Consider the following 110,633-nt stretch of genomic DNA (forward strand, 5'->3'; position numbering starts at 1 on the left):
CGACTCCGCGCCGATCCTCCGGCGACGCTGTTGCGACACCGGCCTTCCGCATCTTCGTACTGGCCTGGTACGAAGAACGGCGGGACGTATAACCTATTTGGTTATATATGTCAAGCGGAATGTTCCGGACCATTATCTTCTTCCCCATTAAGCGATCTCAGCAGGCCAACTCGCGAGGACTCGCGCTAGGGATCCGAACTGGTCCTCAAGCGATCTTGCTGAACGGCCTTCGGCGCAGGGATTCTAGCCAGATAATCCATTGGCCTACTTCTTCCCCTTCAACGCCTCCGCCAGACTCGCCGTAGCGCTCCCCCGCCGTGCCGGCTTGGGCTGCGACTCGTCCGGGGCCCAGCCGGTCAGGAAGACGAGCTCGAAGCGCTCGGGCGTCCTTCCGTCCGGGTCGGCGCGCTCGGCAAAGGCTTGCGCCGCGCGTGCCACTACGCCGCGGGTCAGGGGCGGGGTGCCGGGGAGCAGGTTGGTGCCCGCCATCTCGCGCAGGTCGCGGAACAGGCTGAGGATGCTGCCATAGCGCACCGTCAGCGTCTCGACATCGGACACCGGCAGCGCGAAGCCGGCGCGCACGAGCAGGTCGCCGGCCGCGCGCACGTCGATCTGGGGGTGGAAGCGCGCCACCGGGCGGTCGCCCTCGGCCTGGCGGAAGCTCGCGCGCAGGGTCGACAGCGTGCCTGCACCGAGGAACGCGCCGAGGAACAGCCCGTCGGGCCTCAGCGCACGGCGGGCGAGGGCGAGCATCCCCGGCACGTCGTTGACCTGGTCGAGCACGCCGATGCTCACCACCAGGTCGAAGCTTGCCTCGGCCACGGGGTGGCGGTCCTCATCGGCATGGATCGCCTCGGCGCCCTGGGCATAGAGCGCGCCCGGCTCGATCCGAGTGAAGTCGGCGCCGGGCAGCACGAAGCCGCCCCGGAAGCTGCCCAGGTCGAGCACATCGCGGAACTCGCGCTTCACGGCGCCCAGCCGCGCCTCCACGCCCTCGAGCATGTGCTGGCGCAGGAAACTCTCTTCGGCGGACATCCGCGCGGCGCGGTCGCGGCGCTTGCGGCGGAGCGCACGGTCGAAGATCTCGGAATCGCTGGGACCATTTTGGGGCATGGCGCGCTTGTGCGCCGCCGCGCCGCCGGGGACAAGACGGGCGTGGCCCAGCTGCAAACCTATCTCGCGCCCTTCACGCGTCCGCTTGCGCGGATCGCCGATTTCGCGCTCCCGCCACGCTGCCCGGGTTGCAGCGCGATCACGCCCGCCGACCACCGTTTCTGCCCCACCTGCTGGACAAGCCTGCGCTTCCTGGGGCCGCCCTGGTGCGCCGCTTGCCATATCCCCTTCGATTTCGACAGGGGGAGGGGGCGTGCTGCGCCGCATGCCTCGCCGATCCGCCCCCGCATGACGGCATCCGCGCCGCGGTGGCCTATGGCGAGGTCGCCAGCGGCGTCGCGCTCAAGCTCAAATATTCCGGCCGGCTCGCCTGCGCGGCGACCATGGCGCGGGCGATGGCGCGGCTGATGCCGGGGGAGGCCGATCTGCTCGTCCCCGTGCCGCTCCATCGCTGGCGGCTGTGGTCGCGGGGATATAACCAGGCGGGGCTGATCGGTGCATCGCTTTCCCGCGCGCACGCCGTTCCGCTCGCCCCCGATCTGCTGCGCCGCGTGAAGGCCACGCCGGTGCTGCGCGGCCTCGGCGTGCGTGCCCGGGCAAAGGCCGTCGCCGGCGCCTTCGCGCTTGCGCCCGATGCGCGCGCGCGGCTCGCCGGCAGGACGGTCGTGCTGGTCGACGATGTCCACACCAGCGGGGCTACCGCGAACGCCTGTGCGCGGCTGCTCAAGCGTGGCGGGGCGGCAAAAGTGATCCTTCTGTGCTGGGCGCGCGTTCTCGAAGGAGAAGAGGGCGCACATTGACAAGCGCTCGTCGCAACCACAGGTTTCAGGACAATGCCAAAGATCGAAATCTTCACCAAGGCTTTCTGCCCTTATTGTACCCGCGCCAAGATGCTGCTCGACAGCAAGCAGGCGGAATATGAGGAGATCGACATCTCGATGGGCGGCCCGCGCCGCGCCGAGATGCTCGAGCGTTCGCAGGGCCGCACCACCGTTCCCCAGGTCTTCATCGACGGCAAGCATATCGGCGGGTCCGATGACCTCGCCGCGCTCGATGCGCGCGGTGGGCTCGATCCGCTGCTCGCTGCCTGACCAGGGCAGGGGCGTGATCGTCTTCGACCTGAAATGCGGGACGGGCCATGTCTTCGAGGCGTGGTTCGGATCGAGCGGCGCTTGGGAAAGCCAGCGCGCCGCTGGGCTCGTCGCCTGCCCGATCTGCGGCGGGGCGGAGGTCGAGAAGGCCGTGATGGCGCCTAATGTGAGCGCCAAGGGCAATCAGGCGGTGGCGGCGGCAGCGCCGGCCCCGCAGCCTGACGTACCCGTGATCCCGCCCGAGACGATCAAGGCCGCCATCACCGCGCTCGCCGCGATCCAGGCGAAGGCGCTGGAAGGCTCGCAATGGGTCGGCACCGGCTTCGCCGACAAGGCCCGCGCCATGCACCTGGGCGAGACGCCCCACGCGCCGATCCACGGCCAGACCAGCGCCGCCGAAGCCGTGGCGCTGATCGAGGAAGGCGTCCCCGTTGCGGCCCTCCCGCTGCCGGTGGTTCCGCCCGAGGCGTGCAACTGAGCCCGCGAGGCGATTGACCGCCGGCCCGCCCATCCCTTAGGGCTTGCCGCGTGCCCCCGTAGCTCAGCAGGATAGAGCGACGGTTTCCTAAACCGCAGGCCGGTGGTTCGAATCCACTCGGGGGCACCATTTTGAGAGCGCGGTCGTGGCTCCGCGCTCAATTCCCCCAGCACCGCATTCATTCGCGCGCATGGCAGCGGCCGGAATATATTCGGCCTTGCAATGTAGGATTTTGTTTGTTCGTCATATGTTCTCAACTGAGGAGAGCAAAAATGGCTTACGTTGATACCGCAGACCTCATCGCGACCGGGATCGGCCAAGGAGCCAACATGGTCGGATTCCGGCAGGGCGGAGCGGGTTCCTCGTCCCGAACGGTGCAGACGAAGCTGCTCGAGCAGGTTTCGGTGTTCGATTTCATGTCGACCGCCCAAATCGCTGCGGTGCAGTCGGGCACTTCGACGGATGACGGTGCCGCTTTGTATCAGGCGCTGGCCGCCGGACGACGCGTCTTCCTGCCAGCGGGAACCTATCGCCTGGAGGATATCACGATACCGAGCAACCGCACGCTTTACGGAGAAGGTCCCGATGCGACGATCATCAAACTGAAGGCCGGGGCAACCGTTCGACGCCCGCTGGCACTCTTTGGCACCAGCCATGCTTCGATCAGCAATTTCACGGTGGACGGTGAGAGCCTGGCTCTTCCCGGCGATGCGAACGGGGTGTTCGGAATTTATTGCAGGCAGAGTTCATTCTGTCGTCTCGAGAATATCAAGATCATCGGCGTAATGGGGCATGCGATCGGAATGGAGGGATGTTCCGATTGCACGCTAGACGGCATCGAGATCCGGAACACCGGCGTGCAGCACGACATTCACATCATCAATGTCACGCACGGCTTCGGCGAGCCGAGCACGCGCAACACCATTCGCAACGTTATCGGCGATAGCACGACCGGCCGGTTTGTCGCGCTTACATTCTGTAATTATTGCTCAATTCACAATATCAAACTGAATAATCCCATCGTGGGCGAAGTGGTCTATTTTCAAGACAGCGCCTACTGCACCTTCACCGATGTTACCGTGATAGGCGGCGGCAGGGGTGAATCCGGTCTCGGCGCGACTGGATTTGACGGAATGGCGATCAACGGGGGCTGCGCCTACATCACCGGAAGTAATCTTCGCGCGATCAGCTGCGGCGGTCATGGTATTTCGCTATGCTATGCAAGTGCTGGCTGCGCATTGACCAACATCCACATTGAATCTCCGGATGAAGCCGGCATCGCGATTACGGACCAGGGGACCGAGGGAACAGAGCCCGGCGTATATGGACATCATAATCTGATCAGCAATGCATACGTCATCAATCCGGGGACGAGGAAAGTTGAAGCCGCGTTCGCCGTGTTTGGTGGCGCCAACAACCAGTTCATCAATTGCGTCGCCCGCGACGATCGTCCTTCGCCGCGCATGACATATGGGTTTGAGGAAGGAAATGGTGTGAACACTGCGGATTCCAATCATTGGGTCGGGATGGTTGCTGCCAGCGAATGCTCAGTCTTGCCGACCTGGACGGTGGGCGGAAATTCCACCGCAACGAACCTGCTCTGATACGTTGCTCGCCACCTCCCTGCGGGGAGGTGGCGATAGCGCCGGGGCGTGATTGGTGTCGCCTGCTTTCACTCTTTGTCGCAAGCGCTCGTTCGCCTCGCAGAACGCGACTTCGTTCATCTCGCACGTACTCACCTGCCCAGCTCGATCTGCCGGAGCCCAGCTCCGCCGCTCTTGACCTCGTGATCTCCTACACGAAAAGGCATGGCCCTCTGCGCCTTGCATGTCGCGACTCTTACTGCTTTCCGGCGCGCCCGATCGGCGCATTTTTTGGGTTTTTATTATATAGAATCAATAGATTAATGCGGATTTCTGTCCAGCGCCGCGACTCATGCAGAAATCCTACTGCGCAGCCCGCCGTAAAACCGCTTTTGGCGTACTTCGTGTACTTCGCCTAAAGCGCCACCCCGAGTCCGCGCCCGATCGCCCGCACCCGGCCGATCAGCGGCGAGATCAGGCGGTCCGGGTCGCCGCTGGGCAGGTGGACGCTCTCGGGCAGCACGCCCATCGCCTGGCGCAGGGTCACCGCGCCCTGGCGCAGGGCCGGCCGCGCAACCAGCCACCACAGGCGCGCATGCTCGCCATCCACTTCGATCCGTTCCCGCGGGGTCAGCGGGGTGCGGGCGATATGGTCGGCGTGGAGCGCGGCGAGGATGCGCGAGAGCCGGCCGAGGGTGATCAGGTCTGGCACCGGATCGCGCGCCATGAAATAGCGCACCACCAGTTCGGCGTTTGCCTGGGCCTCGTCGGCGCCGAACACCGGCAGATAGCGCTCGGCCAGCACGCGCGCGGCGCTGGCGGCCATCATCTCGGCGAAGCGCTTCGACGCGCCGCCGGGGTGGCAGCGATAGAGCAGCTGGGCTTCGTCGAGCCGGGCGATCTGCCCGAAACGGCCGAGCCGGTGGTAGAGGTCGAAATCCTCGGCATAGCGGACCTGCGGGCGCTCGAACGGATCGAGCAGCCGGGCGGCCTCGGCGCGGAACATGACGGTGGACCAGACCAGCGGGTTCTGGGTCAGGATCAGCCAGTCGATCACCGCGGGCGTGAGCGGGTGGTCGCCGGGCCAGGGGGTGACGCGGCCTTCCTCGAGCAGCTCGGCGGCGGTCGCGACCAGCACGGTGCCGGGATTGGCGTCGAGATACGCCACCTGCGCGGCGAAGCGGCCGGGCTTGCAGAGGTCGTCCTGGTCGAGCCCGGCGATATAGCGCCCGCGCGCCGCGGCGAAGCCGGTGTTGCGGGCGACGACCGGGCCGCCATTCTCCGTGGCATGGATCACGGTGATGCGTGGGTCGGTGAGCGTGGCGAGCAGTTCGCGCGTGTCGTCGGTCGAGCAATCGTCGACGACCACCAGTTCCCAGTCCGTGAAGTCCTGGGCGAGGACGCTGTCGATCGTCGCGCCGATCCACGCCGCGCCATTATAGGCCGGCATGATGACGGAGACCATGGGCGCGTTCATGCAGCGAGGCTCACGGCGTGGCCGAGCAGCTGGTCGACGATGAGCTGACCGACGTCGTTCTGCCATTGCCACAGGCCATTGGCCTTGCCCTTGAAGCTCTTCTCGCCGCCGAGCCGCCCTTCGGGGACGAAGCCCGCCGCAAGGCCGATGCCATAGGCGCCGGGAAGCGGCTGCCCCTCGGCATCGGTGACCCGGCAAAGCTGGTCGGCCAGGCGCGGGCGGCCGGGGGCATGCGCGGCGAGCGCGATGCGCTGGCCGGATGCGTCGAGCAGCGGCAGGGCGTGCGGGCGATAGCCGAGCGCGGCGACGACGACATCGGCCTCCGCGAGGATCCTCACCGCTTCCGGGTCGGCGTCGCCCAACTGGTGGAGCCGGACGCGCGGATCGGGAGTGCGGCAGCCGATGCGAAGCATGCGCAGCACGAGCTCGCGCGCTTCGAGCCTGAAGCCGGCCAGGCGATAGACGAAGCCCGACAGCGAACAGATGTCGTCGGGTCCGAAATCGGTGAAGCCATCGGCATGCGCGGCTTCCGCCGAGGGGTACCAGGGGCGCAGTTCCTCGCGGTGGAGCAGGCTCAGGCTCTCGGCGCCGAACGGGATGTCGGACTTGAGCAGCAGGACGGCGGAGGCGATGGCGGAAGTGGAGGCGCCGACGATCGCGATCCTGGGCGCGTGGGTGTGAGCGATGCGCGCGCGCAGGCGGTCCATGCCGCCGGTGCGCAGCATGTCGTCGCACAGCATCAGCCGTTCGCCGACCTGCTCGCCGAGCGGGGTGCCGGCGACGGGCGTGGCGGCGATGCCGCTGCCCGACTGATAGCCGCCGGTGGCGATGACGATGTTCTGCGAGAGCAGGTCGCGCTCTTCGCCGGTGCCGAGGTCGCGGATGCGGGTCTGCCACAGGCCCGCGGCGGTGCGGCGGCTGTCGATCACTTCATGGCGGGTCAGCACGCTGCCCCCGGCCTCGGTAACGACCGCGCCGACGCGCTGGCCCATCGCTTCGAGGAAGGAACCGGTGCGATGGAGCGGTACGCCGAGCTTGCCGATATATTGGGCGATCTCCCTGGACGCCGGATGGTCCATAAGGGCAGCGATGCCCGGTTCGGGATTGTCCTTCACGGCGCTGAGGAAGGTCTCGGCGGTGCTGTCCGAGGTGATGGCATAGCCCGGCAGCTCGCCCGCGCCGAGGCTCGGCCCGCGCTCGACCACTGCGAGGCTGGAGCCAAGCGCGCGAAGCTTGCCCTTCTTGCTGGCCGAGATGAGGAAAGCGACACCGGCAGGGCCACCACCGATCAGGACGGTGGAAAGGATCTTGGGCTGCGGGGCGGGCACCACGACCCGCGGCTTGCGCAGCGCGGCGTGGAGCGCGCCGCAGACGGTGGCGACATCCGCCTCGGTCATCGCGTCGGTGACCGGCAGCGAGAGCATGCGGGCGGCGATGTCGTCGGCTACCGGAGTCGGGTTCAGGATGGACGCGCGCTGGAAATAGGGCTGCTGGGCAAGGTGCGGAGCGAAATAATGGCCCGAGCCGATGCCTTGGTCGGCGAGCTCCGCCATCACCGCGGCGCGGTCGGTGCCGGCGGGCAGGAGCATCGGCATGAACTGGGCGACCTGGCGGGTGGCGCTGGTCGTCTGGAAGGCGACTTCGCCGTCCAGGCCGGAGCGATAGGCCCGGTCGAGCGCGGCGCGGTGCTCGGCCACGGCGTCGATCCTATCGAGCTTGGCGAGGGCGAGCAGGCCGAGGACTTCGGGCAGCTTGGCGTTGGTGCCGGGCTCGGTCGCCGAGCGGGGCATGCCGAAGCCGAAATTGTGCATGCGCCGCAGCGCTTCGACTTGCTCGGGATCTGCGCTGTAGATCAGGCCGCCCTCGGCCGTGGCGAAGGTCTTGGTGGCGTGCATTGAGAAGACGCTGGCGAAGCTTGCGCCGGTGCCGAAGCCGCGGCCGCCGGTATCCAGGCTGCCCAAGGAGGCGGCGGCATCGACCACCACGCCCACGCCGTGCTGTTCGGAGAGCCGGGCATAGCGGGCCAGGTCGATGCAGGTGCCGAAGGTGTCGTAGGGGACGAGCACCGCCACTTCGCCGGCGTGGCGGGCCAGGGCGGCTTCCTCGGCCTCGGCGCTGGCGGCCCAGTTGGCGGGGTCGCTATCCACGAGGATCGGGGTCAGGCTAGCCCAGATCGCGGCATGGGCGGTGGCGGCGAAGGTGAAGCTGGGGACCAGCGCATACTTGCCCTTGCGGCCCATGGCGGCCTGGCGGATCGCCAGGATCAGGCCGATCGTGGCGTTGTTGACCGCCAGCGCCGCGCCCACTCCGCCGAACAGCTCGGCCACGACCCGCGTCTCGAACTCGCGGACGACGGGCCCGCCATTGCTGTAGACGCCGCGGGCCTCGATGGCCTGCAGAGCCTCGGTCATCTCGCTCAGCCGCGGCGGTTGCGGCGCGATCAGCGGTAATTTGTGCATGTCCCCGGCAGTCCCACTCAATAGCCGGGGCAGGTTAGCTGCACGTCTCCTAAGATTAGGTAAGTCGCTTCAAGGCCACCAGTTCGCGGTCGAGCGCCTGGAGGAAGGCCGAGCGATCCGTCGCCGAGAAGGGCCTGGGGCCACCGATCTGGTCGCCGCCGGCGCGCAGGTCGGCCATGATCGCCCGCGTCGCTATCGCCGAGCCTATCGAGCTGGTGGTGAAGGGCTTGCCCGTCGGGGAAAGCACCTTCGCGCCGGCCTTGAGGGCGCGGTCCGCGAGCAGGATGTCGGCGGTGATCACCACACAGTCCGCGCCGGCCTGCTCGGCGATCCAGTCATCGGCGGCGTCGAAGCCGTCGCTGACCACCTGGCGGCTGACCAGCGGATGCTGGGGCACGCGCAACCAGGAGTTGCTCACGATCACCACGGGCACTTCGTGCCGCCAGGCGACCTTGTAGACCTCGTCCTTCACCGGGCAGGCGTCGGCGTCGACGAGGACCCTCACCGGTGCGAGGGACCCCGGGCCGGCGGCGCCTTGCGATAGGGCTTGGCCTGGTGCCGCGGCGCGCCGGGGCCGCCAGGACCACGCGGGCCGGACGGACGGTTCGGCCCGTTGCGCTGCTGCGGCGGGCGGCCACCCTCGACAGGGCCGTCGGACGGCTCGAAACGCACGTCCTCTTCGCTCTCGGCAGTGCGGGCGACGGCGGCCATGAACTTGTTGGCCATGCCGCGCGGGATCTGGAACGCCGTCTCGTTCGGACCGATGCGGATCGCGCCGACTTCGTTCTTGGTGATATTGCCGCGGCGGCAGATCAGCGGGAGCACCCAGCGCGGATCGGCGTTCTGGCGACGGCCGATATCCATGCGGAACCAGACCACATCGTCAAAGCCCTCGCGGTGCGCGCCCGGCTGGCGCTCCTCGCGTTGGGCGCTGCGCTCCATCATCTCCTCCGGAGCGGGGAGGGCGGCGCGGTGGGCGCGGACGAGGGCGGCGGCGATCTCGGCCGGGGTGCGCTCGGCGAGCAGGCGCTCGGCGATCGCCGTATCCTCCTCATCGACCTCGACCGGAGCGAGCAAGGCGGCGAGCAGGCGCTCGCGGTCCTGTGCACGGATCGCTTCGGGCGACGGCACGTCGATCCACTCGGCGTTGATGCGGGCGCCGCGCAGCATCGATTCCACCCGGCGACGGCGCGGATAGGGGACGATGAGGACGGCGGTGCCCTTCTTGCCGGCGCGGCCGGTACGGCCCGAACGGTGCTGGAGCGCCTCGGCATCGCGCGGCAGCTCGACATGAACGACGAGGCTGAGCGAGGGAAGGTCGATGCCGCGGGCGGCCACGTCGGTGGCGACGCAGACCCGGGCGCGGCGATCACGCAGCGCCTGGAGCGCGTTGTTGCGCTCGGACTGGCTATGCTCGCCCGACAGCGCCACGGCGGAGAAGCCGCGCTCGATCAGCGTGGCGTGGAGGTGGCGGACATTGTCGCGCGTCGCGCAGAACAGGATCGCCGTCTCGGCCTCGTGGAAGCGGAGCAGGTTGATCACCGCATGCTCGATGTCCGACGGGCTGACCGCGACGGCCTGGTAGCTGATGTCGCCATGGCCGCGATCCTCGCCGACGGTCGAGATGCGCAGCGCATCCTTCTGGTAGCGCTTGGCGAGCGAGACGATCGGCTTGGGCATCGTCGCCGAGAAGAGCAGGGTGCGGCGCGTGTTCGGCGTGCCGTTGAGGATCTCCTCGAGATCGTCGCGGAAGCCCATGTCGAGCATCTCGTCGGCCTCGTCGAGGACGATGGCGCGCAGCGAGGACAGGTCGAGCGCGCCGCGCTCGAGATGGTCGCGCAGACGTCCCGGGGTGCCGACGACGATGTGTGCGCCGAGGTTGAGCTGGCGGCGCTCCTTCGACGCGTCCATGCCGCCAACGCAGGTGGCGATGCGCGCACCGGTGGGGCCATAGAGCCAGATCAGCTCGCGGCTGACCTGCAGCGCGAGCTCGCGGGTCGGGGCGATGATCAGCGCATGCGGCTCGCGGGTCGGCACGACGCGGCCATCCTCGCCGAGCAACTCGGGATGCATGGCCAGGCCAAAGGCCACGGTCTTGCCGGAGCCGGTCTGGGCCGAGACGACGAGGTCGCGGCCTGCGGCTTCGGGTTCGATGACAGCGGCCTGGACGGCCGTGGGCGCGGCATAGCCACGCGATGCGAGCGCTTCGGCGAGAAGCGCAGGGAGTTCAGCAAATGACATGAGGCACCGCACATGGGGATGCGAAGGCATTACGGCAAGCGAAAAGAAGGTTGATTGCCGCGGACGTGGCTTTGTGTCGTTCAACCGAGTGGTTGAGCAATTAAATGGCGGATTTGCGCGGTTTTCGGTTGGGGCTTGTAATTCTTTACAGCAGAAATGTTGATTCCCTTGAATCGCTTACGCGTATGCGGGGCAAGGGACTCGGGCTGGCGCTGCATCTACAAGGGTAGAACAAACGAAATCCTACATTGCCAGTCCTTCTTTCCCCGGCAAAGGCCGGGGCCCAGACTTGATGTTGCAACGCTTAGTCTGGGCCCCGGCCTTCGCCGGGGAAAAGCTCGGCTAGCCGATCAGTGCCTTCACGCCGTCGGCGAGGCTGGTGGTCGGGTGGCCGATCAGCTTGGAGAGCTGCCTGCCGTCATCGAACAGCGCGCCGTTCGCGGTGTCGCCATCCCAGCCGGCGAGCATCTCGGCGAAGGGGGCGGGAACGCCGGCGCCTGCCAGCGCGGCGGCGTAATCGGCAGCCGGGAGGTTCTGGAAGGGAATGTCGCGGCCTGCCTGGCGCGAGAGTTCGGCCGCGAGGTCGGCGAGCGTGAAGCTGGTGTCGCCGGCCAGTTCATAGGTCTTGCCGTCATGGCCGGCGCCGGTCAACACCGCGACGGCGGCATCGGCATAGTCGGCGCGGGTGGCGGCGGCGATGCGGCCTTCCCCCGCGGCACCGATCAGTGCGCCGTGCGCGAGCGCGCCTTGCACGCCGGCAGCGTAATTCTCGATGTACCAGCCGTTGCGCAGGATCGTGTGGGGGATGCCCGAGGCGCGGATTACCTGTTCTGTTTCGCGGTGCTCGGTGCCAAGGCTGATCGGCGTCGTGTCGGCGCGCAGCAGGCTGGTGTAGACGATGCGGCCGACGCCGGCCTGCCTGGCGGCGGCGATCACGGCGGCGTGCTGGGGGCCGCGCTTGCCGACTTCGTTGCCCGAGATCAGCAGCAGCGTGTCGATGCCGGCGAGCGCGGGGGCGAGCGTCTCGGGGCGGTCATAGTCGAAGACGCGCGCCTCGACGCCGAGGTCGGACGCCTTTTCCGGGCTGCGGGCGAGCGCGACGATCTGGCTGGCGGAGAGCTTCTCCTGGAGCCTGGCGACGATGAGGCGGCCTAGCTGGCCGGTGGCTCCGGTGATAGCGATGGTCATTTCTGGTCCGTTCCTTGTGTGGTGACGGACATCCAGATATTGCCCTTGCTTACTAATCGTAAGTACATACATTCGGGTAAGTATGGAAAATCCTTCCGAAGCCTTTTCGACCCGCGTCCGGCGCGGCGACCTGATGGCGCCCGACTGCCCTTCGCGCGACGTGCTGAAGCACATCACCAGCCAATGGGGCGTGCTGATCCTGATCGTGCTGGAAAGCGGCACGCACCGCTTCAGCGCGTTGCGCCGCAAGGTGGGCGGGGTGAGCGAGCGGATGCTCGCCCAGACGCTGCAATGGCTGGAAGGCGACGGGCTGGTCGAGCGTGTCGCCTATCCGGTGGTGCCGCCGAAGGTGGAATACAGCCTGACGCCGATGGGGCGCGAGGCGGCGGCACATGTGCGGGGCCTGGCGGACTGGATCGAGGCGAGCATGCCGGCGATCGGCGAGGTGCGCGCGGGGCGGCTGGCGGCGAAGTGACAGGGCCGCTCCTCTATTCCGTCATCCCCGCGAAGGCGGGGATGACGGTGAGAGCTAGATTGCGCCCAAAGCCTGCCAATGCGCGGCTGGGGTACCGCCGTGGAACGCCTTCAACGCCGCCTCGCTCACCGGGATCGCCGAACCGAGTGCCGGCGCGGCGAGGTAACGATAGGGCAGGCCGGCCGCCGCCTCGCGAGCGATCACCGCGTTGAGGCGGCGCGCGGCCGCATTGTCGCTCGTCTCCGCCGACAGTCCCAGCACGCCGCTATGGAGCAGCAGCAGGAGCAGTTGGCGGACATTGGCCATGCCCTGTTCGCGCAAGCCCGGCAGGGCGGCGATCGCATCGATCGATTGCGGCCCCGAAGCCAGCGCCTCGAGGATGCCGGCGAACGCCGGATATTGTAGCGCGATCTCGCCGAATGCAGCTTCGACCTTCACCGTGCCGCCCGGCGCCGGCGGGGCGAGCAGCCGGAGGCGCGTCTGGCCGAGCGGCTGGGGCGCGGGGGCATCGCTGCCGCGGTGGAACAGGTCGCGGCGGAAGCTCTGGTTGATCGTGAAGTCCTGCACGTCCTGGCGCAGCCGGGGATCAGCCTGGGCCGTGATCGTGTCGCGCAGCGGCGGGGGCAGGATGGCGGGGAGCATCGTCTCGGCGAGCGTCGCGGTGCCGGCATGGGCCAGGCCGATGCCGGCCAACTCCTTTGCGACTTCGCTGTGCCAGAAGGGCTGCCAATGGTCGTGGAGATATTCCTGGACGAGATAGCCGGTACTACGCTGCTTCACGGCGTCGAGTCGCGCGGCGAGGCCGGGCAGGATGCGGAAGGTCGCCGCGCCGCCGGTGCGCAGCCGGTCGAACAGCGCGATCGATTCCGCGAATATGGCGTCGCCGGCCTTGCCGCTGGTCTCCTTGATCAGCTGGCTGATGTGCTGGAAGGGCATGGTGGCGAGCCAGCCGGGCTGGGCGTTGAAGCTGGCATAGACCAGCGCGCCGTCGCAGGCCGCGTGATCGATGCAGGCGATGACGGCCTCGCGCACCTGCGGCGGCACCCAGCTATAGATGCCGTGCAGCGCGACATAGTCGAACTGGCCGAAGTCCGCGGGCCAAGCGGCGGCGAGGTCGAGGAAATCGGCCTGGACGAAGCGGAGATTGGTCAGGCCCGCTTCGGCGGCGAGGCGCTGGGCGTGCGCGGCATGTTCGGGATGGAAGTCGATGCCGAGGAATTCGCCCTGCGGATTGGCGGCGGCGAGCAGGCAGAGGCCGAAGCCCTGGCCGGCGCCGAGCTCGAGATAGCGGAAGGGGGCGTTGGGGGCGCTGCGGGGGGCGGCGTGACCCGCGACGCGGGCGGCGAGATCGAGCCAGGCGGGCGCCATCTCGCGGTAGAAGCCGTAGGTGTATCCGACGCTGGTGTCGTAGCCGTGCGTGCTGTCGTTCATGTTGCCCCTGTGCCGAATAGCTTCGGCTTGGAGCCGATAGGCACCTGCCTCCCTTTCGTCACCCGGCCTCGTGCCGGGGTCCACTGAGCCTCAAGCGTGTCGCAGGAGCCTCTAGTTCAGCGCTCGCCTCACGGTGGACCCCGGCACAAGGCCGGGATGACGAGCAGGGGACGAAACCGACCGGCTGTCTCGAATGTCGGTCGGTCCTAGGCAGCTTTTGCTACGATCCTGTGTCAGCGGTTCAGAAGCTGGCCCATTCCCCGGCTGCGGCGCCGACCGGCGCCGGCATGGCGAGCGGCTTGACCGGGGAGACATAGCCGCGCGGCTTTTGCGGGCGCGCGGGCGCGCGGGCACGCTGGTGCGGGGCGCGGCAGCGGCGCCGACATCGAACTTGCCGGCCTGTTCGCTGAGCGCGGCGACTTCGCCTGCGAGGTTGCGTGCGGCGGCGGAGGTTTCCTCGACCATCGCGGCGTTCTGCTGGGTCGAATTGTCCATCGTGCCGATCGCGGTGCTGATCTCGCCGATCGCCGTCGCCTGGGCGGCATTGTCGCTCGCCATCTGGCCGAGCAGGGCGTGGACCTCGCCGACATCGCCCGAGATATCGGCGAGCGCGCCATCGACCTTCTGCACCATCTCCACCGCGGCGACGATGTCGGTCTGGGTGGTGGTGAGCTGGTCGCGGGCACGGCCGGCTTCCTCCTCGGCGCGCATCGCCAGGGCGGAGACCAGGTCGGCGACGACGGCGAAACCGCGGCCCGCCTCGCCTGCGCGGCCGGCTTCGACCGCGGCGTTCATCGCGAGGACGCGGGTCTGGAAGGCGATCTTGTCGAGGCCTTCGATGACGCTGTCGATGCCCTTGGCGCTGTCGGCGACGCGGGTCATCGCCTGGACGGCTTCGTCGGTGATCGCGCGGCCGCCGGCGACGGTGGCGATGGCGCCGTCCGCGCGCTCGACGGTGCGCCCGGCCGAGGCGGCGGTGAGCTTCAGGCGCTGGTCCATCTGGGTGACGGCGGCGGTGGTCTGTTCGAGGCTGGAAGCATTGGCTTCGGTGCGGCGGGCGAGGTCCTCCGAGGCGTGGGCGATCTCGACCGAGCCGCTCTGGATCGCGTCGGTGCTCTCCATCACCGAGCCGATCAGGTCGCGCAGCGAGGCGAGCGCGGCGTTGAAGTCGGTGCGCAGCGTGCCGTAGCTGGCGGGGAAGTCCGCGCCGATCTCTGCGGTGAGGTCGCCGCGGGTGAGCCGCGCGAGGCTGGTGCCGAGCTGGGTGACGGCGACCGACTGCTCTTCCGACAGGCGGATCTGCTCGACCGCGTTGTCGCGGAAGGTGAGCATCGCCTGGGTCATGCGGCCCACGCAATCCTTTTACTCGGTGAAGTTGATCGCGCTGGAGAGGTCGCCGGCGGCGAGCGCCTCCATGCGGACCACGGTGGCGACATAAGGGTCGGCGATGGCGGCGCGGTAGCGGGTGCACTGGATCGCGGCGCCGCCGATCACCAGCGCGAGCAGCGGCAGGGCGAAGAGGGAGGGGACGAACATCCCGACGAGCGCGACGGCGATCATGCACCCGATCAGCGAGCTGAACGCGACGCGAAGCTTGAGGCGGATGGGCGCGGTGGCCTGGAACCAATGCATTAGGGAACACTCCTGAGGATAGGCGCCCCGCGGCATGCGGCCTTGGGACGCTTTCTCGCTCGGCCGTCCCTGGCACGTCCGAACTTGCCCTATTTGTAGGCGACACCTGGCAGAAACATTCGCGTTTCGCTGAAATTCAATAGGTGAATTCCCTGTAACGTTTACGTAAGGTGCCAAGGATGGCGAAGTGACGTTACGGAAGGCAGCGAATGGCGTGGCAAACGGCGGATTAACGCTGTTCAGAGCGCCAGGCCCGCCGCGCGGCCGCTGGCCCAGGCCCATTGGAAATTATAGCCGCCCAGCCAGCCGGTGACGTCCACGGCCTCGCCAATCGCATGGAAGCCAGGGAGCTTGCGTGCTTCCATCGTCTGCGAGCTGAGCTCGGCGGTGCTGATCCCGCCGACCGTGACTTCGGCCTTGGCATAGCCTTCGGTGCCGTTCGGGCTGAAGCGCCAGTCGGCGAGGTGGCGGGCGGCGTCCTCGAGCTTGCGGTCTGCCGTGTTGGCGAGTTCGGTGGGCAAAGCGAGCTTCTCGGCAAGCGCGTCGGCAAGGCGGGCGGGCAGGGCTTCGCCGAGCAGCTTGCGCAGCGTCGCGCGCGGGCGGGCGCGCTTGGCGGCGAGCAGCCAGCCGGGTTCGGCCTGGGGCAGGAAGTCGATGCCGATGCTCTCGCCGTGGCGCCAATAGCTCGATACCTGGAGGATCGCCGGGCCGGACAGGCCGCGGTGCGTGAACAGCGCGGCTTCGCGGAACGCCGCCTTGCCGGCGCGCGCGGTGACGTCGGTCGAGACGCCGGAAAGCTCGCGGAACAGCGTCTCCTCGCCGCTCAGGGTAAGCGGGACCAAGGCAGGGCGGGGCTCGACGATCTTGAGGCCGAAATGACGGGCGAGATCATAGGCGAAGCTGGTCGCACCCATCTTGGGAATGGAAGGCCCGCCGGTGGCGAGGACCAGGGCCGGCGCCTCGGCAATGCGGGTGCCGCAGGTGATGCGGAAGCGGGCGTCGGCATGCTCGACCCTGGGCGCGTCGCCGAGCCGGATCTCGACCTGCCCCCGGGCACATTCGTCGAGCAGCATATCGACGATCTGGCGGGCCGAGCCATCGCAGAAGAGCTGGCCGAGCGTCTTCTCGTGCCAGGCGATATGGTGGCGCTCGACCAGGTCGAGGAAATCCTGCGCAGTGTAGCGGCCGAGCGCCGACTTCATGAAATGCGGGTTCTGGGAGAGGTAGCGATCGGGCGCAGTGCCGATATTGGTGAAGTTGCAGCGCCCGCCGCCCGAGATCAGGATCTTCTTGCCCGGGGCCTCCGCATGATCGACGAGCAGCACGCGCTTGCCCCGCTGGCCTGCGGTGAGCGCGCACATCAGCCCCGCGGCGCCGGCGCCCAGGACGATGGCGTCATATGCAGCGGCGGGGGCGGGCATCAGTGCAGCTTGGCGATGTTCAGCCCGTCGAGCTTGGCGCGCTCCTTGACCGATTCCTCGCTGCGGGTGAGCGCCTTGGCGATGGCGCGCAGCGGCATGCCCTTCTTCGCCAGCGTGTGGAGCTTCTGGAGCTCGTCGGTGCGCCAGGGCTGGCGGTGGCGTTCGAACTTCTCGGCCATCATGGATCTCCTAAAGCAAAAGGGCGGGCCCCATGGGGAACCCGCCCTTCGCGTTTTCAGCGGCGGGGCTGGAAGCCCCGAGCCGGCTTACTTGACGTGCTTCGCGATGTGCTTGTTCATCTCGAACATCGTCACCTTGTCGGCGCCGAAGATCGGCTTGAGCGTCGCGTCGGCGAGGATCTCGCGCTTGTTCTCCGGGTTCTGGAGATTGTTCTTCTTGATGTAGTCCCACATCTTCGAAACGATCTCGCTGCGCGGCAGCGGATCGGTGCCCGTGATCTTGGCCAGCTCGGGCGAAGGGGTCACCGGCTTGGCGATACCGCCGCGTGCTTTGGTCTCGGCCATAATTCTTCTCCTGTTCCTGCCCCTGGACGGGCTATGCCTTCGTGGACGCTAGCGGCTTGTGCGAACCCTCAGCCGCTTTCCGCGCCTACGATGTACCGTGATGAGGACGTTACTCCTCACCTGACAACCCTTTGATCGTGCCAAAACGCGTCTGTCTAGAGAGCAGATGCGCCGAGACGGGCTCTTAGAGCGACATTTTGGGGATAAGTGGGGTTAAACCGCCGGTAGGAGAGCGGAAAAGGCCATGCTATCACGGCGAAAGACGGAAATTGGGGAGAGCGGGATGCGCGTTCTGGTGCTCGGTGGGTTGCTGATTCTGGCCGGCTGCGGGGGTGGCGGGACGACCGGCACCAACTATTCCGACCCGCCGCCCATGGCCGAGATCGTCGCCACGCCCAGTCCCAAGGCGACCGAGACGCCGGCCGAAGAGATCACGCCGACCCCGAACCCGACGGCCGAGGCGGACACGAATAGCGCCGCTGCGGCACCCGACAACGCGAACTGAGGCGGGTCAGGCCGCGCGGCGCGCCTCGGCAAAACCCTCGAACGTGGCACGCACATCCGGCGAGGCCTGGGCGACCAGCTGCGCGACACGCGCAATGAACGTGTCGGCATCGGCGCCCGGCAAGCGGTGCGCCATCGCCCAGTCGCCGAAATCGCGTTGATCGATGGTGCGGCGCGAGAGCAGCACGATCGCGCGGTGGCGGGGATCGGCCTCGATCCGCGCCAGGGCGGCCTCGACGCGGTCCTCGGGGCCTTCGAGCGCCTGCAGGAAGCGCTTGCCGTCCGAGTAGAGCAGGCCGGTGATGCCGTCGCGGTCGTTGTTCGCGCGCGACGCCGCCAGGATTGCGGCGCAATCGGCGTCATTCGCGCGCGCGGTGCTCACATAGACTAGTTGCAACATCGATCGATCTCCGAACCCCCTCGCGAAAATTCGCCTAGGGTCAAAGATTTAAGAAAAAGCATCTACGGAAGGTGGACAAAATCGGCCGGCTTGGCCATGGTCCGCGCCAACATGACGAACCACGCGCTTCTTGGTCTGCGACTTATCCGCCCTTAGGGGCCGGACGCGCACGCGCACGCCCCTAAGGGCATCTCACACGTTCAAAACCAAGTCTCCAGCCGAGAGAGAGCTGTCATGTTGCGCGATCCGAGTTCCAAATACCGTCCCTTCCCCCAGGTGAACCTGCCCGGCCGCCAATGGCCGAGCCGCACGATCACCAAGGCGCCGCGCTGGCTATCGACCGACATGCGCGACGGCAACCAGGCGCTGATCGATCCGATGGACGCCGAGAAGAAGACGCGCTTCTTCGAGCTGCTCTGCAAGGTGGGCGTGAAGGAGATCGAAGTCGGCTTCCCGAGCGCCGGCGCCACCGAGTTCGACTTCATCTCGGGCCTCGTCCAGAACGACAGGATCCCCGACGACGTGATCGTCCAAGTGCTCACCCAGTCGCGCCAGGACCTGATCGAGACCAGCTTCCAGAGCCTCAAGGGCGCGAAGACGGCGATCGTCCATCTCTACAATGCGGTGTCGCCCGCCTGGCGCCGGATCGTGTTCGGGATGAGCCGGGAGGAGATCAAAGCGATCGCGGTGGCCGGCGCCAAGGTGTTGCGCGACGAGGCCGCCAAGCAGCCCGATACCGACTGGCATTTCGAGTATAGCCCCGAGACGTTTTCGACTGCCGAGCTCGATTTCTCGGTCGAGGTCTGCGAGGCGGTGATGGATATCCTGCGCCCGACCACGGAGCGCCCGCTGATCCTCAACCTGCCGGCGACGGTGGAGGCCGCGACGCCCAATATCTATGCCGACCAGATCGAATGGTTCTGCCGCAACATCCGCAGCCGCGACACGGTGGTGATCAGCCTCCACACGCATAACGACCGCGGCACCGGCGTCGCTGCGTCCGAGCTCGGCCTGCTGGCCGGCGCAGACCGTGTCGAAGGCTGCCTGTTCGGCAATGGCGAGCGGACCGGCAATGTCGACCTCGTCACGCTGGCGCTCAACATGTACACGCAAGGCGTTGATCCGGGGCTGGATTTCTCGAACATCGACGAAGTCATCCAGACGGTCGAATATTGCAACCAGCTCCCCGTCCATCCGCGCCATCCCTATGCCGGCGAGCTGGTTTTCACCGCCTTCTCGGGCAGCCACCAGGACGCGATCAAGAAGGGCTTTGCGGCGCAGGAAGCGCGCAACGACGAGATGTGGGACGTACCGTACCTGCCGATCGATCCCAAGGATCTCGGCCGCGATTACGAGGCGGTGATCCGGGTGAACTCGCAGTCGGGCAAGGGCGGTGTCGCCTGGGTGCTCGAGCAGGACAAGGGCCTCAAGCTGCCCAAGCGGATGCAGGCAGACTTCTCGCGCCACGTCCAGGCGCTGGCTGACGAAACCAGCCGCGAACTCAATGCCGCGGACATCTGGGGCCGGTTCGAGCAGACCTACCTGCCGGGCGACAAGGACCGGTTCGCGCTGGTCGATTACGAGGAGACCGGCAGCGCCGGGCAGCGGCTTTTCGTGGGCCGGATCGCAGTGGACGGCGAGACGCGCTCGATCTCCGGGCGCGGAAACGGCCTGATCTCGGGCGTGATCGATGCGCTTGCCGGCACGACCGGGCCGAGCCTCGACGTGGTCGATTACAGCGAGCATGCGATCGGCCACGGCGCCGATGCGCAGGCCGCCGCCTATGTCGAATGCCGTACCCCCGACGGGCGCACCGTGTTCGGCGTGGGCATCGATGCGGACATCGCGACCGCTTCGGTGCGCGCGGTGCTGAGCGCGGCCAACCGGGCCTGAGTGCCGGGCGCGGCGGACCGCGCCTGGGCATTCTCAATCGTCGTCCTTGTCCTCGTCGCGGGTGATCAGCGCGATCGCGCCGTCGATGTTGCCCGTGTCGATCAGGGCGATGACTTCCCGCGGGATGTTGCGGTCGCGGCGGCGGTGCGGCGTGAAGGCGATCGGCTGGAGCAAGTCCCGGGCAGTGACGGCGTCACGCTCCAGCAGCTTCTGGCGTGCCGCCGCATAGCGGACGTCGCGGGTTTCCGGCGCGAGCACCACGGCGCGCATCAGGGCATTGATCGCGCCGGCGCTGGGCTTCTCCTTCGCCGCGACGAAGCTCGCATAATAGAGGTAGAGCGGCATCACGGCATTGGGGGCGGCGCGATTGGCCTTGAGATACCAGGCGCGCGCCGCGCCCCATAGCTTGGGGTCGGCGGGCTTGGCCTCTATCGCGCGCTGAGCCGCGACCTGGCCCTTGCGCACCAGTGCATCGATCATGGCCGGCTGAAGCGCCAGCGCGCGATCGGCCGCGGCATCGGCACGATCGAGGCGATCGGCGAGCTGCTCGATCTCCGCCAGCTCGGCCTGGACGACGGGATCGTCGGGATAGCGGCCGGCGATCCTGGCCGCGCTCATCGCCTGGCCCAGCCGGTAGTTCTTGGCGATGCCGTCCTTGAAGAGAAGATAGACGGGAAGCATTTCCGCCTGGCCGGGCGAGTATCTGGTGAGGGTGACGTTTAGCGACGCCTTGGGCGGCGGCATGCGCAGCGGCGGTGCGAGTGTGCCCTTGCGATAGGCCTCCAGCTCGTCTTCGAGCTTGTTCATGTCGCCGAACGCCTTCTGCGCGGCGGCATAGCTGCGCGTGCCCTTGTTCATGGCGGCGAGATAGGTGGCGAGCTGGCCGCTGCGCTGCGGGGTCAGCATCAGATAGCTGGTGAGCAGCCAGCCGCGGCCATAGAGGCGGTCGATATCGTCGGGATAGCCATAGGTTTCGGGCTCGAAGAGCTGCTTCATCCCGACGCTGCCGTTGCGCAGCCCTTCGGCACGGTAATTGGCCGGATAGCCGATGATCAGCGAGCCATCCTCCTCAAACGAGGCATTGGCGTTGAATTCGGCGAAGCCTTCCGAATACCAGAACGGATAGGCGATCGGGAAATTCGAGTACATGAAATGGTGGCCGTACTCGTGGCGCAGTAGCATCTGCGTGCTCCACCCGCCGACCAGTGCCTTCTGGTCTACCTTGGGCACATATTGGGTGAGGATGAACGATCCGGCCGCCCGGGGACTGTAATAGGCGACGACGTTGCCGCAGCGGCAGGTCCGGGCGAACAGATCGGGCGACAAGGCATAGACCTGAAGCGGCCGCGCGTGCCGATCGGGTGTGTCGGTGACGCCGTAGAGGAGCTGAAGTGCATGATCGAACCGCTCGAGCCGGAGGGCGAAGGCGCGCGCATCGTCTTCGCTGGCATCGATGGTCAGGACGAAATGATCGGTGCGGGCCTCGAGCCAGGCGGCATGTGCCGAGGGCGCCAGGAGCGACGCCGCAAGCGACGAGGCAAAACCGATGATCCGCATTCATTCCCCCGAAGCTGGCCCCGCCGCCTTATTCCCTTGGCCGCGCGATCCCGCAACCGGTCACGCGCGGCCGGCGCTTAGCGGCTCGGGTCGATCAGGTATTTCTCGCCGGTCGCGCGCTTCGCATAGGCAGCGACCACCATGGGATCGAGCGCTTCGGCGAGCGAGATCGTCGCGGTGTAGCTGCTGGCGAATGTCGTGGTAAGCTCGGCGGCGACGCGGGCGCGCAGGCGCAGCGTGCCTTCCATGCCGAGCTTCATCAGGAATGGCGTGACCAGGAAGCCGCTGACGCCCCAGGCCAGGCCATAGCCGCGGTCGAGCTCCATCGGCGACGTGTCGAGCATGCCGTAGACATAGACCTGCTTCCAGGTCGAGGAGCCGTAGCGGCTGTACGCGGTGGCGGTGCGGTTGGCGGCCGCTTCCATCGCGTGGAGGATCGTGTTGACGATCTTCCCGCCACCGATCGCGTCGAAGGCGAGGGTGGCGCCGGTCTCGGCGATCGCATCGGTCAGCGCCTCGCGGAAATCGGGTGCGCTGCTGTCGACGATGTACTTGGCGCCGATCTCGCGCAGGATCGCGGCCTGGGCCTCGCTGCGCACGATGTTCACCAGGGGTACGCCGTCGGCGATGCAGACGCGGTTGAGCATCTGGCCGAGGTTGGAGGCGGCTGCGGTGTGGACCAGCGCCTTGTGCCCCTCCATCCGCAGCGTCTCGACCATCGACAGGGCAGTCAGCGGATTGACGAACATCGAGGCGCCATCGGCGGCGGTGGCGCCTTCGGGCAGCGGGATGCAGTCGCGGGCATTGAGCTTGCGATACTGGGCGTACATCGACCCGCCGAGCATGCCGACCTTCTTGCCGAGCAGCGCGGCGACGTTCGCGCCGGCCTGCACGACGGTGCCGGCGCCTTCGTTGCCGACCGCCATCGACTGATCGAGCCGCGGCTTCATCGCGCCCATCCGGGCCGCGGGGATGTCGGCGGTCAAGGTCGGGCGATCGGCGGTGCCGCCGGCGGCGAGAGTCGCCAGGTCGGCGGGGCCGAGCAGCAGGCCGAGATCGGACGGGTTGATCGGCGATGCCTCGACCCGGACGATGATTTCGTCGGGGCCGGGGGCGGACAAGGTCACCGGCTCCAGCGCGAGCATGAGCTGGCCGCCGCTCGATACCGTCGACCGCAGCTCGAGGCCGGTCAGTGGGTCCGCCATTGCAACTCTCCTTTGTTGGCCGACCTAGATATCGCGCTTCCGCGCGGCGTCCAGCGGCAAGCGCCGTGCGGGGGAATCCGCACGCGGTAAGGGTGAAATTAACCCCTTGGAGGCGAGTATGGCGACTTCGGGGGTAGGTCGAGTGCTCATCAGCCTGACAGCAGTGCATGCATGCGTCTTCGCGACGCTGGCGTTGCTCGTGGGCGCGATCCGGATCGGGATGCGCAATGAATCGGCGCTGTCGTGGATCGTCGCAGCCTTGCTGTGCGGCACCACCGAGATGCTCGTCCTGTCGCTCGCGCGGCATGGCGAGGCCGAGTTGCTCGCGGCGACCCTGCTCGTGCCTCCGGCCTATCTCTGCTTCAGCCAGGCGGTGCGCATCTCTGCCGGCGGCAAGCAGCATTGGCGGATCATCGGCACCACCATCGCCCTGGTGGCCTGCGCGCTGGCGCTGCTCGTGCTCGGCGCGCCGTTCGTGATCATGACCGCGCCGTTCCAGCTGGCTTGCGCGCTGGCGCTGGGCGACGGGATCGCGCATCTGCGGCGGCGGCCGAGGGGCGTGGTCGACCACGCGCTTATCGGCTGCCTGGCGGTGCTCGCCGGGCTCTTCGTGCTGCGCATTCCACTCTATCCCGCATTGTTCGGGTTCGGCGTCGATTATCCCGGGATCATGACGACGGGGTTCGAGCGGAGCCTATTGCTCGCCTCGGCGCTGCTCACGCCGCCCTGCGTCTTCCTGCTGATCGCCAGGATCATTGCCGAGGTGATCGCCGACTACCGCATGCGCTCCGAGCGCGATCATCTGACCGGGGTGCTCAACCGCCAGGCCTTCGAGCAGGCGGTGCGGGCCGAGCCGCTGCGCGGCGGCGCAGTGATCTACTGCGATATCGACCATTTCAAGCGGATCAACGACCGCTATGGCCATCATGTCGGCGACGAGGTGATCCGGTTGCTCGCCGATATCCTGGCCGGAACCGGCTTCCGGGTCGGGCGGCTGGGCGGCGAGGAATTCGCGGTGTTCCTGCCCGGCAACAGCGCCATCGACTCCGCCGGACTGGCCGAGGTGCTGCGCATGCATTTCCATGGCAGCAGCCACCCGGCGCTGGCGCCCGACCACCGGCTGAGCGCCAGCTTCGGCGTGGCGGACTATGCCGCGGGAGAGTCGCCGGCGGAGGCGCTGATCCGCGCCGATGTCGCGCTGTACCGCGCCAAGGGTGACGGTCGGAACCGCGTCGCCACCTTCCATGCCTGGGACATGATGCCGGTGGTGCAGGCCCCGCCGCGGGCCGCCGCTGCCTAGCGCGTCCGGACGATCTCGCAGCCGATGCGGGCGTCGGGATAGATGTCGAGCTTCATCGAGCGGACGGTTACCTTGACCACCCGTGCGTCCTCGAAAGCCAGTGCGGCAACTTGGTCGCAGAGCGTTTCCTGCAGCTCGAAATGGCGCGATTCCACCAGCTTGCGGATGCCGGTTCGCAGGAAGTCGTAATCGACCACGGCGTCGATCCGGTCCTCGGGCGGCGCGGTATAGCGGCAGGTCATCGCGACGTGGAGCGTCACGCGTTGGGGCGCGGCGCGTTCCTCGGGGTGGATGCCCAGGCCCATCGCGACTTCGAGCCCGTCGAGCAGGATGGTGTACTCAGCCACGCGGGCGCTCCCGGCCTTCGAACATCACATCGCCGTCGCGTGGCAGGAAGCGCTGGCCGCAATCGACGAAGATGTTCTGCCCGGTGATGCTCTGGGTGGTGAGCAGATGCTCGACCGTCGCGGCGATGTCCGTCAGCGCGACCGGGCGCTGGAGCAGGTTCTGGCGGGCATGCTCGGCGAACTCCCCGGCGCTCTGGTCGAGGCTGGGGAGGGTGAGGCCGGGGGAGACGGCGTTGACCCGAATGCGCGGGGCCAGCGCGCGGGCGAGCAGCTCGGTCGCGGTGGCGAGCGCGGCTTTGCTCAGCGTGTAAGTGAGGAAATCCGGGTTCAGGTTGGCGAGCTTCTGGTCGAGCAGATTGACCACCGCGCCCTGGTCCAGGTCCTCCTGTGCCGCCAGCGCCGAGGCAAGGGCGATGGGGGCGCCGCAATTGACCCGCATATGCTGGTCGAGCAACGCGAAGTCGGTGAGGGGCAGGGCGTCCCAGGCGAATTGCGAGGCATTGTTGACCAGGCCCTGGATCGGGCCGCCAAGACCTTCGCGGGCGGCTTCGATCAGCGCAGGCGCGGTGGCCGCCTCGGCCAGTTCGCCGGTCACCACGCAGGCAGTGCCGCCCTCCGCCGCGATCTGCGCGCGCAGGCCCTCGGCTTCGTCGGGCGCGTGGTGGTGATGGATCGCCACCTGGTGGCCGCGTAGCGCGAGGCGGCGGGCGATCGCCGCGCCGATGCGTCTTGCGCCGCCCGTCACCAATATTCGCATCAATAGCCCATTAGCTTGAGCACTTCCTGGCGGCTGCGCTCGTCCTCGCGGAACACGCCCAGCATGCGGCTGGTGACCATGCCGACGCCGGGGGTGCGCACGCCGCGCGCGGTCATGCAGCCATGCGTCGCCTCGATCACCACGGCGACACCCTCGGGCTGGAGCCGCTCCCAGATGCAATCGGCGACCTGCGCGGTCAGCCGCTCCTGCACCTGGAGCCGGCTGGCAAAGCCGTGGAGCACGCGGGCGAGCTTGGAGATGCCGACGACGCGGTCCCTGGGCAGATAGGCGATCGACGCCTTGCCGGTGATCGGCGCCATGTGGTGCTCGCAATGCGACTGGAACGGAATGCCGTTGAGCAGCACGATATTGTCATAGCCGCCGACCTCCTCGAACACCCGGTTCAGGTGATGCGCGGGATCCTCGGCATAGCCCTGGCAATATTCCTTCCAGGCGCGGGCGACGCGTTGGGGCGTGTCGAGCAGCCCCTCGCGCTCGGGATCGTCGCCGGCCCAGCGGATCAGCGTGCGGATCGCATCGGCGACATTTTCGGGCACCGGAATCTTGGGCGGCGACGCGACGATATCGCCGTCTTCGGGGTCGTCGTGGTGATGCACCATTTTCGTCTCTTCCTTGGCCATTCCGGGCTTTACGCTACGGCAACTGCGATTCTGGCAGAAGCCGGGTGTGACTCTATTGTATCTACCCGGGAAAAACGGCCGGAAACTGCGGAGTTCCGCCCCTTATCCCCGTTGACGGGCTGAAAAATGCAGCGTTAGTTTCGCTGGCGATAAAAGCAACGCCGCGACCGGTACAAGCCGGCGTCGGCGCCCAGAGGAGGGGATCCACCCGATGAAGAAGTTCGACCTGCTCGCGGCAACCGCGGTCACGCTGTTCCTTGCGACGCCTGCCTTCGCCCAGCAGACCAACCCGGCGCCGGCACCTGCCGATGACAGCCAGGAATATCAGTCCGCCAACGAGATCGTCGTCACCGCGACCCGCCGTAACGAGACGGTGCAGGACGTGCCGATCGCGATCACCGCCATCGGTGCCGAAGAGCTCAAGAACGCCGGCGTGGACAATATCCGCGACCTCGAACAGCTCGCCCCCTCGGTGCAGAGCTCGACCGGCCAGTCCTCGGCGACCGGCACCACCATCTATATCCGCGGCATCACGACCGGCGGCGACAATCCCGGCTTCGAGCCCGCGGTCGGCGTGTTCATCGACGGCGTGTTCCGCGCCCGTGCCGGCGTCGCCATCTCCGAGCTTCCCGAACTGGAGCGCGTCGAAGTGCTGCGCGGCCCGCAGGGCACGCTGTTCGGCCGCAACACCTCGGCCGGCGCGCTGAGCATCTACACCGCGGCGCCGCAGTTCGAGACGCAGGGTTATGTCGAGGGCACCTACGGCAACTACAACGCGTATGGCATAAAGGGCGGGATCACCGGGCCTGTCAGCGAGCAGATCGCCCTGCGCCTGGACGGCAGCTACCGGAAGCGCGACGGCTTCATGAAGGATGCGAACAGCGACCGCCGCATCAACGATATCGACCGCTGGAACGTGCGCGGCCAGGCGCTGATCGACGCCGGTGACGTGACCTTCCGCCTGATCGGCGACTATTACGAAACCGACGAGCAGTGCTGCGGCACCGTCTCGACCGTGCGTGGCGCCATTTCCAACGTGATCAACGGCCTTGCCGCCGCATCGGGCCGCACGGGCATCTATACCGGCGCGCCGAGCGACCGCATCCAGGCCTTTTCGCCCAATCGCGACTATGGCGAGAAGGTGAAGGACTGGGGCTTCTCGAGCGAGGTCAACTGGGACCTGGGCGACATCAAGATGACGTCGATCACCGGCTATCGCGACTGGCGGGCGCTGCGTAACCAGGACATCGACTTCTCGGGCATCGATCGCGCCTATCGCAGCGGCTATCGCACCGAGCTGAAGGACTTCACCCAGGAAGTGCGCTTCCAGGGATCGGCGTTCAACGGCGCGCTCGACTGGCTGGTCGGCGGCTTCTACCTGCACGAGCAGAACAACCTGACCGACACGGTGCGGCTGGGCAATGACGCCAACCGCTTCGTCGATGCGACCTTCAATGCGCTGGCCGGCCCGTCGTTCGGCGGATCGGTGCAGTTCTACGGTTCGCTCGGCCCCACGGTGCCTACGCCGGGTGCGGTGTTCCTCAACCCCGCAGTGCCGAACTCATTGGCGGCGCTGAACGCCGTCTATGGCGCGACGCTCGCCCCGCTGGTCGGCTGCTTCCGCGCCCAGGCGGGCACGGCGCCGGCCGGCCTGTGCGTGATCCCGGGCTTCCCCGCGACGCCGATCCCCGGCCTCGCCGCACTGGCCGCCTCGCCGCTGCCAGGTGCCACTGCCGGCCAGGGCAACAACAACGACAATTTCGGCGTGAAGACCGATGCCATCGCGCTGTTCACCCACAACATCATCAATGTCAGCGACAATTTCTCGGTGACGCTGGGTGCGCGCTGGAACCATGAGCGCAAGGCGCTCAACGCCTCGATCAACAACAACACCGGCAGCTGCACCTTCTTCAACCAGGTGCGTGCCGGCCAGCCCGCGGCGACGGCCTATGCCAACCTGCTGCGCCAGCTCGGCATCTTCAACAACCTGTACCTGCTGAGCTGCAACCCGGCTGTGAACACCGAGTTCAACGGCAACTACACCGACAGCTTCACCGATGACGAGATCACCGGCACCGTGAAACTGGCCTACAAGGTGTCGAGCAAGCTGCTTGCCTATGCGAGCTACGACCATGGCTACAAGTCGGGCGGCTACAATCTCGACCAGGCAACCTTCGATTCGGTGCTGCTCGGCGGCAACGGCGCGCAGGGTTCGGACCTGCGCTTCGGCGCCGAGACCAACGACGCCTTCGAGATCGGCACCAAGTGGAGCCCGAACCGCGCCTTCTCGCTGAACGTCGCGGGCTTCTACATGAACTTCTACGGCCTGCAGTCGCTGGTGTTCTCGGGCAACAATTTCGTCGTCCAGAACGTCAACAAGAGCATCTCGAAGGGCGTCGAAATCGAATCGACGATCCGGCCGTCGAAGAACCTGACCTTCCAGCTTGGCTACAGCTATATCGACGCCAAGTACGCCGATTCGAACAATTTCGCCGGCACACCGCTCCAGGGCCAGGAAGGCAAGCAGTTCAACAACCAGCCCAAGCACACGGTGACCGGCGCGGTGACCTTCGAGCCGCAGGTTTCGAGCGGGCTCAAGGGGCTGATCCATCTCGACTTCCGCTACAACAGCGAAGTCGACATCCCGTCGAGCAACCCCGATCCGGTGACCGGCCACACGGCGATCCGCAACGAAGGCTATGCGCTGGTCAACGGCGCGATCGGCCTGCAGTCGAACAACGGCAAGATCCGCGGCGAAGTGTTCGTCGAGAACCTGACCAACACCTATTACTTCATCACCGGCTTCGCGGTGCCCGAGCAGACGGGCAATTATAACGGCTATCCGGGCTATCCGCGCTTCTATGGCGCGCGGCTGCGCTTCGGGTTCTGAGGCTGCGCCTTCGGGCGAGGAAAAGGGGCGCTCCGGGAGACCGGGGCGCCTTTTTCTCTTTGGAGAGAGAATGCATAGCTTTTTCCCCGGCGAAGGCCGGGCCCAGACTTGGAATCTGAGCATGGAGCTGAGAGGCTATGTCTACATCATGGCGAGCGGGCGCAATGGCACGCTTTACGTCGGCGCGACCAGCGATCTCGCCAAGCGGGCTTGGGAACATCGAAATGGCGTCGTCGAGGGCTTCACCAAGAAATATGGTTGCAAGCTATTGGTTTGGTATCAGGCCTTTGAAAGCCTTGAGACGGCCCGACTTCGCGAGAGACAAATGAAGGGGTGGAAGCGGCTTTGGAAGCTGCGTGAGATCGAGACCATGAACCCGGATTGGGTTGATCTGTACGACCTCATTGCCAGGCCCTGGAATTCAAGTCTGGGCCCCGGCCTTCGCCGGGGAAAAGCGCGGCGCGGCCCTCACTCCCCGAACAGCGCGTCGATCGGGCTCCTCGGCAGGAACCACAGCACTGCGACCAGCGCCGCGCAGGCCAGGCCTGCCCAGGGGGAGACGAAGGTGAGGGCGATGCCGCTGGCATAGATCGCCGCGGCGACCATGCCCTTGCGCAGGGTCTGGTGGTGATAGGCCTGGGCGGCTGCATCCTGGCGGCCGGTGCGGCGGATGACCGACTGGAGCCACACATAAGCGAAGCTCGGCAGCATCATTACGCACATATAGACGAACGCGGCATCGTGGCTGAAATGCTGCTCGCCGAGATAGGCGGTGGCGAAGGGCACCAGCGACAGGGTGAAGAGCAGCGCGATGTTCGACCAGAGCAGCGCGTTGGTGATGCGCGTGGCATGGGCGAACATGCGGTGGTGGTTCACCCAGTAGATCGCGACATAGGCGTAGCTGAGCACATAGGCAGTGAAGACCGGCCAGAGCGACCAGAGGTGCGAAAGGCCGTGTTCCTCGGGTGCCTTCATCTCGAGCACCATGATCGTGATGATGATCGCGATCACGCCGTCGGAGAATGCCTCCACTCGGGTGACGCCGCCACGGCCTTCGTCGGTGTCGCTCATTCGGATATTCCCCCGCGTATGTTTGCCAAGCCTTCTTGCCGGGATCGCGCGCGAGGGGAAGGGGCGGGGAAATCCGAAGGCGGCAACCCAGGGTTTTGCAAGGGGCTTGGTGCCCTAGGTACCACTCCCTATCGGAGCCGCCCTGAATGGCCGGAGCGCGCGCCATGAGAGCTTTATCGGACAATGGTTGGTCCGGATGCCGCTCATGCGTTTCCTGCGTTTGTTCAGTTTTCGTCGGCGCCCGCGTGATGGCCAGCGAGCGCCTGCCTTCCGACCTGTGGTCGTTCGGGCGGATCCGGATTATGATCCGGTACGGGCGCGGTTCGAGAGCGAGTGCGGCTGAGGCCGACGGGCTTCCCCGCCGGCCCCGTGCCTGCGATCAGTTCTTGGTCTGATCGACCAGCTTGTTCGCACCGATCCACGGCATCATCGCGCGCAGTTCGCTGCCGACCTGCTCGATCGGGTGGCGCTTGGCGGCGATGCGGCTGGCCTTGAGCTCGGGCTGGCCGGCGCGGTTGTCGAGGACGAAGTCCTTCACGAAGCGGCCCGACTGGATGTCGGCGAGGACGCGCTTCATTTCCTTCTTGGTCTCTTCGGTGATGATGCGCGGGCCGGTCTTGATGTCGCCGTACTCGGCGGTGTTCGAGATCGAGTAGCGCATGTTGGCGATGCCGCCTTCGTACATCAGGTCGACGATGAGCTTCAATTCGTGGAGGCACTCGAAATAGGCCATTTCCGGCGCATAGCCGGCCTCGACCAGCGTCTCGAAACCGGCCTGGACCAGCGCGGTCGCGCCGCCGCAGAGCACGGCCTGCTCGCCGAACAGGTCGGTCTCGCATTCCTCGCGGAAATTGGTCTCGATGATGCCCGAACGGCCGCCGCCGACGCCCGAGGCATAGGCCAGCGCGAGGTCATGCGCGTTGCCCGAGGCGTCCTGGTGGATTGCGATCAGGCAGGGCACGCCGCCGCCGCGCGCATATTCGCTGCGCACCGTGTGGCCGGGGCCCTTGGGCGCGATCATGATCACGTCGATGTCCGACGGCACTTCGATCAGGCCGAAATGGATGTTCAGGCCGTGCGCGAAGGCGAGCGCGGCACCGGGGCGGAGGTTGCCCTTGATGTCGGCATCCCAGATCGCCGCCTGATGCTCGTCGGGGGCCAGGATCATCAGGATGTCGGCCCAGGCGGCCGCTTCCTTGTTCGGCAGCACCTTGAAGCCGGCGCCTTCGGCCTTGGCGGCCGAGGCAGAGCCGGGACGCAGCGCGATCGCGACGTCCTTGACGCCGCTGTCGCGCAGGTTCTGCGCATGGGCATGGCCCTGCGAACCATAGCCGAGGATGGCGATCTTCTTGTTCGAGATCAGGTTCAGGTCGGCGTCGCGATCGTAATAGACACGCATTTCTCTTCTCTTCCCTTTGTGATCGTCACCCCCGCGGAGGCGGGAATCCAGAGCCAAGGACGGTGTCGCTTGTGACCCTGGATCCCCGCCTTCGCGGGGATGACGGATAAAATGTCAGGCCGCCTCGGCCCCTCTCGCAATCGCGACGATGCCGGTGCGCGCCACCTCGACCAGGCCGAGATCGCGCATCAGCTCGACGAACTTGTCCAGCTTCTCCACGCCGCCGGTCACTTCGAAGACGAAGCTGGAGGTGGTCGCATCAACGACGCGAGCCCGATAGACTTCGGCGAGGCGCAGCGCCTCGATCCGGTGCTCGCCGGTGCCGGCCACCTTCACCAGCGCCAGCTCGCGCTCGACGTGGGGGCCGAAGGCGGTGAGGTCGGTCACCTTGTGCACCGGCACCAGCCGCTCGAGCTGGGCGATGATCTGCTCCATCACCGGCGCCGAGGCGTGGGTGACGATGGTGATCCGGCTGATCAGGTCGTCGTCGCTGATCTCCGACACGGTGAGCGAGGAGATGTTGTAGCCCCGCGCCGTGAAAAGCCCGGCGATCCGGGCGAGGATGCCCGGCTCGTTGTCGACGATGACGGCGAGCGTGTGCCGCTCGGCTGCTTCTTCCTTGATATGCATGGGATCAGACCAGCGCCTTGGCTTCGTCGTCCATTTCGCCGGAGACTTCGGCGGCCTGGAGCAGCATTTCGGTATGGGCGGCACCCGAGGGGATCATCGGGAAGCAATTGGCGAGCTTGGCGACGCGGCAATCGACGATCACCGGCCCGTCATAGGCGAGCATCTCTGCGATGCCGGCGTCGAGCTGGTCGCGGGTGTCGATGCGGATGCCCTTCCAGCCATAGGCCTCGCCCAGCTTGACGAAGTCGGGCAGGGCGTCGCTGTAGCTCTCCGAATAGCGCGACTGGTAGGTCAGCTCCTGCCACTGGCGGACCATGCCCATATATTCGTTGTTCAAGATGAAGATCTTGACCGGCAGCCGGTACTGGGTCGCCGTCGCCAGCTCCTGGATGTTCATCTGGATCGAGGCCTCGCCGGCGATGTCGATGACCAGGGCATCGGGGTTGCCCATCTGCGCGCCGATCGCGGCCGGCAGGCCATAGCCCATCGTGCCGAGCCCGCCCGAGGTCAGCCACTTGTTGGGATCCTCGAAGTGGAAGTGCTGGGCCGCCCACATCTGGTGCTGGCCGACCTCGGTGGTGATGATCGGCGCCTTGTCCTTCGTCGCCTCCCACAGCGCGCGGATGGCGCGCTGGGGCATGATGACCTGGGGATCGCTCTCCTGGAACTCGAGGCAGCCGACCTGGCGCCAGCCGTTGATGCGGCTCCACCATTCGGACAGGTCCGGACGGGGGTGCTGGCGAAGTTTGTACGTGTCGATCATCGCCCGGATCGCCAGACCGACGTCCGCCACGATGGGCAGGTCGACGCGGACGTTCTTGTTGATGCTCGAACGGTCTATGTCGACGTGGATCTTTGCACTGTTCGGCGCAAAGGCATCGAGCCGGCCCGTCACGCGGTCGTCGAAACGCGAACCCAAGGCGATGATCAGGTCGGCCTGGTTCATCGCCAGATTGGCTTCGTAGGTGCCGTGCATCCCCAGCATTCCCAGCCACTTGTCGTCCGAAGCGGGGAAGGCGCCGAGGCCCATCAGCGTGGATGTAACAGGCGCGCCCGTTACAGCGACGAGCTCGCGCAGCAGGCGCGAAGCTTCGGGACCGGAGTTTATGATCCCGCCGCCGGTGTAGAAGATCGGGCGCTCGGCCGCGGCGAGCATGTCGACCGCCTTTTCGATCAGCGCCGCATCGGGCTCGGTCTGCGGGCGATAGGTCTTGTGCTGGATCGGGCCGGCATCGCCGCGCTTCGCCGTCGCGACCTGGACGTCCTTGGGGATGTCGATCACGACCGGACCGGGGCGGCCCGACGTGGCGATGTAGAAGGCCTCGCGGATCGTCGGCTCGAGCCGGGCCGGGTCCTTCACCAGATAGTTGTGCTTCGAGCAGTGGCGCGTGATGCCGACGGTGTCGGCTTCCTGGAACGCGTCGGTGCCGATCAGCGCGGTCGGGACCTGGCCGGTGATGACGACCATCGGGATCGAATCCATCAGCGCATCGGTGATGCCGGTGACCGCATTGGTCGCACCCGGGCCCGAAGTGACGAGAACGACGCCCGGCTTGCCGGTGGCGCGGGCATAGCCCTCCGCCGCGTGCGTCGCCGCCTGCTCATGGCGGACAAGAATATGTTTGATGCGATCCTGCTTGAAGATGGCATCGTAGATCGGAAGCACGGCACCGCCGGGATAGCCGAACACGACTTCCACGCCGAGATCGCCCAGCGTCTCGATCAGGATGTCTGCTCCACTCTTCTCGGTCACATCGGCCTCCTATGCTGCGGTGCGGGGCACCGCTGGAAGGGCGCTGCTACCCGCACGAAAACTTCGCGTCAAGCAGCTTTATAGCAACTTTATGTCGAATTGATCAACGAGTCTGTTCGTTTCTGTCTCGTCCGTGCGCTCCCACCCTGGGGGAGGCTGGCGGCGGAACCAGGTATATTGCCGCTTGGCGTATTGCCGGGTCGCCAGCGAACCGGCGAAATGCGCCTCGTCGAGGTTGCTTTCGCCCGCCAGCGCCAGCCCGACCTCGCGCACGCCGATCGCGCGGAGCACGGGCGCGTCGCCGGGCACGTCGGTGCGGGCGAGCAGCGCCTCGACTTCGCCCTGCGCGACCCGGACCATGTGGCGGAAGCGGCGGTCGATCCGGTCGGAGAGCCAGGTTCGGTCGGGCAGGAGGATCGTCGCGGCGATGCGGACCTCGCCCTCGATCCCGCCATGCCGTTCGGCCTGCCAATGGGCGAGCGTCTTGCCGGTGGAGCGGACGACCTCGAGCGCGCGGGCGATGCGGACGCTGTCGATCGGGCCGAGACGCGCGGCGGTCTCCGGGTCGAGGCGGGCGAGTTCGGCCTGGGCATCGGCGACGGGGAGCGCGCGGACGGCCGCGCGGATATCGGGATCGATCTCGGGGACCGGGGCGATGCCTTCGATCAGGGTGCGCAGATACATGCCGGTGCCGCCGACCAGGATCGGGAGGCGTCCGGCTTCATGGGCTTCGGTGATCGCGGCACGGGCCTCGGCGGCCCAACGCGCGGCGGAATAGGCATCGGCGCCGTCGACATGGCCGAACAGCCGGTGTGGGGCGCGCTTTTCCTCCTCCACGGTGGGGCGGGCGGTGAGGACGCGGAGATCGGCGTATACTTGCATCGAGTCCGCGTTGATCACGGTGCCGCCGTGCTTTTCGGCGAGCGCGAGCGCGAGCGCGGACTTGCCGCTCGCGGTCGGCCCTGCGATGAGCGCCACCATTGGCAGATCAGGGGATCCGATGTTCATTGCGACGCTCATAGCAGATGGCTTGACCGCTGGGCAGCTTTCGGAAGGCACCGACCGGCTGGCTTCGGTGCATTGCGCCCCGGGAAGCTGGCGCTGGATCGACGAGGGCGTCGCGGCGGACCTGGAATTTGCGATGCATCCCGATGCGGCGCGCGGCGCGCTGGAGGGGGCATTCCCGAAGACTGACGTGGCGGTGCAGCCGGCCGTGGGACGGGCGAAGAAGCTGCTCGTCGCCGACATGGACTCCACGATGATCACCGTCGAGTGCATCGACGAGCTGGCGGACTATGCCGGGATCAAGAGCAGGATCGCCGAGGTCACCGAGCGGGCGATGCGGGGCGAGCTGAATTTCGGCGCGGCGCTGGATGCGCGGGTGGCGCTGCTCAAGGGGCTTTCCGAGAGTGCGATCGAACAATGCCTGGCGGAGCGGGTGCGGCTGATGCCGGGGGCGAAGGCGCTGGTGCAGACGATGCGGGCGCGGGGCGCGACCTGCGTGCTGGTCTCGGGCGGGTTCACGCGCTTTGCCGAGCCGGTAGGGGCGGAGATCGGGTTTGATACCGTGATCGCCAATCGGCTGGTCATCGCGGACGGCGCGCTGGACGGGACGGTCGAGCGGCCGATCGTCGATAGCGCGACGAAGCTGGAGACGCTGCTGGCGGTGCGCGGCGAGCTGGGCCTGTCGGCGGTGGACACGCTGGCGGTAGGCGATGGCGCCAACGACCTGGCGATGATCCGCGAGGCCGGGCTGGGGGTCGCGTATCATGCCAAGCCGATCGTGGCCGCGGCGGCGGGGGTACGGGTGGACCATGGGGACCTGACCGCGCTGCTTTATGCACAGGGGATTGCGAAGAAGGATTGGGTGGCGGGGTAGGCCGCGACCTTCAATTTCCCCTCCCTGCAAGGGAGGGGCTAGGGGTGGGTTAGAAAAGGTCGGGCTCGATGCCCGGCCTTTTCTGTTTCACCTGCCGATCCTCTGGGCTCCCCCGGCCTTCGCCGCGATCGAACCCACCCCCGACCCTTCCCCTTTCAGGGAGCGGAGTTGGCAGGGCACGAGCTCTGGTCAGCTCCAGCGAGGTTTTCTCCCTCTACCTTCTTTGGAAGCGAGGGGCTGGGGGTGGGTGCCGCCGAGGCACTCGGTGGCTTGCGCCAGAATGAATTGGACGGCGCCTTCGGGATTTGAGAGCACCTCGGAATTCCAGAGGCGGATGACGCGCCATCCCTTTGTTCGGAGATAGGCTGACCGCCGTTCATCTCGTTGGGCTTCAACGATGTGCTGGCTGCCGTCGAACTCAATACCTAACCGTGCCTGCCGGCAAGCCAGATCAATGATGAACGGCTCGACAATATGCTGGCGCGTGAAAGCTGGCCGGTAGCGTGAGATCAGGTGCCAGACGGCAAGTTCAGTTTCGGTCGGATTGTTGCGCAGTTCCCTGGCCCGAGCGGTCAGTATGGGATCGATGCGGCGGAACATTGGGCAAGCGTAGCCCGGCTTCGCTTCGCTCGCCAACCCACCCCTAACCCCTCCCTTTCAGGGAGGGGAATAAGAACCTCTCCCGCGAAAGCGGGAGAGGGCTAGAAGGAGCACTCTGGGTGCTTAGCGCACGCCCTTGCCGAAGGTGAAGCTGAGTGCCAGGCCGCCGGAGAACTGGTTCGGGCTGCCGATCGTCCTGGTGATCGGGGAATCGGCGCCGTCGCCGGTCAGGCGGTCGTACTTCGCATAGCCTGCCACGCCCCAGCGCGGGGTGAACTGGTAACTGGTGGTGATGGTGGCGCCGAGCGCGTGGATCGGGCTGCCATCGGCATGGTAGACCGGCAGGCCGGTGCGGGCGGCGACTGCGGGGGTCACTTCGAAATAGGCGCGGCGATATTTCTCGTTGGAGAAGGTGACGCGCGGGCCGAGTGCGAACAGCCATTTGTCGCCCTGGCGCGCGACGAAGTCGACGCCGGCATAGCCGACCAGGCCGCGATGGCCGTTGATGCCCTGGCGGACTTCGCCGTGAACGCGGAAGCCATTGGCGATCCACCCCTGGGCATAGCCGCCCAGTTCCACCGTATTGCCGACCTCGTCGATCGCGGCATCGACATTCTTGCGGCGGCGGGCGCCTTCGAAATTGGCGACCGGGCCCATCGAGAAGCCGCTGTCGTCGATGATCGGGACCGAGAAGCTCTCGTCCGCGGCTTCGAAGGCGAACGGCTTGTCGCCGCGCGTGACGCCGAGATCGAAATAGGGACTGAACACCACGCTGTCGGCGCCGGGAAAGCGCGGCGTGACCTGGGGGCCGATGGCGACGCGGTAGCGCCTGGGCGCCTTCTCCTCGTCATCCTGGGCGTGGGCGGGGAGGGCGAGAGCCAGCAGCGGGGCAGCGGCGAGCAGGGGCGCGAGTTTACGGATCATGATGCTGCAACGCGGCGCGTTTCGATTTGTTGCACCCACGATACAAATGGAACAGCTATTGGCTGACCGGCACGCAAGGGCTGACTCCGCGGCAGGCGCCGGCCGCCTCGATCCGGCTGGCATAGGGGCCGACCAGCACCTTGGTGAGGCTGCCCGATTTCACATAGGCGACCTGGCGGCCGGGGAAGCGGCTGCCGAGCTGGCTCCACAGCTTGCGGGCATTGGCGGGATCGCCGAACGCGCCGAGCTGCAGGCGCCAGCCGCCGTCGCGGACCGCGGTGGCGACCGGAGGCGGCGGAGTCGCGGCGACCTTTACCGGGGCGGGCGTGGGGGTGGCGCGCGGCGGCGTGCGGGCGGACGGGATGCGGACCGGCGGCGTGGCGCTCGCGATTTCGACCGGCGGCCGGCTGGCGCCCGGCAGCGGGGCGCGGTTCGCCTCTTCCTCATATTTGCGCGCGAGGGTGAGGCCCGCCTGACGGTCCTGCACGCTCATATATTTGTCCATCTGCGACAATGCGCTCGATGCTTCGGCCAGGCCCGACTGCGAGGAGCGGGTGACCAGGGCATAGGCGCGCACCCAGTCCTTCGCGACGACATCGCCGTTGAAGTACATCGTGCCGAGTACATACTGGGCGCGCGGATCGCCGCGGCCGGCGGCGCGCTGGAGCCAGGGCGCGGCGGCATCGCGCTTGCCATTGGCGAATAGCGAGAGGGCATAGCTCGCCTCGGCCTGTTCATGGCCCTGGGCGGCAGCCTTGCCGTACCAGAATTCGGCCTGGGCGAGATCGGCGGGGACGCCGCGGCCGAGCTTGTAGGCCTGGCCGAGGTTGAACTGCGCATCGGCGTCGCCGCGGCTCGCGGGCCCGCGCCAGCGATCGACGGCGGCCTTGTAATCGGCGCGTTCCCACGCCTCGACTCCGGCCTTGACCGGATTTTCCTGGGCGCACGCCGGCGCTGCGACGAGCGCGATACCGACGGCACAGACGAAACGAACGAACTTCATGCGACCCCGACTCCTGCCCCCGCAAGATTGGATAAATGCCCATTTACCATCGTCGGGGAAAGAAATCCTTACGCGGATGCGTTCAGGAGAATCCCGGGGCGGAACGCTGTTAACGCATTCTTAGACGCCGGCATGGCATCCAACCTTCGGGTAAATAGTATCTCGAGGGGGTTCATGCGCGTTCTAGCGTTGGCATCGCAGAAGGGCGGATCTGGCAAGACTACCTTGTCAGGCCATCTGGCCGTGCAGGCGGAACGGGCGGGCTGCGGCCCGGTCGTGCTGATCGACATCGATCCCCAGGGGTCGCTCGCGGACTGGTGGAACGAGCGCGAGACGGATCTTCCCGCCTTCGCCCAGACCACGGTCGCGCGGCTGGCCTCGGACCTCGAGATCCTGCGACAGCAGGGCTTCAAGCTGGCGGTGATCGATACCCCGCCGGCGATCACCATGGCGATCCAGAGCGTGATCGCGGTGGCCGAGCTGATCGTCGTCCCGACCCGCCCGAGCCCGCACGACCTGCGCGCCGTGGGCGCCACGGTCGACCTGTGCGAGCGCGCGGGCAAGCCGCTGATCTTCGTGGTCAACGGCGCGACGCCCAAGGCGCGGATCACCAGCGAGGCCGCGGTCGCTCTTTCGCAGCACGGAACCGTCGCGCCGATCACGCTGCATCACCGCACCGATTTCGCCGCGTCGATGATCGATGGGCGCACCGTGATGGAAACCGACCCGAAGGGCCGTTCGGCCGCCGAGGTCGAGGCGCTGTGGACCTATATCAACGACCGGCTGGAGAAGAACTTCCGCCGCACCGTGTTCGCGCCGCCTGCCGCGGCTTCTCATTTTGGCGCTTCGCGCTCGGCGGGCGGCTTTGGCCGCCGGGTGGTGAGCTGATGCTCGGCACTCCCAAGCCCGCCGCTTCGCTTTCGTCCAGCCTGCTCGCCCGCAAGGGTCAGGCGCGCCCGGCGATGCGTCCCCAGGGGTTTGTCGGGATGAACCCGGCGACCGCGCAGGACGATCTCGGCTGGAACGACATGGGCGAGGAAGCCGCGCAATATGCACCCGAGCCGGCTGCCAAGCCGCAGGTGCTGCGCCAGATCGAAGCGCTCGACGAGCGGCTGAACCAGCCCGAGCCGGCCCCGCAGCCGGTGGTCGAGGACCAGCCGGCCGCCGTGGCCGAGGTCCAGGCCGAGCCCGTGGTCGCACCCGCGCCCGTGGCGAAGCGCCAGGCCCTCCCGCCGGCCGCGGTCGAGCGCGTCGTCCGCGAAGTGGCCAGGAAATCCAAGGCGGCGTTCACGCTCCGCCTCGACAATGACCGGCATCTGCGACTGCGTCTCGCATCGGCCGTGACCAACCGTTCGGCGCAGCTGCTCGTGACCGAGGCGCTCGACGCCTTTCTCGAATCGCTCGGTGAGGTCGAGGCGCTTGCGCGCCAGGTCGGCCCCGTCGGGAACCGCTAAGGACTGAACAGATGAAGACCCGTAGCAAGCTCCTGATCGGCCTTTCGGCGCTCTGCGCCGGGAGCACGCTGGCGGCCGGCATCGCGACCCAGGGCTTTGCGCTCTCGGCCTTTGCGAGCGACGCGCCCAATGCGAAGAGGGCGGTGCAGGAAGCGGCGGCCGCGCGCAAGGCGATCGCCAAGCGCAAGGGCGGTGAAGCAGTCGCCCATGCCGAGCTGGCGGTGGCGAACGATCCGCAGAACGGCGATTACCGCGCGCTGCTGGGCCAGGCCTATCTGCTTTCCGGGCGCTTCGCCTCGGCGAACCAGGCGCTCAGCGACGCGCTGACGCTCAATCCGGGCAATGGCAGCGTGGCACTCAACCTCGTCCTCGCCAAGATCGCCGGCGGCGACTGGGCGGGTGCGCGCGAGATGCTGAAGACGCACCAGGACACGATCCCCGCAAGCGACCGCGGGCTGGCCTTTGCGCTGGCCGGCGATCCGGTGACCGCGGTGCAGATCCTCGAGCCGGCCGCACGCGCCGAGGATGCCAACGCCAAGACCCGCCAGAACTTCGCCCTTGCACTCGCGCTGTCGGGCCGCTGGGCCGACGCCAAGCAGGTCGCCTCGGTCGATGTGGCGCCTGACCAGGTCAACGCGCGGATGATGCAGTGGATCGACTTCGCCCGTCCGGCCAACGCCTATGACCAGGTCGCGTCGCTGCTCGGCGTGACGGCGGTGCGCGACGGCGGCCAGCCCGAGCGCCTGGCGCTCGCGCAGCAGAACGTGATGCTCGCCGCCGCCGCGACCCAGCCGGTGCAGACCGTGCCGGCGCAGGATCCGGTCGATACCTACATGCCGGGCGTGCCCGCCAACGCCCAGGCGGTTGCCGTCGAGGCCGGCGGCGCCGTCGCGGTCGCAGCGACCACGAGCGAAGTCGCTTCGGTTGCCGAGATCGCGCCGGTTGCCGGCACCAATGCCGGTGTCGTGTTCGGCCCGCGCGCCGAGGTCGTCCAGTCGGTTCCGGCCCGTGCGATCGCAGCGCCGGCCGCCACTGCTTCGGTGAGCGCCCGCGCGCCCAGGATATTCGAGAAGAGCGCCGTGACCGCCAAGCCGGCGCGGGGCAACTTCTATGTCCAGCTCGGCGCCTATGTGAGCCCGGCCGTGGCGCGCGATGCATGGGGCCGCTTCGGCAACCGCGTGCCCGCGCTTTCGGGGCAGACGCCCTATGGTGCCAAGGTTTCGACCAAGGCCGGCAATTTCTATCGCCTGTCTGTGGGCGGCTATGACCGCAGCGGCGCCGACGCGCTGTGCCGCCAGGTCAAGTCGAGCGGCCAGACCTGCTTCGTGCGCACCGGCGCCGGCGATGCGCTGGCCGGCTGGGGCAAGGCGGGCACGCGCCTGGCCTCGCGCTAAGAGTTTTCCGACTCCCATCGGAAAGAAGGAAAGGCCGGGGCGGCGACGCTCCGGCCTTTTTCCTGTCAGTCCAACCCCGTCTTGCCCGGCGCCCAATAGGCCTTGGCGATCACCCGCGCCGAAGGGACGCCAAGGATCTTGAGGCTCTGGCGCAGGCGCTGGATCGTGCCGGCCTTTCCGGCGAGCACGAACGAGGCGCCGGCAGCGATCAGTGCAGGGAGGGCGGCCTCCATCCGGGCGAGATGGGTGTCGCCCGCGCTGCGCGGGTACAGCGCGACATGATCGAAGCCGAGCTGCTCGGCGACCTGGCAGCAGCTCTCGGCATCCTCCACTTCGAAATGACTGGCGACGCTCCCGTTCTGCCGGGCCAGCGCATAGGCGAGGCCGATCGCGGTCTCGTCGCCGAACACCGCCAGCGATCCGGTCAGGCGGCTGGCATCGAGCGAGCCGCGCGGGCCGAACAGGTCGCAGGCGTCGCCGGGCCGGGCACCCCGTACCCAGGCGCTGCCGGGGCCGTCCCCGTGCGCATAGCCGAGGATGCAGGTGCGGCCGGCGACGGGGTTCCACTCGATCGGCGTGTAGGTGCGTGTCTGGAAGGCCGAACCCATCGCCACCTGGACTTTCTGTCCCGGCATCCAGGCGACCCCAGCGAGCGAAGGTCCCTCGATCGTGATCAGCCGGAAGCGATCGCTCAGTTCCTCATTGGCGATGACCGAGGCGGGCCGCATCAGCAGGCGGCGCAGCGCCTGGTCGATCCGGCCGGGAGCCTTGGCGGCGGGGCGTTCGGGGGAGTCGGGAGCCAGCATCAGGCGATCCTCACGGTGAATTCATTGCCGCGGCCCTCGTCCACCGGAAGCGGTTGCGAGACATAGCCATTGGCGGGGTTGCGGACATAGTCGAGATAGGCGGGGTCGAAGGCGTTCTCGCCGAGGATCACCGCGCCGGGCTTGAGGTGCGGCTCGACCAGCTTGAGCACCGGAAGGTAGAGCGAGAAGGCACCGTCGACGAGCAGCAGGTCGACCGGGCCGCCGGGATCGGCCAGCGTTTCCAGCGCATTGCCTTCTCGGATCTCGACCAGGTCGGCAAGACCGGCGGCTTCGAGATGGGTGCGGGCGCGGGCGGCCTTGGCGGGCTCGATCTCGCTGCCGATCAGCGTGCCGCCGCCATTGTCGCGCAGCCCCGCGGCCAGGTAGATCGCCGAGACGCCCATCGAGGTGCCGAACTCGACGATGCGCGTGGCATTCCGGGCGCGGGCCATCGCATAAAGGAAGCGGCCGAAGACCGGCGAGACGGCGAGGAAATTGCCGGCATAGGCGCGGTAGACCGCGGGCAGGTCTGTGCGCTCCTCGGCCAGGATATTGGCGACCAGCGCATCGATATTGCCGTCCTGCGCCTCGACCTTGTCCATCATCGCGCGGAAATGCGCTTCGTCGGTGGCGGTCGCTTCTCCGTGCAGCGCTTCGAGGAGGCGGGCGACGGGCCCGTCGGTGAGTGTCGTCACATTCTTCCCTTTCGTACGGCCGTCTCGACCGCGTGTCGGCTAAGTGATAATGGCTCGCAACAACGGCGTCATTCCGAAGGTTGGTCAGAATGTTATTCAAAACGGTCAATTGGGCAGGAAGGGTGTGGGCATGCCGATCCTGACCGGCAGGCATGACGAGGGCGGCTGGCTCGATCCGGACGAAGTGCCGCGCGCCGTCGTCACTTTCGGCGCTGCGATGGCGGATGTTGGTGCGTTCGAGCTGGAGCCGCACCGGCACCGCAAGGGCCAGGTGCTGCTCGTCCATAGCGGGGCGCTGAGCTGCGAAGTGGAGGGCGGATTGTGGATCGTGCCGCCGCGCAGTGCGGTGTGGATCCCCGGCGGCGCGCTGCACAGCATCCGGGGAACGGGCATGCTCGAAGGCTATAATGCGTTCGTCGAGCCCGAGGTCGCCGCCAATCTGCCCACGACCTGCTGCGCGATCTCGGTGACGCCGCTGCTGCGCGAATTGCTGGTCCGCTGTGCGCATTTGCCGGTGCTCTATGAGGAGAGCGACGCCAACGGGCGGATGGTGGCGGTGCTGCTCGATGAACTGGCGCGGGCGCAGGTCGAGGACCTGCATTTGCCGATGCCGAGCGATTCGCGGCTGCGTCGGATGGCGGAGGCGATGCTCGCGGCACCTGCGGAGCGGGGCACGCTGGATGTGTGGGCGAAGCGCGCAGGGCTGAGCGAGCGGACGCTGGCGCGGGCGATCCTGCGCGAGACGGGGATGAGCTTCGGGCGGTGGCGACAGCAGCTGGGCGTGATGCTGGCGGTGAAGTGGCTGGCCGGCGGCGCCTCGATCCAGCAGGTGGCCGCGGACCTGGGATATGAGAGCGTACCGAGCTTCGTGACGATGTTCCGCAAGGTGCTGGGTACCTCGCCTGGGCGCTATATGGCCGAGCGTCATCTGGGGCGGGGTTGACTCACTGATAACCGTTTGGTTATGAGAATGTATAGCCAAACGGTTATTTGAGAGGAGCGCATATGGTCCGCCAGATCCACCGCTGGAGCGGTTTCGTGTTCAGCATCGCCGCGATCGTGAACATCGTCGCGGTCATATTGAAGAGCAACGCGCAGTGGCTCGGGCTGGTCGCGGTGGTTCCTCTGCTGGTCCTGCTGCCGACGGGATTGTACATGTTCGCGCGGCCCTATTTCGCGAGGAACGCATGAGCGAGGACAAGACTGCCGCCGAGCAGATCGACGCCCGGATCGCGGCGCTGGATGACTGGCGTGGCGAAACACTCGCACGAGTGCGCGCGATCATCCACGAGGCCGATCCGGAGGTCGAGGAGACGTGGAAGTGGCGCGGCGTGCCGGTGTGGGAGCATGCCGGGATTATCTGCACCGGCGAGACCTACAAGACGGCGGTGAAGCTGACCTTTGCCAAGGGTGCGGCGCTGGCCGATCCGAGCGGGCTGTTCAATTCGAGCCTGGACGGGAATGTGCGGCGCGCGATCGATATCCACGAAGGCGAGGCGATCGACGCGGCGGCGCTGAAGGCGCTGGTCCTGGAGGCGGTGGCGGCGAATCTGGCCAAGCCAGCACGGGGGAAATAACTCCTGCTCGTCAACCTCGCGAAGGCAGGGATGACGGTTTAGGGAAGAGTGAGGACTTCCTACTCGATCTCCCGCCCACCCTTGAACACGCGGTGGACCTTGCCCTGGACCGGCAGCCCGTCGAACGGGGTGTTGCCGGCGCGGGCCTTCAGCTTGGTCGCATCGATCGCCCAGGGCGTGTCGGGGGCGAAGAGGATGAAGTCGGCGGGCTTGCCGGGGGCGAGCGTGCCAGCGTCGAGGCCGAGGATGCGCGCCGGATTGGCGGCGAGCAGCTCGAACAGGCGCTCGATCGTCACCAGGCCCTCGCGGACCAGGCCGAGCGACAGCGCGAGCAGCGTCTCGGCGCCCGACATGCCTTCTTCGGCATCCGCGAAGGGCAGGCGCTTGCCTTCGGGGCCGCGCGGGTCATGGCCCGAGGCGATGACGTCGATCGTGCCGTCGGCGAGCGCTGCGCGCACGGCCTGGCGGTCGCTGTCGCTGCGCAGCGGCGGCGAGAGGCGGGCATAGGTGCGGTAGTCGCTGATATCGATGTCCGACAGCAGCCAGTGCGCGGGGGTGACGCCGCAAGTGACCTTGACCCCGCGGCGCTTGGCCTGGCGGACCAGGTCGAGTCCGGCGGCGGTGGTGACCTGGCGGAAATGCAGCGTCGCGCCGGTATCCTCGGCGAGCATCGTGTCGCGGGCGATCGCCAGTGCCTCGGCGATGGCGGGAGCGGCGGCGAGGCCGAGCAAAGTGGCGGTGAGGCCTTCGGTGGCGACGGCGTCGCCGGCCAGGTTACCGTCCTCGGCATGGGCGATGACGGTCAGCCCGCAATCGCGCGCATAGGCGAGCACCTTGCGCATCACCCCGGTATCGGCGATCCAGCGGCGGCCAGTGGCGACGGCCCTGGCGCCGGCGCTGGCGTTGATCGCCATCTCGGCCAGGTCGGTGCCGGCCAGGCCGCGCGTGGCGGCGGCGAGGGGGTGGACCCACAGGTCGGGCTTCCCCATCAGCGCGGCGCGGCGGATGATGCCGGGATCGTCGAGGATCGGCGACTGGTCGGGCATCAGCCCGACGCGGGTGATGCCGCCGGCGCGGCAGGCGGCGCGATCGACCGCGAACACGCCCAGGTCGATGATTCCGGGGGCGAGGGTCAGGCCCTTGCCGTCGATGCTCTCGGCGCCCGCGGCGTCGGCGACGATCGTGTCGGTGTCGAAGGCGAAGCGGGTGGCGCCGCCGAGGACGCGGACATTGGTGAAGATCTGGCTCATGCCCAGCCCTCCACGCCGCGTTCGGCTCTGGTCAGCACGTCGAGGCAGGCCATGCGGACCGCCACGCCCATCTCGACCTGCTCGGTGATCGCGCTGCGTTCGGGATGGTCGGCGACCGAGGAGTCGATCTCGACGCCGCGGTTCATCGGCCCCGGGTGCATGACCAGCGCATCCGGTTGCGCGCGCGCCAGCCGTTCGAGCGTGAGGCCGTAGCGGGCGTGGAATTCGCGGGTCGAGGGAATGAAGCCGCCGGCCATCCGCTCGTTCTGGACACGGAGCATCATCACGACGTCGGCGCCTTCGAGCGCGGCGTCGAAATCGGTGAAGGGGGTGACGTAGAGCCCCTCGATCGCGGGGGGCATCAGCGTGGAGGGCGCGACGACGCGGACCTCGGCGCCCAAGGCGGTCAGCGCCAGCATGTTCGAGCGGGCGACGCGGCTGTGGAGCAGATCGCCGCAGATCACCACGCGCTGGCCGGCGACACTGCCGCGGCGGCGGCGGATGGTGAGCGCGTCGAGCAGTGCCTGGGTGGGGTGCTCGTGCCAGCCGTCGCCGGCGTTGAGCACCGGGCAATCGACCTTGTCGGCGATCAACTGCACTGCGCCCGAGCTCATGTGGCGGATGACGATCACATCGGCGCGCATCGCGTTGAGCGTGACCGCGGTGTCGATCAGCGTCTCGCCCTTCTTCACCGAGCTTTGCGCGGCGTGCATGTTGACGACATCGGCGCCCAGCCTTTTGCCCGCGATCTCGAAGGAGAGGAGCGTGCGGGTGGAATTCTCGAAGAAGGCGTTGATCTGGGTGATGCCGTCGAGCCGGCGATCGTTGCGCGCGCGGGTGCGGTTCGCTTCGATCCATTGCTCGGACTCGTCGAGCAGGAACATGATCTCGTGCGGCTGGAGCCCCGCAATGCCGGTGAGGTGCCGGTGCGGGAAGACGGCGCGGCCAGCTATCTGGGCCGCGGGGCGATGATCTGAGGCTTGCATTAAAGCCGTCGCCTAGACCCCGCGGGGCGGGCGCGCAAGGCCGGTCTAGACGTTGACCAGCGCGTCGATCGCCGCCTGGAGGATATACGCGGCGGCCATGTTGTCGATCATCTCGGCCCGGCGGGCGCGGCTGAAGTCCTGCTCGATCAGCGTGCGTTCGACCGCGACGGTGGACCAGCGCTCGTCCCAGAGCAGGATCGGCATTCCCAGATCGTCCATGTTGCGGGCAAAGGCGCGGGTGGACTGGGTGCGCGGGCTGTCGGTGCCGTCGAGGTTGAGGGGCAGGCCGATGACCAGCCCCTTGACCTGCTGCGCGGCGATCAGCGCCTGGAGCGCGGCCTTGTCCTTGGAGAATTTGCTGCGGCGGACCAGTTCGGCCGGGCTCGCAAAGCTCCAGCCGGCGTCGCAAAGGGCTGTGCCGATCGTCTTGGTGCCGACATCGAGGCCGATCAGGCGGCCGCCGGCGGGAAGGAGTGCGCGGAAATCGGCGGGGGCGGTGGTGATCATCGGGCCGTTCTAGCTAAGATCGTCATCCCCGCGAAGGCGCGGATCCAGGGTTGCTTCGCGCATCGCTTTTGACCCTGGATTCCCGCCTTCGCGGGGATGACGGTGTAAGAGGTCAGGGCTTGTACGCCCCCAACCGACGCTCGGCATCGGCGCGGACATTTGCCCAGAACAGGCTGTAGTCGAACACGTGATAGTTGTTGCCCGGCAGCACATAGGGGCCGAGGTCGGGCGGGGTGGTGCCGATCATCAGGAAGCCGCGGCCCTCGCAGCGTGCGGGGACGAGGTTCTTCTGGAGCACCGCGCTGCTCAAGTCGCGGCTCGGCAGCAGGCCGCCGAGATTGGCTTCGGCAGGCGCGCTGTCGTTGGGCTTGCCGGTGAGCGGATTGGTGCAGACCATCGCCGTGCCCTTGCGCGGCTGGCCGGTGAAGCCGTTGGTCTGATCGAAATTGTCGAGGATCAGCGAAGGGTCGGCAGGCTCGGAGAAGCTCTGCCAGGAGAGGATGCAGCCGGTCTCGTCCGGACCCGAACAGGCGGGCAGGCCGAGCTTGGGCAGGTCGGCGGTGACCGAGACGGGCCAGCCGATCACATAGGCTGCGACGATCCGTTTCGCGAGCGGCTTGCCTGCGACGCGCTCGGCGAGCAGCCGCGTGAGGTGGAGCGCGCCCTGGCTATGCCCCGCCAGGATGATCGGGCGATCGCCGGCTTCCTTCAGGAACTGGTCGAACGCCGCCACGACGTCGCGATAGGCTAAGTCGAGCGCCTTCTGCGCCTGGGCCTTGGACGTGAGGAACGCGCCGAAGGTCGCCTGGCGGTAGCGCGGCGCCCAGACCAGGCCGGCGCCGTTGAACGCACTCGCCTGGCCGCGCAGGAACAGCTCGGCCCGGCCATTGGCGGCGGCATCGTCGAGCGGGGCGTTCCATTTCGAGCGGTCGAGGAACGAAGTCGGGTGGATGAAGAACACCGCGGCCGAAGGGTTTTCCGCCGGCTGGAAGCCCTGCGGCGTCCATAGTGCCGGGTTGCCGGGCTTGTCGGGGCGGGCGATCCAGAGATCGGGCTTGCCATAGTCGCCCGGCGCGGAGAGCTGGGCGACGTCCACGCTCGGCACCATCGCCTGGCGGAGCAGCTCGGCGCCCCAGAATCGATAGGCGAAGGTGGCGGCGAGTGCGAGCACGATCAGACCTACGATCAGATAGAGGAACTTCCGGGCCAAGACCCACTCTCCATTGTGCAATGCAGCATAAAGCCGTTTCGTTGCAATCGCATTCCCGTGGGGCACGATTGTCGGCGACGCAAGCGTGGATGCGGGGTGCAGCGATTCTGCACGGGAAATCCACTTTACCCCCCGATCTCGTTGCGAGAGCATCCCGCGCAAAGGGAGTGATGTTCATGGACGAAATCGTGGAGGAGATGCCGGAGCGCTGGACGGCGCGGCCCTTGCTGCTTGCCGCGCTGGGGCTGGCGGCCGGGATCGTCGCGCACCTGATCCTGGGGGAGCGCAACCTCGGCGATTTCGCCTTCACGGCGCTCCAGGGCGCGCTGGTGACCGGCGTGACGGTTGGCGCGGTGCTGATCGGCTTCACGATCGAACGACGGGACTGGCTGGCGGCGCTGCTGTTCGGCGTCGCGCTGGGCATCGCCGCCGGCTTCGTCAGCTGGTGGAACGGCGCGCCCGGGAGCTGGAGCCAAGGCGAGGTCTGGCGGACGATGAGCCTGTTCCTGGCGGTGGCAATCGCCGCGCCGCTGTTCCAGGCCGCGCGCGGCGAGGGGAGTTGGCGGCCCTCCTATCCCGCGGTCCATGATCATCTCTGGGCGAATGTGGTGCTGTGGTTCGCCAGCTGGGCATTCGTGGGGCTCGTCTTCCTGATGACGGTGCTGCTTTCCGGCTTGTTCCAGCTGATCAAGATCGACCTGCTCCACGATCTGCTGATGAAGAACTGGTTCTGCCGCGTGCTGATCGGACTGGCCTTCGGTTCGGCGCTGGGGGTGCTGCGCGAGCATGACGCCGTGGTGCAGACGCTCCAGCGCGTGGTCACGACCTTGCTCGCAGTGCTGGCGCCGGTGCTGGCGATCGGGCTTGCGCTGTTCCTGCTCGCCTTGCCCTTCACCGGGGTGCAGGCGCTTTGGGACGCGACCTCGGCGACGACACCGCTGCTGCTCGCCTGCGCCGCGGGCGCGCTGGTCTTCTGCAACGACGTGATCGGCGCGCATGAGGCGGACGAGCGGCGCAATCCGCTGCTGCGCCACGCCGCGATGGTGCTGGCGGCGGTGATCCTGCCGCTCGGCGCGCTGGCGGCAGTGGCGACGAGTCTCCGCATCCAGCAATATGGCTATACGCCCGAACGACTATGGGCCGTGGTGTTCGTCGGCATCGCCTGCCTGTGGGGCGCGGCCTATCTGGTGGCGCTGGTGCGCGGGCGGATGCAGTGGACGCGGCGCGTGCGCCCGGCGAATCTGGTGCTGGCGGCTTTGGTCTGCGTGCTCGGCTTCGTGCTGGCGACGCCGCTGATCAGCTTCAACGCGATTTCCACCCGCGATCAGGTCTCGCGGCTCGAATCGGGCAAGACCAAGCCGGACAAGTTCGACTGGCGGGCGCTGGCGTTCGACTTCGGCAAGCCGGGACGCGATGCGCTTGCGAAGCTGCGCACATCGGGCAGTACCGCGATCCGTGCCAAGGCGGAAGAAGCGGCCAAGGCGGAGAGTCGGTGGGACCTGCGCGAGGAAGTGAATTCGCGGCCTCGCCCGGAGGATGCGGTGCTTGCCAATGCGCGGCTGCTCCCAGCGGGTGCGACGGCGCCGCAAGGGCTGATCGACCTGCTCGACAAGGAGAGCGAGTGCCGCCCGACCAGTCGCTGTACCCTGGTGATGGCGAGCCCGGTGGAAGTGCTTAAGCTCGATGACGATTGCTATGGCGACCTCAAGGCCAAGCCGGGTGAGAAGGACGGCGATAAGCTGCGGCGGGGCGCCTATTGCCTGCCGGCCGATCGGTATCTGCTGCAGGATGGCAAGTGGACCCAAGTCACGGCACACACGATCGCTACGCCTTCGGGCGCGGCGCTGGAGGACGGCTACCGTGACGGCAAGGTCGAAATACGCACGGTTCCGCGGCGGCAAGTCTTTGTCGGCAACGTGGCCGTTGGCGAGCCGTTCGAATAAGCGGGTGCTTGAAGGCGGGAGGCGCCCCTGTTAGGCGCCTCCCATGTCCGTCGATACCGCAACCGTGAAGAAGGTGGCGAGCCTCGCTCGCATCGCGATCAGCGATGCCGAAGCCGAGCGCCTCGCGCCCGAGCTCAACAACATCCTGGGCTGGATCGAGCAGCTCGGCGAGGTCGATACCTCGTCGGTCGAGCCGATGACCGCCGTGATCCCCAACACGCTGCGCTTGCGCGAAGACGTGGTGACCGAGGGTAACCAGCGCGACGCCGTGCTGCAGAACGCGCCGCAGGGCGAGCACGGGTTCTTCACCGTGCCGAAGGTGGTCGAATGAACGAGATCACCGATCTGGGCGTAGCTGGGCTGCGCGACGGTGTGCGCGGGGGCAAGTTCTCGGCGCGCGAAGTGGCCGACGCGTTCATCGTCAAGGTGAGCAAGGGCAAGGCGCTCAATGCGTTCATCGTCGAGACGCCCGAGCATGCGCTTGCCGCCGCGCGGGTCGCCGACGAGGCGATTGCTGCGGGCGAGCCGCTCAAGCCTTTGTCCGGCGTGCCGCTGGGCATGAAGGACCTGTTCTGCACCAAGGGCGTGCAGACCACGGCGGCCAGCCACATCCTCGAAGGCTTCAAGCCGGTCTATGAATCGACCGTCTCGCAGAAGCTGTGGGATGCGGGCGCCGGCATGCTCGGCAAGCTCAATCTCGACCAGTTCGCGATGGGCTCGTCGAACGAGACCAGCTATTTCGGCAATGTTATCTCGCCCTGGCGGCGCGGCGGCGGCGACAATGCTCCGCTGGCCCCCGGCGGCTCGTCGGGTGGCAGCTCGTCGGCGATCTCCGCGCGATTGGTGCCCGGTGCGACCGGCACCGATACCGGCGGCTCAATCCGCCAGCCCGCGGCTTTCACCGGCATCAGCGGCATCAAGCCGACCTATGGCCGCTGCTCGCGCTGGGGCGTGGTCGCCTTCGCCTCGAGCCTCGACCAGGCCGGGCCGATGGCGCGCGACGTCAAGGACTGCGCGATCCTGCTCGAGAACATGGCGGGCTTCGACCCCAAGGATTCGACTTCGCTGAACCTGCCGGTGCCCAATTGGGAAGCGGCGCTTTCGGGCGACCTGCACGGCAAGAAGATCGGCATCCCGGCAGAGTATCTGATCGACGGCACGCCGCAGGAGATCGTCAAGCTCTGGGAAACCGGCATCGAGTGGCTGAAGGATGCCGGCGCGGAGATCGTCGAGGTCAGCCTGCCGCACACCAAGTACGCGCTGCCGGCCTATTACATCATTGCGCCGGCCGAGGCGTCGTCGAACCTCGCCCGCTATGACGGCGTGCGCTACGGGCTGCGCGAACTGGCCGAGGGCCAGAATCTGCAGGACATGTACGCGGCGACGCGTGCGGCCGGGTTCGGCGACGAAGTGAAGCGCCGCATCCTGATCGGCACCTATGTGCTGTCGGCGGGCTTCTACGACGCCTATTTCACCCAGGCATCGAAGGTGCGGGCGCTGATCGCGCGCGATTTCGAGAACGCCTTCACCGTCTGCGACCTGCTGCTGACGCCGACGGCGCCTTCGTCGGCGTTCGCGCTGGGCGAGAAGTCGGCCGATCCGCTGGCGATGTATCTGAACGACGTGTTCACCGTGCCGTCGAGCCTTGCCGGCCTGCCGGCGATGAGCGTGCCGGCCGGGCTGGACGCGGGCGGGCTGCCGCTGGGCTTGCAGATCATCGGGCGGCCGCTGGACGAGCAGGGGGTGCTCAACGCAGGACTGGCGATCGAGCAGCGCGCCGGGTTCGTCGCTCGGCCGGAGCAATGGTGGTAGACAGGTATTACCGTCGCAAGTAATACTTCTAGCATGAGCAAGCAGAGCAACCTCACGGTCAAGGGGCAAGTGACGATCCCCAAGGACGTGCGCGATGCGCTCGGTCTCAAGCCCGGCGAACCGGTCGAGTTCGACTGGAATGCGGCGGGGGAGGCGGTGATCCGCAAGCCGGTCGCAAATCTCGAGGAAGAGCGGGCGAAGCGGGTTCAGCGGATACGCGAGACTGCGGCCCGGTTCGCGCATTTGCGACTCGAGGGCGATGCGGTGGAGATTATACGGGAGCTTCGTGGAGGAGAGGATCCAGCACTGCTGTGATGCTCGACACGAACATAGTTATCTATCTGTTGGACCCACGTTCCCCTTGGTTCGGCTGGGCTTCGGAGATAATTGCCGCGCCGCATGAAGCTCTCAGTGTGAGCGCGATCGTGGTCGCAGAGCTTGCCGCCAAGATGGATGCGCGCGACGATATCGAAGATTTTCTCCACAATCTTGGTGTTGGGGTTGAGGATTTCGGGGCCGCGGCGGCGTTGCGGGCTGGTGCCGCCCAGGAAACTTATCGCGCTGGCGGTGGCAGGCGTGAGAAACTGCTCGGCGATTTTTTGATCGGCGCGCACGCCGTTACCTGCAATCTTCCGCTCGCCACGCGCGATCCGAAGCCCTATCGGCGATATTTCCCCGAACTGATCCTGATGACACCAGAGACCGAGAATGGCTGACGCAACCGCATCTTACCGCATCCAGGGCGAAACCGGCGAGTGGGAGGTCGTGATCGGCCTCGAAGTGCACGCGCAGGTGACGTCGAACGCCAAGCTCTTCTCGGGCGCCGCTACCGAATTCGGCGCGGAGCCGAACAGCCAGGTGAGCCTGATCGATGCGGCGATGCCGGGCATGCTGCCCACGCCGAACCGCGAGTGCATCCGCCAGGCGGTGCGCACCGGCATGGCGATCGGCGCGGTGATCAACAAATGGTCGCGCTTCGACCGCAAGAACTACTTCTACGCCGATCTGCCGCAGGGCTATCAGATCAGTCAGCTCTTCCACCCGCTGGTGGGCGAGGGGCAGATCGACATCAGCCTGGACGACAAGGATCCCGAGGCCAACGTCAAGACGATCGGCATCGAGCGCATCCATGTCGAGCAGGACGCCGGCAAGCTGATGCACGACCAGCATCCGTCGCGCAGTTACGTCGATCTCAACCGCGCCGGCGTGGCGCTGATGGAGATCGTGTCCAAGCCCGACATGCGCTCGCCGCAGGAAGCTGGCGCGTATCTCAGCAAGCTGCGCGCGATCCTGCGCTATGTCGGCTCATGCGACGGCAACATGGACCAGGGCTCGATGCGCGCCGACGTGAACGTGTCGGTCCGCAAGCCGGGTGCGGAGTTCGGCACGCGCACCGAGACCAAGAACGTCAACTCGGTCCGCTTCGTCATGCAGACGGTAGAGATCGAGGCGCGGCGCCAGGTCGAGGTGCTCGAGGCCGGCGGACGGATCGTCCAGGAGACGCGCCTGTTCGATCCCGATCGCGGCGAGACCCGCTCGATGCGCTCGAAGGAAGATGCGCACGACTATCGCTACTTCCCCGACCCCGACCTGCTGCCGCTCGAACTGGACGACGCGTTCCTCGAGGCATGCCGCGCCAGCCTGCCCGAGCTGCCCGACGCCAAGCGCCGCCGCTACGAGACCGATCTGGGTCTTAGCGCGTACAATGCCGCTACGCTGACGGCGGATGCGGACACGGCGCGCTGGTTCGAGGCGCTGCTCGCCGAGAGCGCGCGGGTGCAGAAGAAGGGCGAGAATGAAGTGGCGCGGGCAGCGGCGAACTGGCTGCTGTCGGACCTGTACGGCGCGCTCAACCGCCTGGGCAAGGACCTGGACGAGAGCCCGGTGAGCCCCGAGGGCGGCGCCGAGCTGCTCGCGCTTGCCGCCGACGGCACGCTGTCGGGCCCGCTCGCCAAGCAGGTATTCGAGATCATGCTTGAGACCGGCGATGCGGCGGGCAAGATCGTCGAGGAGCGCGGGCTCAAGCAGACCAGCGATACCGGCGCGATCGAGGCGGTGATCGCCGAGATCCTCGCGAAGAACCCGGGCCAGCTGGAGCAGTATCGCGGCGGCAAGGAGGCCCTGTTCGGCTTCTTCGTCGGCCAGACGATGAAGGCGATGGCCGGCAAGGCCAATCCGGCGGTGGTCAACGAGCTGCTGAAGAAGGCGCTGGCGGGCTAGGGCTTGGCGGAGCGCGGCCGCATCCTCTATCGTTCTCCCCGCCAAGGGGACGATGGAGATTGTTGATGCGCTGGTTTGCCGCTTTTCTGCTGACTGTGTTCGCAGTGCCTGCGCTGGCGCAGACTTCGCCCGCGCCTGCGCCCGCCGCCAAGCCGCTCCCGCGCGTCGCGCTCACCACCAGCGCGGGTACGATCCTGGTCGAGGTGGACACCGCCCGCGCGCCGATCAGCGGCAACAACTTCCTGCGCTATGTCGATCAGAAGCGGCTGGACGGCACGACCTTCTACCGCGTCTCGCATGTCCAGGACCATTTCGGCTTCGTGCAGTTCGGCGTGAACGGCGCCCCGGCCAGGGTGCTGCCGCCGATCAAGCATGAGCCGACCACGCTCACCGGCATCAAGCACACCGATTTCACGCTCTCGACGCCGCGCCGTGCGCCCGGCACCGCGCGGGGGGACTTCACGATCGTGCTGGGCGACCAGCCCTCGTTCGATGCCGATCCGAGCAGGCCCGGCGACAATCTCGGCTATGCTGCCTTCGCGCATGTCGTCGAGGGGCAGGACGTGGTGGTGAAGATCTTCGACGCGCCCAATTCGAAGACTGCGAGCCTGGGCGGCTATTTCAAGGGCGAGATTCCCGCCGTGCCGGTGAAGATCCTCACTGCGCGCCGGGTGAAGCCCTAGGTCCGGCCCAGATAGAGATAGAGCGGGTCGAACTCGGCCAGCGCCTCCAGCCCGGCGCGGTCGTGCACCGTCACCATGCCGCTACGGAAATCGGCGAGACCGGCTTCGCGCAGCTCGCGCAGCACGCGGTTCACGTGCACGCCGGTCAGGCCCAGGCATTCGGCGAACTGGGTCTGCGTGATCGGCAGGCGGAAGCGATTCGCCTCGGCCGATCCGACCACCAGCAGCCGCGCATGCAGCTCGCACAGCAGGTGTGCGGCGCGCTCGATCGCGTTGCGGCGGCCGAGCGAGACTTCCCATTCGCGGTGGATGCTCGCGTCGAGGTTGGTCGAGAACCAGAAGGTTCGCGTGAGATGAGGGAACCGATCGGTGATCATGTCCAGCTTCGCGTGCGGCATACGGGCGATGCGGCAGGGCGTGAGCGTGATCAGGTTATGGTCGAGATATTTGAGCGTATAGCCGTGCAGATCGGCGAAATCACCGGGGACATGCAGGTGCGTGACCTGGCGCTGGCCGTTGGCCAAATCCTTGTAGCGCGCCAAAAGGCCGTCGAGCAGCAGGATCGAGCTGGTGAGCGGCTCCCCGCGGCGCACGACGACCTGCTCGGCGCCGTAGTCGAACGGGCCCAGTAGGGCGGCACGAATGGCCTCTTCCTCCGACACGCCGATTTCGCAGCGCAGCCGGAGCTTCTGTAAGTGTTTCTCTATCATGGGCGGCCGCGCGTTACTGCGCGTCGGCGTCCTGGTTCTTCACATCGCCGGCGGTGCCGCCGACTCCGTCCGAAGCGCCGGGGTCATCAAGCGGCGACTTGCCGCTGCCGCCTTCGCCGCGCTTCACGGCATCGGCACGCGCTTCGACGACCTGTTCGAGGTCCGAGCGCGGATCATCGCGATTCTGGTCGGGCATCCTCTGTCTCCTGATCAGGCTATGGGCTGGCCCGGGCTGGGCACCGCGGGGGTGGCCGGCTGGGGCGCGGGAACGTCGATGTCGGGCGCCGGCGTCTCGATCTCCGGCGGCGGGCTCGTCGGCTGGCCAGGCTGCGGCGCCGGGGGCTGCTCGGCAGGCGGCACGGTCGGCTGGACAGGGGGTTCAACGGGCACGTTCAGTCTCCTTGTTTCGGAAAGACAACGCCTCGTATCGCGATGAAGTTGCCTCGACCCTTGCGATGCGACCCCTGACTGCTATAGAGCCCGCCGACCGGCGGTGCCTCTGCGGGCGTGGCGGAACTGGTAGACGCGCCAGATTTAGGTTCTGGTATCGAAAGGTGTGGGGGTTCGAGTCCCTTCGCCCGCACCAGCATCGCCGCTCGTTTCCCGCGTCACCGGACGCCGCGACTCTTTTTCTGATTTTGGAAGCCTGAGAAAAATGCAGACTGTCGAGACGTTGAACGAGGGCCTGAAGCGCGCCTACACGCTCAAGATCACTGCCAAGGATATCGACAAGAAGGTCGATGCCGAGGTCAAGCGGGTCGCCCCGCAGGTGCGCATGCCGGGCTTCCGCCCGGGCAAGGTGCCGGCCAACCTGGTCCGCAAGATGCACGGCGAGGCGATCGCGCAGGACGCGCTGAACAATTCGATCCAGGAAGGCGTGCAGAAGCTGATCGCCGACCACAAGCTGCGCCCGGCCGTGTCGCCGTCGGTCAGCTTGGAAGGCGAATATGCGCCCGGCAAGGATGCCGAGGTCAAGGTCGAGCTGGAAGTGCTGCCCGATGTGCCGACGCCGTCGATCGACGCGCTGAAGCTCGAGCGCCTGACCGTTCCGGTGAGCGACGATGAAGTGAACGAGCAGCTCAAGCAGCTCGCCGGCCAGCAGAAGGCCTTCACCGACGCCCCCGCCAAGCACAAGGCCGCCGAGGGCGACCAGGTAACCATGGACTTTGTCGGCACCGTCGACGGCGTCGCCTTTGACGGCGGCACCGGCGAGGGCATGCAGGTCGAGATCGGCACCGGCCGCCTGATCCCGGGCTTCGAAGACCAGCTCGTCGGTGTGAAGGCGGGCGACGAAAAGACGATCGACGTCACCTTCCCCGCCGATTACGGCGTGCCCGACCTGGCCGGCCAGCCGGCGCAGTTCGCGCTCAAGGTCACTGCGGTGAAGACCGCGGGCGAGACCGTGATCGATGACGATTTCGCCAAGACGCTGGGCCTGCAGAGCCTCGAGCAGCTCACCGGCCTGCTGAAGGGCCAGCTCGAGCAGCAGCTGAACGGCCTGACCCGCACCTATATGAAGCGCAAGCTGCTCGACCAGTTGGCCGCCGGCCATGACTTCGAGGTTCCGCCTTCGATGGTCGACGCCGAGTTCGACCAGATCTGGCATCAGCTCCAGCACGAAGCCGAGCACGAGTCGGATCCCGAGGCGGCCAAGGCCGAGCTCGAGGCCGAGCGCGCCGACTATGTGAAGATTGCCGAGCGCCGCGTGCGCCTGGGCCTGCTCCTCTCGGAGATCGGCACCGCCAATGGCGTCGAGGTCAGCTCGCAGGAGATGAACCAGCTCATCGCCCAGGCGGCGGCGCAATATTCGCCGAACGACCGCGAGCGCTTCTACCAGTATGTCCGCAACGAGCCGATGGCCGCCGCCCAGCTGCGCGCGCCGCTGTTCGAGGACAAGGTGGTCGACTATCTGTTCGACAAGGCCGAGATCAGCGACCGCGAAGTGACCCGCGACGAGCTGGAAGCCGCGATCGAGTCCGACGAGGGCTTCGACACCGGCACGCACACCCACGACCATGACAACCACAAGCCGCGCGCCAAGAAGGCGAAGGCCGAGGGTGAAGAGGCCAAGGCCGAGAAGAAGCCGGCCGCCAAGGCGAAGAAGGCCGACAAGGCTGAAGAGCCCGCCGCCGAAGCCGAGGCCGAGCCGGTGAAGAAGGCCGCCGCGAAGAAGGCCCCGGTCAAGAAGGCCGAAGCCGAGACCGCGGAAGAGGCTCCGGCCAAGCCCGCCAAGAAGGCGCCGGCGAAGAAGAAGGCCGACTAAGGCTTCTTCTCAGGCGAGAAATTCGAAGGCCCTCGCTCCAGCCGGAGCGGGGGCCTTTGCTTTTGGGGTCAGGCGAAGACTTCCGCGAGGGCGGCGGCGGTGAGCCCGGCCTGCGCTTCGCTGATACCGCGGACGATCAGGATACCGGTGGTCGCGCTGGCGAGGTTCGCGGCGCTCATGATCCACACGCCATTGGCGTTGAGAAATCCGCGGGCCATTCCAAAGCCGACCATGAGGGCAATGGTGCCGGAGACAAGCCACAACGTCCACCAGAGTATCAGCGGCCCAGAGTTATCGGCATAAGCCCGGTTGCCATGGCTGGCGTTCCACAACTCCCGCATCCCATCATAAGGCTTGAACAACGAGGCGATGAGGATCGCAAACCACCAGATCCGCGATGCGGGGCTGAATTGCAGGTCCTCGAAGCCGGCGGCGACCAGATTTCTTCCCGCACGAAAGATCCAGATGCCGAAGGCGACCACCATGGCGAGCCAGCTGCACCGCGCGACGGTCGCGACTATCGCCGTGATCGGCCAGTTCGGATAGCTCGACTCGAACAACATGTCCGAAACAAGGGCGAGCGGCAGGATCGCGGTGTTGATGGCCACCAGAATGACAACGATCAGCGCCAATGGCCTGAGATCACGCACCTTCACGCGGTTTCTCCCCCTGCCGGCGAAGATGCTTCGTCCCGCGTTCGAGGCAAAGGAAAAATTGTCGAACCGTAACCGTTTCGGCCTTATGGCATGCATATGAACAAGCCGACCGTCGCCGTGATCCTGCCCTGCTACAATGAAGAAGCCGCGATCGCGCAGACGATCGAGGGGTTCCGCAAATTGCTGCCGGACGCGACCATCTACGTCTATGACAACAACAGCCGCGACCGGACGACCGAGGTTGCCCGGGCCGCCGGGGCCGTGGTCCGCACCGAGCGGATGCAGGGCAAGGGCAATGTCGTCCGCCGAATGTTCGCCGATGTCGAGGCCGACATCTATGTGATGGCGGACGGTGACGCGACCTATGACCCCGCTGCCGCGCCCGCGATGGTGGCGCGCGTGGCGGAGGAGGGGCTCGACATGATCGTCGGCACCCGCGTCCATGAAGCGGCGGAGGCCTATCGCCGCGGGCATGTGCTCGGCAACCGGCTGATGACCGGCATCCTCGCCAAGCTGTTCGGGCGCAGCTTCACCGATATCTTCTCGGGCTACCGCGTCTTCTCGCGCCGCTTCGTGAAGAGCTTCCCGGTGCTCTCCGCCGGATTCGAGATCGAGACCGAGATCAGCGTGCATGCGCTCGAGCTCAAGATGCCGGTGGGCGAGGTCGAGACGCGCTATTTCGCGCGGCCTGAGGGATCGGAGTCCAAGCTCAGCACCTATCGCGACGGCTGGCGCATCCTGAAGACGATCGCAGTGCTTTACCGGATCGAGCGGCCGATGCTGTTCTTCGGCTGGATCGCGACGGTGTTCGCCGCGATCGCCGTGGGACTGAGCATCCCGCTGCTCTGGACCTGGTTCGAGACCGGGCTGGTGCCGCGCTTCCCGACTGCGATCCTGGCGACCGGCCTGATGATCCTCGCCTTCCTCAACCTGTTCACCGGGCTGATCCTCGACACCGTGGTGCGTGGCCGGCGCGAGATGCGGCGGCTGGCCTATCTCGCGCAGCCGGGGCCGCTGAAATAGCGGTCGGCCCTTGCCTCGTCATCCCTGCGGAGGTGGGGATCCAGAGCCAAGCAGGCCTGGCGTGCGGAGTAACCCCGGATTCCCGCCTTCGCGGGGATGACGGTTATGTGGTGGCCGGGCCAACCAGCCTCAATTCGATCAGGCTCTTCGCCGTTGCGAGGATCGCCTCGTCGTTCGAGCGCGGTTGCCAGCCGAGCAGGCGCCGCGCCTTGGCATTGCTGGCGTTGGACTGGATGCCGAGCCGCGGGGCGGCCTCGCGGGCCATCGGGTTGAACAGCGCCATGATCCGGACGAGCCAGCTGGGCACGCGACGGCGCGTGATCCTCGCGCCTGCCGGGCCCAGGCATTTGCGCAGCACATCGGCCATTTGCGGAATAGACATCGCCTTGCCCGCCACCGCCAGGACGCGCTCGCCGGCGGCATCGGGATGGGTCATCGCCTCGACCTGGAGCCAGGCGACGTCGCGGACATCCACCACGCCGAACCACAGGTCGGGCAGGCCGGGCATCTTGCCCTCGAGCATCGACTTGACCAGCCAGATCGAGGTCGAGAGATCATCGTTTAGCGCCGGGCCGAAGATACCGACGGGATTGACCACCGCCAGTTCCATCCCATGGCCCTCCGCTGCAACGAAGTCCCAGGCGGCGCGCTCGGCGAGCGTCTTGGACTTCATGTAGGGCTGGACTGCGGGGCCATCGACATCGGTCCAGTCGGCCTCGGTATAGTCGGTCGCGCGCTGGCCATGGCCATAGCCGATCGCGGCGAAGCTGGAGGTGAGCACGACGCGTTTCACGCCGGCGGCATGGGCAGCGCGCAGGACGCGCAGCGTGCCGTCCACTGCGGGGCGGATCAGCTCCTGCTCGTCTTCGGGCTGGCTCTGGGGGAAGGGGGAGGCGACGTGCTGGACATGGGTGCAGCCGGCCACCGCCTCGGCCCAGCCTTCGTCCTTTTCCAGGTCGGCGGCCGCGAAGCTGAGGTTGCCGGTTTCGGCGCCGGCGGCCTTCAGTGTCGCGCGCACCTCGGCCTCGCGCGACAGGCTGCGGACGGTAGTGCGGACCTTATGCCCCGCGGCGAGCAGCTGGAGGATGACATGGCTGCCCACGAAACCGGAGCCGCCCGTGACCAGGACCGTGTGTGTCGTCATCGCGCGATCATGGGCCTGGCGCTGCGCAGCTGCAAGGCAGTGAAGGCGTCCATGGCGAGCCGTGCAGCGAGAAAGGCGAGCAGCGGCCAGATCACATAGGCATAGCGCGGGATCGGCATCACCAGCGCATAGGGCAGGCCGGCCAGCGCAAGGTAGAGCGCGAACAGGGTGTAGAAGCGGCGGCGCCGGAACAGCCCCACCGCCAGTCCGACCAGCCCGAAGGCGGCGACCAGGCGGATCATCTCGATCCTGAGGTTGGGGAAGGCGCTCCAGTTGGTCAGCGCGCCCTGCCAGCGATCGGGGATATAGAATTGGCGGTAATGGCGCAGCGCGAGGCGGGCGAAGTCGAGCGGGTGCGCGGCGATCCAGGTCCAGGCCTCGCGGCCGAGCATGCGGGAATAGGCGACTTCGCCGCCGGCTGCGCGCAGCCGGGCGAGCACAGGCGGGTTCCGATAGGGGTGGATCGCGCGGGCCCGGGCCAGCGTCTCGGCACGCGGATCGATGGGATCGAGCGCGCCGTCATAATTGGCCATCGCGATCTCCAGCCCGAAATTGTCGCGTAGCAGCACCGGGCTGCCCATCACCTGCGCGTTGCGCAGCACCCAGGGCGCGAGAACCAGCGCCAGCGCCGCCGCGGCGATGCCGGCGAAGCCGAGGGCCTGGCGCAGGGGCAAGCGGCGCAGCACGAGCCAGGCCCAGCAGGCATCGACCGCCAGCCCGGTGGTAGGGCTGACGAAGAAGGTGAAGGCGGACAGCGCGGCGCCGAGGAGAAGGGGTTGCGACGGGATCGCCTCGCGCCGATCGAGCATGACGATCAGCCAGAGATCGGCGAGCGCGAGCAAGGTGGCGAGCCCGCCTTCCCAGACGCGGAAGTCCGCCGCCTCCTGCACGATATGGCCGGGCAGCAGGCAGAGCAGGGCCAGGCCGCCGATCAGCGCCTGGGGGCGCCATCCGGCCTCGGCGAACAGCGCGCGGGCGACCAGCCAGATCAGCGCGAGCTGGGCGAGCGTCCACAGGGCGAGGAGCAGCGCGCCCGAATCGCCGAATATGTGCTGCACCGTGCCGGCCAGCACGATGCTGCTCGGCATCAGGTGCGCGGTGGGTCCGCTACCCAGTGCGAAGGCGTCGGCGAGCGTGCCGGTACGGGCCAGCGCACCGGCCGCCGCGCTCGCTTCGCCAAGATCGAGCGGGTTGGCCAGCGCACGGACCAACTCCAGCCAGATCAGCCGTAGCCCGAGCCCCGCGACCACCAGCCACAGCGCAGCTCGGCGCGTCGCGCTCAGCGCGTTCTTCGCGTGCTCTCCGGTAATGGCGCGTCTCCCCCCCAGATCCGCTTGTAGCGACGTAACCATAACCAAGGCTTGAACTCCGCACGTCAAGCGCCGATGTTGGTCCAGCCAAACACACATAACGAGAAAATCATCCATGCATCCGCTTTCTGGTCAGATGACCATTGATCCCGTCACCGGCGGCCTCGTTCCCATCGTCATCGAACAGTCGAGCCGCGGCGAGCGCAGCTTCGACATTTATTCGCGCCTGCTGCGCGAGCGCATCGTGTTCGTGACCGGCCCGGTCGAGGATCACATGGCCTCGCTGATCACTGCCCAGCTGCTCTTCCTCGAGTCCGAGAACCCGAAGAAGGACATCTGGATGTACATCAACTCGCCGGGTGGCGTGGTGACCGCCGGCATGGCGATCCACGACACCATGCAGTATATCCGTCCGCGTGTCGGCACGGTCTGCATCGGCCAGGCAGCGTCGATGGGCTCGTTCCTGCTCGCCTCGGGTGAGCCGGGCCTGCGCGTGGCGCTCACCAATGCCCGCATCATGCTGCACCAGCCCTCGGGCGGCGCACAGGGCATGGCTTCGGATATCGAGATCCAGGCGAAGGAAATCCTGCGCATCCGTGCGCGGATGAACGCGCTCTACGCGAAGTACACCGGCCAGCCGCTCGAGCGGATCGAGCAGGTCATGGACCGCGACAGCTTCTTCGAGGCGGACGAGGCCAAGGCTTTCGGCGTGGTCGACGAAGTGTACGAGAAGCGGCCGATGCCGACCGACGGCGAGGCTCCGGCAGCCTGATCGTCAGTAGGTGCTTAAGGAGTCTGGCGTAAAAGCCAGATTCCGACTTTGCCGGAGTTTCACCCGCGTGTAGGATGGCGGGTGGCGTAATGTGCGCACGGCGCACCAAGGATGGATTGAATGACCAAGCTCAGCGGCGGTGACTCGAAGAGCACGCTCTATTGCTCGTTCTGCGGCAAGTCGCAGCACGAAGTGCGCAAGCTCATCGCGGGCCCGACCGTGTTCATCTGCGACGAGTGCGTGGAGCTCTGCAACGACATCATTCGTGAAGAGACCAAGTCCGCACTCGTTTCGAAGAAGGACGGCGGGGTGCCGACGCCGCAGGAAATCTGCGACGTCCTCGACGATTACGTCATCGGCCAGAAGCGCGCCAAGCGCGTGCTCTCGGTGGCGGTGCACAACCACTACAAGCGGCTGAACCACGGCGCCAAGGGTGCCGATGTCGAGCTCAGCAAGTCGAATATCCTGCTCGTCGGCCCGACCGGCTGCGGCAAGACGTTACTCGCCCAGACGCTGGCGCGCATCCTCGACGTGCCGTTCACGATGGCCGATGCCACCACGCTCACTGAAGCCGGCTATGTCGGCGAGGACGTGGAGAACATCATCCTCAAGCTGCTCCAGGCTTCTGACTACAACGTCGAGCGGGCGCAGCGCGGCATCGTGTACATCGACGAGATCGACAAGATCAGCCGCAAGGCCGAGAACCCGTCGATCACCCGCGACGTGTCGGGCGAAGGCGTGCAGCAGGCGCTGCTCAAGCTGATGGAAGGGACCACCGCGTCCGTTCCCCCGCAGGGCGGCCGCAAGCATCCGCAGCAGGAATTCCTGCAGGTGGACACGACCAACATCCTGTTCATTTGCGGCGGCGCGTTCAGCGGCCTCGAGAAGATCATCGGCGACCGCTTGCAGGGCAAGTCGATCGGCTTCGGCGCACATGTGGCGGCTCCGGACGAGCGCCGCACGGGCGAGACGCTGAAGCAGGTCGAGCCGGAGGATCTCCTCAAGTTCGGCCTGATCCCCGAATTTGTCGGCCGCCTGCCGGTGATCGCGACGCTCGAGGATCTCGACGTCGATGCGCTGATGAAGATCCTAACCGAGCCGAAGAACGCGCTGGTGAAGCAGTATCAGAAGCTGTTCGACATGGAGCAGGTCAAGCTCGGCTTCAACGACGACGCCCTGGTGGCGATCTCGAAGAAGGCGATCGAGCGCAAGACCGGCGCGCGCGGCCTCCGTTCGATCCTGGAGGGCATATTGCTCGACACGATGTTCGACCTGCCGTCGATGGACGGGGTGGACGAAGTCGTGGTCGACAAGGACGTGGTCGCAGGGTCGAAGGACCCGGTACGCGTCTATGCCAAGAAGGAAAAGGCGGGCTGAGGCTCGGGCTTTTCGGCTGAATTTGGAAGGTCCTTCCCGGAAGCGGGGAGGGCCTTCTGCTTTTCGAGCGCGACCCACAACCGTCATCCCCGCGAAGGCGGGGATCCAGGGTAACAGAGCGGCGTCCTTCGTGACTCTGGATCTCCGCCTGCGCGGGGATGACGAGAGCTAGGGGCTCTGTCAGGGTGACCCCATGCGGCGGGGGATGAACAAAACGGACAAACTCGCCGCCCAGCAGGCGCGGCGCCGCAATGTCCGGTTTCGCCATGCGTTCATTTGGCTGCTCGTCGGCGCGGTCGTCTATGCCGTCGCCCTGGCGCTGGCGATCCTGCTCTATCCCGATCCCAAAGACGTACTCGCGCCGGTGATCGGGCCCAGTCTCTATCTGACCCCGCTCTTCGGGCTGCCCTATCTATTCGCCAGCGCCCGCCAGCGTGGCTGGTTCACGCGGGTCGTCTACCTCACTGCGGCGCTGCCGCTCGCACATCTCGCGGCCAATTACCTCGCCTGGCGCCACGCGATGCTGAGCTTCCCGCTCGAGCCCGATCCCCAGGCCTATCTACGCGATCTCGGCACCGGGGCGGTCGGAGGCTTTGCCGGCGGCGCGCTGGCGCTGATGCTGCTGGTGCCGCTGCGGCTGACTCCGCTCAACGCCGGCAGCCGCGCGATCCTCCTTCTGGGCATCGGTGCGCTGACGCTGCTGGGCGCGCTCGGCATGGCGCAGGGGCTGATATTCACCAACGCGCTCGACTATCCGCTCAAATCGGCGCGCTTCGTCTTCTGGTTCGAGTGCATCCATCTGCCCTGGCAGGCGGCCCTTGCCTTCTTCCTCGCCTGGCTCATGCGGCTGGGTCGGCGACCCGCGGGCTGAACCGCATCAGCGCGAGATAGACGATCGTGGCGATGGCGAGCCCGACGAACCAGGCCCAGGTGTAGATCGCCAGCCAGACCGGCCCGACCACGAACGCCTTGGGCGCGGCAGTGGCGAGGAAGCCGGGGAGGTTGGGCAGCACGCCGGCGGCGAAGGCGACCAGCGCCGCTGGGTTCCAGCCGCGGCGATAGGTATAGATGCTATCGGCGCGGTAGAGATCCTCGACCTTCAATTGCGTGCGGCGGATCAGCCAATAGTCGGCGATGAGGATGCCGGCGATCGGGCCGAGCAGCGCCGAATAGCCGGCGAGCCAGACGAAGATATAGCCGCCCGAGGAGGCGAGCAGCTTCCACGGCATCATCAGGACCCCGATCGTGGCGGTGATCATGCCGCCGGTGCGGTAGCTGATCCGCGCGGGCCAGAGCGAAGAGAAGTCATAGGCCGAGGAAACGAGGTTCGCGGCGATGTTGCACGAGATCGTGTCGATGCTGATCACCACCAGCCCGAGCAGCACCAGCGGGCCGGCGAACTTGCCCGACAGCGCGACCGGATCCCAGATCGCCTCGCCGTAGATGACCACGGTGGCGCTGGTGGTGATCACGCTGGCGAGCGCGATCAGGCCCATCATCGGCGGCAGGCCGACCGACTGGCCGATCAACTGGTCCCGCTGCGATCGGGCGAAGCGCGTGAAGTCGGGGATGTTGAGCGCCAGCGTCGCCCAATAGCCGATCATCGCGGTGAGTGCGGGCCAGAACACCGTCCAGAACTGTCCTTCCTTCGCCCCGCCGGGCACGAAGGCGGAAGGCGCGTGGAAGATCGGGCCGAGCCCGCCCGCGGCGTCCACCGCCCAGCAGACCAGGGCGATGCAGACGAGGATCTTCACCGGCGCGGTCCAGGTCTCGAGCCGGCGGATGGTGAGCAGGCCCTTGCACACGAAGAACAGCTGGATCGCCCAGAAGGCGAGGAAGGCGATCAGCTGGCCCGAGCCGATGCCGAGCATCGGGTGCGGGGTGCCGCGCAGGTCGGTCTTCAGGGCGACGCCCAGCAGCGTCAGCAAGGCCTCGCCGCCGATCCAGGTCTGGATGCCGTACCAGCCACAGGCGACCAAGGCGCGGGCGAGGGCGGGCAGGCGGGCGCCGATCGTGCCGAAACTTGCGCGGACCAGCACCGCATAGGGAATGCCGTGGCGCGCGCCGGCATGGCCGATCAGCAGCATCGGCACGAGCACGATCAGATTGCCGAGCAGCACGGTGAGTGCGGCCTGGCCGGCGGACATGCCCTGCTCGACCAGCCCGGCGGCGAGCATCCAGGCCGGCACCGCGACGATCATCCCGATCCACAGCGCCGCATAATGATACCAGGCCCAGTTGCGCTGCGCCGGCCCCGTCGGCGCCAAGTCCGGATTCCAGAGTGTTGCGTCGGACATTTGCGATCCCCCTGGGGCCAAGTGTCGCGCGAACTTCGCTGCGCTGCAAGATCGGCTTTTGTTGACGAGGTCCAAGATGAGGCGCACCTTCACTGTATTAGCCGGATAAAGGAGTCGTCCTATGTCTGAAGCTGCTATCCTCGCGGATGAAGATCCCCGCGAGTTTCGCTCGCCGTTCGATCTTGCGCTTGATTCCGCTGCTGGTGCGGCGTTCCTTTGGCTCGTCCTGGGGCATCTGTTCTTTGCCGCGGGATTATGTGTTCTCGTACTTTCCGGAGTTGCGAATGGCGCGATCTGGATCACGCCGCTCTTCGCGCTGCCTTTGGTATGGGCGGGGCGGGGGCACCGGCTATGGGTGAAGGCCGCGGTGCTGCTGGTCGGCTTCACCGCCGCGCACTGGCTGGGGGCGCAGCTTGCCGGCCAAGTCAATGCGATCACCCATCCGATGCTGCCGGGCCTCGTCGGCGGCGGGGTGGGAGCGGCGCTCTCGCTGCTTCTGGTGATGGTCACCGGACTCGGCCGGCCGGGCACGCCCACGGCGATCTTCGCAGTGTTCGGCGCAGCGTTGCTGGCCGGGATCGGGGCGCTGGTCGTCTATCTCTATATGACGACGCTCGCGGGCAATGAGAGCTTTCCGGCCAGCTGGCTGCAGCTGCTCAAGATCTACACGCCCTGGCAGATCGGCTTCGCCTATGTGCTGGCCAAGCTGCTGCGGCCCGATGGCGGGATGCCGGAGGACTAGGGCATTCGTCATCCCGGCCCTGAGCCGGGATCCCGCTTCTTCTTTCGAGGACCGGGCAGCGGGACCCTGGCTCAAGGCCGGGGTAACGTGGAAGAACTAGATCAACCTCGGCACGAAGCGCTTCACCCGGGCGGCATAGGCGTCGTAAGCGGTGCCGAACTGCGCGCGGAGGAGCTTTTCCTCGCGGGAAACGCGCATCCAGGTGCCGATCCAGTAGAGCGGCACGGCCAGGACCAGCCCGTGCCAATGTCCGAGCGCCAGCGCCATCACGAGGATCCAGACGAACAGCGCGACGTAGATCGGGTTGCGGACCACCGCGAAGGGCCCCCAAGTGACGAGCTGGTGATCGTCCCGGGTGCGCGCGACGATCGCCCAATTTGCGCCCATCGCACGCGCGGACGCTGCGAACAGGCCGATCACCGCGGCGCCCAGCGCCAGCACCGCGATGACTTCCCCTATCGCCAACGCGTCCGGCGCGCCGAGGATCAGGTCGAGCGGGCCGAATCCCACCACTAGGAAGCCGAGCGCCTGGATCGCCACGCCGAGCATCGAGCCCGAATCGCGCGTGCTGGTCACTTCGGTCCCCACCGGGCCGCGCCTGCCCCTGGCAATGAGCAATGCGGCGGCCCAAACGAACAGGCTGCAGAACAGCGCAGCGACAGCGTAGACGCTGGTCGGCTCCGGATGGACCAGTGCGATCATGTTCACCTCCGATATGCGTAGCGCTGGAAGGCCTCGACGGCCGCCGAGTATTTGAGGATGCGCGAGTCCGGATCTACGATCACGTGCGCGTTCGCCGACACCTTGAGCGAACCGGTGCCGCCGCTCATCTCCACCGTCTTCACCTTGCCGTCGACCGAGACTTCCACGGGCAACGGGAAAGGCTTGGTGTTCTCGACCTTCCACTTGAGCGTCAGCGTGTCGCCCTGGCGGTCCTCGATCAGCTCGGGCAGCGTCGCCTGGTAGAGATAGACGTCGAAGAACCACTGCATGTCCTTGCCGGTCACCTGGTTCACATAGGTGATGAAGTCCGGCGTGCTGGCGAAGCGCGGGGTGAAATTGCCCGGCTTGGGATCGGGGCGGCCATAGACCAGCATGCGCGTGGCAGCGAAGAACTTGTCGTCGCCGATCAGGTTGCGCAGCGTGTGGAGGATCCAGGCGCCCTTGACGTAGATGTCCTGGCCCGGCCCGCCATTCTTCTCCTCATAGACCTGCTCCTCGGTGCGGATCTGGCCCGAGACGATCGGCGCGTGGTTGGTGATCGAGAGGCGGAAATCCTCCATCATGATCGCATAGCGCGCCTCGCCCTCGCGCCAGCGGCCATAGAGCGGCTGCATGTACTGCGCGAAGCCTTCGTGCAGCCAGTAATCGTCCCAATTGCCCGCCGACATCTGGTTGCCGAACCATTCATGGCCGAGTTCGTGCTGGAAGATTTCGTCGAAGCCGGAGGGGTATTGCTTGTAGTTGTTGCCGTACGCGTTGATCGTCTGGTGCTCCATGCCGAGATGCGGCGTTTCGGCGACGCCGACCTTCTCGTCGCTCCACGGGTAGGGACCGATCACGCTTTCGTAGAAATCGAGCGAGGGCGCGAACTCGTCGAACAGCTTCTTCGCCTTCTCGTCGCGGCCCGGCAGATACCAATATTCCATCGGGATGCTGTTGCCGAAGCGGCTCTTATAGTCCGCCCGGAGCAGCTTGTAGGGCGCGATCTGCAGCGTCACCGAATAGGGATTGGGGCTGCGCGTGTGCCAGTTCCAGGTGGTGCGGCCATCGGGCAGCGTATCGGTGCCGAGCAGCTTGCCGTTGCCGGCAACCTTCAGGTCCTTGGGCACCGTGATGTGCATGTCGACGGTATCGGGCTCGCCCTTGGGGAAATCGAGGCAGGGCCAGAACAGGTCGCAGCCATAGCCCTCTGCCGTCGTGGCGATCCAGGGCTGGCGGTCCGGCCCCGGCGTCTTGGCCCAGACCATGCCGTCGTCCCAGGGCGCGCGCACCGCGACGTGCGGCGTGCCGCCATAACTGATCCGCACCACCGCCTTGCCGCCGGCCTTGAGCGGGCGGGGCAGGGTGACCATCAGCCGCCCTTCGGGGTTGGACCAGTCCTTGGGCGTCAGCGCCTTGCCGTCGACGCTGACCGCGGTGACCGGCAGGTTCCGATCGAGATCGATCTGCAGGACCTTTTGCGGAATCGCGCTGGCGATCGTCAGCGTCGCCACGCCGGCGATGCGCTGGGTCGCCGGGAAGACTTCGATCGCGAGATCGGCATGTTCCAAGTGCAGCGCCGCGCGTTCCGGCGCGATCGGGCCGCCCGATTCCTGCGTGGTCGGCGTGATCGGCGGCTCGCCGGGTTTGATGTTCTGCGCGGCGGCGGGGAGCGCGGCGAGCGCCAGGGCCGAGGCAGCGAGGAGCAGATGCGAGCGGATAGGAGCCTCCTTCAGGCGCGAATGACGGTGAAATCGTCGATCGTGATGCGGAAATTGAACTGCTCGGGGCCAGCGCCGGCAAGCGAAATCGTGATGCGATGGGGGAAGATCACGTCGCCATCGGCGACGGCGCCGTCGAATGTGATGCGCTGATCGAGCGTTCCGTCGCCGGCATAGTCGGGGACGGCATAATCGGCGCGAACCGGACGGCGCTGCGCATCCACCCACATGTCGATGCTCGGAAAGCCGCGCTGAGCCATGCTGCGCTTGGCGTCCTCGTTCCCCGCCCCAAGCTGCTGGCGCAGCAGATAGCCGTACAGCCCATATTGCGCGCGCTCATGCGCCGCCTGGCGATCGGGCAGCGGCTTGCGCGCGCCCTTGATCTCCACCCAGGCGCCTTCGGGCTCGACGATCAGCGTGCGCGCAGACTCCGGCCCTTTGTCCTCGAACCAACTCGTCGTGCGGGCGCGCACGAACGGCTCGACTCGAGTCTGCAGCACCAGCCTGTTCATGCCCCGCTCATTCGGAAACTCGCCCAATGCCGTCCATTCGAGCGCTTTCACGCCTGGAGTGACCGCAAAACCGCTTGCCCGTGCCGCAATGGGAAGCAACACTCCACAACCTAAGAGCGTTCGACGATTGATGCGGGCTCCGAGACCCCCATATAATGGTGGTGAGGAGCCCTGTACGGGCTCAGGAGTATCCATGAAGCAGTCCTACCCCGTTCTTCCCCTTCGGGACATTGTCGTCTTCCCGCACATGATCGTGCCGCTGTTCGTCGGCCGCGACAAGTCGGTAGCCGCGCTGGAAGCAGCCATGGCCGACGACAAGGAGATTTTCCTCGTCGCGCAGCTCGATCCGGCCGAGGACGATCCCGGCCGCGAAGACCTGTATGATACCGGCGTCTCCGCCGAAGTCCTGCAGCTGCTCAAGCTGCCGGACGGCACCGTGCGCGTGCTCGTCGCCGGCAAGGAGCGTGGTTCGCTCGTGACGATGGAGGAGGGCGGCGCCTTCCTGACCGCCACCGTCGCGCCGATCGAGGACGATGCCGCCGAAGGCACCGAGATACAGGCGCTGATGCGCTCGGTCGTCGATCAGTTCGAGAATTACGCCAAGCTCAACCGCAAGCTGCCGGCCGAGACTGCGGTCCAGCTCGCCGAGCTGGAAGATGCGTCGCGCCTGGCCGACGCGGTTGCCGCCAACATCGCGGTGAAGGTGTCCGACAAGCAGTCGCTGCTCGTCGAGACCAATCCGATGAAGCGTCTCGAGATGGTGTTCGCCTTCATGGAGGGCGAACTGGGCGTGCTGCAGGTCGAGAAGAAGATCCGCAGCCGCGTCAAGCGCCAGATGGAGAAGACGCAGCGCGAATATTACCTCAACGAGCAGTTGAAGGCGATCCAGCGCGAGCTCGGCAACGAGGGTGAGGAAGGCGACGGCGACGAGATCGCCGAGCTGACCCAGAAGATCGCCACGCTCAAGCTCAGCAAGGAAGCGCGCACCAAGGCGCAGTCCGAGCTCAAGAAGCTCAAGACCATGGCGCCGATGAGCGCCGAGGCCACGGTGGTGCGCAACTATCTCGATGTGCTGCTGGGGCTCCCATGGGGCAAGAAGTCGAAGCTCAAGAAGGACCTGGTCGAGGCGGAAGCCGTGCTCGACGCGGACCATTATGGGCTGGAGAAGGTCAAGGACCGGATCATCGAGTATCTCGCGGTCCAGGCGCGCACCAACAAGCTGAAGGGGCCTATCCTGTGCCTCGTCGGCCCGCCGGGCGTCGGCAAGACCTCGCTGGGCAAGAGCATCGCCAAGGCGACCGGGCGCGAGTTCGTTCGCCAATCGCTCGGTGGTGTGCGCGATGAAGCGGAAATTCGCGGCCACCGCCGGACTTATATCGGCTCGCTGCCGGGCAAGATCGTGTCGAACCTCAAGAAGACCGGGACCAGCAACCCGCTGTTCCTGCTCGACGAGATCGACAAGCTTGGCCAGGACTTCCGCGGCGATCCCGCCTCGGCGCTGCTCGAGGTTCTGGATCCGGAGCAGAACAACAAGTTCAACGATCACTATCTGGAAATCGACATCGATCTTTCGGACGTGATGTTCGTCACCACCGCGAACTCGCTGAACCTTCCCCAGCCGCTGCTCGACCGCATGGAGATCATCCGGCTCGAGGGCTATACCGAGGACGAGAAGGTCGAGATCGCGAAGGGCCATCTGCTCGACAAGCAGATCGAGGCGCACGCGCTGAAGGAAGGCGAGTTCACCCTCACCGATGGCGGCCTGCGCAAGCTGATCCAGGAATATACGCGCGAGGCGGGCGTTCGTACGCTCGAGCGCGAGATCGCCAAGCTCGCCCGCAAGGCGCTTCGCAAGATCCTGGAGGGCAAGGCCGAGAGCGTGACGATCACGCCCGAGAACCTCCACGAGTTCGCCGGCGTGCAGAAATATCGCCACGAGCTGGGTGAGGAAGAGAACCAGATCGGCGCGGTCACCGGCCTCGCCTGGACCGAGGTGGGCGGCGAGCTGCTGACCATCGAGAGCGTCACCGTGCCCGGCAAGGGCATGATCAAGACGACCGGCAAGCTGGGCGACGTGATGAAGGAATCGGTCGAGGCCGCGTTCAGCTTCGTCCGTGCGCGCAGCCCGGCCTATGGCATCAAGCCGAGCCTGTTCGCGCGCAAGGACATCCATGTCCATCTGCCCGAAGGCGCGGTGCCCAAGGACGGTCCCTCGGCGGGTATCGGCCTGGTGACGGCGATTGTCTCGACGATGACCGGCGTTCCGGTGCGCCGCGACATCGCGATGACCGGCGAAGTGACGCTGCGCGGCCGCGTGCTGCCGATCGGCGGCCTCAAGGAGAAGCTCCTCGCGGCGCTGCGCGGCGGCATCAAAACGGTGTTGATCCCGGAGGAGAACCGCAAGGATCTCGCCGAGATCCCGCAGAACATCCGCGACGGGCTGGACATCGTGCCGGTCAAGCATGTCGATGAAGTGCTTCGCCTGGCGCTCACCGAGGCGCTCACGCCGATCGACTGGACGGAGACCGACGAGCTGGCGGCGCAGCCGCCGGCCGGTGCCGCGGGTCTGGGAGACCCCCTCCATCATTGATGGAGGGCAATCCCGAACCGTTGGGGCGCCGTAACCTTTTCGTCATTTCGAGCGAAAAGCGGGCCGAAACGTTTTGACAGCGGTGGCGGCAGCGTGCTGACTTGATCGCTCGGCCTGCTGGCGCGACTCGCGTATTTGTGCGTAATTCATGAGGGGGAAAGTCACGAAATGAACAAGCAAGAGCTGATCGGACAGGTCGCCGATACCTCGGGTCTGGGCAAGGGCGATGCGAGCAAGGCAGTTGAGGCCGTGTTCGATGCCATCCAGGCCGCGCTCAAGAAGGGCGATGAGGTCCGCCTGGTCGGCTTTGGCACCTTCTCGGTCAGCAAGCGCAAGGCCTCGACGGGCCGTAACCCGCGCACGCGTGAGCCGATGACGATCAAGGCGTCGAACCAGCCTAAGTTCAAGGCCGGCAAGGGCCTGAAGGACGCGGTAAACTAAGCCGCTTCAAAACCGGGCCTGGGGGCTGGACAGCGCGCCGCGCTCCGCCTAAAGGCCCGCTTCCGTTTCGGCCGCCAAAGGTTTCAGGACCTGGCCAGCGGGCGCGTAGCTCAGTGGTAGAGCACACCCTTCACACGGGTGGGGTCGCAGGTTCAATCCCTGCCGCGCCCACCATTTCAAAAGCCCGTCGGTCCTGGGGGACCGGCGGGCTTTTTGCTTCCACGACACGCGCGGACGCCGTCAGTTGTCGCTCGGGGAATTCAAGAAAGAGTATAGCTCGGTCGCGGCCTGGAAGGTGTTCTTCATCATCTTGTAGTCGGGCGTCGCCGCCAGCGAACAGGGCGACGACACGCTTTCGTAGCGCAGGCAGGTGATCCCGTCGGCGGTGCTGATCGTCATCGTCACATAGTCGGAGCCGCCGGTCGCGTAGATGAAATAGGTCCGGATCACGGCCGCCTCGCCATTGGGCGCGGCGGCGAGGATGCGCGAGGATTGGGCGCTGCCGCGTGAATATTTGTACCAGGGAAGCCAGCTTGCGGAGTCTGCCGCGATGATGGTGTCCATCGCTCTGTCGATGGCGACGGTCTGGTAGCTTTCCTGCGCGGAAACCGGAACGGCGCCGAAGGCGAGGCTGGCGAACGTGGCGATGCCAAGGATCTTTCCGAACATGATATTCCCCTCTTGCTGTGCGTCCACGCCGAGTCATCGGGTGGCTCACTTTCTGCTTGGGAGGGAAGATGCCCGGATTGCGCGCGCGGGCCGGCGCCCGGTGTGAAATTTCTCCGTCGGGGTGTCTCCGCCGCCGCGATGCGGTACCTATTGCGCCTGTCCCGGCAGCGTGACAGACCTCCTCCCAGACGCGTCTAACGTCGCAATTTCGGGGGACCTCCATTGAAGAAATACCTGCTGCTCGCCTCGGCCATGGCCGCACTCGCCGTGCCTGCGATCGGGTTCGGCCAGCAATCGACCGCGCCCGTTGCCGTCGCCGATGCCGGCGCTGCGCGCTATGGTAGCTGGGGCTTCGACCTGACCGGCATGGACAAGAGCGTGAAGCCCGGCGACGACTGGTATCGCTTCGTCAACGGCGCCTGGATGGACCGCACGACGATCCCGGCCGACCGCTCGTCCTTCGGCGCCTTCGCGGTGCTGCGCGACTTGTCCGAGCTGCGCACGCGCAACCTGATCTCGGGCTATAGCGCCACCGATGCCGCGCACCCAGACCGCATGAAGGCAGCGATCCTCTATTCGGGCTTCATGGACGAAGCGCAGGCCGAGAAGCTCGATGCCCAGCCGCTCGTCGATCGCCTCGCCCGGGTGAAGGCCGCTGCGAGCAAGGACGACCTCGCCAGGCTGATGGGCGCCTCGGTCGGCGGTTTTGGCGGCAGCTTCTTCGGCATCGGCGTGAGCGACGATGCCAAGAGCCCGGACGTCTATGCACTCTACCTGCGCCAGTCCGGCCTGGGCCTGGGCGATCGCGACCAGTATCTAGACCCCAAGTTCGCGCCCCAGGTCGGCCGCTACCAGCAATATGTCGCGCAGCTGCTCGGCATGGCCGGCTGGACTGACGCCGATGCTACGGCTGCCAAGGTCGTCGCGATGGAGACCCAGATCGCCAAGGCGCACTGGACCCGCGCGCAGAGCCGCGACCGCGACAAGACCTATAATCCGACCAGCGTCGCCGAGCTGAAGGCCAGCGCGCCGGGCTTTGCCTGGGACAGCTTCTGGGCGGCTGCGGGCCTCACCAAGGCCGACCGGGTGATCGTCGCGCAGAACACCACGATCCCGGCGCTCGCCAAGATCTTCGCGGACACCGATCTCGACACGCTCAAGGCCTGGCAGGCCTTCCGCACCACCGACGATGTCGCGCCCTTGCTTTCGAAGCGCTTCGTCGATGCGCAGTTCGAGTTCCGCTCCAAGTTCCTCAATGGCCAGCCGCAGCAGCGCGATCGCTGGAAGCGCGGCGTAGCGTTCGTCGAGCGCGCGGTGGGCGAGGGTGTGGGCCGCGATTACGTCGCGCTCTATTTCCCGCCGGCTTCCAAGGCGAAGATGGATACGCTGGTCGCCAACCTGCGCGTCGCGCTCGCCGGCCGGATCAACGGCCTCGCCTGGATGAGCCCGGCGACCAAGGCGCAGGCCCAGGACAAGCTCAAGGGCTTCAACGTCAAGATCGGCTATCCGGACAAGTGGCGCGATTACTCGGCGCTCGAAGTGAAGGCAGGCGACCTGGTCGGCAATGCCGAGCGCGCCGGGCGCTTCGAATGGGCCTATCGTCGCAACCGGCTGGGCGGGCCGGTCGACAAGGCCGAATGGGGCATGACCCCGCAGACGGTGAACGCATACTATAACTCGGTGAAGAACGAGATCGTCTTCCCGGCCGCGATCCTGCAGCCGCCCTTCTTCGATCCGCAGGCCGACGACGCAGTCAATTATGGCGGCATCGGCGGCGTGATCGGGCACGAGATCAGCCACGGCTTCGACGATCAGGGCCGCAAGTCCGACGGCAATGGCGTGCTGCGCGACTGGTGGACGGCGGAAGATGCCGCCAAGTTCGAGGCGCAGGCCTCGCTGCTCGGCGCGCAGTACGAGGCGTACACCTTCGAGGGCCTTCCGGGCGTGCACATCAACGGCAAGGCGTCGATGGGCGAGAATATCGGCGATCTCGGCGGCGTGCTGATCTCGCTCGACGCCTATCATCAGTCGCTCGGCGGCAAGAAGGCCAAGCTGATCGACGGCTATACCGGCGACCAGCGCTTCTTCCTCGGCTGGGGCCAGGTGTGGCGTACGTTGTTCCGCACCGAGGCGCTGCGCCAGCAACTCGTCAGCGATCCCCACTCGCCGGGCCAGATCCGCGCGATCAACCCGCTGCGCAACGTCGATGCCTGGTACGCCGCATGGAAGATCGGGCCGGACCAGAAGCAGTATGTGGCCCCGGCGGACCGCGTGCGGATCTGGTGATTTGATCGCTTTTGGTTGAATGAAGCCCGCCGGCCATGACCGGCGGGCTTTTTCATGCAATGCTCCGCAAATGAACCAGCATGAACGCAGCTTTTTGACGTTTCTTGTCGAGCCGGGTCGTCGGCGGACCGAGACATTGCTCGATCTCGGGCCCCAGGGGCGCACGGATTTCCGCGCGTTGCTCGATCACCCAATTGCCCTCGATCCGCGCCACGCGAAGCATCTGCAAGGGGCGGACGCCTTTCCCACCCCTATCGAAGCGTTGCTCAAGGCGCATGGCGCGCCCGCCTTCTGCCATGTCCTTTCCGCCCGCGAGGATCTGGACGATCGCGAGATGCCGCTGCGCGAGGCGCTGAACGCCGTCGTGGGGCGGGGACACGGGGCCTTCATCTCCTGCATTCCCGGCAAGCTCGGCCTTTTCGAAGGCGAGGGGCCGAATAGCTGCTGGCTGCTCTCGACGGCGCCCGCGACGCCTGCATAGCTTCTGCACGGCAATTCCTCCGAAAGCCGGTTGGCGCATTTCCGCGCTTCGGCGCAGAGCTGCGCCACCAACATCGGAGGCAGGCATGGCAGCGCAGAGGATCAACGACATCCGGATCGGCAACCGGCTGCGCATCGCCGTCTGGAGCGCTGCGATAGGCCTGCTGATGCTGCCGGCGATCGCGATGCAGTTCACCCGCGAAGTCAGCTGGGGACCGGCCGACTTCCTTGTCGCGGCGACGCTGATCGGCGGGACGGGCCTGGTGTTCGAACTGGCGATCCGCGCGCGCGATAGCGGGGCCTATCGTGCCGGCGCGGCGGTTGCGTTGTTCACGGCATTCCTCACCATCTGGATCAACCTGGCTGTCGGGATAATCGGCGAAGAGGGCAATCCGCTCAATTTGATCTTCGGCGGGGTGATTGCCGTTGCGATCCTCGGCGGCTTCATCGCGCGGTTCCAGCCGATCGGCATGGCCTGGACGATGGTGGCGACCGCGGCGGTGCAGGCCGCCACCGTGATCCCCGCACTCACCGACGAGCCGCGTACCGCGGGGCTGATCGCCGCCTTCACCTTGCCCTGGCTGCTCTCGGCCGGGCTGTTCCGCGCCGCCGCGCGTCGGGGCTAGCGCGCCTTGCCGGCCTTCTCGTCGGCCAGCCGCTCGGCGAGCGCGGTCGCCGATCTGTCCACATAGGCGCGGCAGGCGCCGGGATCGACATAGGGGTTGGGGCGCGGTGCCTTGGCGAAGCGAGCATATTTCTCGGGGCCGCCCGAGTTGTCCGGATGCGCGCTGAACATGATGTCGCAGGGCATGACGCGGACTTTGGCGTAGGTGGCGTGGAAGCTCGCCAGCACTTCCGGGTGCTGGGTGAAGCGATAGCCGACCGCGCCGACGGGGTTCAGACTGGAAGCGAAGACCATCGTCTTGCACGCGCGGCCTTCGCAGCTGCGCCAGGTCCAGCTCATGCTACCCGGCGTATGGCCCGGCGTGGCGCGGGCGGTGACGGTGACATTGCCCAGCCGGATCGCCTTGCCATCCTTCACCGCCCGCACCCGGGAGACGGCGGGAAAGGCGACCAGCCATGCTGCCTGCGGATCATCCGCGCTGCTGATGCCCTTCTTCAGCGAGGCTGCGGCCCAGGCGCCCGCCAGCACCGTCGCGCCGCTGTCGCGCGCCAGTGCCGCGAGCCCGCCGGCATGGTCGAAATGCGGCTCGGTGCTGAGGATCAGCTTCACGTCCTGGATGCGGTAGCCGAGCTTCTGCAGGTTGGCCTCAATCGCGCGGACCGATTGCGGCACGGCGCCGTCGATCAGGATCAGCCCCTTGCCGGTGTCGATCAGGCCGACGTTCATGCCCTCGAAGCCGACCAGGTAACTGTTGCCGTACACCCGGATCGGCGCTTGCGGGCCGATCCACTTGGCGGCGGCCTCGGGCGCGAGCGGACGAGTGAGCGGGTCGTCCTGCTGGTGGGTGGCGGCTGTGGTGAGGATGGCGAAGGCGGCGAGGTGGATCGGCTTCATTGGCGTGTTCCTGATTGCTTGCCCCGCGAGATGGCCCGTTCGGCTGCCCCGGCACAAACCACCATTTCTGGGAGGAGCCATTAGCAGGATTGATGGCTCATGCGCGCAAGGGGCTCCCCAACCATCGTCATCCCCGCGAAGGCGGGGATCCAGAGTCACAAGCGGTGCGGCGGAGAAACCCTGGACCCCGCCTTCGCGGGGATGACGAGAGGAGGTATGGGCCCAACGAATCAACGAAAGCGGAGATAGTTTTGCTCTGGGCAGTGGCGACCGTCGCGGCGGCGGGATTTCAGGTAGGTCGCAACGCGCTCCAGCGCGGGATGATGTCGAACACCGGTCCCTGGGGCGCGACACTCGTGCGCTTCCTGTTCGGCCTGCCTTTTTCGCTTGCCTTCACCGCAATTGCGATCGCGGTCACGCCGCACGTCGATCCGCAGTTCGGCTGGGAATTCTGGTGGCCCGCGCTCACCGGCGCGTTGGCCCAGGTCATCGCCACCGCCGCGCTGCTCCTTGCCATGCACCATGCCGGCTTCGCAGTGGGCACCGCGCTACAGCAAAGCTCGGTGCCGCTCGCCGCCACCGTCGGCCTGGTCGTGTTCGGCGACAATCTCTCGGCGCTCGGCTGGGCAGGCGTGGCGGTGACCACTGTCGGCCTCGCCGTGATGGTCTGGCCCAAGAAGATCGAGGGCGCGCACCATCCGGTGCTCGGCGTCACCTACGGCGTGCTCTCCGGCCTGCTCTTCGGCTTCGCGCTCAACGCCTTTCGTCATGCCGGGCTGCGACTCGAGCCGCATCATCCCTTCTTCTCGGCCATGGCCTGTGTCGCGATCGTCCAGGCCGTGCAGGCAGGCGGGCTGGGTCTCTACCTCGCCGTGCGCGACCGGGCCGCGCTGGTCGCAGTGATCAAGGGGTGGCGCCAGTCGTTGGGAGCTGGACTGTTCGGCGCGCTCGCCTCGTCGGGCTGGTTCCTGGCGCTCAACCTCGCGCCCGCCGCCGCGGTACGCGCGCTCGGCGTGATCGAGATGCCGATCGCCGCCGCCGCCGGCCACCGGCTGTTCCGCGAGAAGCTGAGCCTGCACCAGATTCTCGGCGTGGTGCTGATCACTGGCGGCGTGGCGATGACGGCAATGTACTAGCACTGGCGCGCTGCCCCGCGCTTTGCCAGTCTGGCGGGCATGACCAAGCTCCGCTGCCTGTTCGCCGCTCTCCTGTTGCTGGTCCCCGGCATCGCTGCGGCGCAGAAGGCGCCGGTGCTGCTTGTCCCCGACCGCGTGTTCACCGCGGCCGACCGGGTGATGCATGACGGCTGGAAGGTGCTCGTCGCCGACGGCAAGATCGTCGCGGCCGGGCCGGATGTGACCGCTCCCGCCGGGGCCGAGACGCTGGCGCTGCCCGGCACCACGCTGATGCCCGGCCTGATCGACCTCCACGTCCACCTGTTCCTGCACCCCTATAACGAGACGAGCTGGAACGATCAGGTGATGAAGGAGCCGCTGGCGCTCCGGACGGCGCGTGCCGTCGCGCATGCCCGTGCCACCTTGCTGGCTGGCTTCACCACCGTGCGCGATCTCGGCACCGAAGGGGCGGGGGATGCCGACGCCGGGCTCAAACAGGCGATCCAGCAGGGCATCGTGCCCGGCCCGCGCCTGCTCATCGCCAGCCGCGCGCTCGTCGCCACCGGCGCCTATGGCCCCAAGGGCTATGCCTATGACGTGCCGCAGGGCGCCGAGGAAGTGAGCGGGGAGGGCGTGGTCGCCGCGGTCCGCCGCCAGATCGCGCATGGCGCGGACTGGGTGAAATTCTACGCCGATTATCGCTGGGGGCCGGGCGAACCGAGCCGCGCGACCTTCAGCCTCGACGAGCTCAGGTCTGGCGTCGCCGCCGCGCATGATGCCGGGCGCAAGGTCGCGGTCCATGCCAGCACGCCGGAGGGGATCCGCCGCGCGACCCTGGCTGGCGCCGACACGATCGAGCATGGCAATGACGCGACGTCCGAGCTCTTCGCGCTGATGAAGGCGCATGACGTCGCCTTCTGCCCGACGCTTGCCGCCACCGATGCGATCACCCGCTATGGCGGCTGGAACGGCGCCGCGCCCGAGCCTGAGGCGATCCGCGTGAAGCGGGCGAGCTATGCCGCGGCGCTCAAGTCCGGCGTGACGATGTGCGTCGGCGGCGATACCGGCGTGTTTGCGCACGGCGCCAATGCCCGCGAGATCGAGTTCATGGCGGCCTGGGGCATGGCGCCGGGCGACGCATTGTGGACCGCGACCGCCGGCAACGCCGCGATCCTCGGCATGGCCGACCGCATCGGCAGCATCGCGCCCGGCCGAATCGCCGATCTGATCGCAGTCGCGGGCGATCCGCGCAAAGATATGTCGGCGCTCGGGAATGTCCGGTTCGTGATGCAATCGGGCAACATCGTCACCGCGCCGTGAACCGTTTCGGGCGCGTATGCCGGTGCTGTAACAATCGCGTCATCTGACTGTCTTCGAAACGTCTCCGAATCCGCGCCAACGCGTAACAACCCCCGCCTAGCGCCCCTTTTGCGGCCGACGGGGGATAAGCCGAGTCGATCCCGCACCGTAATTCGATGCAATCCCGGCGTCCGCCGGAACGGAGATCCTATGGCCAGCTTCAAACGCGTCAGCCTTCTCATGATGACTACCATTGCGTGCGGCGCGCTTGCCGCGTGCGATGGCGCGAACGACATCGCCTCGCCGGGCACCGGCGGCAACGTCATCATCAACAATCCGCCGGCTCCGACGCCCTCGCCGACCCCGACGCCGACCACGGCGCTCGTCTCGCCGGCCACCGGCTGCCCGACCATCGCCGATCCCAAGGGCCTGACCGATGGCGGCACGATCACCGGCCCGACCGGTACGTGGCGCGTCTGCACGCTGCCCGCGATGATCGCCCGCAGCATCACCCTGCCGAAGGTCTCGGGCCTGGTCTATCAGATGGCCGGCCGCGTCGATGTTGGTTGCGACGGCGGCATCACCGCGCCGACCGCGGGCGCCCCGCGCGCCAGCAGCACCGCGACCTGCACCGCCGCCAACGGCATCACGCTCACCGGCGGCAACCTGACGGCCGACACGAACGTCACGCTGACGATCGAGCCGGGCGTGATCGTGTACGGCGGCACCGGCGTGTCGTGGCTCGCGGTCAACCGCGGCAACAAGATCAACGCCGTCGGCACCGCCACCGCGCCGATCATCTTCACCAGCCGCGACAACATCCTGGGCCTCAACAACGACCAGACCATCGGTCAGTGGGGCGGCGTCGTGCTGATGGGCCGCGCCAAGGTCACCGATTGCACCACCGGCTCGACCGGCGCCGGCACCTGCGAGCGCCAGACCGAAGGCTCGGCCGATCCGGCCGTGTTCGGCGGTACCGACGACACCTACAATGCCGGCAGCATGAAGTACGTCCAGATCCGCTATTCGGGCTATGTGCTCGGCGCGGACAAGGAGCTGCAGTCGCTCACCACCGAGGGTACCGGCAGCGGCACCACGCTCGACTATTTCCAGAGCCACAACAGCTCGGACGACGGCGCGGAGTTCTTCGGCGGCACCGTCAACTTCAAGCACTACATCGCCACCGGCGCCGATGACGACAGCCTCGACATCGATACCGGCCTCCAGGGCGCCTTCCAGTACCTGCTGCTGCTGCAGCGTTCGGGCCAGGGCGACGCGCTGATGGAGATCGACAGCAACGGCTTTGAAACCGACACGCCGCGTCAGAAGACCGCAATCGCCAACTTCACGGCGCTCCAGCCGGCCGTCAGCGCCAACACCGAAGCGAACGACCTCGCCTCGCTCCTGCTGCGCGGCAATTCGGACACGACGCTGATCAACGGCATCATCGCGACGCCGAACAACGAGTGCCTCCGCATGAACGGCTCGGGTGCGACCCCGGCCACGCTGCTCGCCCGCGCCGTGGTGATGCAGTGCAATGCCACCAAGTATCTCGGCAGCGGCTCCTACACCGCCGCCCAGGTCGCGACGGCATTCGGCACGGGTGCGAACGGCAACAACGACGCCTTCGTGCCCTCGCTCACCAGCCTGTTCATCAACGGCGCGACCGAGACGGCCGTGACCGCGGTTGATCCGAAGACGTTCAATACCTTCTTCGACACGACGACCTATATCGGCGCGGTCAAGGACGCGAACGACAGCTGGTACAAGGGCTGGACCTGCAACTCGGGTTACGCCGCCTTCGACACGACGACGGCCGTGGGTCGTAGCTGCCTGTCGCTGCCGACCAACTAATACCGGCTGACTGAACTGGGGGCGGAGCGCGGCCATTCGGCGGCGCTCCGCCCCTCTCAGGATTTGAATTTGGGGGTTTCACCATGACGAAGCCGATGGGGCTCGCCCGCCTGCTGCTCATCACCACCGCGCTCGCCTCGCCGTCCATTGCCTGGGCGCAGACGACTTCGCCGGATACGGCCGGGGCACCTGCCGCCGGCACCACTGCTGAACCCCAGGACCCGGCTGCCCAGGACGCCCAGGAAGCCGCGCCCGACGTCTCCGTGCCCGGCGAGATCGTCGTCACGGGCCGCCGCACCAACGTCACCCGCGACATGCCGCAGGTCGTCTCGGTGCTGTCGAGCGCCGACATCGCCCGCACCGGCGAAGGCGACATCGCCGGCGCGCTCAGCCGCGTCACCGGCCTCAGCGTCGTCGGCAACGGCTTCGTCTATGTCCGCGGCCTTGGCGATCGCTATTCGCTCGCGATGCTCAACGGCTCGCCGCTGCCCAGCCCCGAGCCGCTGAAGCGCGTCGTTCCGCTCGATATCTTCCCGACCAACGTGGTCTCCTCGTCGCTCGTCCAGAAGAGCTACTCGGCCAATTATCCGGGCGAGTTCGGCGGCGGCGTGATCAACCTCACCACCAATTCGCTGCCCAAGGAAAGCTTCCTCACCGTCAGCGGCGGCATGGGCGCCAATCTCGTGACGACCGGCCATATGGGCTATGTCTATTCGGGCGGCGGCTATGACTGGAGCGGCTATGACGACGGCACGCGCGACCTGCCGCCGGCGCTCGCGGCGTTCTTCGCCAGCGGCGCCCGCCTGAGCTCGGGGACGGTCGACAGCCAGGTGATCGCCGGCCAGTTGATCAACGCCAACAACGCGCTCGTCCAGAAGCAGAGCAGCATCGGCCCGAACTGGTCGGCCAGCCTCACCGGCGGCACCACCTATGACGCCGGCGACGTCCGGCTCGGCCTGATCGCCACCGCCGGCATCAGCAGCAAGTGGACGACCCGCGGTTCGGTCCAGCAGGCTTCGCTCAACAGCGACCTCTCCGACCTCGAGACCAACTTCGAGCGGGTATCGACAGATAACCGCGTGGTCGCCAACGGCCTGCTCGGCGTCGGCGTCGAATTCGGCGACAACAAGATCCGCTGGACCACCATCGGTGTCCACGACACGCTGAAGCGTGCCCGCCTCGGCATCGGCAAGCGGCATGGCAACACCACCACCGATTTCATGCAGCAGGACACGGCCTGGTATGAGCGTCAGCTCATCGACACCCAGGTCGTCGGCGAGTTCAAGCTCAGCCCCGCGTTCAGCCTCGACCTGCGCGGCAGCTATGCCAACACCAAGCGTGATGCGCCGAACGAGCTTACCCTCGAATATGTCCGCACCAATGCGTCGGCGGACCCCTATGGCGCCTATTTCGTCAACCGCCTGAACAACGGCAATGGCGGCGACGCGACAATCAGCTACTCGCATCTCAACGAGAATCTCTGGTCGGGTGGCGCGGATCTCACCTGGAAGCTCGATCCGAACCTGAGCCTCTCGGTCGGCTATGCCTATCTCAACACCCAGCGCACCAGCTCGCGCCGCGACTTCCAGTTCAGCGCGCCCAGCACGCTGCCCGGCGGCGTGGCGATGCTCCGGCCCGACCTGCTGCTCGGCACCGCGATCATCGACTATTACGACATCAACCTGGCCGAGACGAACGAAGGCAATCCCGCCTTCGGCGCCGAGCTCGACAACCATGCCGCCTATTTCCGCGAGAACTGGCAGATCACGCCCGAGCTCTCGCTCGATGCCGGCATCCGCTACGAGACCGCCACGGAAACGGTGACGCCACTGCAGGTGTTCTCCACGCCCGGCGCTAGCATCGCGTCGACCAATCTCGACAACGACTATTGGCTGCCGAGCGGCACGCTTACCTGGCAGTTCCAGCCGAGCATGCAGTTCCGCCTGCACGCGTCGAAGACGATCGCCCGCCCGCAGTTCCGCGAGCTGATCTATCAGTTCTATTTCGACCCGGACACCAACCGCCAGTATCGCGGCAACCCGTTCCTTCAGGACAGCCAGCTGCTGAACCTCGAGGCGCGCTACGAATGGTACATCGCGCCCGAGCAGCGCTTCACGATTGCCGGCTTCTACAAGCGCATCGACAACCCGATCGAATCGTTCATCTCGGGTGACGCCTTCGTCACCAGCTTCGCCAATGCGCCTAAGGCCGATCTCTATGGTGCCGAGGTCGAGCTGAGCAAGAAGTGGCAGCTGTTCGGCGAGCGCAGCCTGATCGCGATCGCCAACTACACCTTCACCAAGTCCAAGCTGAAGGTGGATGCGAGCGACGGCGTATCGGTGTTCGGCTCGTCATCGAACCTCGCGACCGACTTCTTCCAGGACGGTGCGCCGCTCACCGGCCAGTCGGACCATCTGGCGAACTTCCAGTTCGGTCTGGAGGACAAGGCCTCGCTCTCGCAGCAGACCTTCATCCTCTCCTATGCCAGCAAGCGCGTCACCAGCCGCGGCCTGGCCAATTCGGGCCAGCCGGACGTGTTCGAATATCCGGGCTTCAACCTGGACTTCGTCGCGCGCCAGGGCGTGAAGGTGGCGGGCCAGCAGATCGACGTTAAGTTCGAGGCCCGCAACCTGACCAACCGCAAGTACAAGGAAACCCAGTCGAACGGGACGAACACGGTAATCTACAACCGCTACACCCCCGGCACTACGGTCAACCTTTCGCTCTCGACCACCTTCTGATCGAGGCAGCCGGACTGAAAAGGGAGCGGCCCGCATGCGCGGCGCGGCTCCCTTTTCTTTTTGGGGGTTGAGGCGGACCGGCTAGCGGGCCGGATAGACATCGGCCTGGCGGATCCAGCCGGAGGCCGGCTTGGCGCCGCCGGTGAAATCGACCTGCAGCCATCCGTCGCGGATCGCCCGCACGCCGATGCCGTCGCCCTTGACCAGATAGCCGCGGCGATGCGTCTGCGCGGCAGGTACGTTGAAGAAATAGGCCTTGTCGCTCTTCACCACCGCAATCGAGATCCACGGATAGGCGGCCTGGAGCCCGAACGCGGCCGGCTGGTCCTTGTCGGCGAAGTGCTGGACGTTCCAGCATCCGCCATGCTCCTGCGGCAGCGCGATGTGGAGGTTGGTGCGGTCCTCGCGTGTCAGCGTGCCGTCGATCGCCTCGGCGGGCGTCGCGGGGAAGAAGGTCCGTACCGGCGCGGTGCCATCCCGCAGCTTGCCGGCAAGGTAGAAGATGCAGCTGAACTTGCCGCCGCCGGTCGATGACTGGAAATAGCCGCTGACGGTCCGCTTAGCCGGGTCGAAGCCGATCAGCAGCTCGCCGCCATAATCCCCACTGGCGATTTCCGGCGCCGCCGACTGGGCGAGGGCAGGGGTAGCGAGCGAAGCTGCCGCGAGTGCGATGGCAAGCCCGGCACGGCGCCCGATCACCAGCCCCAGGGCTTCTGGCGATACCATTGCGTGACCACGTATTTCAGCCCGGCGCGCACCTTCATCGCGTGGTGGATGGTGCTCGGGTTGGGCGTGCCGTCGGGACGGAGGTTGTTCCAGGCGAGCACCTTGCCCGTCTCCGGCTGGACGATCTTGTCGACCGCCTTGAAGCGCGTCGCGCCGCCGGCCTCGACGTCGTTCAGATACAGCATCACCGTCCAGGTGCGCTGCCCCGCGACGCCGCAATATTTCTCGTAATCGCGCCCCTGCGGCTCGAAATAATCGGTGTGCGCCTTGAACTCCTGGCCCACCTCGTAGCGTTGGCCCTGCATCGGCTCCCCGTGCGTGGGGTCGATACCGGTGAGCGCCGTCATCCGCCGCTTCAGCTCCGCCACCACCGCGTCGTGCGAACTGAAGTCGCAGGTCTCGCTGGTGCGGAAGGCATAATCGTCATTGGCGTCGGCCACGGTTGACGGGCGGCGCTCGGCGTCGATCTTGATCCGCAGCAGCTCGCACAGCTCGGGCTCCAGGAAGTTCTTGGCGATGAACATCTGGACCTTGGCGTGCGGCACGCGCTGCACGCCCGGCCATTGCATGATGTGATCGACGATGGGCTCGGAAGGATAGCCCGAGCCGAGGTTCGGGACGGTGGAAGCGGCACTCTGCATGGCGGCGTTCTGCCAAAAGCTTCGGCGCTGCGCCAGATCGACGCGAAACTGTCATAAAAGTGCAGGCGCGGCGTCACATGACATGCCTAGCGCATGGGCTCCGCAAAGGGGATCCTATGAACGTGGAAGCCGAAGCGCTGGCGCCCGTGGCGGAACCGCCGCCGCCCTTGCTGTTTTCCGGCCCCCATGCCGAATCGCCTGCCGACGCGCTCATCGCCGAGGCGCGCCGTCGCCGCGCGTCGCACCTTCACGTCGAGATCTCAGCCGAAGCGCTGGTCGTGCGTATGCGCATTGCCGGCCAGCTCACCGAACCGCGCCACCATCATGCCGATGCCGCGCTGGCCGACAGCTTCCGCGCAGTGCCTGGCGCCGCGCTGCTCGAGCAGGAAGGTGGCGCGCGCATCGTGCTGCGCCTCGATGCCGGCGAGCGGCGCGAGCATGCGCTCGAGGCGATCGGAATGCGCCGCAGCCTCGTCGATGCGCTGCAGCCTGCGCTGCGCCGCGGCGGCCTGGTGCTCGCGGCTGGTCCCTCGGGGTCGGGCCGCAGCACCACCATCGCCGCCGTGCTCGGGCATTTCGCCGGTTCGCCCCGCCATATCGTGACGATCGGCGCGCCGCCGGTGAAAGGCGCGACCAGGATAGAGGGTCTCATCGGCGCCGCCGCGATCCGCGCCGCGCTGGAGCAGGACCCGGACGTGATCGCGCTCGACAAGCTCGACGGACGCGAAACCGCCGCGGCCGTGGCCGAAGCGGCGGAGCAGGGGCATCTCGTCCTCGCCGCGATCGATGCGCCCGATGCCGTTTCCGCGATCCGCCAGATGCGCGATTGGCGCGTCGAGCCCTTCCGCCTCGCCGCCAATATCGCCGCGGTGCTCGCCCAGCGGCTCGTCTGCCGGCTCTGCCCCGATTGCCGTCGCCCGGTGCAGGCGCAAGGGTCCGTTTCGGCGCTGCTCGGCTTCGATTCGGGTGCGATCGTCTTCGAGGCGGTCGGCTGCGAGAGCTGCGAGGGCACCGGCTATGCGGGCCGCACCGGCGTGTTCGAGGCAATCGTCGCCGATGGCGCGATCCGCCGGCTGATCAACGATGGCGGCGACGAGGCGATCCTGGCCCGCCACGCTTTCCTGCGCGCGCCCAACCTGGGATCGGCGGCGCGCGCGCTGGTCCGCGAGGGGCTGATTACCCCCGAAGAGGCAGTACGAATTTCGCGCGGATAAGCGCCAAAATATCTCGGCAATTATCTTGCGCTTCGCATCGGCCCCCGCTAAGCGCGCCTTCTTCACGGCGGTTGTAGCTCAGTTGGTTAGAGCATCGGTTTGTGGTACCGAGGGTCGCGGGTTCAAGTCCCGTCATCCGCCCCATTTCCCCTCGTGACCGCGCGCGGCACACAGACGTGCGGCACTTCCGCAGGAATGTAGCGCGTGATCACTGACTGGGGCTTCCCCGATTTCGACGACCATGAGGGCGTCCACCTGTTCAGCGACCGCGAGTCGGGGCTGAGCGCAATCATCGCAGTCCATTCGACCAAGCTCGGCCCGGCGGCCGGCGGCGTGCGCTTCTGGCATTATGTCGACCACCGCGCCGCGATCACCGACGCGCTGCGCCTGTCGCGCGGCATGAGCTACAAGAATGCGATGGCCAACCTGCCGCTCGGCGGCGGCAAGGGCGTGATCCTGGCGAGCGAGCCGGGCGCGACCGTCTCCACCGCCCAGCTCGAAGCGTTCGGCCGCGCAGTCGAATCGCTCCACGGCAAATACGTGACCGCCGAGGATGTCGGCATGTCCGAAGAGCGGATGAAGATCGTCGCCACCCAGACCAAGCACGTCTCGGGCCTGCCGGTGGCCGAAGGCGGGGCAGGGGGGGATCCCGGCCCGATCACGGCGCGCGGCGTCTATCTGGGCGTGAAGGCAGCGGCGAAGCGCGGCCTCGGCGCCGATTCGATGGCCGGCGTGCGCGTCGCGATCCAGGGCATCGGCTCGGTCGGCGGCGGCGTCGCCCGCCTGCTCGCCAAGGACGGCGCCAGACTGGTCCTCGCCGACGTCAATGCCGAGCGCGCAAAGGCGCTCGCGGCCGAGCTGGGCGGCGAGGCGATCGACGCCTCCGAGATCCTGGGCATCGAGACCGATGTGCTCAGCCCCAACGCGCTGGGCGCGATCTTCACCGAGGCCTCGATCGCCGCGCTCAAGACCACCGTGGTCGCCGGCGGCGCGAACAACCAGCTCGCCACCCGCGCGGACGGCCAGCGCCTCCATGACCGCGGCATCCTCTACGCGCCCGATTACGTGATCAACGCGGGCGGGATCATCAATGTCGGGCTCGAATATCTCGGCCAGGGCAACATGGCCGAGGTTATGGCGCGCGTGGAGAAGATCCCCGAGCGGCTGATCGAAGTGTGGGACGAAAGCGCCCGCACCGGCGATCCCCAGAGCGAAGTCGCCGATCGCATCGCGCAAAGGCTGATCGGGCGGGGGTGATTAGTTTCGATTCCCCTCCCTGCAAGGGAGGGGAGCAAAAGGGCGAAGCCCACAGGCTTGCACCAACCCCGCACCCCCAATAGCGTCGGGCATCCTCGTTCCCCCGGAGCCCCATGCGCACCTTTCTTCTCGCCACCGCCGCCCTGATCGCCACGACCGCGCCGGCCGCCGCCCAGTCGGTCGATCCCGCCACCGTCGCCGTGCTGGTCGATCAGGGCACCAGCCATTCGGAGGTGATGACCACCGCCGAATATCTCGCCGACGTCATCGGCCCGCGCATGACCAACTCGCCGGCGATGCGCGAAGCCGAGCAATGGACGCAGGACAAGTTCAAGGGCTGGGGCCTCACCGACGTCCACAAGGAAGGCTTCGACTTCGGCCGCGGCTGGTGGATCGAGAAGTCGAGCGTGCGCATGGTCGCGCCGCGCCCGGTCCAGCTCACTGCCATCCCGGTCGCCTGGACGCCGGCGACCAACGGCGCCGTCACCGCGCCGGTGATCGTCGCGCCAATGAAGAGCGCGGGCGATTTCGCCCAGTGGAAGGGCAAGCTCGCCGGCAAGATCGTACTGGTCTCGGCCCCCGGCACCGGTTCCGAGCCCAAGGAGCCGGATTTCCAGCGGCTGAGCGACGAGGACCTCGCCAAGCTCGACGTCTATGAAGAGCCGGTCTGGGATCCCGCCAAGCAGGAAGGGGCGATGGCCCGTGCCGGCTTCGAGCGCGCGCTCGCCAAGTTCCTCGCCGACGAAGGCGCAGTCGCCTATGTCTCGCGCTCGCGCAGCGACGGCAAGCTTGTCCACGGCGAAGGCTATCTTCATCATGTCGGCGAGACGCCCAAGGTCCCCGGCGTCGAGATGGCGGCAGAGGATTATCGCCGCCTCGTGCGCCTCGCCTGGACCGGCAAGGCACCGACGCTCGAGATCGACAGCAATGTCCATTTCGACGACCGCGACCCCAAGGCCTACAACATCATCGCCGATATCAAGGGCAGTGACCCCAAGGCCGGCTATGTGATGGCCGGCGCGCACCTCGACAGCTGGGTGGCGGGCGACGGCGCCGCCGACAATGGCGCGGGCAGCGCGATGGTGATGGAGGCCGCGCGAATCATCAAGGCATCGGGCATCAAGCCGAAACGCACGATACGGTTCGCGCTCTGGGCCGGCGAGGAACAGAGCCTTTACGGCTCGATTGCGTATATCGAGCAGCATCTGGCCACGCGCCCGGCCTGGGATCACGTGCCCAGTGCCGACGAATTCTATTACAGCTGGGCGACGCGCTTCCCGATCACGCCGCTCGCCGGCCACAAGGACCTCGCCGCCTATTTCAACATCGACAATGGCTCGGGGAAGATTCGCGGCGTCTATGCCGAGAACAATCCGGCGGTGGTGCCGATCTTCCGCGAGTGGCTCGCCCCCTTCGCCTCGATGGGCGCGTCGACCGTGGCGATCCAGAAGACCGAGGGCACCGACCATCAGTTCATGCAGGCGGTCGGCATCCCGGCCTTCCAGTTCATCCAGGATCCGCTCGATTACGAGAGCCGGGTGCACCACACCCAGCTCGACACCTATGACCATTTGAAGGCGGCCGACATGCGCCAGGGCGCGATCATCCTGGCGGCGTTCCTGCTTGATGCCGCCAACGCCAGGGACCCGCTCCCGCGCCTGCCGATCCCGACCCAGCCGGGGGTGACCGATCCGTTCGCGGGCCCCGCGAAGGAGAAGTAAGCGGGAGGCCTCGCCCTATTTCCGTCATCCCCGCGAAAGTGGGGATGACGGTTGGAGGGACAGGGGATGAGCAGCAATCTTCCCTCCTGGTCCCGGCGAACGCCGGGACCCAGGGTCACAAGCGATGTCCTGCTTGGCTCTGGGCCCGGCTTCCGTCGGGGTGACGCAAGGAAGGAAGCTGCTTCCACCCCCAACGAGGCTCCGGCGATGCCCAACCGGGGGCGATTTTCCCACCACTCTGCGAAAAAATGCAAGCCGCATGTCACACCCGGCGCGGCTGTCTCGTCATGTCTGCGTCCAACCCAAAGGAGATGCATGATGACTCCCCGCCTCGACCTCTTCCACGCCGCCCCTGCCCCGATGAAGGCGTGGTACGAAATGTCGCTCAAGGTCGCCCCGACGCTCGAGCACGGCCTGCTCGAGCTGGTGAAGATCCGCGCCTCGCAGATCAACGGCTGCGCCAATTGCCTCAACATGCACACCGCCGATGCCCGCAAGGCCGGCGAGACCGAGCAGCGCATCTATCTGCTCAGCGCCTGGCATGAAGCCCCCGTCTATACCCCGCGCGAGCGCGCCGCGCTGGCATGGACCGATGCGCTCACTCTGGTATCCACCGCGCGTGCCCCCGACGCGCTCCATGCCGAGCTCGCCGCGCATTTCACCGAGGAGGAGCAGGTGGAGCTCACGCTCAAGATCAACGAGATCAATGGCTGGAACCGCCTCGCGGTGGCGTTCAACCTCTTCTACGAAGCCAAGCCCGCGGCGGCCGCGGCATGACCGGCGCGGACGCAGCGGCGAGCTTCGATCCGCTGCGTCCGCGGCTGGCGCGCATCGCCTATCGCATGCTCGGCTCGGTCGCGGATGCGGAGGATGTCGTGCAGGATGCGTTCCTGCGCTGGCTCGATGCCGATCGCGACCAGGTCCGCGAGCCCGAGGCGTTCTTGCGCCGGGTGGTGACGCGGCTCTGCCTTGACCAGCTCAAGTCCGCCCGTGCCCGGCGCGAGACCTATATAGGCCCCTGGCTGCCCGAGCCGATCGTCGAGGAGGACGATGAAGTGGAGGACGTCACCCTGCCGCTGATGATGGCACTCGAACGCCTCTCGCCATTGGAGCGCGCCGCCTTCCTGCTCCACGACGTGTTCGGCGTGGGCTTCGACGAAGTGGCCGAGACGATCGGCCGCGATCCCGCCGCGACCCGCCAGCTCGCAAGCCGTGCCCGCACCCATGTCCGCGCCGCGCGCCCGCGCTACGACCTGCCGAAGGAAAAGGGGCTGGAGATCGCCGCCGCCTTCTTCGCCGCTTCCCGGAGCGGCGACATGACTGCCTTCCGCAGCCTGCTCGCGGACGATGTCTCGACCTGGTCGGACGGCGGCGGCAAGGTCCATGCCGGCCTGCGCCCGATCCATGGTGTGGAGGACATGATCAAGCTCTACACCTCGCTCGCCCGCTTCTTCGCCAGGGAGCCGTCGCGGATCGTCCGCTACGGGATGATCAACGGGCTGCCGGGCTTCGTCAGCATCGAGCCGGGCGGCCTGCTGCAGACGACCGCGCTGGCGATCGAGGACGGGAAGATCGCCGGCATCTATGTGACGCGCAATCCCGACAAGCTGGGGCATCTCGGCGCGATGCACTAGGTCGTGGACTCATAAAAGCGGACTGGCGGCAAACGACCCGCTTGCGGACATCGCCGCTAAATAGGTGTGTGCGAGCTTTTGGCCCGTTGCCCAAACGCCGTTTTAGGGCGGTCTCACGGCAGCGCTATGCTAAGCCTTCGATCAGGCATTGATGCGCTTGATCGCGAACGCGCCGCCGATCAGCAGGTCGCCGTCTTCCAATATCGTCGTGATGCCGCCAAAGGCGTTCCACATCGCGCTGTCGTCCGGGAACACCCAGCGTTCGCGAGTCTCGCCGCTTTCCCAGTCGATCCCGACATATTCATAGGTGAGCCCGCGCTTGTTCGCAGCGTAGAGCAGGCTGGTAGCGGCGGAGACGACGGGCACCATGATGTCGCTATTGTCGATCTCCTCATTGAGCCAGTCCTCCTCCAACCGGCGCGTTTCCGGATTCCAGTTGAACTTCTGGATTCCCCTGGGCGCCGGGCGGGTGACGCCGGCCATGAAGCCATTGTGGAAGCCGGGCTCGGGCACCGGCTTGGGGTAGGTGCTGTTGACCACTGCGACGCCGTAGCCGAGCACATTGGGTGAAGGCTCGATCGTTGCCTTGGAGATCTTAATGGGCGCCTGATCGGCGATGCGGCGCGACTTCGTCCCGGGCTTCTGCTCGAAATCCTCGGGTATCGCGTCGCGCCAGAAGGCGACGAGATTGGTCCCACCCTCGGCGCCATCGGCAATCACCACCAGCTTGTCCGGATCGTCGCCAAATCCCATTAAGGTCGGCGTGGTGCCGGAGCCGCGCGAGATCGAGCCGAGTGCGAAGGCCTTCTCATCGGGCATCCATTCATAGCCCGATTCCCATGCGCCGTCCTCCTCCTTGTCGGACAGCGTCTCGCCGTCCCACACGACTTTGAGCATCCGGCGTGAGGTGACGACATAGATGCCGCCATCCTCGTCGAGCGGCACCGCGTTATCGACCGCCTCGCCCGAGAAGGCGACATACGACTTCACGTTGAGATCGCGGTCGAGGATCACCACCGCGCCCGGCGCCGCTGCGACCAGGAAGCCGTCATAGGTCATGCTGAGCGCAATAATGCGGCTGACCGATTGCGCCACTTCCGGCGGCATCGCGGCCGCGACGTCCGCCTGCTTCACGATACGCGCAGGTGCCCGGGCCTCGTTGTCGTCGGTGGATTTCAGCACCTTGGTCCCGCCGAACACGCAGTAATGGAAGCCGTCGCGGTCTAACAGGTTGTAGACGCCGTTGATGCCGACGGCGTGGGTAAAGCCTACGTCCTTGATACCCTGGATGGCCTCGAACAATTTGTCATCGTCGCCCGCGCGGCGGGCCGCGTCCCATCTAGCGAGCAGTTCATCCATCGCCGCTTCGCTCGCTGACTCCGATTGCTTCTCGAAGCCGGGATAGGGCCAGTAGGAGATCGATTCGAGCGCCTTGCCGGTCAGCAGCAGCTTGCGCAGGCCGAACATGCCGCTGGCGAAAGCAACAGTGTCGGCGCCGATCTTCTTCACCGCCGGGTTTGATACCATGAAGTTGCGCACGAATTTTGCATCCTCGCCCTTCTTCAGGGTTTTGCCTTCGACGGGGCCCGCAAATGGCACGGAGTCCGTGGCCCCCGGATTGAAGTGCGAAGTTGGATAGACGCTGTCGGTCAGCCAGGGATTGCGCTGCGACTGGTTCGGGAAGGCGGTCATGGCAAGCTCCAAGGCAATGGCCTGTCGAGACTAAGCTTGACCTCTGGAAACGGGATCGGAACAGACCCCTAGGGAAGACGAGGGCTATCCCCTATTACTATGACCGCTCCCCACCCACTCTCGGTCGTTCAGCCCTCGTCGTGAAAGCGACCGTTTATGGGTTCGCGACCTAGGCGGGCAGGCGTGTCGCTTCCAGGCATCGCAGCCGATTTGGGTAAATCCTCGTCTTTACTTCGTCTCTCCACCGACCCAAGCTTTCGTCTTTGGGGGATTGGCATGGTCGAGCTTTTCGTCATTTCGGCTGCTTCGCCCTATCCCTCCCGGCCAAGCCCTACCTATGCCTTGCCGGCATCGACCGAGCATGTGAACCGAATGCCCGCGCTCGCCGATTCCGCGCAGGCTTTTCTCCTGTTCCTGGGCTGCGTGATCGCCGGGGCGTTCTGCATCGCACTGATCACCGCGGCGTTGATGCATTTCTTCAAGCCCGGCCTTGTCGTCCTTTCCCGCCGACGCATCGTCATCGACTGGGCGCGTGGCAGGTTGGCGACGGTGCGGCCGATGGCGCAATTGCCGAACTGGTTCGTGTTTTCGGCTCGCGAATTTGGCTGGCGCGACCATCCGAAGCATCTTCTGCGCGAGATCGAGAGGATGCTGATGCCGGCCGAGCCGCTCCATTCCGGTGGCTGGTCGGTAACGCAGCTCAAGGAATTCGCGGGCATTTCGCTGGATCGCGGCGCCGCGCCCGACGATCTCTTCATGCATGTGATGCAGAGCGAGGCGCGGATGGCGCTGGCGCACCCGACGCTCAATCCGTCCTTCTTTGCGCTTCTCAGCGCCGATGCGCCGATCGAAGCGCGCAGTCTCGTGGTCGCGGGCGATATCATCGCCGGAAGCGGTTCGAACGAGACTCACGCCGCTTCGGAAGCGTCTGAAGAGAGGGCTGATTCCGATCGGAAATTGCCCAAGGAGAAGCAGGAGCGCTTTGCCGCCGCGATGGCGAGCGCCGACCATGCAGTGGCCCAGGCGGCTGAGAATGCGCTGGACGAACTGCAGCTTCGTCTGATGTCGGGCGGCATCTGGAGGTATAGCGTTTTCGCGCTGGGCATCGGCACCGCCCTTGGCTTCGGCGTAGCCATGCTGCTCGGCTTCGGCGACATCGCGCGGCTGGTGTTCACGGCGGTCGGCGCGTTCGGGGGGCTGCTTTCGTCGCTGGTCTCCGACGGCTTCTCGGCCCTGGTCGGCCGCTTCAGCCGGTGACGAAGCGCGCCGGCTTCGCGCGCGATGCGAGTGACTTGCGGAACCGGCCGCTTTCCGCCTTTCCGCGCATCTCGCAACGCACGGCACCGAAGAAGGGCGGCTGGCGGACCGTACCTGAAGTCTCTCCCGCGCAGCTGCTGGTCGAGAACGACAAGTTGCTGCTGCTGATCCACGGTTTCGCCACCGATGAACCCAGTGCCTATGAAAGTTATCGGACCTTCCTGTGCAGGCTGGGCAGGCCGTGGTTGTCCAGGGCGGCGGGGCTTTTCTGGCCGGGCGATTCCTGGGATCTCCGCGGTTCGTGGAAGGATTGGATCCCGCTATCCAAATATATCGGCTATTCGCGTCAGCCGCCGCGCGTGATGGCGGGTGCACGCGACCTGATGGACATGATTGGCGAGGTGGTCGCGCAGCGCCGGCAAGCCGCTTTTCCGCGGGCTGCTGCGCCGCTCGAGCTGAGCATCGTCGCGCATTCCATGGGGTGCCGCGTGGCGCTCGAGTTGCTCGAACGCCTGGCTGCCGGATTCGTGCTGCTGCCGCGGGGCGCGCCGCATCCGGTCCAGGTCAAGCTGCTTGCGCTCATGGCGGCGGCGGTGCCTTGCTACAAGATCGAGCCGCGCGGCGCTCTGGAGCGCGGGCTCGCCTTGCCGGACCGTGTCGGCGTCTATTGGTCGAGGTTCGATACGACGCTTGCCGGGGCGTTCCGCCCCGGCCAGGCGGGGGAGGGCGACCGTCCCCGCGGCCTGCTGTCCAAGGATCGTGGCGCGCTCGGCTTCCATGGCTGGAAGGGGGATGCGAAGATTCGCCCCGTGCACACTGCGCTGGAACATGGCGAATATTGGTCGAGCCCACGGATGGCGCGCGCCGTCGGCACCGAGCTGGCCAGCCTCGAGAAGGGCGAGCGGCGGCGTTGGCTCGCCTATCGTCGGCAGGAGCGGCGCGAGATGCGGGGGCGGCGTGTGGGGGATGTCGTCTGAGGGCCTGCGCGCCGATTTGCAACGCCTTGCAATGTAGGATTTTGCGTGTTTCCCTCCTCCGGCCGGGCGCGCTCGGCCGATCTTTGACCTGTTGGAAATATGGGCTCCCGTCCGCGCAAGCAGGTTGCGGGATGCGTCGTGGTTTTGCCAAATCGGGCGAGCTTCACACCCGATTTTATTCCTTCTTCGCGCGAGTTTCGAGAAGTTCGGTGCCGTCGCCGGCGCCTCGCATTTGGATGCGGACAACCCCGTCAATCATCATGGATTCCGCACTCGAACCCCGCTAGTCATCCTGCGTGCCTGCCTTGCATGCCTTTGCCAATCCCGCGCGCTTCCTCAAGATTGCGCGGCCGCTGACGCCGATCCTGTTCTGGATCGGGGTGGCGCTGGGGGCGTTCGGCTGCTGGGCGGGGCTGACGCTCACGCCGCCCGATGCGGTGCAGAAGGACAGCGCGCGCATCCTCTACATCCACGTCCCCAGCGCCTGGCTGGGCATGGGCGGGTGGAGCGGACTGGCGATCGCGTGCCTGAGTTATCTCGTGTGGCGGCATCCGCTGGCGAGCATCGCGGCGCGGGCGATCGCGCCGGCGGGCGCGACCTTCGCGGCGATGTGCCTGCTCACCGGCTCGATCTGGGGGCGCCCGACCTGGGGCACCTGGTGGGAGTGGGACGGGCGGCTGACGTCGATGCTGCTGCTGTTCTTCGTCTATGTCGCCTGGATCGCGCTCGACCGTGCCGATGCCGAGCGTTCGGGCGACGGGCGCGTGCCGGCGCTGTTCGGCGTGGCGGGCAGCGTGCTGCTGCCGATCGTCCATTATTCGGTGATCTGGTGGAACACGCTCCACCAGGGCGAGAGCGTGCTGGCGGGCAAGATCGCGCCGTCGCTGCTCTGGCCGCTGTTCTTCACGCTGGGAGGCTTCACGCTGATCTTCGCCGGCGTGGTGCTGATGCGCATGCGCGCGATCCTCGCCGCGCAGAAGGTCGAGGCGCGGTTGCGGCGGATGGCGGCGGCATGAACCACTGGCCGTTCATCACTGCCGCCTATCTCGTCGTGCTGCTCGGCACCGCTGGGCTGGCTGCGCTCAGCTATGTCGCGATGCGCCGCGCCGAAGCCGCTGCTGCAGCGCTGCGGGGGCGTGAATGAAGCCAAAGCACCAGAGGCTCGTACTCGCCCTGCTTGCGCTCGGCGCGATCCTTGGCGCATCCGCGCTGGCGATGTCGGCGCTCAAGGACCAGGCGGCGTTCTTCTATGCGCCGGGCGATGTGAAGGGAAAGCCGCTGCCGCTCGACCGGCATGTCCGCCTGGGCGGGATGGTGCAGAAAGGCTCGATCCAGCGGGCGGCTGACGGCATCTCGATCCGCTTCGTGGTGACCGATGGCCAGGCTATGGTGCCGGTCGCGTTCCGCGGCGTGACGCCGGACCTGTTCAAGGAAGGCTCGGGCGTGGTTGCCGAGGGGAAGTTCCAGTCCGACGGCAGCTTCGTCGCCGACAATATCCTGGCGAAGCATGACGAGCGCTACATGCCGCCCCAGGCCGCCGGCAACATGCACGAGACGAAGACGCTGGCGCAATGAGTGGCTCGCAGTGATCGCCGAAGCCGGTCTCGCTGCCCTGTGGCTGGCGACGGGCTTTGCGCTCGTCCAGGTGATGCTAGCCTGGGGGGCGGCGCGCGGCGCGGACAAGCCGGGCGGGCCATTGGTGATGAAGGCGCTTCGCCGGGTCACGATCTTGCAGGGTCTGCTCGCGCTCGCTGCCTTTGGTCTGCTGATCACGTTGTTCGTGCAGTCGGACATGTCCGTGAAGCTCGTCGTCGAGAACAGTCATTCGATGAAGCCGCTGATCTACAAGATCGCCGGCGCCTGGGGGAACCATGAGGGCTCGATGCTGCTCTGGGTCACCGTGCTGGCAGTGTCCGGGGCAGGGGTGGCATTGTTCGAAAAGCGCCTCGCCGCCGCGACGCTGGCGGCGACCTTGGGCGCGCAGGCGGCGATCGGACTGGGCTTCTACGCCTTCCTGGCCTTCGCTTCGAACCCTTTCGTCCGCGTGAGCCCTGCACCGCTAGACGGGCAGGGGCTCAATCCGCTGCTCCAGGATCCCGGCCTCGCCTTCCACCCGCCGACGCTCTATCTCGGCTATGTCGGCCTCTCCGTCGCGTTCAGCTTCGCCGTAGGCGCGTTGCTGATGCGCGATGTCGGCCCTGCTTTCGCCAAGGCGATGCGGCCCTGGGTGCTGGCGGCATGGATTTTCCTCACCATCGGCATCACAGCCGGCAGCTACTGGGCCTATTACGAGCTCGGCTGGGGCGGCTGGTGGTTCTGGGACCCGGTCGAGAACGCCTCGCTGATGCCTTGGCTGGCGGCGACCGCCTTGCTCCATTCGGTGAGCGTGCTCGCAACCCGCGACGGGCTGCGCGCCTGGACGGTGATGCTGGCGGTGGTCGCCTTCTCGATGTCGATGATCGGCACCTTCCTGGTCCGCTCGGGCATCCTGGTCAGTGTCCATGCCTTTGCCGTCGACCCGACCCGCGGCACCTTCATCCTTGCCTTGCTCGGCCTCTATATCGGCGGCGCGCTGGCACTGTTCGGCGCGCGGATCGGCACGGTGAAGCAGGGCTCGACCTTCGAGCTGGTCAGCCGCGAAGGCGCGCTGGTGCTCAACAATTTGCTGCTCACCGTGATCCTGGGCGTGGTCTTCATCGGCACGCTCTATCCGCTGGTGGCGCAGGCCGCCGGCGTTCAGCTCTCGATCGGCGCGCCTTTCTTCGAGAAGGCGGCGGTGCCCGTCGGTCTGGCGCTCGTCGCCGCCACCGCCTGCGGGCCGCTGCTCAAATGGCGGCGCGACCAGTGGGACACCCTGCTCGGCAAGCTGCTTGTCCCCGTCGCGGCGGCAGGCGGCACCTTCGCGCTGGTCTTCGCGCTGGCCGGCGCCGAGCACTGGATGGCGGTGCTGACCCTGGCGCTCGCCGCCGGGCTCGCCGTGGCCAGCGTCGTCCCGCTCGTCCGCCGCAATCTGCGCCGAACGCCGCTCAACATCTACGGCATGGTGATCGCGCATCTCGGCATCGCGGTGAGCATCGCCGGCATGGCCGCGGACGGCGCCTTCAAGTCCGAGCGGCTGGCGGCGATCTCGGTCGGGCAAAACGTCACCGTCGGCCCGTACCGCGTCGAGTTGCTCGAAGTGCGCCCGGCGATCGGCCCCAACTGGTCGGCGCTCGAGGCGCATCTCAAGGCGACGCGCACCGGTGCCGAGCCGATCGACCTGTTCCCGCAGCAGCGTTTCTTCGCCAATCCGCCGACCAACACCAATGAGGCGGCGATCGCGACCGAGGTCGACGGGCAGCTTTACACCGTGATCGGCCAGGGCGACGGGCAGGGGCGCTGGCAGCTGCGGCTGTGGTGGAAGCCCTTCGTCACGCTGATCTGGCTTGGGGGTGCGCTGATCGCGCTGGGCGGGCTCCTCTCGCTTGTAGGCCGGGTGAGGCGCGCGCGGCGCGAGGCGGAGGACGAGGAATGAGGCGGCTGCTCATCTGGGCGCCGCTGGCGCTCTTCGCCCTGGTCTTCGCGCTGGTCGCCGGCGGACTGATCAAGCCGGCCGACCGGATGGTCCACTCGGCGATGGTCGGCAAGAAGCTGCCCTCGCTCGAGATGAAGCCGCTGGTGCCCGGCAAGCCCGGCCTGGCCGGCGCCGACTTCGCGCACGGCAAGCCGCGGCTGCTCAACGTCTTCGCCAGCTGGTGCATTCCCTGCATCGCCGAGGCGCCGCAGCTGTTGAAGCTCAAGCAGGCGGGCGTGGAGATCGACGGCGTCGCGATCCGCGACACGCCGGATGCCGTACTGGCGTTCCTCGCGCGGAACGGCGATCCCTATGCTCGGATCGGCGACGATCCCACCGGCAAGGCGCAGATCGCGCTCGGCTCGTCGGGAGTGCCGGAGACCTTCCTGATCGACGGCCAGGGCAAGATCATCGACCAGCATATCGGCGATATCCGCGCCGATGACATTCCCGAGATACTGCGCAAGCTGGAGGCGGCGAAGTGAGGCGCCTTGCCCTCCCTCTTGCGCTGCTCGCCGTCGGCCCGGCGCTGGCGGACTCGAACCGACCGCCGGCCGCGCTTGCCTATAGCCAGCTGCCCGATCCGGCGCAGGAGGCGGAGGCCAAGGCGCTGATGGAGACGTTGCGCTGCCTGGTGTGCCAGGGCCAGTCGATCGCCGACAGCGACGCCGAGATGGCCGGCGACATGCGCGCGCTGGTCCGCGAGCGGATCGCGAAGGGCGAGCGGCCGGCGGCGATCCGCGGGTACCTGGTCCAGCGCTATGGCGACTATGTCACCTATGACCCGCCGCTGAGCTGGGTGACCGCGCCGCTGTGGATCGCGCCGCTGCTGCTGCTGCTTGTCGGCGCATTGCTCGCGCGGCGGCTGTTCCGGAAGGACGCCGTATGATGGGCTGGCTGATGTTCGGTGCAATCGCCTTCGTCGCGCTGCTCGTGCTGGCGTTGCTGCGCTATCCGGGCAAGTTGTGGACCGTGCCCGCCACTGCGGTCATGCTCGGCGCGGCGGGCTATACCTGGCAGGGCAGTCCAGGGCTTCCCGGCCATCCTGCCCAGTCCGGCGCGCAACAGGGCCAGGTCGACCAGGGACTGATCGACCTGCGCGATGCGATGTTCGGCAAATATGGCACCTATGCCTGGGCCTATTCCACGCCCGCCGATGCCATGGCCCGGACGGGCCGCCCCGACCTGGCGGTGATGGCGTGGCAGGGGGCGGTGCGCCGGGTGCCCGGAGAAGTGGCGCTGTGGACCGGCTTCGGCCTGGCGCTGGCCGAGAATGACGGCAACCAGATCTCGCCCGCCGCGCAGTTCGCCTTCGACAAGGCATTGGCGATGGCCCCCAACCATCCCGGCCCGCCCTTCTTCTACGGGCTCGCGCTGATCCGCGCGAACCGCTTCGCCGAGGCCAGGCCCTGGTGGGAAAAGGCGGTGGCGCTGGCGCCGGAGAAGGCAAGCTATCGCCGCGAGCTGGAGACGCGGCTGCTGGCGCTGGATGCGTTCCTGCAGGCGACGGCGGAGCGGGAGCAGGCGCCGCAGCGCTAGCCTCCTACATCGCGCGCGGCGGCGACTCGCCAAAGTTCACGAAATTCACGCTTGGAGCGAATCAAATCGACGATGAAGTTTGCCCGGCTTTGCGTGAACCGGGGCCATCGCGCAGCATCCGTGCGTGCGGCTATCCTATTGTTCCTACAATGGAAAAGAGCGGCCGAGGTTGCCCCCGGGCCGCTCCAGCCAAACATGTGAAATCCTATTTCGCAAGGGCGTGGCGGATCAGCCCGCCCAAGCTTCGAACGGCAGGTCGAGATCGTCGGCGACGGCCTTGAACGCGATTTTGCCCTTGTAGACGTTGAGGCCGTTGGCGAGGTGCTTGTCGGCCTTCATCGCGCCCTCGGCACCGAGATTGGCGAGCTTGAGCACGAACGGCAGCGTCGCATTGTTGAGCGCGAAGGCCGAGGTGCGGGCGACCGCGCCCGGCATGTTGGCGACGCAATAATGGATGATGCCGTCGACTTCATAGACCGGGTTGTCATGCGTGGTGGCATGGCTGGTCTCGAAGCAGCCGCCCTGGTCGATCGCGATGTCGACCAGCACCGAGCCGCGCATCATCGTCTTGAGCATGTCCCTGGTCACCAGCTTCGGCGCCGCGGCGCCGGGCACCAGGACCGCGCCGATCACGACCTGCGACGTACGCACCGCCTCCGCGATCGCGGCCTTCGAGGCATAGGCGGTCTTGATCTGGCTGCCGAAATGCATGTCGAGCTCGGCCAGGCGCTCGTTGCTGATGTCGTAGATCGTCACGTCGGCACGCTGGCCGGTTGCCATCTGCGCGGCGTTGATGCCCGAGACGCCGCCGCCGAGGATCGCGACCTTGCACGGCGCCACGCCCGGCACGCCGCCGAGCAGCTCGCCGCGGCCGCCCTGTTCCTTTTCGAGATAGTGCGAGGCGACCTGGATCGACATGCGGCCGGCGACTTCGCTCATCGGCTTCAGGAGGGGGAGGGCGCCCGAGTTCGACGTCACCGTCTCATAGGCGATGCAAGTCGCGCCCGACTTCATCAGGCCCTCGGCCTGGGGCTTGTCGGCGGCGAGGTGGAGATAGGTGAACAGCAGGTGGCGCGACTCGAGCATCGCGATCTCGCCCGGCTGCGGCTCCTTGACCTTCACGATCATGTCCGAGCCGGCGAACACCGAAGCGGCGTCGGGGGCGATCCTGGCGCCAACGGCTGTATAGGCCGAATCGTCGAAATCGATGCCCATGCCGGCCTTGGTCTCGACCAGCACTTCATGGCCGGCATGGACCAGCTCGGCCACCGAAGCCGGGGTCAGGCCGACGCGATATTCGTGATTCTTGATTTCCTTGGGAACGCCGATGCGCATGAAAGCCTCCGTGAGATGCGGTTGGCGCGCACGATATCGCATCCGGGGCCGCGAATCCTTGCAAAGATAGGATGGCTGCGAAAGCTCGTTGCATGGAATTGCTGTAAATCGCTCGAAATTCGGCTATCCATGCAAGATGGACAGGATCGACGCAGCTATCCTCAAGTCGCTCGCAGCAGACGCGCGGGCGCCGGTAAGTGCCATCGCCGCGCAGGTGGGACTTTCGCAATCGGCCTGTACCCGGCGGATCCAGGCGCTCGAGGCATCGGGGCATGTCCAGGGCTATGGCGCGCGACTCGGGCATCGCCGGCTGGGTTTCCGGATCACCGCGCTCGTCGACATCACGCTGGGCACGCAGGTGGAGGAGGACCTTGCTCGCTTCGAGGCGGCGGTGGCGCAGATCGATGGGGTGGTCGAGTGCGCGCTGGTCTCGGGCGGGCAGGACTACCGGTTGAAGATCCTGGCGCGCGACCTGGACGATTATGAGCGCCTCCACCGCGAGCATCTCGGGCGGTTGCCGGGGGTGGTGACGATCAATTCCAGCTTCGTGCTGCGCGCGGTGCCGACGCGGAGCGAGGCGGAGGCGCTGTTCGGGGCGGGGCGGTAGGATCAGGCCCCAGGGTTATATCGACATTCAGATGAAGGATATTGCGGCCGTCGTTCCGCCGTCACCCCGGCCTTGTCCCGGGGTCCGGCGCCGCCCGCTGCGCAAAGAGCCTCTTGCCCGATGCTCGCCGCCGGCCGGCCATCCCGGCTTGAATGTCGATCAACCTGGGGCGCAAGCTTGGCGATCATGGCTGATACGCGATACAATCGCCCATGACCGATCCCGACGTACCGAGAATTTCGCCCCTTTCCCATCGCAAGGCTTTCCCGGCGTGACTCGGCTCATCCTGCTCAACAAGCCCTATGGCGTCCTGAGCCAGTTCACGGATCGCGGTACGGAAACGGCGCGCGCGACGCTGTCCGACTTCGTCGATGTGCCGGGGGTCTATCCCGCCGGCCGGCTGGACCGGGACAGCGAGGGGCTGCTCCTGCTGACCGATGACGGCAAGTTGCAGGCGCGGATCGCCGATCCGAAGTTCAAGCTGCCCAAGACCTATCTCGTCCAGGTCGAGGGCGAGCCCGACGCGGCCGTTCTGGACCGCCTGCGAACCGGCGTGCTGCTGAAGGACGGCCCGACCCTGCCGGCGCTGGCCGAGCGAATCGAGGCTCCTGCGCTGTGGCCCCGCGATCCTCCCATCCGGCAACGGGCGAGCATTCCCGATTGCTGGGTGAAGCTGACCCTTCGCGAAGGACGCAATCGCCAGGTCCGCCGGATGACGGCGGCGGTGGGGCATCCGACCCTGCGGCTGGTGCGGTGGAGCATCGGGAACTGGTCGATCGCGAATCTGCCGGTGGGCAAATGGCGCACCGGATGACGCCGCGTTCATTCCGGTGGAACCCGACGCCCCCTTGCGCGTCCTCCCCAGCGTAACGACATTCGTTGATTGCACATGCTGCGCGTGCTAACCGCGCGCCGCAATTAGAAGATCGAGAACGCAGGTCGCATGGCCAGGTCCGTTTCCTTTCCGACGCGACGTCCGCGCCCGTGAACAGCACCCCAGAAGGAGCCGCACCGTCGGCTCCGGCAGAATTTGACGTGCACGCCGCGCATGGCCATGGCCATGACGCGTCGTGGAAGCTGGCGATCGGCGCGATCGGCATCGTCTTCGGCGATATCGGCACCAGCCCGCTCTACGCATTCCGCGAGACCTTTGCAGGGCACCACAAGCTGGCCCTCGACACGATGCACATCATGGGCGTGATCAGCCTGATGTTCTGGTCGATGATGGTGGTGGTGACGCTGAAATACGTCACGATCATCATGCGCGCGGACAACAAGGGCGAGGGCGGCAGCCTGGCGCTGCTCGCGCTGATCTCGCGCAGCAGCGGCAATCCCAAGCGCTGGACCCAGGGGATCGTGCTGCTCGGCGTGTTCGCCACCGCGCTCTTCTACGGCGATTCGATGATCACGCCGGCGGTGTCGGTGCTGTCCGCGGTCGAGGGCCTCTCGGTCGCGGCGCCCGGCTTCGCCAGGCTGGTGCTGCCGATCGCGGTGGTGATCCTGGTCCTGCTCTTCTCGATCCAGCGTACGGGCACGTCGCGCGTCGGCGCCTTTTTCGGCCCGATCATGCTGTTCTACTTCCTGACGATCGCGACGCTGGGCACGCTCAGCCTGATCCAGACGCCCGAGATCCTCTACGCGCTGTCGCCGCATCACGCCTTCCTGTTCCTGGCGAACGATCCGCTGCGCGGGTTCCTGGCGCTCGGCTCGGTCGTGCTGGCGGTGACCGGCGCGGAGGCGCTCTATGCCGACATGGGCCATTTCGGCCGCAAGCCTATCCGCGTTTCGTGGCTGTGGTTCGTGCTGCCCGCGCTGATCCTCAATTACATGGGGCAGGGCGCGCTGCTGATGCGTCACCCGGCGGCGCTGCACAGCCCCTTCTACATGCTCGCTCCCGAGGCGTTGCAGTTCCCGCTCGTCATCCTGGCGACGATGGCCGCGGTTATCGCGTCGCAGGCGGTGATCTCGGGCGCCTTCTCAGTGACGCAGCAGGCGATCCAGCTCGGCTTCGTGCCGCGGCTGCGCATCGAGCATACCAGCGCATCGACCGCCGGCCAGATCTACATCCCGCTCATCAACTGGGCGCTGATGATCATGGTGATCCTGCTGGTGCTGACCTTCCGCACCTCGTCGAACCTCACCGCGGCGTATGGCATCGCCGTCACCGGCGCGATGCTGATCGACAACTGCCTGCTGGCGGTCGTCCTGTTCTCGCTGTGGAAGTGGAAGAAGCGCTACGCGATCCCGCTGCTCGCGGTGTTCTTTACCGTCGACCTGGCCTATTTCGCGGCGAACCTGACCAAGGTGCCCGACGGCGGCTGGTTCCCGCTGTTCGTCGGCTTCGTGGTGTTCACGCTGCTGACCACCTGGTCGAAGGGCCGCCAGCTGATGATCAACCGGCTTCGCGAGAGCGCGATGCCGATCAAGATCTTCATCACCTCCGCCGCGACCGCGGCGACGCGCGTGCCGGGCACCGCGGTGTTCATGACCTCGACGCCGGACGGGGTGCCGCACGCGCTGCTGCACAACCTCAAGCACAACAAGGTGCTCCACGACCGCGTCATCCTGCTGACGGTGAAGATCAAGGACGTGCCCTATGTTCCCGACGAGCACCGCATGCATGTCGACGATCTGGGCAAGGGCTTTCACCGCATGATCCTGGCCTATGGCTTCATGCAGGAGGCGGACGTGCCCGCCGCGCTCAAGCAGGCCAGCAGCTGCGGGCCCGAGTTCAAGATGATGGAGACCAGCTTCTTCCTGGCCAGGCAGACGTTGCTCGCCTCGTCGCGGCCGGGGATGATGATCTGGCGCGAGAAGCTGTTCGCCTGGATGCTGCGCAACGCGGAAAGCGCGATGGAGTTCTTCCGCCTGCCCACCAACCGCGTGGTCGAGCTGGGCAGCCAGGTCGAGATTTGACCCCGGATCAGGTCCGGGGCGAACGACCTGCGCCGCTCGTGGTGACGGCGCTGTTCGGGCGCCAGGACCAGGCCTGGTTCAATGCGCTGCGCCGCGAGCATTACCCGCCCGAGCGCAATGTGCTCGACGCGCATCTGACGCTGTTCCACCAGCTGCCGCCCTCGGTGGCGGACGAGCTCAAGCATCGGCTGTCGGTCGAAACGCGCGGGGTGTGCGCGCCCCGGGCCAGGGTGACCGGGCTGATGTCGCTGGGCGGCGGAGTCGCCTACCGGATAGAGGCGCCCGAGCTGGTGGCGATCCGCGCGGGGCTGGTCGAAGCCTTTGCCGGGCTGTTGACGCCCCAGGACGCCGGCCGCTGGCGCCCGCACGTGACCATCCAGAACAAGGTTCGCCCGGTGCTGGCCAAGGCGGTGCTGACGGCATTGTTGCGCGATTTCGTGCCCCGCGAGGTGGAAATCGCGGGGCTGGCGAGCTGGCATTATCGCGGCGGGCCGTGGGAAGCGCATTCCCGCCACATGTTCGCTTGACCGACCGGCGGGCGGGACCTATGTGGCCGCTTCGCTTGGCGCAAAGCCCTGTTTTGGGGCGGAGTAGCTCAGTTGGTTAGAGCACGGGAATCATAATCCTGGGGTCGGGGGTTCAAGTCCCTCCTCCGCTACCAAGCGAACCTTCCGATAGCTGCGAGACCGACCTGCACCGCGCGCGCCAAGGGCGTCGGCGGGCGCGCCGTGCTGGGGACTCGGCGCGCCCGCCGGTCGCAGCGCGGAGTGGGCAGGCGCTGCGCCTGCGCCCGGCCCCGGGGGAGCGAGGAGGCGCATCCCTGTTTCGCGTGGCGCGTGCGGTGGCGCCATCACTCCCGGGGCGGACGGAGTCACTCTTTTGGGGTGCCGGAGACGGCGTTCGACGCAGGACCGGCGGGATTGACAGCATGCTTGCCGGGCGTGGCGCGCGCTTCGATAGTGCGGCCTGCGACCTAGAAGGGGAAATCATGCGCACGCTCCTGGCCACGCTCACCTGCCTCACGCTGCTCGCTCCGGCGGCCATTGCCCAAACCGTGCCGCCGCCGGCCGCCGAAGCGGCGCCCGCGGCGAACCCGCAGGATGTCGGCTCGCTCGATGCGATCCTGGCTTCGCTCTATGACGTGATCTCGGGCGACAAGGGCGTGAAGCGCGACTGGGGCCGCTTCCGCAGCCTGTTCTTCCCCGGTGCGCACATGATCCCCACCGGCACGAACAAGGAAGGCGGCCGCGTCGCGCGGGTGGTGACGGTCGACGACTATGTCGGCCGCGCCGCCATGCTCGAGGCATCCGGCTTCCACGAGAAGGAACTCGCGCGCCGAACCGAGGTGTTCGGCAGCATCTATCACGTCTTCTCCACCTATGCCTCGGCACGCGAGGTGGATGGCAAGCCGCGGGCGGATCGGGGGATCAACAGCATCCAGCTGTTCCATGACGGCAAGCGCTGGTGGATCCTCAACATCGCCTGGGACCAGGAGACGCCGGAGCGTCCGATCCCCGGGAAATACCTCGGGAACGGCGGCTAGGCAGCGCTGCCCGCGCTCCCCATGATGCGCCGTCGCGAATCGGGGGAGGCGAGGCGTGCTGGATCGACGGGGGATATTGGCGGCCTTGGCCACATTGGGCGTAGCGCCTGCGCTCGCGGCGCTGCCCGAGGCACCTACGCAGCCGCGGCTACCTTGGGCCGAGTTTCGCCGTACGCCTGACTATGCGCGCCTCGTCGAGGCAGTGCGGCGGATGAAGGCCAATCCGGATGCCCGCAGCCCCGCCAGCTGGGCCTTCTGGCCGATGGTCCACATGCAGCATTGCCCGCATGGCCAGCCCTATTTCCTCGCCTGGCACCGCGGCTATCTCCATTTGTTCGAAGCGAAGCTGCGCGAGATCTCGGGATCGGCGACGCTCAGGGTGCCCTATTGGGATTATTTCGCCGACCCGCGCATTCCCGCCGAGTTCAGCGCCGGCAATTCCGCAACCAACCCGTTGTTCGAGCCGCGCATCGGCGGCGAGGTCGGCAAGGCGCTGGGCTTCGCCGCCTTCGCGCCACAGGTCACCGGCTTCCAGCGCGGCGGCAGCGCCGAGTGTTTCGAGGCGGAGGTCGAGGCCTTCCACAACAAGGTCCACAATCTCGTCGGCGGGCGGATGGCGAGCATGCTCTCGCCTTCGGACATGATCTTCTGGGTCCATCACGCCAATGTCGACCGGCTCTGGGCGGCGTGGAGCGCGGCGGGGCAGGGGCGGGCAATGCCACCGGCGAGCGACGCCTATTGGGCGGGGCGCTTCGACTATGCCGAGGGGATCGGGCTCGATCGGAACAGGGCGCTGGACGGCGCCGGGCTCGGCTATCGCTATCCCGAACTCAGATTGCCGGGGGTGGCGGTGAAGTCACCCGCGGCTGGAGCGGTTCGGCCGCATGCGCCGGCACCGGTGCGTCGTGCGCCGGCACCCGTGATGGCGCCCCCGCCACCGCCTGCCGCCGCACCTCCACCGGCCGAGATGGCCCCGCCCATGGCAATGGCCGCGGCGCCCGCGCCGGTGCCCTATCGCGGCATCTGGCTGGGCGAGGCCCAGTATCAGCGCGAGCCACTCCAGCGTTCGCGCGACGCCGGCTTCGTGCCCGACGACGTGACGATCGTGCTCGACCAGGTCACGCTGAGCGGCGGCGGTCAGCTCGGCGGCTATTTCTACGATCTCTATCTGGACCTGGACGGCGAAGGACGCACCGTTCCCGAATGCCTGCTCGGCTCGATAGGTCCCTTCCAGATCGCCGCGGCGCGCCACCATAGCGACGACGGCATGGCACGGATCGAGCTGCCGGTCGGCGAAGTGATCCGTCGCGAGGCGCAGGGGCTGGAGCTGGCCGATCTGAGCGTGGTCTTCGCGCGGGTCGCCACCGCGGGCGCCGCGGAAGGCGAGACGATCGCGATCGGATCGATCGAAGTGGCGGGCGCCTAGCCGGGCTTGGGGCGCCTGAGCCAAAGCTGTTGTCCACAGCCATTGCGGGCGGCCCTATACTACCCATGTTGCCTCGAGCCTTGCCCAGCCCCTAGATGCGGGGCTTACCAATTCGGAAGCCATGATGACCGCCACTCATTCCACTCGCATGCTGATCCTCGGCTCCGGCCCCGCCGGCCTTACCGCCGCCATCTATGGCGCGCGCGCCGGCATGGCGCCGATCGTGGTGCAGGGCATCCAGCCCGGCGGCCAGCTGATGACCACCACCGATGTCGAGAACTACCCCGGCTTCCGCGACGTGATCCAGGGCCCCTGGCTGATGCAGGAGATGCAGGCCCAGGCCGAACATGTCGGCGCGCAGATGATGTGGGACACGATCGTCGAGGTCGATGTGACTCAGCGCCCGTTCCGCATGGTCGGCGACAGCGGCACCATCTATCTGGGCGACGTGCTGGTGATCGCCACCGGCGCACAGGCCAAGTGGCTCGGCCTCGATTCGGAGCGGCTGCTCCAGGGCAAGGGCGTAAGCGCCTGCGCGACCTGCGACGGTTTCTTCTTCCGCGGCAAGAAGGTGGCGGTGATCGGCGGCGGCAACACCGCGGTGGAAGAGGCGCTCTACCTCACCAATCACAGCCATGACGTGACCGTGATCCACCGCCGCGACTCGTTCCGCGCAGAGAAGATCCTGCAGCAGCGTCTGTTCGCCAATGAGCGGATCAACGTCATGTGGAACAAGAAGGTCGAGCGCTTCATCGGCGGCGGCAACCCCGAGGGGCTGGTGGCGATCGAGCTGAAGGACATGAATACCGGAGAGCTGTCGCAGATCGAAGTCGATGGCGGTTTCGTCGCGATCGGCCATCACCCGGCGACCGAGCTGTTCCGCGGCCACATCGATCTCGATTCGGACGGGTACATCACCGTCGAGACCGGCACGACCAAGACCAGCGTGCCGGGTGTGTTCGCGTGCGGCGACGTGATGGACAAGCATTACCGCCAAGCGGTAACCGCCGCCGGCACCGGCTGCATGGCTGCGCTGGAGGCGGAGCGCTTCCTGGCCGAGGCGGACTTCGAAACGGTGGTGGAGCACGCTGCGGAGTGATCTAGTCGTCATCCCGGCGAAAGCCGGGATCTTGTGCCGCAAGCGCTAGCCGCCTGAGACCCCGGCTTTCGCCGGGGTGACGAGTTGGTTCAACACCCGCTCGAACAGCCAATCCTTGTCCGCGGCGCTGGCGAAGCTGTGGCTCGCGCTGTCGATCTGCTCGACCTTCGCCTTCGCCCGCGCTGCGTCGAACGCCGCGCCCTTGAAGGCGTCGGCGAAGGCGATCGCCGTATTGTCTCCCTTGGCGAGCAGGATCGTCACCGGCACCTTGGCCTCGCCAAGCGACGCGGCGAAGTGGGCGGCGATATCGGTGGGCACTTCGGGCGGTGTCTGCGAGGCCTTGCGCAAGCCCTTGACCAGCTTGGCGATATTCACGCCGCCGCGCAGCAGCCTTAGCCACTCCTTGGGGTCGCGCAGCTTGCTCGCATAATGCGCGCGGATCGCTGCGGCGGGGGGCATCTCGTCGCTGGCTTCGATCGCCCAGGGGTTGGCGAGGACCAGTGCGTCGATGCCGGCCCGGGCATGGAAGAAGGCAAGAGCGGTGGCGGCGTCGCAATTGCCATAGGCGACGATCCTCTCCACGCCGGTCTCCCGAAAGGCCTGGGCGGCGGCGGCGATATCCTCGGCGCTCGCCGCATAGCCGCCATTCCGGCCGGGCGAATCGCCGATCCCGCGGCGATCGAAGCGCAGGACCGGATAGTCGGCGCGGGCGATGCGCTCGGCGAGCAGCGCCATGCCGCGATGCGCACCGATGCGGATCTCGTTGCCGCCCGAGACGATCAGCAGGCCGGTGGTCTCTGCCGCCTCATCGAGCGTGCCGATCAGCGTTTCGCCGGCGCAGGTGAACTCGATCAGCCTTCGCACGAGCGG

At 66.9% G+C, this 110,633-nt stretch carries 108 protein-coding genes, 5 tRNA genes and 2 pseudogenes (1 of these 115 running past the window's edge); 65 read left to right on the plus strand and 50 right to left on the minus strand.

Annotated features, from left to right (window positions below; genetic code table 11):
* Positions 1-264 precede the first annotated feature (264 nt).
* Positions 265-1,113: a methyltransferase domain-containing protein gene (locus AC1RPL_RS19680; RefSeq protein WP_493071827.1), complete on the minus strand. Its 849-nt coding sequence runs from the start codon at positions 1,111-1,113 to the stop codon at positions 265-267.
* 51 nt (positions 1,114-1,164) lie between these two features.
* Here AC1RPL_RS19680 and AC1RPL_RS19685 point away from each other — a divergent pair.
* From AC1RPL_RS19685 to AC1RPL_RS19705, 5 genes and pseudogenes are all read left to right on the plus strand, one after another.
* Positions 1,165-1,913, plus strand: a pseudogene (locus AC1RPL_RS19685) (ComF family protein).
* A 33-nt stretch (positions 1,914-1,946) separates the two neighbouring features.
* Positions 1,947-2,204 carry a glutaredoxin 3 gene (gene grxC, locus AC1RPL_RS19690; RefSeq protein WP_493071829.1) on the plus strand — a complete coding sequence of 86 codons (258 nt, stop codon included), beginning with the start codon at positions 1,947-1,949 and terminating at the stop codon, positions 2,202-2,204.
* A gap of 13 nt (positions 2,205-2,217) precedes the next feature.
* A complete protein-coding gene (locus AC1RPL_RS19695) occupies positions 2,218-2,682 on the plus strand; it encodes a DUF1178 family protein (protein WP_493072404.1) in 465 nt (154 codons plus the stop codon).
* A 52-nt stretch (positions 2,683-2,734) separates the two neighbouring features.
* Positions 2,735-2,811: transfer RNA gene (locus AC1RPL_RS19700), tRNA-Arg, on the plus strand.
* Between the two features lie 143 nt (positions 2,812-2,954).
* Positions 2,955-4,286, plus strand: coding sequence for a right-handed parallel beta-helix repeat-containing protein (locus tag AC1RPL_RS19705; protein ID WP_493071831.1), 1,332 nt, complete (start codon positions 2,955-2,957; stop codon positions 4,284-4,286).
* A 394-nt stretch (positions 4,287-4,680) separates the two neighbouring features.
* On the opposite strand, the gene AC1RPL_RS19710 is transcribed toward AC1RPL_RS19705, so the two are convergent.
* From AC1RPL_RS19710 to AC1RPL_RS19730, 5 genes are all read right to left on the minus strand, one after another.
* Complete coding sequence (locus tag AC1RPL_RS19710; protein ID WP_493071833.1) at positions 4,681-5,742, minus strand: glycosyltransferase family 2 protein; 1,062 nt, start codon at positions 5,740-5,742, stop codon at positions 4,681-4,683.
* Positions 5,739-8,201, minus strand: a complete 2,463-nt coding sequence (locus tag AC1RPL_RS19715) for an aminotransferase class I/II-fold pyridoxal phosphate-dependent enzyme (RefSeq protein WP_493071834.1) — start codon at positions 8,199-8,201, stop codon at positions 5,739-5,741. Before AC1RPL_RS19715 ends, AC1RPL_RS19710 begins: the two co-directional genes overlap by 4 nt.
* Before the next feature lie 55 nt (positions 8,202-8,256).
* A complete protein-coding gene (locus AC1RPL_RS19720) occupies positions 8,257-8,706 on the minus strand; it encodes a YaiI/YqxD family protein (protein WP_493071836.1) in 450 nt (149 codons plus the stop codon).
* Positions 8,703-10,442: a DEAD/DEAH box helicase gene (locus tag AC1RPL_RS19725; protein WP_493071838.1), complete on the minus strand. Its 1,740-nt coding sequence runs from the start codon at positions 10,440-10,442 to the stop codon at positions 8,703-8,705. Before AC1RPL_RS19725 ends, AC1RPL_RS19720 begins: the two co-directional genes overlap by 4 nt.
* A gap of 342 nt (positions 10,443-10,784) precedes the next feature.
* Positions 10,785-11,630, minus strand: a complete 846-nt coding sequence (locus AC1RPL_RS19730) for an SDR family oxidoreductase (RefSeq protein WP_493071840.1) — start codon at positions 11,628-11,630, stop codon at positions 10,785-10,787.
* 82 nt (positions 11,631-11,712) lie between these two features.
* Here AC1RPL_RS19730 and AC1RPL_RS19735 point away from each other — a divergent pair, with 82 nt between their 5' ends.
* Positions 11,713-12,105 carry a winged helix-turn-helix transcriptional regulator gene (locus tag AC1RPL_RS19735; RefSeq protein ID WP_493071842.1) on the plus strand — a complete coding sequence of 131 codons (393 nt, stop codon included), beginning with the start codon at positions 11,713-11,715 and terminating at the stop codon, positions 12,103-12,105.
* Between the two features lie 54 nt (positions 12,106-12,159).
* Here the strand turns inward: AC1RPL_RS19735 and AC1RPL_RS19740 are convergent, their stop codons facing one another.
* The 6 genes from AC1RPL_RS19740 to AC1RPL_RS19765 form a co-directional block, all read right to left on the minus strand.
* A complete protein-coding gene (locus AC1RPL_RS19740; protein ID WP_493071844.1) occupies positions 12,160-13,536 on the minus strand; it encodes a methyltransferase regulatory domain-containing protein in 1,377 nt (458 codons plus the stop codon).
* 111 nt (positions 13,537-13,647) lie between these two features.
* On the minus strand, positions 13,648-14,880 hold the full coding sequence (locus tag AC1RPL_RS19745; protein ID WP_493072406.1) for a methyl-accepting chemotaxis protein: 1,233 nt from the start codon (positions 14,878-14,880) through the stop codon (positions 13,648-13,650).
* 18 nt (positions 14,881-14,898) lie between these two features.
* Entirely contained in the window at positions 14,899-15,168 is a 270-nt protein-coding gene (locus AC1RPL_RS19750; RefSeq protein WP_493071846.1) for a hypothetical protein, read from the minus strand.
* Between the two features lie 239 nt (positions 15,169-15,407).
* Complete coding sequence (locus AC1RPL_RS19755) at positions 15,408-16,589, minus strand: BaiN/RdsA family NAD(P)/FAD-dependent oxidoreductase (protein ID WP_493071848.1); 1,182 nt, start codon at positions 16,587-16,589, stop codon at positions 15,408-15,410.
* Complete coding sequence (locus AC1RPL_RS19760; RefSeq protein ID WP_493071849.1) at positions 16,589-16,768, minus strand: hypothetical protein; 180 nt, start codon at positions 16,766-16,768, stop codon at positions 16,589-16,591. The genes AC1RPL_RS19755 and AC1RPL_RS19760 overlap by 1 nt, the downstream gene beginning before the upstream one ends.
* An 87-nt stretch (positions 16,769-16,855) precedes the next feature.
* Positions 16,856-17,113 carry an SWIB/MDM2 domain-containing protein gene (locus tag AC1RPL_RS19765; RefSeq protein ID WP_493071850.1) on the minus strand — a complete coding sequence of 86 codons (258 nt, stop codon included), beginning with the start codon at positions 17,111-17,113 and terminating at the stop codon, positions 16,856-16,858.
* A gap of 283 nt (positions 17,114-17,396) precedes the next feature.
* Between AC1RPL_RS19765 and AC1RPL_RS19770 the strand changes: the two genes are divergently transcribed.
* Positions 17,397-17,618 (plus strand): hypothetical protein, encoded by a 222-nt coding sequence (locus AC1RPL_RS19770; protein WP_493071852.1) that lies wholly within the window; start codon positions 17,397-17,399, stop codon positions 17,616-17,618.
* A 6-nt stretch (positions 17,619-17,624) separates the two neighbouring features.
* Here the strand turns inward: AC1RPL_RS19770 and AC1RPL_RS19775 are convergent, their stop codons facing one another.
* Positions 17,625-18,017, minus strand: a complete 393-nt coding sequence (locus AC1RPL_RS19775; protein WP_493071853.1) for a BLUF domain-containing protein — start codon at positions 18,015-18,017, stop codon at positions 17,625-17,627.
* A gap of 234 nt (positions 18,018-18,251) precedes the next feature.
* Here AC1RPL_RS19775 and leuA point away from each other — a divergent pair, with 234 nt between their 5' ends.
* Positions 18,252-19,910, plus strand: a complete 1,659-nt coding sequence (gene leuA / locus AC1RPL_RS19780) for a 2-isopropylmalate synthase (protein ID WP_493071854.1) — start codon at positions 18,252-18,254, stop codon at positions 19,908-19,910.
* A gap of 33 nt (positions 19,911-19,943) precedes the next feature.
* Here leuA and AC1RPL_RS19785 read toward each other — a convergent pair whose 3' ends face one another.
* The gene (locus AC1RPL_RS19785) at positions 19,944-21,467 is read right to left on the minus strand and encodes a hypothetical protein (RefSeq protein ID WP_493071856.1); all 1,524 of its coding nucleotides are present in this window, start codon (positions 21,465-21,467) and stop codon (positions 19,944-19,946) included.
* 77 nt (positions 21,468-21,544) lie between these two features.
* Entirely contained in the window at positions 21,545-22,672 is a 1,128-nt protein-coding gene (locus tag AC1RPL_RS19790; protein ID WP_493071857.1) for a zinc-binding dehydrogenase, read from the minus strand.
* A 142-nt stretch (positions 22,673-22,814) separates the two neighbouring features.
* Between AC1RPL_RS19790 and AC1RPL_RS19795 the strand changes: the two genes are divergently transcribed.
* The gene (locus AC1RPL_RS19795; protein ID WP_493071858.1) at positions 22,815-23,972 is read left to right on the plus strand and encodes a GGDEF domain-containing protein; all 1,158 of its coding nucleotides are present in this window, start codon (positions 22,815-22,817) and stop codon (positions 23,970-23,972) included.
* On the opposite strand, the gene AC1RPL_RS19800 is transcribed toward AC1RPL_RS19795, so the two are convergent.
* The 3 genes from AC1RPL_RS19800 to folE are packed head-to-tail and all read right to left on the minus strand — an operon-like array spanning position 23,969 to position 25,696.
* The gene (locus AC1RPL_RS19800; protein ID WP_493071859.1) at positions 23,969-24,319 is read right to left on the minus strand and encodes a dihydroneopterin aldolase; all 351 of its coding nucleotides are present in this window, start codon (positions 24,317-24,319) and stop codon (positions 23,969-23,971) included. The genes AC1RPL_RS19795 and AC1RPL_RS19800 overlap by 4 nt on opposite strands.
* Positions 24,312-25,076, minus strand: a complete 765-nt coding sequence (locus AC1RPL_RS19805) for an SDR family oxidoreductase (RefSeq protein ID WP_493071861.1) — start codon at positions 25,074-25,076, stop codon at positions 24,312-24,314. Before AC1RPL_RS19805 ends, AC1RPL_RS19800 begins: the two co-directional genes overlap by 8 nt.
* Entirely contained in the window at positions 25,076-25,696 is a 621-nt protein-coding gene (gene folE / locus AC1RPL_RS19810; RefSeq protein WP_493071862.1) for a GTP cyclohydrolase I FolE, read from the minus strand. The genes AC1RPL_RS19805 and folE overlap by 1 nt, the downstream gene beginning before the upstream one ends.
* 232 nt (positions 25,697-25,928) lie before the next feature.
* Here folE and AC1RPL_RS19815 point away from each other — a divergent pair, with 232 nt between their 5' ends.
* Complete coding sequence (locus AC1RPL_RS19815) at positions 25,929-28,607, plus strand: TonB-dependent receptor (protein ID WP_493071863.1); 2,679 nt, start codon at positions 25,929-25,931, stop codon at positions 28,605-28,607.
* 121 nt (positions 28,608-28,728) lie between these two features.
* Positions 28,729-29,007 (plus strand): annotated as a pseudogene (locus AC1RPL_RS19820) (GIY-YIG nuclease family protein); the annotation flags it as partial.
* A 68-nt stretch (positions 29,008-29,075) separates the two neighbouring features.
* On the opposite strand, the gene AC1RPL_RS19825 reads toward AC1RPL_RS19820, so the two are convergent.
* The 5 genes from AC1RPL_RS19825 to miaA all read right to left on the minus strand — a co-directional run bounded on the left by AC1RPL_RS19825 (position 29,076) and on the right by miaA (position 34,468).
* On the minus strand, positions 29,076-29,678 hold the full coding sequence (locus AC1RPL_RS19825) for a TMEM175 family protein (RefSeq protein ID WP_493071865.1): 603 nt from the start codon (positions 29,676-29,678) through the stop codon (positions 29,076-29,078).
* Positions 29,679-30,057: 379 nt separating this feature from the next.
* Positions 30,058-31,077: a ketol-acid reductoisomerase gene (ilvC, locus tag AC1RPL_RS19830; RefSeq protein WP_493071867.1), complete on the minus strand. Its 1,020-nt coding sequence runs from the start codon at positions 31,075-31,077 to the stop codon at positions 30,058-30,060.
* Positions 31,078-31,191: 114 nt separating this feature from the next.
* Positions 31,192-31,707, minus strand: coding sequence for an acetolactate synthase small subunit (ilvN, locus tag AC1RPL_RS19835; RefSeq protein WP_493071869.1), 516 nt, complete (start codon positions 31,705-31,707; stop codon positions 31,192-31,194).
* 4 nt (positions 31,708-31,711) lie between these two features.
* Positions 31,712-33,460 (minus strand): biosynthetic-type acetolactate synthase large subunit, encoded by a 1,749-nt coding sequence (ilvB, locus tag AC1RPL_RS19840; RefSeq protein WP_493071871.1) that lies wholly within the window; start codon positions 33,458-33,460, stop codon positions 31,712-31,714.
* A gap of 78 nt (positions 33,461-33,538) precedes the next feature.
* Positions 33,539-34,468: a tRNA (adenosine(37)-N6)-dimethylallyltransferase MiaA gene (miaA, locus tag AC1RPL_RS19845; protein ID WP_493071873.1), complete on the minus strand. Its 930-nt coding sequence runs from the start codon at positions 34,466-34,468 to the stop codon at positions 33,539-33,541.
* Between miaA and serB the strand changes: the two genes are divergently transcribed.
* Positions 34,461-35,339, plus strand: coding sequence for a phosphoserine phosphatase SerB (gene serB, locus AC1RPL_RS19850; RefSeq protein ID WP_493071875.1), 879 nt, complete (start codon positions 34,461-34,463; stop codon positions 35,337-35,339). The genes miaA and serB overlap by 8 nt on opposite strands.
* 189 nt (positions 35,340-35,528) lie before the next feature.
* On the opposite strand, the gene AC1RPL_RS19855 is transcribed toward serB, so the two are convergent.
* The 3 genes from AC1RPL_RS19855 to AC1RPL_RS19865 form a co-directional block, all read right to left on the minus strand.
* Complete coding sequence (locus AC1RPL_RS19855; protein WP_493071877.1) at positions 35,529-35,939, minus strand: endonuclease domain-containing protein; 411 nt, start codon at positions 35,937-35,939, stop codon at positions 35,529-35,531.
* A gap of 123 nt (positions 35,940-36,062) precedes the next feature.
* Complete coding sequence (locus AC1RPL_RS19860; protein WP_493071879.1) at positions 36,063-36,863, minus strand: MipA/OmpV family protein; 801 nt, start codon at positions 36,861-36,863, stop codon at positions 36,063-36,065.
* Between the two features lie 55 nt (positions 36,864-36,918).
* Positions 36,919-37,866, minus strand: coding sequence for an SPOR domain-containing protein (locus AC1RPL_RS19865; protein ID WP_493071880.1), 948 nt, complete (start codon positions 37,864-37,866; stop codon positions 36,919-36,921).
* Between the two features lie 174 nt (positions 37,867-38,040).
* Here AC1RPL_RS19865 and AC1RPL_RS19870 point away from each other — a divergent pair, with 174 nt between their 5' ends.
* Genes AC1RPL_RS19870 through AC1RPL_RS19880 form a run of 3 tightly spaced genes read left to right on the plus strand, consistent with a single transcriptional unit; the run spans position 38,041 to position 40,714 of the window.
* Positions 38,041-38,754: an AAA family ATPase gene (locus AC1RPL_RS19870; protein WP_493071882.1), complete on the plus strand. Its 714-nt coding sequence runs from the start codon at positions 38,041-38,043 to the stop codon at positions 38,752-38,754.
* Positions 38,754-39,320, plus strand: coding sequence for a hypothetical protein (locus tag AC1RPL_RS19875; RefSeq protein WP_493071884.1), 567 nt, complete (start codon positions 38,754-38,756; stop codon positions 39,318-39,320). Before AC1RPL_RS19870 ends, AC1RPL_RS19875 begins: the two co-directional genes overlap by 1 nt.
* An 11-nt stretch (positions 39,321-39,331) precedes the next feature.
* Entirely contained in the window at positions 39,332-40,714 is a 1,383-nt protein-coding gene (locus tag AC1RPL_RS19880) for an SPOR domain-containing protein (protein WP_493071886.1), read from the plus strand.
* Positions 40,715-40,779: 65 nt separating this feature from the next.
* Here the strand turns inward: AC1RPL_RS19880 and AC1RPL_RS19885 are convergent, their stop codons facing one another.
* A complete protein-coding gene (locus AC1RPL_RS19885; RefSeq protein ID WP_493071888.1) occupies positions 40,780-41,520 on the minus strand; it encodes a siderophore-interacting protein in 741 nt (246 codons plus the stop codon).
* Entirely contained in the window at positions 41,520-42,215 is a 696-nt protein-coding gene (locus AC1RPL_RS19890; RefSeq protein WP_493071890.1) for an O-methyltransferase, read from the minus strand. Before AC1RPL_RS19890 ends, AC1RPL_RS19885 begins: the two co-directional genes overlap by 1 nt.
* Positions 42,216-42,345: 130 nt before the next feature.
* Between AC1RPL_RS19890 and AC1RPL_RS19895 the strand changes: the two genes are divergently transcribed.
* The 3 genes from AC1RPL_RS19895 (at position 42,346) to AC1RPL_RS19905 (ending at position 43,792) form a co-directional block, all read left to right on the plus strand.
* On the plus strand, positions 42,346-43,158 hold the full coding sequence (locus AC1RPL_RS19895) for an AraC family transcriptional regulator (protein WP_493071892.1): 813 nt from the start codon (positions 42,346-42,348) through the stop codon (positions 43,156-43,158).
* A gap of 62 nt (positions 43,159-43,220) precedes the next feature.
* Complete coding sequence (locus tag AC1RPL_RS19900; RefSeq protein ID WP_493071894.1) at positions 43,221-43,406, plus strand: hypothetical protein; 186 nt, start codon at positions 43,221-43,223, stop codon at positions 43,404-43,406.
* Entirely contained in the window at positions 43,403-43,792 is a 390-nt protein-coding gene (locus tag AC1RPL_RS19905; protein ID WP_493071896.1) for a DUF1801 domain-containing protein, read from the plus strand. The genes AC1RPL_RS19900 and AC1RPL_RS19905 overlap by 4 nt, the downstream gene beginning before the upstream one ends.
* Before the next feature lie 59 nt (positions 43,793-43,851).
* Here the strand turns inward: AC1RPL_RS19905 and AC1RPL_RS19910 are convergent, their stop codons facing one another.
* The 4 genes from AC1RPL_RS19910 to AC1RPL_RS19925 form a co-directional block, all read right to left on the minus strand.
* Positions 43,852-45,042, minus strand: coding sequence for a dihydroorotase (locus tag AC1RPL_RS19910; protein WP_493071898.1), 1,191 nt, complete (start codon positions 45,040-45,042; stop codon positions 43,852-43,854).
* Complete coding sequence (locus tag AC1RPL_RS19915; RefSeq protein WP_493071899.1) at positions 45,039-46,028, minus strand: aspartate carbamoyltransferase catalytic subunit; 990 nt, start codon at positions 46,026-46,028, stop codon at positions 45,039-45,041. Before AC1RPL_RS19915 ends, AC1RPL_RS19910 begins: the two co-directional genes overlap by 4 nt.
* A gap of 45 nt (positions 46,029-46,073) precedes the next feature.
* Positions 46,074-46,535, minus strand: a complete 462-nt coding sequence (ruvX, locus tag AC1RPL_RS19920) for a Holliday junction resolvase RuvX (protein ID WP_493071901.1) — start codon at positions 46,533-46,535, stop codon at positions 46,074-46,076.
* 112 nt (positions 46,536-46,647) lie between these two features.
* Positions 46,648-47,745 carry a DUF3089 domain-containing protein gene (locus AC1RPL_RS19925; RefSeq protein WP_493071903.1) on the minus strand — a complete coding sequence of 366 codons (1,098 nt, stop codon included), beginning with the start codon at positions 47,743-47,745 and terminating at the stop codon, positions 46,648-46,650.
* A 176-nt stretch (positions 47,746-47,921) separates the two neighbouring features.
* Here AC1RPL_RS19925 and AC1RPL_RS19930 point away from each other — a divergent pair, with 176 nt between their 5' ends.
* The 7 genes from AC1RPL_RS19930 to AC1RPL_RS19960 all read left to right on the plus strand — a co-directional run bounded on the left by AC1RPL_RS19930 (position 47,922) and on the right by AC1RPL_RS19960 (position 54,403).
* Positions 47,922-49,688: a DUF4153 domain-containing protein gene (locus AC1RPL_RS19930; protein ID WP_493071905.1), complete on the plus strand. Its 1,767-nt coding sequence runs from the start codon at positions 47,922-47,924 to the stop codon at positions 49,686-49,688.
* 43 nt (positions 49,689-49,731) lie between these two features.
* Entirely contained in the window at positions 49,732-50,019 is a 288-nt protein-coding gene (gene gatC, locus AC1RPL_RS19935) for an Asp-tRNA(Asn)/Glu-tRNA(Gln) amidotransferase subunit GatC (RefSeq protein ID WP_493071907.1), read from the plus strand.
* Positions 50,016-51,500 carry an Asp-tRNA(Asn)/Glu-tRNA(Gln) amidotransferase subunit GatA gene (gene gatA, locus AC1RPL_RS19940; RefSeq protein WP_493071909.1) on the plus strand — a complete coding sequence of 495 codons (1,485 nt, stop codon included), beginning with the start codon at positions 50,016-50,018 and terminating at the stop codon, positions 51,498-51,500. Before gatC ends, gatA begins: the two co-directional genes overlap by 4 nt.
* Before the next feature lie 33 nt (positions 51,501-51,533).
* Entirely contained in the window at positions 51,534-51,815 is a 282-nt protein-coding gene (locus tag AC1RPL_RS19945) for an AbrB/MazE/SpoVT family DNA-binding domain-containing protein (protein WP_493071910.1), read from the plus strand.
* Positions 51,815-52,216 carry a type II toxin-antitoxin system VapC family toxin gene (locus tag AC1RPL_RS19950; RefSeq protein ID WP_493071911.1) on the plus strand — a complete coding sequence of 134 codons (402 nt, stop codon included), beginning with the start codon at positions 51,815-51,817 and terminating at the stop codon, positions 52,214-52,216. The genes AC1RPL_RS19945 and AC1RPL_RS19950 overlap by 1 nt, the downstream gene beginning before the upstream one ends.
* Complete coding sequence (gatB, locus tag AC1RPL_RS19955) at positions 52,209-53,720, plus strand: Asp-tRNA(Asn)/Glu-tRNA(Gln) amidotransferase subunit GatB (protein WP_493071912.1); 1,512 nt, start codon at positions 52,209-52,211, stop codon at positions 53,718-53,720. Before AC1RPL_RS19950 ends, gatB begins: the two co-directional genes overlap by 8 nt.
* A gap of 65 nt (positions 53,721-53,785) precedes the next feature.
* Positions 53,786-54,403, plus strand: a complete 618-nt coding sequence (locus tag AC1RPL_RS19960) for a peptidylprolyl isomerase (RefSeq protein ID WP_493071913.1) — start codon at positions 53,786-53,788, stop codon at positions 54,401-54,403.
* Here AC1RPL_RS19960 and AC1RPL_RS19965 read toward each other — a convergent pair.
* Genes AC1RPL_RS19965 through AC1RPL_RS19975 form a run of 3 tightly spaced genes read right to left on the minus strand, consistent with a single transcriptional unit; the run spans position 54,400 to position 55,503 of the window.
* The gene (locus AC1RPL_RS19965) at positions 54,400-55,113 is read right to left on the minus strand and encodes a Crp/Fnr family transcriptional regulator (RefSeq protein ID WP_493071914.1); all 714 of its coding nucleotides are present in this window, start codon (positions 55,111-55,113) and stop codon (positions 54,400-54,402) included. The two genes, AC1RPL_RS19960 and AC1RPL_RS19965, sit on opposite strands and share 4 nt — an antisense overlap.
* A gap of 13 nt (positions 55,114-55,126) precedes the next feature.
* Positions 55,127-55,309: a hypothetical protein gene (locus tag AC1RPL_RS19970; RefSeq protein ID WP_493071915.1), complete on the minus strand. Its 183-nt coding sequence runs from the start codon at positions 55,307-55,309 to the stop codon at positions 55,127-55,129.
* Positions 55,310-55,323: 14 nt separating this feature from the next.
* Positions 55,324-55,503: a hypothetical protein gene (locus AC1RPL_RS19975; protein WP_493071917.1), complete on the minus strand. Its 180-nt coding sequence runs from the start codon at positions 55,501-55,503 to the stop codon at positions 55,324-55,326.
* A gap of 111 nt (positions 55,504-55,614) precedes the next feature.
* Between AC1RPL_RS19975 and AC1RPL_RS19980 the strand changes: the two genes are divergently transcribed.
* Both AC1RPL_RS19980 and tig read left to right on the plus strand, forming a co-directional pair.
* A tRNA-Leu gene (locus tag AC1RPL_RS19980) sits at positions 55,615-55,699 on the plus strand.
* 69 nt (positions 55,700-55,768) lie between these two features.
* Entirely contained in the window at positions 55,769-57,376 is a 1,608-nt protein-coding gene (tig, locus tag AC1RPL_RS19985; protein ID WP_493071918.1) for a trigger factor, read from the plus strand.
* A 68-nt stretch (positions 57,377-57,444) separates the two neighbouring features.
* Here the strand turns inward: tig and AC1RPL_RS19990 are convergent, their stop codons facing one another.
* Positions 57,445-58,032 (minus strand): DUF4328 domain-containing protein, encoded by a 588-nt coding sequence (locus AC1RPL_RS19990; RefSeq protein ID WP_493071919.1) that lies wholly within the window; start codon positions 58,030-58,032, stop codon positions 57,445-57,447.
* Positions 58,033-58,128: 96 nt separating this feature from the next.
* Between AC1RPL_RS19990 and AC1RPL_RS19995 the strand changes: the two genes are divergently transcribed.
* On the plus strand, positions 58,129-59,055 hold the full coding sequence (locus AC1RPL_RS19995; protein WP_493071920.1) for a glycosyltransferase family 2 protein: 927 nt from the start codon (positions 58,129-58,131) through the stop codon (positions 59,053-59,055).
* 103 nt (positions 59,056-59,158) lie between these two features.
* Here AC1RPL_RS19995 and AC1RPL_RS20000 read toward each other — a convergent pair whose 3' ends face one another.
* Positions 59,159-60,199: an SDR family oxidoreductase gene (locus AC1RPL_RS20000; protein WP_493071921.1), complete on the minus strand. Its 1,041-nt coding sequence runs from the start codon at positions 60,197-60,199 to the stop codon at positions 59,159-59,161.
* The gene (locus tag AC1RPL_RS20005) at positions 60,196-61,449 is read right to left on the minus strand and encodes a hypothetical protein (protein ID WP_493071923.1); all 1,254 of its coding nucleotides are present in this window, start codon (positions 61,447-61,449) and stop codon (positions 60,196-60,198) included. The genes AC1RPL_RS20000 and AC1RPL_RS20005 overlap by 4 nt, the downstream gene beginning before the upstream one ends.
* 196 nt (positions 61,450-61,645) lie before the next feature.
* Here AC1RPL_RS20005 and AC1RPL_RS20010 point away from each other — a divergent pair, with 196 nt between their 5' ends.
* From AC1RPL_RS20010 to AC1RPL_RS20020, 3 genes are all read left to right on the plus strand, one after another.
* Positions 61,646-62,281 carry an ATP-dependent Clp protease proteolytic subunit gene (locus AC1RPL_RS20010; protein WP_493071925.1) on the plus strand — a complete coding sequence of 212 codons (636 nt, stop codon included), beginning with the start codon at positions 61,646-61,648 and terminating at the stop codon, positions 62,279-62,281.
* 120 nt (positions 62,282-62,401) lie between these two features.
* The gene (gene clpX, locus AC1RPL_RS20015) at positions 62,402-63,658 is read left to right on the plus strand and encodes an ATP-dependent Clp protease ATP-binding subunit ClpX (RefSeq protein ID WP_180139891.1); all 1,257 of its coding nucleotides are present in this window, start codon (positions 62,402-62,404) and stop codon (positions 63,656-63,658) included.
* A 205-nt stretch (positions 63,659-63,863) separates the two neighbouring features.
* Positions 63,864-64,529: a hypothetical protein gene (locus AC1RPL_RS20020; protein ID WP_493071927.1), complete on the plus strand. Its 666-nt coding sequence runs from the start codon at positions 63,864-63,866 to the stop codon at positions 64,527-64,529.
* Here AC1RPL_RS20020 and AC1RPL_RS20025 read toward each other — a convergent pair.
* The gene (locus AC1RPL_RS20025) at positions 64,498-65,955 is read right to left on the minus strand and encodes an NCS1 family nucleobase:cation symporter-1 (RefSeq protein ID WP_493071929.1); all 1,458 of its coding nucleotides are present in this window, start codon (positions 65,953-65,955) and stop codon (positions 64,498-64,500) included. The genes AC1RPL_RS20020 and AC1RPL_RS20025 overlap by 32 nt on opposite strands.
* 121 nt (positions 65,956-66,076) lie before the next feature.
* Between AC1RPL_RS20025 and AC1RPL_RS20030 the strand changes: the two genes are divergently transcribed.
* Complete coding sequence (locus tag AC1RPL_RS20030) at positions 66,077-66,697, plus strand: hypothetical protein (RefSeq protein WP_493071930.1); 621 nt, start codon at positions 66,077-66,079, stop codon at positions 66,695-66,697.
* Between the two features lie 96 nt (positions 66,698-66,793).
* Here AC1RPL_RS20030 and AC1RPL_RS20035 read toward each other — a convergent pair whose 3' ends face one another.
* Genes AC1RPL_RS20035 through AC1RPL_RS20045 form a run of 3 tightly spaced genes read right to left on the minus strand, consistent with a single transcriptional unit; the run spans position 66,794 to position 69,683 of the window.
* Positions 66,794-67,399 carry a methyltransferase family protein gene (locus AC1RPL_RS20035; protein WP_493071932.1) on the minus strand — a complete coding sequence of 202 codons (606 nt, stop codon included), beginning with the start codon at positions 67,397-67,399 and terminating at the stop codon, positions 66,794-66,796.
* Between the two features lie 2 nt (positions 67,400-67,401).
* On the minus strand, positions 67,402-69,120 hold the full coding sequence (locus AC1RPL_RS20040; RefSeq protein WP_493072408.1) for a M1 family metallopeptidase: 1,719 nt from the start codon (positions 69,118-69,120) through the stop codon (positions 67,402-67,404).
* 11 nt (positions 69,121-69,131) lie between these two features.
* Positions 69,132-69,683 (minus strand): hypothetical protein, encoded by a 552-nt coding sequence (locus tag AC1RPL_RS20045; protein WP_493071934.1) that lies wholly within the window; start codon positions 69,681-69,683, stop codon positions 69,132-69,134.
* Between the two features lie 142 nt (positions 69,684-69,825).
* Here AC1RPL_RS20045 and lon point away from each other — a divergent pair, with 142 nt between their 5' ends.
* The 3 genes from lon (at position 69,826) to AC1RPL_RS20060 (ending at position 72,837) form a co-directional block, all read left to right on the plus strand.
* Positions 69,826-72,222: an endopeptidase La gene (gene lon, locus AC1RPL_RS20050; RefSeq protein ID WP_493071936.1), complete on the plus strand. Its 2,397-nt coding sequence runs from the start codon at positions 69,826-69,828 to the stop codon at positions 72,220-72,222.
* Positions 72,223-72,390: 168 nt separating this feature from the next.
* Positions 72,391-72,663, plus strand: coding sequence for an HU family DNA-binding protein (locus tag AC1RPL_RS20055; protein WP_086129015.1), 273 nt, complete (start codon positions 72,391-72,393; stop codon positions 72,661-72,663).
* Positions 72,664-72,762: 99 nt separating this feature from the next.
* Positions 72,763-72,837: transfer RNA gene (locus AC1RPL_RS20060), tRNA-Val, on the plus strand.
* A 66-nt stretch (positions 72,838-72,903) separates the two neighbouring features.
* On the opposite strand, the gene AC1RPL_RS20065 is transcribed toward AC1RPL_RS20060, so the two are convergent.
* Positions 72,904-73,332 (minus strand): hypothetical protein, encoded by a 429-nt coding sequence (locus AC1RPL_RS20065; protein ID WP_493071938.1) that lies wholly within the window; start codon positions 73,330-73,332, stop codon positions 72,904-72,906.
* A 252-nt stretch (positions 73,333-73,584) separates the two neighbouring features.
* On the opposite strand from AC1RPL_RS20065, the gene AC1RPL_RS20070 reads away from it, so the two are divergent.
* The 3 genes from AC1RPL_RS20070 to AC1RPL_RS20080 all read left to right on the plus strand — a co-directional run bounded on the left by AC1RPL_RS20070 (position 73,585) and on the right by AC1RPL_RS20080 (position 76,724).
* A complete protein-coding gene (locus AC1RPL_RS20070) occupies positions 73,585-75,618 on the plus strand; it encodes a M13 family metallopeptidase (protein WP_493072410.1) in 2,034 nt (677 codons plus the stop codon).
* A gap of 19 nt (positions 75,619-75,637) precedes the next feature.
* The gene (locus AC1RPL_RS20075; RefSeq protein ID WP_493071940.1) at positions 75,638-76,099 is read left to right on the plus strand and encodes a hypothetical protein; all 462 of its coding nucleotides are present in this window, start codon (positions 75,638-75,640) and stop codon (positions 76,097-76,099) included.
* An 85-nt stretch (positions 76,100-76,184) separates the two neighbouring features.
* The gene (locus tag AC1RPL_RS20080; protein ID WP_493071942.1) at positions 76,185-76,724 is read left to right on the plus strand and encodes a hypothetical protein; all 540 of its coding nucleotides are present in this window, start codon (positions 76,185-76,187) and stop codon (positions 76,722-76,724) included.
* Here AC1RPL_RS20080 and bla read toward each other — a convergent pair.
* The gene (bla, locus tag AC1RPL_RS20085) at positions 76,721-77,617 is read right to left on the minus strand and encodes a subclass B3 metallo-beta-lactamase (RefSeq protein ID WP_493071943.1); all 897 of its coding nucleotides are present in this window, start codon (positions 77,615-77,617) and stop codon (positions 76,721-76,723) included. The two genes, AC1RPL_RS20080 and bla, sit on opposite strands and share 4 nt — an antisense overlap.
* Positions 77,618-77,880: 263 nt before the next feature.
* Here bla and AC1RPL_RS20090 point away from each other — a divergent pair, with 263 nt between their 5' ends.
* From AC1RPL_RS20090 to AC1RPL_RS20105, 4 genes are all read left to right on the plus strand, one after another.
* Entirely contained in the window at positions 77,881-78,753 is an 873-nt protein-coding gene (locus tag AC1RPL_RS20090; protein WP_493071945.1) for a DMT family transporter, read from the plus strand.
* Positions 78,754-78,792: 39 nt separating this feature from the next.
* Entirely contained in the window at positions 78,793-80,052 is a 1,260-nt protein-coding gene (locus AC1RPL_RS20095; protein WP_493071946.1) for a metal-dependent hydrolase family protein, read from the plus strand.
* A 189-nt stretch (positions 80,053-80,241) separates the two neighbouring features.
* Entirely contained in the window at positions 80,242-81,885 is a 1,644-nt protein-coding gene (locus tag AC1RPL_RS20100; protein WP_493071947.1) for a beta-helix domain-containing protein, read from the plus strand.
* An 83-nt stretch (positions 81,886-81,968) separates the two neighbouring features.
* Complete coding sequence (locus AC1RPL_RS20105; RefSeq protein ID WP_493071948.1) at positions 81,969-84,626, plus strand: TonB-dependent receptor domain-containing protein; 2,658 nt, start codon at positions 81,969-81,971, stop codon at positions 84,624-84,626.
* Between the two features lie 81 nt (positions 84,627-84,707).
* Here the strand turns inward: AC1RPL_RS20105 and AC1RPL_RS20110 are convergent, their stop codons facing one another.
* Both AC1RPL_RS20110 and AC1RPL_RS20115 read right to left on the minus strand, forming a co-directional pair.
* Positions 84,708-85,352 carry a hypothetical protein gene (locus tag AC1RPL_RS20110; RefSeq protein ID WP_493071949.1) on the minus strand — a complete coding sequence of 215 codons (645 nt, stop codon included), beginning with the start codon at positions 85,350-85,352 and terminating at the stop codon, positions 84,708-84,710.
* Positions 85,322-85,993 (minus strand): prolyl hydroxylase family protein, encoded by a 672-nt coding sequence (locus AC1RPL_RS20115; protein ID WP_493071951.1) that lies wholly within the window; start codon positions 85,991-85,993, stop codon positions 85,322-85,324. Before AC1RPL_RS20115 ends, AC1RPL_RS20110 begins: the two co-directional genes overlap by 31 nt.
* A gap of 116 nt (positions 85,994-86,109) precedes the next feature.
* Between AC1RPL_RS20115 and AC1RPL_RS20120 the strand changes: the two genes are divergently transcribed.
* The 6 genes from AC1RPL_RS20120 (at position 86,110) to AC1RPL_RS20145 (ending at position 91,819) form a co-directional block, all read left to right on the plus strand.
* Complete coding sequence (locus AC1RPL_RS20120) at positions 86,110-87,207, plus strand: GspE/PulE family protein (RefSeq protein WP_493071953.1); 1,098 nt, start codon at positions 86,110-86,112, stop codon at positions 87,205-87,207.
* A gap of 67 nt (positions 87,208-87,274) precedes the next feature.
* Positions 87,275-87,351 (plus strand) — tRNA-His (locus AC1RPL_RS20125).
* A gap of 60 nt (positions 87,352-87,411) precedes the next feature.
* Entirely contained in the window at positions 87,412-88,464 is a 1,053-nt protein-coding gene (locus tag AC1RPL_RS20130; protein WP_493071954.1) for a Glu/Leu/Phe/Val family dehydrogenase, read from the plus strand.
* A 113-nt stretch (positions 88,465-88,577) separates the two neighbouring features.
* Positions 88,578-90,185, plus strand: a complete 1,608-nt coding sequence (locus tag AC1RPL_RS20135) for a M20/M25/M40 family metallo-hydrolase (RefSeq protein WP_493071956.1) — start codon at positions 88,578-88,580, stop codon at positions 90,183-90,185.
* A gap of 318 nt (positions 90,186-90,503) precedes the next feature.
* The gene (locus tag AC1RPL_RS20140) at positions 90,504-90,962 is read left to right on the plus strand and encodes a carboxymuconolactone decarboxylase family protein (RefSeq protein WP_493071957.1); all 459 of its coding nucleotides are present in this window, start codon (positions 90,504-90,506) and stop codon (positions 90,960-90,962) included.
* On the plus strand, positions 90,959-91,819 hold the full coding sequence (locus AC1RPL_RS20145) for a sigma-70 family RNA polymerase sigma factor (protein ID WP_493071958.1): 861 nt from the start codon (positions 90,959-90,961) through the stop codon (positions 91,817-91,819). The genes AC1RPL_RS20140 and AC1RPL_RS20145 overlap by 4 nt, the downstream gene beginning before the upstream one ends.
* 141 nt (positions 91,820-91,960) lie before the next feature.
* Here AC1RPL_RS20145 and AC1RPL_RS20150 read toward each other — a convergent pair whose 3' ends face one another.
* The gene (locus tag AC1RPL_RS20150) at positions 91,961-93,511 is read right to left on the minus strand and encodes a hypothetical protein (protein WP_493071959.1); all 1,551 of its coding nucleotides are present in this window, start codon (positions 93,509-93,511) and stop codon (positions 91,961-91,963) included.
* Between the two features lie 183 nt (positions 93,512-93,694).
* Here AC1RPL_RS20150 and AC1RPL_RS20155 point away from each other — a divergent pair, with 183 nt between their 5' ends.
* From AC1RPL_RS20155 to AC1RPL_RS20195, 9 genes are all read left to right on the plus strand, one after another.
* A complete protein-coding gene (locus AC1RPL_RS20155; RefSeq protein WP_493071960.1) occupies positions 93,695-94,768 on the plus strand; it encodes a hypothetical protein in 1,074 nt (357 codons plus the stop codon).
* Positions 94,765-95,745 (plus strand): hypothetical protein, encoded by a 981-nt coding sequence (locus AC1RPL_RS20160; RefSeq protein ID WP_493071961.1) that lies wholly within the window; start codon positions 94,765-94,767, stop codon positions 95,743-95,745. The genes AC1RPL_RS20155 and AC1RPL_RS20160 overlap by 4 nt, the downstream gene beginning before the upstream one ends.
* 296 nt (positions 95,746-96,041) lie before the next feature.
* Positions 96,042-96,761 carry a heme ABC transporter permease CcmC gene (gene ccmC / locus AC1RPL_RS20165; protein ID WP_493071962.1) on the plus strand — a complete coding sequence of 240 codons (720 nt, stop codon included), beginning with the start codon at positions 96,042-96,044 and terminating at the stop codon, positions 96,759-96,761.
* Positions 96,758-96,889 (plus strand): hypothetical protein, encoded by a 132-nt coding sequence (locus AC1RPL_RS20170; RefSeq protein WP_493071964.1) that lies wholly within the window; start codon positions 96,758-96,760, stop codon positions 96,887-96,889. Before ccmC ends, AC1RPL_RS20170 begins: the two co-directional genes overlap by 4 nt.
* A complete protein-coding gene (gene ccmE / locus AC1RPL_RS20175; RefSeq protein WP_493071966.1) occupies positions 96,886-97,320 on the plus strand; it encodes a cytochrome c maturation protein CcmE in 435 nt (144 codons plus the stop codon). Before AC1RPL_RS20170 ends, ccmE begins: the two co-directional genes overlap by 4 nt.
* Positions 97,321-97,330: 10 nt before the next feature.
* Positions 97,331-99,259, plus strand: a complete 1,929-nt coding sequence (locus AC1RPL_RS20180; RefSeq protein ID WP_493071968.1) for a heme lyase CcmF/NrfE family subunit — start codon at positions 97,331-97,333, stop codon at positions 99,257-99,259.
* On the plus strand, positions 99,256-99,783 hold the full coding sequence (locus AC1RPL_RS20185) for a DsbE family thiol:disulfide interchange protein (RefSeq protein WP_493071969.1): 528 nt from the start codon (positions 99,256-99,258) through the stop codon (positions 99,781-99,783). Before AC1RPL_RS20180 ends, AC1RPL_RS20185 begins: the two co-directional genes overlap by 4 nt.
* Positions 99,780-100,187: a cytochrome c-type biogenesis protein gene (locus AC1RPL_RS20190; RefSeq protein ID WP_493071970.1), complete on the plus strand. Its 408-nt coding sequence runs from the start codon at positions 99,780-99,782 to the stop codon at positions 100,185-100,187. The genes AC1RPL_RS20185 and AC1RPL_RS20190 overlap by 4 nt, the downstream gene beginning before the upstream one ends.
* Positions 100,184-100,837, plus strand: coding sequence for a tetratricopeptide repeat protein (locus AC1RPL_RS20195; RefSeq protein WP_493071971.1), 654 nt, complete (start codon positions 100,184-100,186; stop codon positions 100,835-100,837). Before AC1RPL_RS20190 ends, AC1RPL_RS20195 begins: the two co-directional genes overlap by 4 nt.
* 228 nt (positions 100,838-101,065) lie before the next feature.
* On the opposite strand, the gene ald is transcribed toward AC1RPL_RS20195, so the two are convergent.
* A complete protein-coding gene (ald, locus tag AC1RPL_RS20200) occupies positions 101,066-102,172 on the minus strand; it encodes an alanine dehydrogenase (RefSeq protein WP_493071972.1) in 1,107 nt (368 codons plus the stop codon).
* Between the two features lie 136 nt (positions 102,173-102,308).
* Between ald and AC1RPL_RS20205 the strand changes: the two genes are divergently transcribed.
* The 8 genes from AC1RPL_RS20205 to trxB all read left to right on the plus strand — a co-directional run bounded on the left by AC1RPL_RS20205 (position 102,309) and on the right by trxB (position 109,763).
* Positions 102,309-102,779 (plus strand): Lrp/AsnC family transcriptional regulator, encoded by a 471-nt coding sequence (locus AC1RPL_RS20205; protein ID WP_493071974.1) that lies wholly within the window; start codon positions 102,309-102,311, stop codon positions 102,777-102,779.
* A 271-nt stretch (positions 102,780-103,050) separates the two neighbouring features.
* A complete protein-coding gene (locus tag AC1RPL_RS20210; RefSeq protein WP_493071975.1) occupies positions 103,051-103,593 on the plus strand; it encodes a pseudouridine synthase in 543 nt (180 codons plus the stop codon).
* Positions 103,594-103,814: 221 nt separating this feature from the next.
* Positions 103,815-105,695, plus strand: coding sequence for a potassium transporter Kup (locus AC1RPL_RS20215; RefSeq protein WP_493071977.1), 1,881 nt, complete (start codon positions 103,815-103,817; stop codon positions 105,693-105,695).
* A gap of 41 nt (positions 105,696-105,736) precedes the next feature.
* On the plus strand, positions 105,737-106,222 hold the full coding sequence (locus tag AC1RPL_RS20220) for a 2'-5' RNA ligase family protein (RefSeq protein ID WP_493071979.1): 486 nt from the start codon (positions 105,737-105,739) through the stop codon (positions 106,220-106,222).
* Between the two features lie 57 nt (positions 106,223-106,279).
* A tRNA-Met gene (locus tag AC1RPL_RS20225) sits at positions 106,280-106,356 on the plus strand.
* 327 nt (positions 106,357-106,683) lie between these two features.
* A complete protein-coding gene (locus AC1RPL_RS20230) occupies positions 106,684-107,238 on the plus strand; it encodes a hypothetical protein (RefSeq protein WP_493071980.1) in 555 nt (184 codons plus the stop codon).
* A gap of 55 nt (positions 107,239-107,293) precedes the next feature.
* Entirely contained in the window at positions 107,294-108,664 is a 1,371-nt protein-coding gene (locus AC1RPL_RS20235; protein ID WP_493071981.1) for a tyrosinase family protein, read from the plus strand.
* Between the two features lie 124 nt (positions 108,665-108,788).
* On the plus strand, positions 108,789-109,763 hold the full coding sequence (gene trxB, locus AC1RPL_RS20240) for a thioredoxin-disulfide reductase (protein WP_493071982.1): 975 nt from the start codon (positions 108,789-108,791) through the stop codon (positions 109,761-109,763).
* Between the two features lie 45 nt (positions 109,764-109,808).
* On the opposite strand, the gene AC1RPL_RS20245 is transcribed toward trxB, so the two are convergent.
* Both AC1RPL_RS20245 and AC1RPL_RS20250 read right to left on the minus strand, forming a co-directional pair.
* Complete coding sequence (locus AC1RPL_RS20245) at positions 109,809-110,627, minus strand: hydrolase 1, exosortase A system-associated (RefSeq protein ID WP_493071984.1); 819 nt, start codon at positions 110,625-110,627, stop codon at positions 109,809-109,811.
* A protein-coding gene (locus AC1RPL_RS20250) for an alpha/beta hydrolase family protein (protein WP_493071986.1) crosses the window boundary here: on the minus strand, positions 110,615-110,633 show its end. Its footprint extends 677 nt past the window's final position; the window shows 19 of its 696 coding nt (coding positions 678-696); the start codon falls outside the window, past its right edge; it ends in the stop codon at positions 110,615-110,617. Before AC1RPL_RS20250 ends, AC1RPL_RS20245 begins: the two co-directional genes overlap by 13 nt.

Source organism: Sphingomonas sp. GW821-FHT12D09, assembly GCF_058807215.1.

What these genes read in the sequence shown, in the direction of transcription:
- AC1RPL_RS19680 (WP_493071827.1), bottom strand. Translation starts at nt 1,113, where the DNA reads ATGCCCCAAAATGGTCCCAGCGATTCCGAGATCTTCGACCGTGCGCTC.
- grxC (WP_493071829.1), top strand. Translation starts at nt 1,947, where the DNA reads ATGCCAAAGATCGAAATCTTCACCAAGGCTTTCTGCCCTTATTGTACC.
- AC1RPL_RS19705 (WP_493071831.1), top strand. Translation starts at nt 2,955, where the DNA reads ATGGCTTACGTTGATACCGCAGACCTCATCGCGACCGGGATCGGCCAA.
- AC1RPL_RS19710 (WP_493071833.1), bottom strand. Translation starts at nt 5,742, where the DNA reads ATGAACGCGCCCATGGTCTCCGTCATCATGCCGGCCTATAATGGCGCG.
- AC1RPL_RS19715 (WP_493071834.1), bottom strand. Translation starts at nt 8,201, where the DNA reads ATGCACAAATTACCGCTGATCGCGCCGCAACCGCCGCGGCTGAGCGAG.
- AC1RPL_RS19725 (WP_493071838.1), bottom strand. Translation starts at nt 10,442, where the DNA reads ATGTCATTTGCTGAACTCCCTGCGCTTCTCGCCGAAGCGCTCGCATCG.
- AC1RPL_RS19730 (WP_493071840.1), bottom strand. Translation starts at nt 11,630, where the DNA reads ATGACCATCGCTATCACCGGAGCCACCGGCCAGCTAGGCCGCCTCATC.
- AC1RPL_RS19735 (WP_493071842.1), top strand. Translation starts at nt 11,713, where the DNA reads ATGGAAAATCCTTCCGAAGCCTTTTCGACCCGCGTCCGGCGCGGCGAC.
- AC1RPL_RS19740 (WP_493071844.1), bottom strand. Translation starts at nt 13,536, where the DNA reads ATGAACGACAGCACGCACGGCTACGACACCAGCGTCGGATACACCTAC.
- AC1RPL_RS19745 (WP_493072406.1), bottom strand. Translation starts at nt 14,880, where the DNA reads ATGACCCAGGCGATGCTCACCTTCCGCGACAACGCGGTCGAGCAGATC.
- AC1RPL_RS19750 (WP_493071846.1), bottom strand. Translation starts at nt 15,168, where the DNA reads ATGCATTGGTTCCAGGCCACCGCGCCCATCCGCCTCAAGCTTCGCGTC.
- AC1RPL_RS19755 (WP_493071848.1), bottom strand. Translation starts at nt 16,589, where the DNA reads ATGCCCGCCCCCGCCGCTGCATATGACGCCATCGTCCTGGGCGCCGGC.
- AC1RPL_RS19760 (WP_493071849.1), bottom strand. Translation starts at nt 16,768, where the DNA reads ATGGCCGAGAAGTTCGAACGCCACCGCCAGCCCTGGCGCACCGACGAG.
- AC1RPL_RS19765 (WP_493071850.1), bottom strand. Translation starts at nt 17,113, where the DNA reads ATGGCCGAGACCAAAGCACGCGGCGGTATCGCCAAGCCGGTGACCCCT.
- AC1RPL_RS19770 (WP_493071852.1), top strand. Translation starts at nt 17,397, where the DNA reads ATGCGCGTTCTGGTGCTCGGTGGGTTGCTGATTCTGGCCGGCTGCGGG.
- AC1RPL_RS19775 (WP_493071853.1), bottom strand. Translation starts at nt 18,017, where the DNA reads ATGTTGCAACTAGTCTATGTGAGCACCGCGCGCGCGAATGACGCCGAT.
- leuA (WP_493071854.1), top strand. Translation starts at nt 18,252, where the DNA reads ATGTTGCGCGATCCGAGTTCCAAATACCGTCCCTTCCCCCAGGTGAAC.
- AC1RPL_RS19785 (WP_493071856.1), bottom strand. Translation starts at nt 21,467, where the DNA reads ATGCGGATCATCGGTTTTGCCTCGTCGCTTGCGGCGTCGCTCCTGGCG.
- AC1RPL_RS19790 (WP_493071857.1), bottom strand. Translation starts at nt 22,672, where the DNA reads ATGGCGGACCCACTGACCGGCCTCGAGCTGCGGTCGACGGTATCGAGC.
- AC1RPL_RS19805 (WP_493071861.1), bottom strand. Translation starts at nt 25,076, where the DNA reads ATGCGAATATTGGTGACGGGCGGCGCAAGACGCATCGGCGCGGCGATC.
- folE (WP_493071862.1), bottom strand. Translation starts at nt 25,696, where the DNA reads ATGGTGCATCACCACGACGACCCCGAAGACGGCGATATCGTCGCGTCG.
- AC1RPL_RS19815 (WP_493071863.1), top strand. Translation starts at nt 25,929, where the DNA reads ATGAAGAAGTTCGACCTGCTCGCGGCAACCGCGGTCACGCTGTTCCTT.
- AC1RPL_RS19825 (WP_493071865.1), bottom strand. Translation starts at nt 29,678, where the DNA reads ATGAGCGACACCGACGAAGGCCGTGGCGGCGTCACCCGAGTGGAGGCA.
- ilvC (WP_493071867.1), bottom strand. Translation starts at nt 31,077, where the DNA reads ATGCGTGTCTATTACGATCGCGACGCCGACCTGAACCTGATCTCGAAC.
- ilvN (WP_493071869.1), bottom strand. Translation starts at nt 31,707, where the DNA reads ATGCATATCAAGGAAGAAGCAGCCGAGCGGCACACGCTCGCCGTCATC.
- serB (WP_493071875.1), top strand. Translation starts at nt 34,461, where the DNA reads ATGTTCATTGCGACGCTCATAGCAGATGGCTTGACCGCTGGGCAGCTT.
- miaA (WP_493071873.1), bottom strand. Translation starts at nt 34,468, where the DNA reads ATGAACATCGGATCCCCTGATCTGCCAATGGTGGCGCTCATCGCAGGG.
- AC1RPL_RS19855 (WP_493071877.1), bottom strand. Translation starts at nt 35,939, where the DNA reads ATGTTCCGCCGCATCGATCCCATACTGACCGCTCGGGCCAGGGAACTG.
- AC1RPL_RS19860 (WP_493071879.1), bottom strand. Translation starts at nt 36,863, where the DNA reads ATGATCCGTAAACTCGCGCCCCTGCTCGCCGCTGCCCCGCTGCTGGCT.
- AC1RPL_RS19865 (WP_493071880.1), bottom strand. Translation starts at nt 37,866, where the DNA reads ATGAAGTTCGTTCGTTTCGTCTGTGCCGTCGGTATCGCGCTCGTCGCA.
- AC1RPL_RS19870 (WP_493071882.1), top strand. Translation starts at nt 38,041, where the DNA reads ATGCGCGTTCTAGCGTTGGCATCGCAGAAGGGCGGATCTGGCAAGACT.
- AC1RPL_RS19875 (WP_493071884.1), top strand. Translation starts at nt 38,754, where the DNA reads ATGCTCGGCACTCCCAAGCCCGCCGCTTCGCTTTCGTCCAGCCTGCTC.
- AC1RPL_RS19880 (WP_493071886.1), top strand. Translation starts at nt 39,332, where the DNA reads ATGAAGACCCGTAGCAAGCTCCTGATCGGCCTTTCGGCGCTCTGCGCC.
- AC1RPL_RS19885 (WP_493071888.1), bottom strand. Translation starts at nt 41,520, where the DNA reads ATGCTGGCTCCCGACTCCCCCGAACGCCCCGCCGCCAAGGCTCCCGGC.
- AC1RPL_RS19895 (WP_493071892.1), top strand. Translation starts at nt 42,346, where the DNA reads ATGCCGATCCTGACCGGCAGGCATGACGAGGGCGGCTGGCTCGATCCG.
- AC1RPL_RS19900 (WP_493071894.1), top strand. Translation starts at nt 43,221, where the DNA reads ATGGTCCGCCAGATCCACCGCTGGAGCGGTTTCGTGTTCAGCATCGCC.
- AC1RPL_RS19905 (WP_493071896.1), top strand. Translation starts at nt 43,403, where the DNA reads ATGAGCGAGGACAAGACTGCCGCCGAGCAGATCGACGCCCGGATCGCG.
- AC1RPL_RS19910 (WP_493071898.1), bottom strand. Translation starts at nt 45,042, where the DNA reads ATGAGCCAGATCTTCACCAATGTCCGCGTCCTCGGCGGCGCCACCCGC.
- AC1RPL_RS19915 (WP_493071899.1), bottom strand. Translation starts at nt 46,028, where the DNA reads ATGCAAGCCTCAGATCATCGCCCCGCGGCCCAGATAGCTGGCCGCGCC.
- ruvX (WP_493071901.1), bottom strand. Translation starts at nt 46,535, where the DNA reads ATGATCACCACCGCCCCCGCCGATTTCCGCGCACTCCTTCCCGCCGGC.
- AC1RPL_RS19930 (WP_493071905.1), top strand. Translation starts at nt 47,922, where the DNA reads ATGGACGAAATCGTGGAGGAGATGCCGGAGCGCTGGACGGCGCGGCCC.
- gatC (WP_493071907.1), top strand. Translation starts at nt 49,732, where the DNA reads ATGTCCGTCGATACCGCAACCGTGAAGAAGGTGGCGAGCCTCGCTCGC.
- gatA (WP_493071909.1), top strand. Translation starts at nt 50,016, where the DNA reads ATGAACGAGATCACCGATCTGGGCGTAGCTGGGCTGCGCGACGGTGTG.
- AC1RPL_RS19945 (WP_493071910.1), top strand. Translation starts at nt 51,534, where the DNA reads ATGAGCAAGCAGAGCAACCTCACGGTCAAGGGGCAAGTGACGATCCCC.
- AC1RPL_RS19950 (WP_493071911.1), top strand. Translation starts at nt 51,815, where the DNA reads ATGCTCGACACGAACATAGTTATCTATCTGTTGGACCCACGTTCCCCT.
- gatB (WP_493071912.1), top strand. Translation starts at nt 52,209, where the DNA reads ATGGCTGACGCAACCGCATCTTACCGCATCCAGGGCGAAACCGGCGAG.
- AC1RPL_RS19960 (WP_493071913.1), top strand. Translation starts at nt 53,786, where the DNA reads ATGCGCTGGTTTGCCGCTTTTCTGCTGACTGTGTTCGCAGTGCCTGCG.
- AC1RPL_RS19965 (WP_493071914.1), bottom strand. Translation starts at nt 55,113, where the DNA reads ATGATAGAGAAACACTTACAGAAGCTCCGGCTGCGCTGCGAAATCGGC.
- AC1RPL_RS19970 (WP_493071915.1), bottom strand. Translation starts at nt 55,309, where the DNA reads ATGCCCGACCAGAATCGCGATGATCCGCGCTCGGACCTCGAACAGGTC.
- tig (WP_493071918.1), top strand. Translation starts at nt 55,769, where the DNA reads ATGCAGACTGTCGAGACGTTGAACGAGGGCCTGAAGCGCGCCTACACG.
- AC1RPL_RS19995 (WP_493071920.1), top strand. Translation starts at nt 58,129, where the DNA reads ATGAACAAGCCGACCGTCGCCGTGATCCTGCCCTGCTACAATGAAGAA.
- AC1RPL_RS20000 (WP_493071921.1), bottom strand. Translation starts at nt 60,199, where the DNA reads ATGACGACACACACGGTCCTGGTCACGGGCGGCTCCGGTTTCGTGGGC.
- AC1RPL_RS20010 (WP_493071925.1), top strand. Translation starts at nt 61,646, where the DNA reads ATGACCATTGATCCCGTCACCGGCGGCCTCGTTCCCATCGTCATCGAA.
- clpX (WP_180139891.1), top strand. Translation starts at nt 62,402, where the DNA reads ATGACCAAGCTCAGCGGCGGTGACTCGAAGAGCACGCTCTATTGCTCG.
- AC1RPL_RS20020 (WP_493071927.1), top strand. Translation starts at nt 63,864, where the DNA reads ATGAACAAAACGGACAAACTCGCCGCCCAGCAGGCGCGGCGCCGCAAT.
- AC1RPL_RS20025 (WP_493071929.1), bottom strand. Translation starts at nt 65,955, where the DNA reads ATGTCCGACGCAACACTCTGGAATCCGGACTTGGCGCCGACGGGGCCG.
- AC1RPL_RS20030 (WP_493071930.1), top strand. Translation starts at nt 66,077, where the DNA reads ATGTCTGAAGCTGCTATCCTCGCGGATGAAGATCCCCGCGAGTTTCGC.
- AC1RPL_RS20035 (WP_493071932.1), bottom strand. Translation starts at nt 67,399, where the DNA reads ATGATCGCACTGGTCCATCCGGAGCCGACCAGCGTCTACGCTGTCGCT.
- lon (WP_493071936.1), top strand. Translation starts at nt 69,826, where the DNA reads ATGAAGCAGTCCTACCCCGTTCTTCCCCTTCGGGACATTGTCGTCTTC.
- AC1RPL_RS20055 (WP_086129015.1), top strand. Translation starts at nt 72,391, where the DNA reads ATGAACAAGCAAGAGCTGATCGGACAGGTCGCCGATACCTCGGGTCTG.
- AC1RPL_RS20065 (WP_493071938.1), bottom strand. Translation starts at nt 73,332, where the DNA reads ATGTTCGGAAAGATCCTTGGCATCGCCACGTTCGCCAGCCTCGCCTTC.
- AC1RPL_RS20070 (WP_493072410.1), top strand. Translation starts at nt 73,585, where the DNA reads ATGGCCGCACTCGCCGTGCCTGCGATCGGGTTCGGCCAGCAATCGACC.
- AC1RPL_RS20075 (WP_493071940.1), top strand. Translation starts at nt 75,638, where the DNA reads ATGAAGCCCGCCGGCCATGACCGGCGGGCTTTTTCATGCAATGCTCCG.
- AC1RPL_RS20080 (WP_493071942.1), top strand. Translation starts at nt 76,185, where the DNA reads ATGGCAGCGCAGAGGATCAACGACATCCGGATCGGCAACCGGCTGCGC.
- bla (WP_493071943.1), bottom strand. Translation starts at nt 77,617, where the DNA reads ATGAAGCCGATCCACCTCGCCGCCTTCGCCATCCTCACCACAGCCGCC.
- AC1RPL_RS20095 (WP_493071946.1), top strand. Translation starts at nt 78,793, where the DNA reads ATGACCAAGCTCCGCTGCCTGTTCGCCGCTCTCCTGTTGCTGGTCCCC.
- AC1RPL_RS20100 (WP_493071947.1), top strand. Translation starts at nt 80,242, where the DNA reads ATGGCCAGCTTCAAACGCGTCAGCCTTCTCATGATGACTACCATTGCG.
- AC1RPL_RS20105 (WP_493071948.1), top strand. Translation starts at nt 81,969, where the DNA reads ATGACGAAGCCGATGGGGCTCGCCCGCCTGCTGCTCATCACCACCGCG.
- AC1RPL_RS20110 (WP_493071949.1), bottom strand. Translation starts at nt 85,352, where the DNA reads ATGGTATCGCCAGAAGCCCTGGGGCTGGTGATCGGGCGCCGTGCCGGG.
- AC1RPL_RS20115 (WP_493071951.1), bottom strand. Translation starts at nt 85,993, where the DNA reads ATGCAGAGTGCCGCTTCCACCGTCCCGAACCTCGGCTCGGGCTATCCT.
- AC1RPL_RS20120 (WP_493071953.1), top strand. Translation starts at nt 86,110, where the DNA reads ATGAACGTGGAAGCCGAAGCGCTGGCGCCCGTGGCGGAACCGCCGCCG.
- AC1RPL_RS20135 (WP_493071956.1), top strand. Translation starts at nt 88,578, where the DNA reads ATGCGCACCTTTCTTCTCGCCACCGCCGCCCTGATCGCCACGACCGCG.
- AC1RPL_RS20140 (WP_493071957.1), top strand. Translation starts at nt 90,504, where the DNA reads ATGACTCCCCGCCTCGACCTCTTCCACGCCGCCCCTGCCCCGATGAAG.
- AC1RPL_RS20145 (WP_493071958.1), top strand. Translation starts at nt 90,959, where the DNA reads ATGACCGGCGCGGACGCAGCGGCGAGCTTCGATCCGCTGCGTCCGCGG.
- AC1RPL_RS20150 (WP_493071959.1), bottom strand. Translation starts at nt 93,511, where the DNA reads ATGACCGCCTTCCCGAACCAGTCGCAGCGCAATCCCTGGCTGACCGAC.
- AC1RPL_RS20170 (WP_493071964.1), top strand. Translation starts at nt 96,758, where the DNA reads ATGAACCACTGGCCGTTCATCACTGCCGCCTATCTCGTCGTGCTGCTC.
- ccmE (WP_493071966.1), top strand. Translation starts at nt 96,886, where the DNA reads ATGAAGCCAAAGCACCAGAGGCTCGTACTCGCCCTGCTTGCGCTCGGC.
- AC1RPL_RS20185 (WP_493071969.1), top strand. Translation starts at nt 99,256, where the DNA reads ATGAGGCGGCTGCTCATCTGGGCGCCGCTGGCGCTCTTCGCCCTGGTC.
- AC1RPL_RS20195 (WP_493071971.1), top strand. Translation starts at nt 100,184, where the DNA reads ATGATGGGCTGGCTGATGTTCGGTGCAATCGCCTTCGTCGCGCTGCTC.
- ald (WP_493071972.1), bottom strand. Translation starts at nt 102,172, where the DNA reads ATGCGCATCGGCGTTCCCAAGGAAATCAAGAATCACGAATATCGCGTC.
- AC1RPL_RS20205 (WP_493071974.1), top strand. Translation starts at nt 102,309, where the DNA reads ATGGACAGGATCGACGCAGCTATCCTCAAGTCGCTCGCAGCAGACGCG.
- AC1RPL_RS20230 (WP_493071980.1), top strand. Translation starts at nt 106,684, where the DNA reads ATGCGCACGCTCCTGGCCACGCTCACCTGCCTCACGCTGCTCGCTCCG.
- trxB (WP_493071982.1), top strand. Translation starts at nt 108,789, where the DNA reads ATGACCGCCACTCATTCCACTCGCATGCTGATCCTCGGCTCCGGCCCC.